Raw genomic sequence first — 112,906 nt, 5'->3', positions numbered from 1 at the left:
GCCGTCTTGGTCTTGCGCCGGATCTGGCGCTTGGACGGCAGCTTGGACGCTTCGGTCTTGGGTTCCTCCGGGGCCTGTTCCGGCTCCGGAACCGTCTGCGGGGTCATGTCGACGGCGGCCGGGGCCAGTTCGCCCAGGCGGAGCAGGACGCGTTCGCGGCGCGGGGTGTGGCGGCGCCAGGTGCGGCCGTAGCGCTCGCGCAGGTCCGCGCGGGCCAGCAGCCGTTCCTTCTCCAGAGCGAGCGCGTCGGTGTAGGAGGTGACCTCCCACAGCGTCATACGTCGCCACAGCAGGAACGTGGACGCCGGGGCGAGCAGCCAGCGAGAGACGCGGATCTTCTCCATGCGCCGTCCGGTGACGGCTCCGATGCGGACGGCGTAGACGTGCGCGCCGATCTCGGAGAAGACCACCCACAGCAGCGGCATCGTGCCGTGCGCGACCTTCGCCCACAGCGAGTGGCCGGCCGCGATGTTTAGCCCGCACGTGACCAGCGTGAGCACCCAGGGCACGAACCGCACCCAGGCCAAGGCCATGTCCAGCCGGATCAGCAGCAGGTTGGCCAGGGTGAACACCGGGATGGCGACATCGATCGCGATCGGCAGGGTGTGCGGGTTACTGAACCCCCACCGGGCGGCGGCCAGGGACACCGCGTCGAAGGAGGAGTACAGACCCAGTGCCCCCACCACAGCGGCGGCCAGCGCCCCCACCCCGGCCAGCCCCATCTCAGGGCGGGTCAGCGGCGGCACCGAATTCGGGCGCGACACGGTCGTGCTGCCGTCCTGCGGCAGCGTCTCGGCGGTGTGGCTCACACTCACCACCACCCCGAGGACTTCTTGCCTGCCTTGTCCTTGGCGGCGTCGGCGATGATCCGGTCCCGCTCCTTCTCCAACGCGGTGACCTCCGCGCTGAGCCGCCTCTCGGCGCCGCTCCAGGCACTTTCGAGGTTCCGCTCGGCGCGTGTCGGGGCCTTGCCCCGGACGATCTTGATCGCGCCACCGGCAGCGGCCGAGAGGATCGCCCGCTTCTCGGCTCCGGTGAGGGGCCACAGCTCACGCTCGCGGGCCGCTTCGAGTTTGCGGTTCGCCTGCTCGATCTCACGGTCTAGGCGGCGGGTGTTCGGCTTGCTCATCGCTGATCACCGCCCCGGCCCTGCTCGGAGCGCTTGTTGGCGTCCTTGACCTTCTGCGACAGGGTCTTGCGCTCGTCCTCGGTCAACTGCGTGATCACGCCGCACCCCCGTCCGTAGTGGGTACGTCGGTGTAGCCATGCAGGTGCAGCTCTGCACCCGCGTAGTCGGTCGTCGCCTTCAGCACGCGCGTCGTGCCGTCGCCCTGCACCCGGTGCGTCACCTTCTCCGGCGGCACGGCCAGGGCCTCCCGCCATGCCTCGAACGCGTGCAGGCCCTCGTGGAACCGCAGGGTCAGCCGCTCGGGGTAGATCCGGGACAGGTCGACGTCCGGGGCGGGCAGGTGCCCGAAGTCAGTTGCCAGCAGCCGCAGCACGCGCAGGGGCGCGGCCAGCCCGTCCAGTGTCAGCGGCTCGTTCATGCCGCCGCTCCCTTCCGGGAGGGTTGCCGGCGCCCGGCCGGGCGGGTCAGCGGGACGACGTTGAACAGCTCCGGGGCGTGCGCCTCGATCACCTCGGCGACGACCCGGCTCACGTCGTCCGGAAGGCTGGGGTTGTCGGCGAGGATGTCGCGCGCGGCGTCCAGACGGGCCGCGCGCTCCTCGCCGGTCTCGCCCTCCACCCCGAGCCACAGCTCAGCCGGGGTGCCCAGGGCCAGTTCGATGAAGTCGTTGACGGAGACGGCCTGATGACCGCCGATGTAGGCACGCATGACAGCGCTCCTGGTGTCGAAGGGACAGAGAGGGCCGGGCGGTCGTGGCCTGGTGGTGAGAGGCGACCGTCCGGGATGGGCCCCAAGCCGCGTCGGCGGCGGGGTGGTGCCCCGACCGGGAGTCGAACCCGGTCTTGCGACCGTCGGGGCTGTCGTACGGCTCAGCGGAGGACGACGGGCTTGTCCAGGTCGCGGTGGTGGACTGTCACGTCGTGGCCGGCGTCGCTCAGCAGTTCGGCAAGGGCGCGAGCGAAGACCGGGGCGCGATGCCGGCCGCCCGCGCATCCATCGGCGACCGCGATGGCCCCGGCGGACGGTCCGGACGCGAGTGCGTCGACCGCGGAGGCGGTCGCCAGTACGAGGGCCGCGACACCCGGCGTGCCCAGCACCGCGGCGCGGACCGGCTGGTCGTCGGCGGTCATGTACCGCAGCTCCGGCGACACGTGCGGGTCGCGGAAGTGGTGGCGCAGGTCGATGGTCAGGTGCGCGGCCGGCGGCGCGTCGTGCAGGTAGCCGAACGAGACGATCTCGACAACAGCCATGAGGGCTCCCAGGAATCGAAGGGGTGGGAGGGACGGCCGCGGTCGTGACGTGGTGAGAGGCGGCCGCCCCGAGCGCCCCGGAGCGGATTCGATCCGCTGCCTCACGGCTGGCCGGGGCCGCAGCGCCTGAGCGCTGCGAGGGGCTGGGTTGCGCTGTACCTCACGCGGGACGGAGCCCGCGTGGCCGCCTACTTGGCCGAGGAGAGGCGGCGTGATCCCCATTCAGTTGTCAAGGAAGCGAGCGCTTCCGGCGAGCGCGGTAACCCCTACTTGAGGAGCTCCCGCCCTTGCGGGGCGGGGCCCGCCGGGCGCGGTTTCAGATTGACTTACGTCAATCTGACTGTCAAGGGGATCCAGGAGGGGAAGCAGAGATTGACTTAGGTCCCGGCTACTCTCGAACCCATGGAGCAGAGCTCAGAAGCGCCCAAGCAGGCGCAATCGGCCAAGGACATCGCCGCGGACTTCCGCGCGAAGATCACAGGCCCGAACCGCGAATACGAACCGGGAGACCAGCTCCCCGCGGCCCGCAAGCTCGCCAAGGAACTCGGCGTACAGCTCCTGACCGTGCAGAGTGCGTACAACCAGCTCCGTGACGAGGGGCTGGTTCTCTCCCAGCAGGGCCGCGGGACGTTCGTTCGCGACCCTTCCGTGCCACTCGGCACTGAGCCGGGGAGCAGTCCCGCGTTCACTGCCCTGGCTACAGAACTCAGCTCGATTCACGAATCTCTTCGCCTGCTCGGTGAGCGCCTTGACCGTCTTGAGCAGCTCGTTGGCAACGAGACTCCACCCGCGCAGTGAGTTCGTCCGCGCGCCTTAGCAGTCGCTCGACCGTGGCACGCACCTCGCTCAAACTCGCTTCGATCTCAGCGAGTTCTGCAGGAGTGAGACCTCCCAACTCGCCGCTTCGCTCCTGGATCCCTGACATGCCAATGAGCATGTGGCCGGAAACAGAAGAGGACCCGGACAGACTGTCCGGGTCCTCTTTCGTTGCAGCTCAGGCAGGTTGACGACTCGTCACCGGGTGGCCTCATCGATGGTGTCGAGCACTGCCGCCCAAGGGATTTCACGCCCCGCCGGCGCTTCCCTGGGCTCGTACAGCGGCCACACGTCCGGGCCGTAGACGAGGCGCACTCCCCCGGCTCGCAGGGCGTCGATGTGGCCTTGCCACGCGGGATGGCGAGCATGTGCCGCGTTCACCCGCGGGAAGACAACGACGGGGAGACCAAGGGTGCCGATAGCCTCGCCAACCTGCGTCAGCGCCTGGTTGTCCATTACGCCAGTGGCAAGCTTGGCGACCATGTTGGCCGACGCGGGAGCAACCACATAGCAGTCAACCGGCGGATGCGGGCTAGCCTCGGCGGGGAGACGCGGTTCGTCACGTACAGACAGGCCGGTGAGCTTCTCCAGCCGCTCAACCTCGCCGCTCATCCGCAGCCACTGACCTGCGGTCGGAGTGAGTGTGACGGTTACGCGCCATCCGCGATCCATCGCAGGCTCAACGAGACCGGTACGAAGCACCTCTACGCCCCCGGCCGCCGACCCGACGACCCCAAGCACCCCACGTTTGACTGAACTCACTGCACCGCCCTGCACCGCTGAGCCATCGCGAACACCTCGGACGAACGCGAACCGCCGGCGACCGGGGATTGCTTGATCAGGTCTCGCAACGTCTCGCGCACCCTTGGATTGTTGCGCACAAGCTGCGGCGACGTGCACTCAGCCGTACGCAGTTCGGCGAACGCATCATCCCCTTGCCCGGCAAGCGACAACGCACGCGCGAAGTCGATGCGGTGCGAGACGCTGCGCTCCTGCGGCATGTGATCGACATTGATCCGGCCGTGCTCCACCACGTACGAGACATTGTCTAGGTCCAGCTCAACGGACAGGCGGTGGAGCAGTACGTTCGTCGGCCCGAAGCCGGTCTGCCAGTAGTTCTCATCAGAGCCGAGGTCATCCGCGAGTTCCTCGGCACGATTCAGCAGCGCCGTCGCGGTGGGCCGGTCCTGGTGGCGCGCCGCCGCGACAGCGGCCCGAAGGTGGATCATGCCGAGCAGGCTGAGCGCCGCGGGGTTGTGTCCTGTCACCTGGGACGACAGCCATGCTGCGGCCGTGTTGCCCAGTTCGAGGGCATCGTCATAGCGCCCATTGGCAAGCAGAGCATGTGTGCCGGACCGTGCCGCGGAGGCCAGCACGAGCGGATCGTCCGACTCGTCAGCGGCTCGCATCGCGCGCTCAGCAGCGAGCCATGAGATGTCGGACTCACCGATCTTCGCGAGCGTCGTAGCAGCAAGGTGGTGCGTACGGGCCGACACTGCCCAGCAAGCGCCGCGGTCGTCACCGTGGCGCGTCGCGCGATCCTCCAGCTCCTGGGCGGTCTGCAGCAACGCGGGAAGAGCGCCGATGACGCTGCCGAGCCGTCCGCCCTGGTAGTCGTTCCATGCCTGCTCCACCCGTACGGCCACCGGGGCGGGTGCCGGCAGCTGAATCTCAGCCTCGGGGCCGAAGAGCAGGCGCGAGAGCCGACGCGGGCTCATGAGCGCGTCACGTACAGCGGGGACGTCATCCTGATGCCGCTCGTCCTCCATGAGAACGGTCTGCCCGAGCAGGTCCCCGAGGGGAACGCGCAGGATGCGCGACAGCTCCGTGAGCATGTCGATGCGGGGTGGCTTGCGACGCCCCGTCTCGATCTTCGCGAGCCAATCGGTGCTACGTCCGACCAGGCCGGCCAGTACCTCTTGCGTGCAGCCACGACGCTTCCGGTAGAACGCGATGCGCTCACCGATGCTGAGGTGATCTCCAAGACCACGCATGGGGTGTTGCCTCCCGCTGCTGAGTAGGGGCGCCTGTAACGGTACCGACGCGGCCGAGAACGGGTAAACGATCTCAGCCCTTACCGCCTAGGCCAGAGTGCGGCACTGCGCAGAAGAGGACCCGGACGGAATGTCAGGGTCTGTTGAAGCCGCACTGGGAGGTGTCCGCGCTGTCCGACTGTCCGGTTAGGGCTCTCACCTGCACAGACAGCCCGGACACCTCAAAGCGACGGTGTCCGGGCTGTCCGGTCACAGACGGGCTGTAACACCCCTCAGGTGTTACAGCCCCTCGGCGAAGCCGACCTCTCGACGGGCCGCAGGAGCGAGCGGCGACTTCCGATCTGTGTCTCACGAGGGAATACAGAAAGGAAAGGTTTTTCCTACCTACTCAAGGCCAGTGCATGACGCGGGCCCGGCCGGCCGATACGAGTTGGCGACGCACCCGAGCACAGCGGAGAGCCCCGTACGCAGCCCAGCATCCTGCCAACAGGCCCTGCCTCGCAGTCACGCGTGCAGATAGAAGCAAGGGGGGCGCACGCGCCTTCCGCCGTGCTTCATCGCCCACTCACGGAACGCAACGCGATCCCTTGTCGCAGATCACCATCGGCCATATGGTGACGGGTCATCAGCGCCTGGCATATGCAAGTAATTGGGGGGCCGATGTCCGGCTTGGGGAGCTTTGAGTCTACCGTTCGTGAAGCGGTAGCTATGTTCGGAGAAGAATTAAAGCCTAAACTCAGAGGCTCAACCGGCACGGAAGATCAACTCCGGGGGCCGTTTGAGCGCCTCATCACAAGTGCAGCTGGAGCGCTTGGGTTGAAATCGGTTCTGATCGGTGAGGTCCCTCTCGTTGACCTCGGCGCCCGCCCAGACTATGCCGTGAATATCGCCGACGCGCTAGTTGGCCACGTGGAGTTGAAGAGACCGGGTGTCGGTGCGGATCCGGATTCCTTCAATGGCCGGAACGCGAGTCAATGGCGAAAACTCAAGCTTCTGCCAAACGTGTTGTATACGGATGGCAATGAATGGGGTCTCTATCGCAACGGTCACCGTGTCGGCGAAACCGTGCGGATGAACCAGTCGGTCAAGACTGCGGGAAGCAAGCTGGCGCCAGCCGACGATGGCATTTCCCGTGTGCTATTCGACTTCCTGACTTGGAAACCGCAGCCGCCGCGGACCATTACACAGTTGGTGCGTGCCGTGGCTGGCCTCTGCCGGCTGCTCTGTTCTGAGGTCCGGGAAGCTTTGCGCCTAGAAAAGGCCGGGAAGCGCCTGGAGACGCTAACAGTCCTCAAGGAGGACTGGGGAAAGCTACTTTTCCCAGAACAGAGCGAAGAAGAATTCGCCGATCAGTACGCACAGACTGTGGTCTTCGCCTTGCTGCTTGCCCGCGTAGAGGGAATTGTCTTCGAACACGACACCATGCACGGGATCGCCACCAAGCTCGGCAAGAAACATTCCCTCATGGGCAAGGCCTTGGATGTGCTGACGGACGACTCCCTCACTGGCCTTTCGACGACCCTCGACACCCTGATACGCGTTATCGGCCCGGTTGACTGGGAACGCCTCGACGACGGCTCCGGCGATGCATATCTGCGCCTGTACGAGGACTTCCTTCAGGTCTACGACCCAAAACTGCGTGAACGCACTGGGTCGTACTACACGCCAAATGGAGTCGTCGAGGCAATGGTCAGGCTCACCGAGGACGTAATACGGCAGCGCCTAGGAATAGCCAATGGCTTCGCGTCGCCGCAGGTTGTAGTCGTCGACCCGGCGATGGGGACCGGTACATTCCTTCTCAATATCTTGGACCGGGCCGCCAAATCGATCCACGAAGACGAGGGACCGGGCGCCGTGGGGCCACGCCTTCGCGAGATGACGGGGCAGAGACTTATTGGCTTCGAAATGCAAACTGGCCCCTACGCAGTCGCCGAGTTGCGCATGCACGCCCGACTCAAGGATCTGAAGTCTTCTGCTCCAGCGCACGGCCTGCGGCTATACGTAACGAACACTCTCGACAACCCAAAAGACGAATTCAATTGGCTGCCCGGTACCTTTAAGGCAATCGCGGAGTCGCGAAAGCAAGCCAACAAGGTAAAGCGCGACGAGCGAGTCATGGTCGTTCTGGGTAACCCGCCGTACGACGCAGTGAAGCACGGTGCAGGGAAATGGGTTGAGCTCGGCGACCCCGATTCGGGAGTTCGGGCCCCTCTAGCGAATTTTCGACTCCCGGGCAACGGCAAGTACGAGTCGAAGATGTCGAACCTGTACGTCTATTTCTGGAACTGGGCCACGTGGAAGGTATTTGAATGCCACAATGAATCCCCGTTCGGCGTCATCACCTTCATCACACCGCGCGCGTGGATCAAGGGCGCGGGATTCGCAGGCATGCGCAAGTACCTACGGTCGGTCGCAGACGAAGGCTGGATCATCGATCTCTCACCTGAAGGCCAACGGCCAGATGGTGCTACTAGGATCTTCCCCGAGGTCGCTCAGGAACTATGCATCGCAATCTTTGTGCGGTGGAGCCGCCCCGGCGATCAACCGGAGGCAGTGAAGCCACCTGCAGTTGTGAGGCACGTCTCCCTGGCCGGCCACCGCCTTCAGAAGATACAAGAATTGACGGACCTCAGTCTTGGCGATAGCCGGTGGCGAACCTGCGCTACCGGTGAAAGCGCTCCGTTCCTTCCTCCGGGCAGCGATCTGTGGGAATCAAGCCCACGACTCAGCGACCTCATGCCGTGGTCATCCAGAGGAGTGACACCAGGTCGCGTGTGGGTGTATGCACCGGACCAGGCGACTTTGAAGCGCCGTTGGGATCTCTTCGTGGCGGCTGACGAAGCCGATAAAAGAGAAATGTTCGGAGAAGCTCGCGACCGCAATCTACAGACTAAGGTGGGACCGCTTCCGGGCATCCAAGATACTGGGGCCGTGACACTCGCTCAGGAACGCCGCAGGATGCTGGATCCAGTACGTGTTGGCTACCGAGCCTTCGACCGGCAGTGGGTGATCCCAGACAATCGCTTGATGGTCGTGCCTCGACCCGACCTGTGGCGCGTACGTGGCGCTTCACAACTCTTCATTGTAGAGCAAAATGCCCACGCGATCACAAACGGTCCCGGCCTTGTATTTAGCGCCTTCATCCCAGACATGCACTACTTCAATGGGCGCAGCGGGGCGGTCCGGCCTCTCTATCGGGATGCAGCCGGGCAAACTGCTAATGTCACCCCCGAATTGCTCCAAGTCGTATCTCAGCGTCTTAGCGTGCCAGTGAGCGCGGAAGAGCTCATCGCCTACATAGCAGCTGTGACCTCCCATCCCGCCTACACTGAGCAATTTGCTGAGGATTTGGAAGTCCCTGGCACGCGCATACCATTTACAGCCGCCGCGGAACTCTGGGCCCGGGCAGTTGGAATTGGGCGGCGAGTGCTGTGGTTGCATACTTTCGGTGAGCGCTTTGCCGATGCCAGCGCAGGGAGGCCTGCGGGGCCTCAGAGCCCCCGCCTGCCGACTGAACGACGCCCGGTCAGTATAGTGACAATCCCAGACACTGCAGATGGCATGCCAACCTCTATGCGATATGACGAGGCGGCAAAGCAGCTCTGGATAGGCGCTGGCTGTGTTGGGCCAGTTGAGCCAGAGGTGCGACGGTACTCAGTGTCGGGCATGAATGTGCTGGACAAATGGTTCGGCTACCGTCGTAGGGAGCCTGCGGGAAAGCGTTTACGCTCACTCGACCACGAGTGCTCGTCTACCTGGCTCCCTGGTTGGACTTCTGAGCTGCTCGAATTGCTCAACATCCTTGGTCTCTTGGTTGATCTTGAGCCAGAGCAGCGCCAACTGCTGGGCGAAATTTGCCAAGGACCACGCATTACGGTGAACGACCTCACAGCGGCAGGCGTTCTCCCTGTCCCCGAGTACGCCACCCGATTGCCGCGGGCAGGCGAGGGTGAGGCCATCTTCTGAGGGACAACAGGAGATAAGAAGGGACGGAACCTCCGGGTGCCCCGTCCCTTCTTGCGACCGGTTCTACAACTGACGGTTATCCACAATCCAGTCCGACAGCACCAGAGCCCCCGCACGTACGGAGAACGGCAGGCTTCATATGTCCCTGATCGAGCTTGGGAAGGGCATAGCTCTCACACCGCCCGAAAACCTGTTCAACCTCCAGGGCCTGACCTTCACAAAAGAACGATCCCAGGGCTTCGCTTCCGACTGGACATTGACCGTCGAGGATCGCACTAGCATCACCGTCCGGGACATTACATGGGAGGTCGGAGAGCGCGACATTCGCACAATCATGCCCGAGCACCTCCCCGAGTTGCCCCGCGAGATGGCCAAGTTCTACGAGCGGCGCCGCGCCGGCATCTACTACTGCGACGACGAACAGCACACGTGGATGACCGCACGCACGATCACCTTCGCGGCAGACGGCTGGCCGGTCTACCAGCACCCGCACACGCTCGACGCTCTCGACTCTGAATGCGGCGCAACCCTCATCCGTGCGGCATGCCGACTTGGTATTGCTGACATCGGCCGCAAGGGAGAAATCGTCACCGGCGATCGGCCCGGTAAGGGCGAGCTCTGCGCTCTGTTCGAACCGGACTGCGACGATGGGGCCCACGCCGCGTTCTATGCGGTGACCCGCGTTGTGCCCGTGCTGCGCCGCATCGGCTGGATCTAGTTCGACTGGCGAGTACCAGGTGAGGTCAGTCCACGATCCGAGGCCCATGTTCGGCGACACGGGCGACACACTCTCCGTCGCCGGGTCGCCCTAGATCTCCTTTTTGCAGGTCAGACGAGGTATGCGACGGGATCGCTGCATCCACTCCGGAGTAAGCGACTCGGACCTGTGAGAGGGCCCGCATTCGAGAGTTCGGGCCCTCTCGTGGCTCTCCGCTGTCCCACCGGTCCGGCTGCCCGGTAATGACCCTCACCTGCATACATGGTCCGGACAGCTCAAATACCCCTGTCCGGGCTGTCCGGTCACAGAGGGCTGTAACACCCCGGGGGGAGAGCCCGTCGGGGAAGCCGACCTCTCAACGGACGCAGGAGCCGGAGGCGCCTTCCGATTTCGCACTATCTGCGATACAGGAGGCACCCCACGCCCTTCGGGATCAAGGAACTGGCTGGTCAGGGTCGATCTGCAAGCCAATCTCTGATTGTGCTCCGGAGCCGTGTGCGCAGGTTCGAATCCTGCCGGGGGCACCCTGTATGAGGTGCCCAAAGACCCCGTCACCAGCGGAAACGCTGAGGCCGGGGTCTTCGCGTTTGTGCAGCCGTATGCGGCCCGAAGCGGCCGTATGTCGGGGTCTGTGGACGAGGCGTGGACCGGATCTTGAGGCGTTACCGCAGGTGAGCCCCAGAAAGCCACGACGTCGCTGGACGGTCGGTCCACAGCACCCCACTGTTCTTGAACTACCGGATGCTGTTAGGCGTCGAAGCGCGGGAGCGCGAGGGCCGGGCAGCCAGGAGGACAAGAGGCACGCACGCAAGTTCACCGAGAGCCACGAGCGGGAAGCCGTCGGTTGCGGTCAGGACAGTGACGGCGAGGTGGCCGACGGCGAGGAAAACGAAGCCCCGGGACCAGGTCGCGGTCGGCCAGCGGTATGCACGGGCGAAGGACCGGAAAGCGCCCAAAAGGCATGCGGCGGCCCAGAGCAGGGCGATAACCAAGGAGACATAGGTCATCCACGTAGGGCTGGGGCGGCCAGGTTCGCGAGGGAAGGCCACAGCGATAACAGTGATCCCGGCGAGCAGAACAAACAGCCAGAGAGCCTCGACGATCAGGATCAGACCGAGGGCGATGCAAGCAGCCCTGCGCACCGGCGCTCCTCTGCGGGGGGAAGGGAAGAAGGCGACGGAACAATAGCCCCGGAGACGGAAGCTCAAGTCATGCGGGGCCGCCCATGGCTCCAGTGGGAACGGCCGGCACCCCATCGGGATGCCCGGCTCAGGCCTGGCTCCAAGCCTGGCGATGGCGAGCAACGCTGTACACCTGCTCCACCTGGTCGGCCGTGAGCACGCCTGAAAGCGGAGCGAGTGCCGATACCTGGCGCTCCTGGTACACCTGGACATCGAGCTGCGTAGCGACCACCTTCAGCTCGATGACACCGACGAAGACGAGCACTGGCTCCACCGGTACCGGGAAGTCGCAATAGCGCTCAAGCACTCGCGCGACTCGCTTGGCCTCTGCCCGGCTCTTGCGTGCGTAGGGTGCCGGTTTCCCGTGATCGACTTTCACGGAGTCGTCGCCGACCCATACGGCCCTCTTGTGATGATGCTTCGTATTGATGCTGAACACTCCACCAGGCCCGATCAGTAAGTGATCGATATCCACTTTGTTGGCCAAGGGAACGGAGTGCAGAACGCGCCAGCCGTGGCGCCCCAAGCGGTTCAACTCGGCTCCCACTCGCCGCTCCCCCGCTAATCCCTTTCGCCAGGAGTCCCACTCAGTGGGGCGCCGCAGAAGCCGTGAGGCGACTCGCTCCATTAGCCTCGGGCCGGATTCGGCGAGCAGATCGCGCAAGGACTGCCCGGGAGGGTTGACGGCCAGATCGTCGGCCGGCGTCAGAGGCGGCAGCATCGGACCTGCTTGAGCCTCGGACGCCCTGTATGGCGGGGCAGGCTCGGTGAGGTTCTGTAAGTACTGTGCAAGCACGGCGATCACGTTGTCGCGATACTCGACCCGCAAGACCGTGATGCCCCCAGTCGTGGCATCCGCCCAACCGACCGCGATGCCATCAGGCAGGTTGGCGTACAGGCGATCATGTCCGTACCGCTTCCAGCGCGCGACGTGCAGCTCCACAAGGCCTCATGTGCTCTCACATGGACGTTGCCGACATGCCAGCAGCAAGCGAGACGAGGCCACCGTGGTACGTCACATGATCACCACCGGCGGCGTTACTTCCCCGCTCGCACCTTCGAAGGGCCCTCTCAGGGCTCGGGGGTCCATTCCACGGGAGGGGGTGTGCGGCTGTAGTGGGTTCCCCTGGTGCCGTAGTGGGCGAGGTGCAGGGTCTCACCGTCGATCTGGAGTTCTGCGGGCGGAGGGTTGGGAACGGAGATCCACGGGTGGGAGTGGCCGTCGATGCGGACGGGCTCCCGGGGTTGGTTCCAGGCGTCCGCCCTTTTCTGAGCCCGCTCGCGGGTCCAGGCGTTCTGCAGGGTCCGCGGGGCGGCCGGGTCGTGCTCGTGGCCATTGAGGCTGCGGACGAGAGCTTCGCTGTAGACACCCTTGACCCGGAAGTTCTCCAGGTCTTCCGTGCGTACGACCATGCTGACGTACCGGCGGCCATTGCCTCGGTGTCGACCCACCGCAGGCCAGCGGCAGTGGCCAGGGTCCCAGCGGACGGGCGGGAGCCACAGCAGGGCGCCTGCACGGAAGTGCTTCGTGCCGTGCTGGATGTCGAGGCCGCTCTCGCCGTGCGCGGTCTCTCGCGCCACGTTGGCCACCAGGCACCAGCCCAACAGCCCGTCCGACGTCTCTTCTTCGGTAGGTCCCATGTCTGCCACGCCGAGAATTTTGAGGCACGAGACGGGGCGCGAGCTAGACGATATCGGCACGGTGTCGGCGGCTGGATTCGAACCCGATCACCTGGAGGATCAGCGGTCTTGAAGACCGTCGTGGCACGAGTCACTGAGGGTTCAAATTCCACGCCCAACGCCAGGCGAACGGCCTCTGACCGGATGAAACGGTCAGAGGCCGTGGGGTTGTCCGAGCAGGTTTCCCCTACTGCTCGTAAGGGTTGAAGCACTTGAGCGCGGCCCAGCCGTAGATGACCTTGTGGTCCTTGCGGACCACCTTGCCGTAGATCCAGGCCTTGTCCACCTTGATGTCCTTGTAACCCTTGTAGTCCACCTTTGTGCCGTTCATGAGGTCACCCTTGTAAGCGACGCCATTGACCTTCGCACTGGTGCTGGACTTCGCTCGTATGTTGACCGAGCTGCACGTGGCCTTCAGCTTCCAGGTGGAAGCAGCCGAGGCAGATCCGGCACTCAGTCCCAACGCCCCAACCGCGAGGGCGGAAGCGCTCATAACGGCCACCAGTGACCTCTTCAACATTGCCGTGCTCCTTATCGACTATCGACATCGACTGTCCACAGAAAGGGCAGCCGACCGTGTCCGGTCGTCCCCGTGGACAGACGCGACTGCCTGGTAAACCCCCGTGAGCAGGCCGACTTTCGTCAGGTCGTCGACGATCTTTCGACAGCTCGTCAACAGCTTGACTTGTGTTCTGCTCGGTCAGGTTGCGTGACAGCAAGGGTAGTTGGCGATGGGTGCGCGTTGTGCGGGCGGGGTCTCAAGGTCGGCGGCCCGTCATCCGTCCCGCTGATGGAGTGGGCGTCGCACTAGGTGAGGCGGATGCGGATGGCTGCCTCAGCCAGCGCCGTTCTCGTACGCCTGGCAGGCGGCCCGGCAGATAACGGCCCCTGAGGCCGCCGATCCTTCCGGATCTGCCCGTCAGCTTGCGGGGGCGGAGGACCTCCTGTGGACCGAATCGGCCCCCCCCTGCCTGGCCAAGAGCTGATCAGCAGCGTTTTCAGAGACGTACGGACCCCCGGAGCCGTGTGCGCAGGTTCGAATCCTGACGGGGCACTTCTGTGCAAGGCCCTGGACTGCAGAAATGCGGTTCAGGGCCTTTCTTGTGCACGCCGTGCACGCCCAAACTCACACGGACTCGTTCGTCCATCCGGCCGGGGCACTCGCTGGGGATCGGTGGAAGCAGCGCTCAAAACGTCGCCCTCAAGCCGTTCGCCGGCGCGACGTCGTCTTCTTCTGTGCCGTCTTCTTCTCTGCTGTCTTCTTCTGTGCCGTCTTCTTCGCCGTGGTCTTCGACGCCGCCGCCTTCTTCGTGCCCTCGGCCGCCTTGGACGTGGATTTCCTCGCCGGTGCTGCCTTCTTCTTGGCCGTGGATGTCGATGTCGACTTCTTGGTGTCCGCCTCCTTCGGTACGGAGCGGCGCGGCAGGGGTCTGACCTCGGCCTCTTCCAGGGAGGGCGGGGCGCCGCGGGACTCGCGGGCCGCCCGGACGCTGTTCTCCAGGGCCGCCATCAGGTCCAGCACCTTGCCCCCGTCGGCCGGCGCGGGCGCTTCCGGTGGGGCCTCGCCGGAGGCCTTCGCGGCGATGACCTCCTCCAGCGCCTCCCGGTACTGGTCGTGCAGGTCCGCAAGGTCGACTTCGCCGAGGGTGTCCATCAGGGCGTCGGCCAGGTCGAGTTCCTTGTCGCGGATGGTGACGGAGGTGTCCGGGGCGACGCCCTCGGGCGCGCGGACCTCGTCCGGCCACAGCAGGCCGTGCATGGCGATGGCGTCGCCGACCACGCGCAGCATCCCGAGGCGTTCGCGGCCGCGCAGCGCGTACTTGGCGATGGCGACCTTGTTGCTGCGTTTGAGGGCCTCGCGCAGGAGGACGTACGGCTTGGCGGCCGGGGCGCCGCCGGCCGCGAGGTAGTACGCGGCGTCCATCTGGAGCGGGTCGATCCGGTCGGCCGGGACGAAGGCGACGATCTCGATCGTGCGGGCCGTGGGGATGGGGAGGTGGGACAGGTCGTCGTCGCTGATCGGGATGATCGTGCCGTCGGCGTCCTCGTACCCCTTGCCGATCTCCGACTGGGTGACCTCCCGGTCCTCCAGCTCGCAGAACTTGCGGTAGCGGATGCGGCCGTTGTCCTCGGTGTGGACCTGGCGGAAGGAGATCGAGTGGCTCTCCGTGGCGTTCACCAGCTTGATCGGGATGCTGACGAGCCCGAAGGAGATGGCGCCGTTCCAGATCGATCGCACGTGCCGCACCCTTCCTTTGAGGACACCGGTTGCTCCGATTTCACCGTTTTTTCTGGGATTGTCATCTTATGACGCCTATCACAGAGGTGGAGGGGCGGCGGGTCGCCCTCAGCAACCTGGAGAAGGTGCTGTATCCGGAGACCGGCTTCACCAAGGGGGAGCTGCTGCACTACTACGCGACCAGCGCCGAGGTGCTGTTGCCGCATCTGCGCGACCGGGCCGTGTCCTTCCTGCGCTATCCGGACGGCCCGGACGGCCAGCTGTTCTTCACCAAGAACGTGCCGCCGGGCACGCCCGAGTGGGTCACGACCGCAGAGGTGCCGCGGTCGTCGGCGGACAGTCCGGCCCGGATGGTGGTGGTGCAGGATCTGCCCAGCCTGGTCTGGGCGGCGAATCTCGTCACCGAGTTCCACACTCATCAGTGGCTGGTGCAGACCCCGGACGAGGCCGACCGGCTGGTCTTCGACCTCGACCCGGGCGCGCCCGCGACCGTCGTCCACTGCTGTGAGGTGGCCCTGTGGCTGCGGGAGCGGCTCGCGGCGGACGGCATCGAGGCGTATCCGAAGACGGCCGGCTCGAAGGGGCTGCATCTGCTGGCCGCGGTGCGCGGGGGTTCGTCCGAACGGACGAGTGAGTACGCGAAGGCGCTCGCCGTGGAGGCCGAGCGGGCGATGCCGCGGCTGGTGGTGCACCGGATGACGAAGAGCCTCCGGCCGGGGAAGGTGTTCGTCGACTGGAGCCAGAACGCGGCCCGCAAGACCACGGCCACGCCCTACACGCTGCGCGCCCGCCGGGCCCCGCTGGTCTCGGCACCGGTGACCTGGGGGGAGGTGGCCGACTGCCGGAGCCCTGGTCAGCTGGAATTCCTGGCCGGTGACATCGCGCCTCGGCTGCAGGATCACGGGGATCTGCTGGCGCCGCTGCTGGACGCGGGGGCGGCCGCGGGTCTGCCGTGACGAGGGAGGTCGCCCCAGCCGCCCCCACCCGTCCCGGCCAGGGGACTCCGTCCCCTGCAACCCCTGCGGAAGGGCGCTCCGGGACCACTGAGATACAGGCCGCCCCGGGCCGAGCAGCCACGGTCAGCCGCCACCCCTGCGCCCCCCGCGCCCCCCGCGCCCCCTACACCCTCCCCCACGTCCTCCGGTCCCTGGCCATCGCGTGCAGCGCCTCCACGTCCGCCGGCTTCAGCACCCCGCCGAGCCGAGCCAGGCCCGGCAGCTCCGTGTCCCGGAGGATGCGCACCGCCCCGGGCCGGGCAGCCACGGGGCAGCCACGGTCAGCCGCCACCCCTGCGCCCCCGGTGCCCCCTGCGCCCCTACACCCTCCCCCACGTCCTCCTATCCCTGGCCATCGCGTGCAGCGCCTCCACGTCCGCCGGCTTCAGCACCCCGCCGAGCTGGGCCAGGCCCGGCAGCTCGGTGTCCTGGAGGATGCGTACCGTCCGGGGCCGGGCGGTCACGGTCAGCTCGGCCGGGCCCGCCAGGGCCAGCACCGGGCGCACCTCGGCGGTCAGGGCGTAGGAGGCGCGGTCGGCGACGGCGCGCAGCCGGCGCAGCAGCGGCTCGGGCTCGCGGCGGCCCACGGTGACCATGGGGTCGGCGACCTGGACCCGGGACTTGCGGGCGTACAGGGCGTGTAGGGCGAACAGGCCGCCGGGGCCGAGCAGCAGATGGTGGATGCGGTCGCCGCCGGGGAGGGGGACGGAGTGCAGGGTGTGCCAGCCGGCGCCCTCCAGGGCGTCCAGGGCCGCACCGACGGCCTCCTCGGCGGCCAGGGCGCGGCGGCGTGGGTCGGGGCGCAGCCGGTGGGTGGGGCCGGGGTCGCGTTCGAGGGCGACGAGGAGGGTCTCGCCGGGGCGGTTGGGCGCGAGGTCGTCGTCGGGGTGCAGGGTCAGCCGGGCCAGTTCCGCAGGGGTGGGAACCGGGGGCGGTCCTACGGTCACCGGGCCGGTCAGGAAGGGTTTCAGGGCGTGGAGTACGTCGTCCCTGCTGTCCTCGCCGAGCAGACTGACCCGGCCCGTCTCACGGTCGTACCAGGCGACATTGCTTCCGTCCGGGCGGCAGACGTACAACCGTTCCCGCCCGTGCCGATAGGCCGGCACCACGCGCAGTGCGCTCATGCGCCATCACCCCTCGGACCATGGGAACAGGCGGGGTGCTCCCGGGGCAAGACCGGTTACCGTGGAGGGCGGCCCCGCGAGGGGGAGTTGGGGAGGCGCCGGTGCGGATCCGCGGAAAGCAGCCCGACGTACCGGCTCCGGAGAGCCCGTGGAACGAGATCGTGCCCGGCCTGTGGATGGGCGGGCACGAGTTCCGGGGCCGGTCGGGGCGGCCGGAGCTCGCCGTCGTACGGGATGAGTTCGATGTGGTGCAGACACTGCTGCGGCTGCCGGGGTACGGCCCCGCCCTGGGGGTCGAGCACCATGTGTGGCCGATTCCGGACGGCCCGCTGGACGGGACGCAGCTCGCCGGGGTGATCCGGCTGGCCCGGGCGGCGAACGAGGCCCTGGACGCCGGCCGCCGGATCCTCGTGCGCTGTTACCACGGGTACAACCGCTCGGGCCTGGTCGTCGCCCATGCGCTTCTCCAGCGGGGGCACGCGTCGCCCGACGAGGTGATCCAGCTGATCCGGGCCCGGCGCTCGGCCTGGGCGCTGCACAACGAGCTGTTCGTGGAGTACCTGCGCGCGGGCCTGTCGACGGTGCGGCTGCTGGAGGAGCTGGCCGAGTAGCCTCTCTTCCAGCACCACTCCTGCGGGTGCAAAAAGGACTTACATATAAATTTCCGTCTACCCATAAGGTGGACGGGGCCCGACCGCCCCCGACGCCCCAGGAGCACCGTGTCAGCCCGCCGTCCCGCGCGCACCGCCGTCACCGCGGCCGTCGTCGCCCTGCTGTCGGCGACGGCGGCGGCCTGCGGGGACACCGGCGGGCTGCGGGGCGCGGGCGCGACCCCCACCGCCGTCAGCCCGGCCAAGCTCTGGCCCGACCTGCGCCCGGCCTCCAGCCCGGCCTACCCCTACGACGTGGCGACCAGGGAGGTCGTCAAAGGGATCACGGTCCCCGGCGACGACATCCGCGCGGTGGACCCGGTGGCCGTGGTCGAGGCCGAGGTCAAGGCGCATCCGGAAGACTACGGATCCAAGGGGGCGTACCACGCGACCGTGGACCGGCTGAAGGCCTGCCAGCCCGGCGGCGACCGGGGCCGCTGCCCGCTGCTGAAGCCGTACTACCGGGACCTCACGGGTGACGGCCGGAACGACATGACGCTCGGCTTCCGGCTGTACCCGACCAACCAGACGGGCGTACGGGTCTACACGGTCGAGAAGCACAAGTTGGTGAAGGTGCTGAGCGACAACGACGCGATCATCGGGGTGGAGCTGGCCGGCCGGACGCTGATCGAGCGCTCACCGGGCGACATCTCCGGATACGAGTACCGCGCCACCTGGGTGTGGGACCCGGAGCAGCGCGCGATGGTGTTCTCCCGCGACGAGTTCCTGCGCACGGGTGGGGGCCGGCACGCCAAGAAGGCATCGCCCACGCCGTCCGCCTCGCCCTCCGCCTCCACGTCGGCCTCCCCCTCCGCCTCCTCGTCCGCCTCCGACTCCTCGTCCGCCTCGTCCGCCTCCCCCTCCACTCACTCCTCCGCTTCCCCCTCGGCGAGCTCGCGATGAGACTCATGCTCCCCCGGTGGGCCGGGCCGCTCGCCGTGAAGGCGGCCGCGTTCATCACGGTGATGTGCTGTGCCCTGGCCGCGCTGCTCGGCGTCCTGGTGCATGTCTCGGTGACCAACCAGACCGTCGGCCAGGCCCGCAGCCTGGCCCTGTCCAAGCTGGCGGACGCCACCCAGGCGTACGAGGCCGGGGACACGCTGCTGCCGAACGCCGGGGTGGACCCCCGGGGGCTGCCGGCGCCGCTGCGGACGATGGCGGCGGCCGGCGAGCGCGGCACCATGGTCTCCTCGCACGACGGGCGCCCGACCATGTGGGCGGCGGGCCCGGTCGCCGGGCGCCGGGCGCTCGCCGTGGCGGTCGACTACTCGCAGCAGGCCCGCACCATCGCCGGGCTCGACAACTCGATCCTGTGGTCCTCGGGTCTCGCGATCGGGGCGACGGTGCTGGTCGGCGTGTTCGCGGTGACCCGGGTGACCCGGCGGCTGCACGGCACCGCTCGCGTGGCCCGGCGGATCAGCGGGGGCGACCTGGACGCACGGGTCGACGACCCCCGTACGAAGGACCCGTCCCGCCCCCAGGACGAGGTGGCCGCGGTGGCCGCCGCCCTGGACACGATGGCCTCGTCGCTGCAGAGCAAGCTGCTGAGCGAGCAGCGCTTCACCGCGGACGTGGCGCACGAACTGCGCACCCCGCTGACCGGGCTGCACGCGGCGGCGGAGCTGCTGCCGCCGGGCCGGCCGACGGAGCTGGTGCGGGACCGGGTGGCGGCGCTGCGCACGCTCACCGAGGACCTGCTGGAGATCTCCCGGCTGGACACCGGCCGGGAGAAGCCGGCGGTGGACACCGAGGAGCTGGGGGCGCTGGCCCGGCGGGTGGTGCGGGCCTCGGGCACCGACACGGAGGTGCGCGTCCTGGCCGACGCACGGGTGGAGACCGACCGGCGGCGGCTGGAGCGGGTGCTGGGGAATCTGGTGGCCAACGCGCACAAGCACGGGGCACCGCCGGTGGTGGTGACGGTGAACGGGGCCGTGGTGACCGTACGGGACCACGGGAGCGGGTATCCGGAGTATCTGGTGGCCCATGGGCCGCAGCGGTTCCGCACGGAGGGCGGGGCCACCGGGCACGGGCTGGGGTTGACCATCGCCCTGGGGCAGGCGGAGGTGCTGGGAGCGCGGCTGTTCTTCGCCAACGCGGTGGACGGCGGGGCCGTTGCCACGTTGGTCCTGCCGGTGGTTGAGGGACGGTAGAGCTCGGGGCACGCCACGCGGGCGGCAGCAGGCACGGCGCACAAGACGCCCTGTTTGGGTAGGTTCCCGGCATGACCAAGGCCGGAACCACCGTGGCGGCGGCGCAGGCTTCCGCGCCCGCCGTACGCCTCCCCCGGCGCCGTGGCATCGAACTGTCCCTGATCCTGCTGGCGGTACTGCTGTCGGTGTACGGCTACTGCGCGGTCGGTCTGGCGCGGACCGGCACCGTCCCGCCGCGAGCCGCCGGTTACGGCGCCGGGCTCGGGGTGCTCGCGCTGTGCGCGCATCTCGCGGTGCGCATCCGGGCGCCGTACGCCGACCCGCTGTTCCTGCCGATCGGTGTGCTGCTCAACGGGCTCGGGCTGGTCCTGATCTACCGGCTGGACCTGGAGACCCCGCACGACCAGGCGGCCTTGGCCCAGCTCGTGTGGTCCACGCTCGGCATCGGGCTGTTCATCGTCGTCGTACTGGTGCTGCGCGACCACCGGACGCTCCAGCGGTACTCGTATGTGTGCGTGGCCGTCGCGCTCGGGCTGCTGGCGCTGCCGATCCTGTTCCCGGCGGTCAACGGCGCCCGGATCTGGATCCGGATCGCCGGATTCTCGATCCAGCCCGGTGAGTTCGCGAAGGTGCTGCTCGCGGTGTTCTTCGCCGCCTATCTGGCCGCCAACCGCAGCGCGCTCGCCTACACCGGCCGCCGGCTGTGGCGGCTGCAGTTCCCGACCGGGCGGGTGCTCGGGCCGATCGTGACGATCTGGCTGCTGAGCGTCGGGGTGCTGGTGCTGGAGCGGGACCTGGGCACCTCGCTGCTGTTCTTCGGGCTGTTCGTGGTGCTGCTGTACGTCGCCACGGGGCGGACGGGCTGGATGGCGGTGGGGCTGCTGCTCGCCGTGCTGGGGGCCTTCGCCGTGGGGCGGTTCGAGCCGCATGTGAACCAGCGGATCGAGGACTGGCTGCATCCCTTCGCCACCATCGAGGCCGGGCAGGGCCCGAACCAGCTCTCCCAGTCGCTGTTCGCCTTCGCCGCCGGCGGGGTCCTCGGCACCGGGCTCGGGCTCGGGCACTCGATCCTCATCGGCTTCGCCACCAAGTCGGACTTCATCCTGGCCACGGCCGGTGAGGAGCTGGGGCTCGCGGGGCTCGCGGCGATCATCCTGCTGTACGCCCTGCTGGTGGAGCGCGGCTACCGGGCGGGCCGGGCCCTGCGGGAGCCCTTCGGCCGGCTCCTCGCGGTCGGGCTCGCCTCGATCCTGGCGCTGCAGGTGTTCGTGATCGCGGGCGGGGTCACCGGACTGATCCCGCTGACCGGTATGGCGATGCCGTTCCTCGCCCAGGGCGGCTCCTCGGTGGTCACCAACTGGACGATCGTGGCGCTGCTGATCCGGGTGAGCGACTCGGCGCGCAGCCAGTACGACGGCCGGGAGGCCCCGTGAGCGAGTACGGCGGCTTCCACGAGGGCGGACAGCCGATGGCGCGGTACATCCGGCACGCCTGCGCGTTCTGCACCCTGCTGCTGGCGGCCCTGCTGGTCAACGCGGCCCGTGTGCAGGTGGTGCAGTCCGGTCTCTACGACGGCAACCCGGCCAACCGCCGATCCACGATCGCCCGTTACGGCCAGCCGCGCGGCGACATCCTGGTCGGCGACGAGCCGGTCACCGGATCCGTGGACACCGGCGAGCAGCTGCGTTACGAACGCACCTACAAGGACGGACCGTTGTACGCCCCGGTCACCGGGTTCGCCTCGCAGTCGTACGGCACGACGTTCCTGGAGCACGCCGGGGACGGGGTGCTCTCCGGCACCGATCCGATGCTGTCGCCGCTGCCGCTGTGGAACGACGTGACGCGAGGGGCCCGCGACGCCGGGAACATCGTCACGACGCTGAACCGGGGCGCGCAGGAGGCGGCGTACCGGGGGCTCGCCGGGCGCAAGGGCGCGGTGGCCGCGATCGAGCCGGCCACAGGCCGGATCCTGGCGCTGGTGTCGAGTCCGTCGTACGACCCCGGGGAGCTGTCCGGCAACGGCGAGGCGGTGACCTCGGCGTGGGCACGGCTCAACCACGACCCGGAGAAGCCCATGCTCAACCGGGCGGTGCGGCAGACCTATCCGCCGGGGTCGACGTTCAAGGTGGTGACCGCGGCGGCGGCGCTGGACGCGGGCGTGGTCACCGACCTGGACGCGCGTACCGACTCCCCCGACCCCTACCGGCTGCCCGGAACCAGGACCCGGCTGACCAACGAGGCCGACGACTGCCGGGACGCCTCGCTGCGGTCGGCCTTCGAGTGGTCGTGCAACACGGTGTTCGCCAAGCTCGGTGTGGACGTCGGGGTGAAGGGCATGGTGGCCACGGCGGGCGCGTTCGGGTTCAACGACACCGGGCTGCGCATCCCCTTCTCCGTCGCGCCCAGCACCTTCGACGCGCACGTGGACCGGGCGCAGCTGGCGCTGTCCTCGATCGGGCAGTACAACACGCGGGCCACACCGCTGCAGATGGCGATGGTGGCGTCCGCGGTGGCGAGCGGCGGTCAGCTGCGGTCGCCGTATCTGGTGGACCGGACGACCCGGCGCAGCGGTGAGACGGTCGCCGGGAGCGGGACGCATCCGGTGCGGCAGGTGATGAAGCCCTCCACGGCCGAGCGGATGAAGGAGCTGATGACCGCTGTCGTCCAGGAGGGCACCGGGACCCGGGCGGCCATCCCGGGTGCCCTGGTGGGCGGCAAGACCGGGACCGCGCAGCACGGGGTCGGCAACGCCGGTGTGCCGTACGCCTGGTTCGTCTCCTGGGCGCAGGCCGACGACTCCCTGGAGCCGCAGGTGGCCGTCGCGGTGGTGGTGGAGGACGCCTCCGCGGACCGCGGCGAGATCAGCGGCGGCGGGGACGCGGCGCCGATCGCGCGGGACGTGATGCGGGCGGTACTCGGCCGGTGAGAGGGTCAGACGATCGGTTCGACCGCCTCGTCGCGGACCTTGAGGGTGTTCTTCGCGAGCGCCTCCAGGTCGACGTCCGACGGGTTCTGCGACAGCAGCGGCGTGTTCACCACGGCGACCGTGGCACCCGTGTTGCCGTCGGCCCAGGCACACATGGGCAGGGTGATCTTCGTGCCCATCTGCACCTGGGTGACCACCTCGCACGTGATCGTCACATCCAGGTCGAAGTCCTTCGCGGGTACGGCGACCGTGGCACCGTCGCTCTGTGCGGCGCCCTTCATCATGTTCCTGCGGGCCACGTCGGCGTTCTTGAACCGGCCGTACATGCCCGAGATCACCAGGGTGCCCTTGGCCGCGTCGCCGTCCACGGTGTAGCTGCCGACCACGCCGTGGGTGTCCTCGGCGTCCCAGGCTCCGTCCGCCTCGCTCTCGATCTTCTTGCCCTCGGTGTCGGACATGTCCTTGGCGAGCCGGTACTTGCCCTCCAGCAGCGTCCTGGGCAGGGTGAGCTTGTTCTTCGCCTCGGGGAAGCCGCCCTCGGCCGCCGCCCCGAGCAGGACGAGCCCCACGACGACCGCCGTGACCACACCGCCCACGATCCCGAGGATCAGGCCGACCCGCCGCTTCTTGGGGAGCGGAGCCATGGGCGGCGCGCCCCAGCCCGGGTACGGCTGCTGGGGGTAGGGCTGGGGCGGGTACGGCTGCTGCGGCGGGTACGGGTGGCCGTAGGGGCCGGGACCGGACTGCGGAGGCTGGCCGTACGGGCCGGGGACGGACTGCGGAGGCTGGCCGTACGGGCCGGGGACGGACTGCGGAGGCTGCTGGCCATACGGGTACGGCGGCTGCTGGGGGCCGTTGGGGTACGGCTGCTGCGGGGGCGGAGGCATGGACACGCCAGCACGCTACTGCACCGGGGTGAACGCCCCGGCAGCCACCTCAGCCACACGGAACCCCGGCCGCGTCAGCCCTCCGTCGCCCCCGCCTCGATCGCGTCCCGTACCTCCGCGATCCGGTCCCGCTCCTCGGCTGCGAAGCGCTCCGCGTCCAGTTGCTCGGCCAGTTCCTCGTCCTGGGCCATCAGCAGGTCCAGATTGGAGTCGCCCATCTCGAAGACGCCCATGTCGGCATAGGCCTGCTGCAGCCGCTTGCCCCACAGGCCGATGTCCTTGACGCAGGGCACGATCCGGCTGAACAGCAGCCTGCGGAACAGCTGGAGGAACTCGGAGCGCTCGCTCAGCGCCTCCGCCTCGGCCTTGGGGATGCCGAAGTTCTCCAGGACCTCGACGCCCCGGAGCCGGTCGCGCATCAGATAGCAGCCCTCGATCACGAACTCCTCGCGTTCGCGCAGTTCGGCGTCGGTGAGCTGCTTGTAGTAGTCCCTCAGCGCCAGCCGGCCGAAGGCCACGTGCCGGGCCTCGTCCTGCATGACGTAGGTCAGGATCTGCTTGGGCAGCGGCTTGTCGGTGGTGTCCCGGATCATCCCGAACGCGGCCAGCGCCAGGCCCTCGATGAGCACCTGCATGCCCAGGTACGGCATGTCCCAGCGGCTGTCGCGCAGGGTGTCGCCGAGGAGGGACTGCAGGTTGTCGTTGATCGGATAGACCAGGCCTATCTTCTCGTGCAGGAACCGGCCGTATATCTCGGCGTGCCGGGCCTCGTCCATCGTCTGCGTGGCCGAGTAGAACTTGGCGTCAAGGTCGGGCACCGACTCCACGATCCGCGCGGCGCAGATCATCGCGCCCTGCTCGCCGTGCAGGAACTGGCTGAACTGCCAGGAGGCGTAGTGCCGCCGCAGCTCTCCCTTGTCCTTTTCGGTGAGCTTGTCCCAGTACTTGCTGCCGTACAGGGACATGGCCTCCTCGGGTGTGCCGAGCGCGTCGTACGGGTCGACCTCCAGGTCCCAGTCGATGCGGTTCTGCCCGTCCCACTGCTTGTCCTTGCCCTTCTGGTACAGGGCGAGCAGCCGGTCGCGGCCGTCGTCGTAATCCCAGCTGAACCGGGCGGCGCCGCTCGCGGGCACCTGCCAGGGGGAGTCACCGGGGTCGTTGGCGTACAGGTCATGGGTCGGCATACCTCGCAGGCTCACACGTAGACGCGAAGTCAACAAGTCATGCGCAAGGGATTGACGACCTTGCTGACAAGCAGTCTCATAAGAGGCGGACGACGTACCCCCGGGTAACGAGGTGAGGGAGCCATGACGACCCTGACGGAAGCGGACGCGCTGGACGGCCTGCGCGACGCGCTCGGCCTGCTCAAGGACCGGGAGCAGGTGGCCGAACGGCTGCTGGTCTCCTCCGCCAAGCACTCCTTCGACCCGGACGAGGAGCTGGACTGGGACGCGCCCTTCGAGGAGGGCAAATGGTTCTGGCCGCCGGAGCTGGTCTCGCTCTACGACACCCCGATGTGGCGGCAGATGTCCGAGGAGCAGCGCATCCTGCTCTCCCAGCACGAGGCGGCGGCGCTGGCCTCGCTCGGCATCTGGTTCGAGATCATCCTGATGCAGCTGCTGGTCCGGCACATCTACGACAAGGCGGCGACGAGTGCGCACGTGCGCTACGCGCTCACCGAGATCGAGGACGAGTGCCGGCACTCCAAGATGTTCGCGCGGCTGATCGCGCGGGGGGACGCGCCCTGGTATCCGGTGAGCCGGGCCCACCGGAACCTCGGCCGCCTGTTCAAGACCATCTCGACGACCCCGGGCTCCTTCACCGCCACGCTCCTCGGTGAGGAGGTCCTCGACTGGATGCAGCGGCTGACCTTCCCCGACGAGCGGGTCCAGCCGCTGGTCCGGGGGGTCACCCGCATCCATGTGGTCGAGGAGGCGCGGCATGTGCGGTACGCCCGTGAGGAGCTGCGGCGCCAGATGGTGACGGCGCCGAAGTGGTCGCAGGAGTTCACCCGGGTCACCTCCGGGGAGTTCGCCCGCGTCTTCTCGGTCGCCTTCGTGAATCCCGAGGTGTACACGAACGTGGGACTGGACAAGCGGGAGGCGATGGAGCAGGTGAAGGCCAGTGCGCATCGCCGCGAGGTCATGCAGACCGGCGCGCGGAGACTGACGGACTTCCTCGACGACATCGGGGTGCTGCGGGGGGTCGGCAGGCGGCTGTGGAGGTCCTCCGGGTTGCTGGCGTAGGGGGTGGCTGAACTGGCGACGCGGCCGGAATGATCATCTGATGAATCGCGGCCGCATGCGTCAACTGCCATCTGACATACGGGGTTCATCAGTGACTTTCCTCAAGCACATCGCTCGCTCGGCGGGTGTGATGGCTGCGGCCGGATGTATCGGCGTCGCCGTCATGACCACCCCCGCCCACGCCGCGAGCGGGGGCTGCGAGAAGAACTACACGTGCCTGTGGTCCCAGGAGCACTACACGGGCCGGTACGGGAAGGTGAACACCCAGCTCGGCGCCTGCAACAACAGCCGTTCCGTGCCGATCCGGTCGATCAACAACAACACCCGGCACATGCTCAACCTGTACTCGAAGACGGGCTGCAAGGGGAAGGTCTTGTCGCTGAACTGGGGCGTGAAGCTGGCCGACGGCTTCCCCTTCGGTGCCATGAGCTTCAAGGGCGTCAACTAGTCCCACGCCCACCGGACACCCGGCACCCCCACCGCCCGGCGACTACGCTGCGAGGCATGACCCCGCAGGCCACCACCCCCGCCTACCGCCGGCTCAGTGTCGAGGAGCGCCGCAGTCAGCTCCTCGCCGCCGCGCTCTCCCTCTTCGCGCACCGCGCACCGGAGGACGTGTCCCTGGACGACGTGGCGGAGGCGGCGGGGGTCTCCCGTCCGCTGGTGTACCGGTACTTCCCCGGCGGCAAGCAGCAGCTGTACGAGGCAGCGCTGCGCTCCGCCGCCGAAGAGCTGCAGCTGTGCTTCGACGAGCCCCGCGAGGGCCCGCTGCTGGCCCGCCTGTCCCACGCCCTGGACCGCTATCTGGCCTTCGTCGACGAGCACGACACCGGCTTCAGCGCGCTGCTGCAGGGCGGCAGCGTGGTGGAGACCTCACGGACCACGGCCATCGTCGACGGGGTGCGCCGGGCCGCCGCCGAGCACATCCACGGCCACCTCGGCGTCACCGACCCCGGCCCCCGGCTGCGCATGACCGTCCGGACGTGGATCACGGCCGTGGAGGCGGCCTCCCTGATCTGGCTGGACGAGGACAAGCAGCCCCCGGTCGAGGAGCTGCGCGACTGGCTGGTGGAGCAGTTCCAGGCCATGCTCACGGTCACCGCCGGCCGGGATCCGCAGTCGGCCGCCGTCATCGACGCGCTCGCCGGGAATGACCGAGACTGAAGCCGTGAAGAGTCAGCACACCCCCTTCGAGGGCGGCCCCATGGACGGGCGCGTACTGCCGGTCCTGCTCGGCCCCACCGGGCACCCCCCGAAGACGTACCGCATCCCCGTCCCGGACCCGGACGGCGGCCCGGCCACGGTGCTCGTCTACCGCCGCGTGCCGCGCGGACACAGCAGGCGGCTCGGCCTGATCCAGGGGTGGAAGTACCGGTACGACCCGGACGACACCTCCGGCGGCAGGCTCCGGTGGCCCTGGTCCAGGCCACAGGGCACGCCGCCCGGCAAGCCGGACGACGCGAACGAGTGACAGGGTTGCGCCGAACCGCGCACGCTCGGGGCGCGGCCCGCACGGACACGTCTGATTATCACGTGATGATCCCGGTGCGACGAGCGGCGGAGAGCCCGCCCTCACCGGCACCGGAGGTGAAGACGTGTCAGGAACGCTTCTGCGCCTGGCCTGTACGGCAGCGGTGGCGGCCCAGGCCGTCCTCACACCCGCACCGGCCACGGCCGCGCCGGATCCCCGACAGCGCTCCGTGTCCGCTCTCCTGACGGACCTTCAGCAGCTGTACCGGCAGACGGAACAGGCCACCGAGACCTACGACGCCACGGCGGAGAAGCTGAAGCGGCAGCGTGCCGAGCTGTCCCGGCTCGACGGCGAACTGACCCGCGCCCGCCTCGCCCTGCAGGACAGCCGCACCGACGCCGGGCGGCTGGCCCGGCAGCAGTACCAGAGCAGCGACGGCCTGGGCCCGTACGTCCACCTGCTCCTCGCCCGCGACCCGCAGCACGCGCTGGACGAGGGCCATGTCATCGGCGAGCTGGCGCGCGAGCGGGCCCGCACGGTGAGCCGGCTGACCGCCACCGAGAAGCGGAAGGACGCCCTGGCCCGGGCGGCCCGCAAGGCCCTCGACACCCAGCTCGCCCTCGCCGGCCGGCAGGAGAAGCAGCGCGACGACGTCCGGGCCAGGCTGGGCGACGTGGAACGCCTGCTGGCCTCCCTCACGCCGGCCCAGCTGACCGCGATCGCCGGCCTGGAACAGCAGGGCGTCACCGAGGCCCAGCAGAAGCTCGGCACCGCCGGCGCACTCCCCGACGACCGCCCCGCCTCCCCCGAGGGCGACCGCGCGGTCCACTACGCCATGGCCCAGCTCGGCAAGCCGTACCAGTGGGGCGCGCAGGGGCCTTCGGCGTACGACTGCTCGGGCCTGACCTCCGAGGCCTGGTCCCACGCCGGCACCCCGATCCCCCGCACCAGCCAGGAACAGTGGCACCGGCTGCGACGGGTCCCGCTGCACGACCTGCGCCCGGGTGACCTGGTCGTCTATTTCCCGGAGGCGACGCACGTGGCGATGTACGTCGGCGACGGCAACGTCGTACAGGCCCCGAGACCGGGAGAGCACATCGTGATCTCCCCGATGGCGTCCTACCCGATCCTCGGCGCGGTCCGCCCTGATGCCGATCCGAGGGAGAACTCCCAGGGGCGCGGGGAAGTGCGCGACCAGCCCAGAAGGACCTGAAGCGGCCGACGCTCCCACGCCCCTACGGCGATCAGGCCACCGAGGCCAGGTAGGCGGCCGTCTTCTCCGGCTCGTAGAAGAAGTTCTCGAAGTCGGCCGGGTCGTTGAACGCGTTGGCGAAACGGTCGGCCACCGGCTGCAGCTGACCCGCCGCGCCGATCAGGTTCAGGATATGCTCCGGCGGCGGCATGAGCATCGCGTTGGTCCACTTGGTGACGTGCTGAGCCGTGGCCCAGTACCGGTCGAACGTGGCCTGCATCCACTCCTCGTCGAACGGCTTGTCCCCGTGCTCCAGGATCGAGGCGAGATACGCGGCCGCACACTTGGCGGCGGAGTTGGAGCCCTGGCCGGTGATCGGGTCGTTGGCCACGACGACGTCCGCGACACCGAGGACCAGCCCGCCCCCGGGCAGCCGGCCGACGGGGTTGCGGACCGTCGGGGCGTAGCGGCCGGCCAGCGTGCCGCCGGCATCGGTCAGTTCGACCTTCGTGGCCCGCGCGTACTCCCAGGGCGTGAACTTCTCCATGAGTTCCAGGGTCAGGGAGAGGTGCTCGGCCGGGTCCTTGACGCCGTTGAAGACGTCGAGCGGGCCGCCGGGTATGCCCTCCCAGAACAGGATGTCGGCCGGTCCGGAGGTGGTGAACGTCGGCATGATGAACAGCTCGCCGACGCCGGGGACGAGGTTGCAGCGGACGGCGTGGAATTCCGGGTGCTCGGGGCGCGGGCCCAGCCCGTGGACGTACGCCACCGCCAGCGCGCGCTGCGGCTCGCTGTAGGGGGAGCGCGAGGCGTCGCGGCCGAACATCTGGACCAGCTCGCCCTTGCCGGCGGCGACCAGGACGAGGTCGTAGGTGCGGGAGAAGTAGTCGAGGTCGCCGACCGCCGCGCCGTGGATGACCAGCTGGCCGCCGCGCTGCGCGAAGGTCTCCATCCAGCCGGCCATCTTCACCCGCTGGTCGACCGACTGCGCGTACCCGTCCAGCTTGCCCACCCAGTCGATCGCCCGCTGCGTGGGGCCCGGGTCGTGCGAGCCGGGGGCCGCGACCGAGACGCCGAGCCCTTCGATCTTCGGGGCCTGGGACTCCCAGAAGTTCAGCTGGAGATCGCGCTCGTGCTGCAGTGCCGTGTCGAACATGCACTGCGTCGACATGACCCGGCCGGAACGGATCTCGTCCGCGGTCCGGTTCGACATCAGGGTGACCTCGTAGCCGTGCGACTGCAGGCCGAGGGCGAGCTGGAGACCGGACTGGCCGGCTCCGACGACGAGTATCTTCCGCATGCGGGGGCTGTTCTCCTACTCGGGGGTTTCGTCCAGCGCGTGGGCGACGAGGGACAGGAGGGTCTCGATCACCGAGATCCTGCGCCGGGCATCCATGATCATGACAGGGATGTGCGCCGGGATGGTCAACGCTTCTCGCACGTCCTCCGGTTCGAAGCGCTCGCTGCCGTCGAAGTGGTTGACCGCCACGACGTACGGCATCCCGCAGCTCTCGAAGTAGTCCAGCGCGGGGAAGCAGTCCTTGAGCCGCCTTGTGTCCGCGAGGACGACCGCGCCGATCGCGCCGCGCACCAGGTCGTCCCACATGAACCAGAACCGCTGCTGGCCCGGCGTGCCGAACAGGTAGAGCACCAGGTCGTCGTCGAGCGTGATGCGGCCGAAGTCCATGGCCACGGTGGTGGTCAGCTTGCCGGGCGTGGCGGTGAGGTCGTCGGTCTCCTCGCTGGCCTCGGTCATCAGCGCCTCGGTCTGCAGGGGCATGATCTCCGAGACGGAGGTGACCAGGGTGGTCTTGCCGACCCCGAAGCCCCCCGCCACGACTATCTTCGTGGCGATGGGGGCGCGGGTGCGGTCCGTCTGCCAGGACTTCAGGTCCTCGTCGGGCTCGGCGTATCCGGCGGCGAGGGGGGAGACGCCGGTGGCGTCAGAGACGGCGGAGTCCACTCAGCACCCTTTCCAGCAGCGCGCGGTCCGGGCGGCCGGTGCCGTGACCGGTTCCGGTGCCGTACACACGGATCTTTCCCTGGTCCGCGAGGTCGCTCAGGAGCACGCGGACCACGCCGAGCGGCATGCTCAGCAGCGCGGCGATCTCGGCCACCGTGCGCATACGGCGGCACAGTTCGACGATGGCCCGCGTCTCCGGCATGACCCGGGTGGCGAGCGAACCGTTCGTCAGTTCCTTGCGCTCCTCGGGGGCGTCCAGCGCGGCCACGAACGTCTCCACGAGGAGGACGTGGCCGAAGCGGGTACGGCCGCCGGTGAGCGAGTAGGGGCGCACGCGGGCGGGTTTACGGTCGCCGCCGCGCATGGGGAGCTTCTTGGGTGTGCCGCTCATCGGGTGCTCCCCGTCGACTCGGCCTCCAGGGATTTGCGCAGTTCGCTGCGGAGTTCGGGGGTGAGGACGTGGCCGGCGCGGCCGACGAACAGCGCCATGTGGTACGCCACCACGCTCATGTCGCACTCGGCGCTGCCGTGCACACCGAGCAGCGAGCCGTCGCTGATCGACATCACGAACAGGCTGCCCTCCTCCATCGCGATCATCGTGTGCCTGACCCCGCCGAACGCCATCAGCTTCGCGGCGCCGACGGTGAGGCTGCCGATGCCGGAGACGATGGTGGCGAGGTCGGCGGAGGAGCCGCGGGGGCCCTTCGCCGGGCGGGCCCGACGGGACTGCTCGGTGTGACCGGGGTCGGACGAGAGGAGCAGCAGGCCGTCGGAGGAGACCACGGCGACCGACTGGATGCCGGGTACTTCCTCGACCAGGTTGGTCAGCAGCCAATGCAGGTTGCGGGCTTCACTGCTCAGTCCGTACGTACTGGGCGCGGTCAACTGCTTGCCTCCTCGGCTGTGCCCCCCGTGGCTTCTGTGGCTTCTTCGGCGTGTGCGGTTTCTGCTTCTACGGCGCGGTAGCCGGCCTGGGCTCCGCTGCGGAAGCCGCCGAGCCTCCTGCGGAGGGCTTCGGCGTCGACGGTTCCGGCCCGGCGGCGCGGGGCCTGGGCCGGTACGGTGATCTTGGGGGTGCGCTTGGGGAGGCCCTTGGCGGTGACCGCCTCGGCTTCGCCTTCGGCGGGGTTCTCGTTCCCACCCGCACCACCCGTGCGGCTCTCGTCGTCGGGTGCGGGTGGCCCCTGCGGGGCGCGCCCGCCGTCGGCGGCCGACGGGTCCGTGAACAGTGCCTGCGGCGCCTCGGTGCGGTCGGCCGTGGGCTCCGTCGCGAGGTCCGGGAGGAGCAGTTCCATCGTCGTCTCGGCGTATGTCTCCGCCGGGGCCTTCGGGCGGGTCTCCGCGTTCTGCGCATCCGCGTCGGCCTGCTCATGGACGGCCTGCGCCGCGTCCTCGCCGTGCCCGGCGTGGGCGTCCCGCGCGGTCGGCTCGGAGCGTCCGCCGAAGGCGTCCCACACGGCGTCGTGAGCCGATCCGCCGAGGTCGACGCCGTCCACGTCGGCAGCCGACCCACCGAAGGCACCCTCGGCCGCCTCGGCGTCGTCCCCCGGTCCCCCGGAGGCATCGGAAGCAGACCCACTCTCCAGGGGCCCACGGGAGACGGACGCCTCCCCCGCCACCGACCCACCGGAACCGGACACGCCCTCTTCCACCGACCCCCGGGAAGCGAGGACGTCCTCCCCCACCGAACCGCCGGCCCCACCGGAAGCAGACCCGCCCTCCTCCGCCGCCCCACGGGAAGCGAGTACATCCCCTTCCGCCGACCCGCCGGACCCAGACGCACCCATCTCCGCCGAACCGCCGGAGCCAGACGCACCCGCCTCCGCCAAACCGCCGGAACCGGACACACCCGCCTCCGCCGACCCACCGGAAACAGCAGCCCCCTCCGCTGACTCACCGGAACCGGACACACCCATCCCCGCCGAACCGCCGGAGCCAGAGGCGTCGGCCTCCGCCAAACCGCCGGAGGCAGACGCACCCGCCTCCGCCGACCCACCGGAAACAGCAGCCCCCTCCGCCAAACCGCCGGAACCGGACACACCCATCCCCGCCGAACCGCCGGAGGCATTCGCCCCGCGGACCGCGCGTTCGGCGAGGGCGACCAGGGGGTCGGGGGCCTTGGGGCGGGCGGGGAGGACGTTGGAGTTGACCTCGGCGTCTGCGCCGGGGAGGGAGAAGGTGCCCGTGGTGCTCGGGGACGAGGTCTGCGGGGGCAGGGTGGTCGGTGGGGCCTCAGTGAGGAGGGTGGCCGGCAGGACCACGACCGCCGCGATGCCGCCCTGCTTCTGCTCGCGCAGCTGCACCCGCACCCCGTGCCGGTGGGCGAGGCGGGCCACGACGTACAGGCCGAGGCCGAGACCGGCGTCGCCCTCGTTGTCGTAGGGGGACTCGGGGTCGAAGTCGGTCAGGCGGCTGTTGAGGTGGTCGAGGCGCTCGGATGCCATGCCGATGCCCTCGTCCTGGACCGAGAGCATCACCTCGCCACTCTCCAGGAGCCACCCGGAGAGCTCCACCGGCAGCTCCGGCGGGGAGAACGACGTGGCGTTCTCCATCAGTTCGGCCAGCAGGTGGGAGACGTCGTCGGCAGCGAAGCCCGCCACGTGGGCGTGCGGGGGGAGGGCGGCGATGCGGACGCGTTCGTAGCGTTCGATCTCGCTGACGCCCGCCCGGACCACGTCGACCAGCGGAACCGGGCCGTGGTGCTGCTGGACGTGCTCGGCACCGGCGAGGACCAGCAGGTTCTCGCTGTGGCGGCGCATGACCGTGGCGAAGTGGTCCAGCTTGAAGAGGGTCGCGAGCCGGTCCGGGTCCTGTTCGCGGTCCTCCAGGCCCTCGATCACCGCGAGCTGCCGTTCCACCAGGCCGAGGGTGCGCAGCGAGAGGTTCACGAACGTGCCGCCGATGCTGGTGCGCAGCCGCTCCAGCCGGGCCACCGCGTCGCTGAGCTCGGCGCGGAGTTCCTCGCGGGCGTCGGCCATCTTCTGGCGCTGGCCGACCAGGTGTTTGCGGTCGGTCTCCAGGGTGGCGACCCGCTCACCGGCGGCGACGGTCTGCTCGCGCAGGGCCACCGCATGCGCGTGCAGGGCGTTGACCGAGCGGACGACCTGGGCGAACTCGTCGTTGCGGCCGGTGAAGGCGATCGGTTCCTGGGTGGTGGGGTCCTCGGACTCCGCCAGACGGGCCGAGCCGCGGCGCAGCACGGACAGGGGGCGGGTGAGGGTACGGGCCATGGCCGTGGCGATGCCGATCGCGACCAGCATCAACGCGCCCAGGACGGCGACGCGGATCTCCAGGGCGGTGACGTCGTCGTCGCGGAGCTGCGCCAGGTCCTTGGTGCGGTGGTCGTAGAGCGCCGACTCCGCGCCGCGCATCAGGTCGACGCGGGCGGACAGGGCCGCGTCCAGCTTCTTGGTGCTGGTGGTCAGCTCGCTGTCGGCCAGCGTCGGCTGGTCGGTGAGCGAGGCCAGGTACTTCTCCGCCGAGTTGACGTCGGAACCGGTGACCGTGGAGTCGTAGGAGTCGACGGCCGCCTTGGGGGCGGTCGCGCGGAAGTCGGCGAGGGCCGCGTCGGCGCGCAGCCGGGCCTGCTGGGCGGCGGCGGTCAGCTGGTCGCGCTGCTTCCGGTCTGCCGTGGACGTGGTGGAGGTCGTGGCGGGCAGGCCGGTGACGGGGTTGATCACCGTGCGGGTGCCGGCCGGCACGTTCAGCGCGGCCAGCAGCAGGCCGCGGGCGGCGGCGGACTGCTGGACGGCGGTGTCCAGTTCCGCGAGCGCGTGGGCGCCGGAGCCGGCCCGCGGGGGCGTCTGCTCGGCCAGCTGCTCGGCGAGCCGGTGCAGCGCGGTGATGGTCTCCGAGTACGCCTGGTGGGTCTGGAGGGCCGAGGTCTTGCCGGTGAGGGCGGCCCGGCGGACGGCGTCGATGCCGTCGAGGTCGCCGCGCAGCCCCGCCGGGGTGTCGGTGTCGGCGCGCAGGTCCTCGACCTGCCGGTCGACGCGGGCGCTGCGGTCCTCGGACGGGGCCTTGGACTTGGGACGGCCCGCCGCGATGTAGGAGGTGACCTCGTCGCGCTCGTCGGCGAGGGAGTTCGCGAGGGCGAGGGCGTCCTGGGTGCGGGCGGCCAGCGTCACCAGGTCCTGGGAGTCGCTGACGTCCTGCGAGGCGGTGAGCAGGGAAGGCGCGCCGGCTCCCGCGACGGCGGCGGCCACCACGGCGACGGCGACGATGAGCCGCGTGCGCACATGAGTGGGGCGGCCGGTGCCCGCGGGGGTCTGCTGGGCGGTCCCCGTGGGGGCCGTCTGCCTGCCTGTGCGCCGAGGCCGCTTTTTCTGCACCGGTGCTCGCAATCCTGAACTCGTCTACCCAAGGGACCGGATGGCGCCCCGTCATCTCGGTGCCAAGTGGTGCGTACACCCGGTTCGTACGGTTCCCGACCCTCCCAGCGCCGGTAGGCGGTGGCCGCGCATCACCTGACCCGCCACCCGAAGGAGTGAACATCGGAGGGGAGTTGGCGGGCAAGTTCCCGTGGCGCGTGCGGTGCCCTTGCGCGGCACGCCGGTTGGACGCGCGCCGCAGGCTTTGGCAGTATTCGCCGCCACGCCTTCCCGGAGCCGCTCATTCCCGCCCAAAACAGGCGGCTGACCTGCGGGGTCGTGCCAATTCAGCGGACCTTGCCAGCCTTTGGCGCATCCTGTGAAGGGCTCGTGCAGACTGGCTGGATGCGAACTGATCTCGTTTCGGAACCCGGCGACGCGAACCGACCCAACGAGGACTTCGCCGGTGCCGGACTACCCGCCTCCGGACAGGGAGGTTGCGTGATCGTCCTGGACGGAGTGACCCCGCCGAGAGGCCGGACGGGGTGTCTGCATTCCGTCTCCTGGTTCACCGCGCGGCTCGGCGGAGCGCTGACCGAACTTTCCCTTTCGGGCAGAGATCTGGCGCTCCCGGAGGTTCTCTCCCGGGCGATCGGCCGCACTGCCGAGGCCCATGTGGACACCTGTGAGCTTTCTCACCCGCGCACCCCCCAGGCAACCGTCGCCCTGGCCCGCTGGTCCGCCGACACGGTCGAGTACCTGGTGCTGTCCGACGCGGCGCTGCTGCTGCAGCGGGCCGACGGGACGGTCACCCCGGTCCTGGACGACCGTCTGGCCCGGATTCCGCGCTCCCGGCTCACCACCGACGCCCTGGTGGACGCCACCCTGCGCAACAAGGAGGGCGGTTTCTTCACGGCCGCCGCCGATCCGTCGGTGGCGGCGCGTGCGGTCGCCGGCACCCTGCCCCGCCGCGAGGTCCGCGCCGTGGCCGCGCTGACGGACGGTGCGACCCGGTGGACGGAGAAGTTCCACGAGGGCGACTGGCCGGCCCTGTTCGACGTGGTCGCGAAGGAGGGCGCCCGGTCGCTGGTGGACCGGGTGCGGGAACTGGAGACGGCGGACCGGCAGGAGCGGGCGTTCCTGGGGCGGAGCAAGACGCACGACGACGCGACGGTCGTGTACGTGGAGCTGTGAGCCCCGGTGAGGGTTCCTACTTCTCCATGACGCCGTTCAACTGGTGGAGCAGCCGGGCCAGTTCCGCGACCTCGCGGCGGTCCCAGTGGGCGAGCTGGCTGACGTACCGGGCGCGGCGCGCCTCGCGGACCTTGCCGACCCGGCCGCGCCCCTCGTCGGTGAGGGTGACGAGCCAGGCGCGGCCGTCGGCGGGATCGGGTTCGCGGGCGATCAGGCCCAGCTCCTCCAGGGCGCGCAGCTGGCGGGACATGGTGGCCTTGCCGACGCCGATGTAGCCGGCGAGCTCCGTGGCCCGCTGGCCGCCGTGCTCGTCCAGGCGGATGAGCAGGCCGTACGCGGAGGACTCCAGGTCGGGATGGACCTCGCGGGCCATCTCGCCCTGGTTGGCCCGTGCTCGCCGCAGCAGCACGGTCAACTCCCTTTCCAGTGCCAGGAACTCCTGGTCCGCGCCCCTGGGGGTCACCTCGTGGGCGCCGCGATGCGCGTCGCCGTTTCCGTCCTCGTGCACGTCAGCACCCCTGCTCGGTTTCCCGGTCCTGAAAGTTTCTGCCAAAAGTCGTCATTGCCGCAGCTCCGTAAGTATTTCGCAGGCGTAGACCAACGGCAGCGTCCGGACCCCCTTCCCACGCCGTCATCTACGTGCGTAGCTTCTTTATCAGGCAATCAATGGCATGCCCACGCCAGTGCGCCTCTCGGTTCACGGTCACCGCCTCGTTCCCCCCACCCCAGCATCCCGGAGGCACGTCATGCCCGTGCACAGACCCGGCTCCGACCGCTCCGCCCGCTCCCTGCGCCCGCGCCCCCTCGCCGTCTTCGTCACGGCCGTGCTGGCGGCGCTCTCCCTCACCCTGCCCCTCACCTCCGCCCGGGCCGCGACCACCCCCAGCCGCGGTTCCGCCCACATGGGCATGGGCGTCCTGGCCCACGACGGCCGGCACGGCACCCCCGCCTCCAGTGCCGTCGCCCAGACCGAGGGCGTGGACGTCTCCGCCTACCAGGGCAACGTGGCCTGGTCGACCCTGTGGGTCAGCGGGGTGCGCTGGGCGTACGCCAAGGCGACGGAGGGCACGTACTACACGAACCCGTACTTCGCCCAGCAGTACAACGGCTCGTACAACGTGGGCATGATCCGCGGCGCCTATCACTTCGCGACCCCGGACACCGCCAGCGGCGCCACCCAGGCGAGCTACTTCGCCGGCCACGGCGGCGGCTGGTCGCGCGACGGCAAGACCCTGCCCGGCGCGCTCGACATCGAGTGGAACCCCTATGGGGCCGCCTGCTACGGCAAGAGCGCGAGCCAGATGGTCAGCTGGATCGCCGACTTCGTCACCACCTACCACTCGCTCACCAGCCGCTACCCCGTGATCTACACGGCCAGCAGCTGGTGGACCCAGTGCACCGGCAACTACGGCGGCTTCGGCGCCGACGACCCGCTGTGGATCGCCCGCTACGCCTCGGACCCGGGGACGCTGCCGGCCGGCTGGTCGTACTACACGATGTGGCAGTACACCTCTTCCGGCCCGACGGCCGGCGACCACGACAAGTTCAACGGGGCCCTGGACCGGGTGCAGGCCCTGGCCAACGGCTGATGCTCCGCTGCCGGCCCCTGCCCGCCCGGCAGGGGCCGTTCCGGCTGCGCCGGTGTTCTCCGCCGCCTGCGGGTACGGCGAGGGCCCGGACCTCCCTCACGGGACCCGGGCCCTCACTCGTCCGGCAGCGTCCGTCACGCCGCTACCGGAACCTCCGGCGTCGCCCCGTTCGTCGCGGGCGCGAGAGCCAGGTCCAGGACCTGGCGGACGTCGGTCACGGTGTGGACGTCGAGCCTGTCCAGCACCTCGGCCGGGACGTCGTCCAGGTCGGGCTCGTTGCGCTTGGGGATGATCACGGTGGTCACCCCGGCACGCTGCGCGGCGAGCAGCTTCTGCTTCACGCCCCCGATGGGCAGCACGCGGCCGGTCAGTGAGACCTCGCCCGTCATCGCCACGTCCGTGCGGACGAGCCGTCCGCTGAGCAGCGACGCCAGCGCCGTCGTCATCGTGATGCCGGCGCTCGGGCCGTCCTTCGGGACCGCGCCCGCCGGGAAGTGGATGTGCACGCCCCGGTCCTTCAAGTCGCCGACCGCGAGCTCCAGTTCGGCGCCGTGACTGCGCAGGAAGCTCAGCGCGATCTGCGCGGACTCCTTCATCACGTCACCGAGCTGACCGGTCAGGGTCAGGCCCGCCGCGCCCGTCTCCGGGTCGGCGAGGGACGCCTCCACGAAGAGGACGTCACCGCCGGCGCCGGTGACCGCGAGGCCGGTCGCCACACCCGGGACGGACGTACGGCGCTCGGCCGGGTCCTGGGCGGACTCGGGCACGTGGTGCGGACGCCCGATCAGGCCGCGCAGGTCCTCGTCCCGGACGGTGAACGGCAGATCCCGCTCGCCGAGTTCGTGCTGGGCCGCGACCTTGCGGAGCAGGCGTGCGACCGAGCGCTCCAGGGTGCGCACGCCGGCCTCGCGCGTGTATTCGCCGGCCAGCTTGCGCAGGGCGCTCTCGTCCAGGGTGACCTCGTCCTTGCCGAGTCCCGCCCGCTCCAGCTGGCGCGGGAGCAGGTGGTCGCGGGCGATGACGACCTTCTCGTCCTCGGTGTAGCCGTCCAGGCGGACGATCTCCATACGGTCGGCGAGCGCCTCCGGGATGGCCTCCAGGACGTTGGCGGTGGCCAGGAAGACCACGTCCGACAGGTCGAGTTCGACCTCCAGGTAGTGGTCCCGGAAGGTGTGGTTCTGCGCCGGGTCCAGGACTTCGAGCAGGGCCGCGGCCGGGTCGCCGCGGTAGTCGGATCCCACCTTGTCGATCTCGTCCAGCAGGACCACCGGGTTCATGGACCCGGCCTCCTTGATCGCCCGTACGATCCGGCCGGGCAGCGCACCGACGTACGTACGGCGGTGGCCGCGGATCTCGGCCTCGTCGCGGACGCCGCCGAGGGCCACGCGGACGAACTCGCGGCCCATGGCGTGGGCCACGCTTTCGCCCAGACTCGTCTTTCCGACGCCAGGGGGTCCGACCAGGGCGAGTACGGCACCGCCGCGCCGGCCGCCGATCACGCCGAGCCCGCGCTCACCGCGCCGCTTGCGCACCGCGAGGTACTCGATGATGCGCTCCTTCACGTCCTGAAGGCCCGCGTGCTCGGCGTCCAGGACCGCCTTGGCGCCCTGGATGTCGTACACGTCCTCGGTGCGGGCGTTCCACGGGAGTTCGAGGACCGTGTCCAGCCAGGTCCGGATCCAGGAGCCCTCGGGCGACTGGTCGGAGGCCCGCTCCAGCTTGTCGACCTCCTTCAGGGCGGCCTCGCGGACCTTCTCCGGCAGGTCGGCGGCCTCCACGCGGGCGCGGTAGTCGTCGGACTCCTCACCCTCCGACTCGCCGTTCAGCTCGCGCAGTTCCTTGCGGACGGCCTCCAGCTGGCGGCGGAGCAGGAACTCGCGCTGCTGCTTGTCGACGCCCTCCTGGACGTCCTTGGCGATGGTCTCGGCCACGTCCTGCTCGGCGAGGTGGTCGCGGAGCTGCTGCGCGGCGAGCTTCAGCCGGGCCACCGGGTCGGCGGTCTCCAGCAGTTCGACCTTCTGTTCGGTGGTGAGGAACGGCGAGTAGCCGGAGTTGTCGGCAAGCGCGGAGACGTCGTCGATGGCCTGGACGCGGTCCACGACCTGCCAGGCGCCGCGCTTCTTCAGCCAGGTGGTGGCGAGCGCCTTGTACTCCTTGACGAGGTCCGCGACCTGACCCGGCAGCGGGTCGGGGACGCTTTCGTCGATGCGGGCACCCTCGACCCACAGGGCCGCGCCGGGTCCGGTGGTGCCGGCGCCGATCCGCACCCGGCCGCGGCCGCGGACCAGAGCCCCCGGGTCACCGTCGGCCAGCCGGCCGACCTGCTCGACGGTGCCCAGCACACCGGTCTTCGCGTATGTGCCGTCGATCCGTGGCACCAGCAGCACCTTGGGCTTTCCGGGCGCGGACCGGGCGGCGGCCTGTGCGGCCTCCACCGCGGCCCGCACCTCGGCGTCGCTCAGGTCCAGCGGAACCACCATGCCGGGCAGTACGACCTCGTCGTCGAGCGGCAGCACGGGCAGGACGAGCGTGAACGCCGGTGACTCAGCAGCCATGATCTCCCCTTCGGCAGTCAAGTTGAGCTATGCCGACTCAACTGTTAGGGGTGCGCTGATGTTCCCTTCGCTTGTTCGCTGTGAGCGATCACGTTCGCCCAAGGGGGTGCCCAGCCATGAGCGTTCGCGTGTGCGGGCGCCTCACGGCGCCTGGCGCCACCGGCGGACAAGAGGCCAGCCCGCTACGCCTATCGTCAGCGCGATCAGGTGGCCCCAGTTCGTCATCGGGTCCTCGAAGGCGATCAGGTCGTTCAGGAGGAGGCCGGTCGTGAGGGCGAGTACGGGCCAGCGGAGCCAGGGGCCCAGGAGGCCGGCCAGGGCGCCGGTGCTGGCGGCGACGCCGAAGCTGATGCCGTAGTCGAGGCGGTGCAGCGAGGTGCCGGGGAGGTGGCCGAACAGGACGGCCAGGCCGACCGGGACCTCGGTGGCCAGGGTGGCCAGGACGTGGCCGGCCAGAAAGACGCAGGCCGCCCGCGCGCCGCCTATGCGCCGTTCGAGCGCGGTGAGCACCAGCACGAACGCGAGCGCGTACGGCGAGAGGACGCCGCCCGCGCTCCACAGGGCGCTCGCCAGCAGCACCAGCACGGGGGTGCGCACCAGGTGGGCGACGTCCGTGCTGGAGTTCTGGTAGAGGGCGTACACCAGGCCCGGGTCGGCCAGGGCCGCGATCACCGAGGTGACGGCCAGGACGGCTCCGTAGGAGAAGGTGAACGGGGTGCCGGTGGGCGTGGGCAGCAGGCGCCACAGTCGCGGGACGCGCACGGCAGGGCGCGTGTCGGCGGGGGCGGAGGCGGGGTCGCAGACGGGGGCCGCGGCGTGCCGCTGGCGCGGCATGCCGTCCAGCAGGTCCGCGAGCGCGGGTGCCGGGACGACGACGCCGCCGTCGGTGAGCGGAGCGCCCGGCAGGGGCGCGGACGCGGCCGAAACAGGGCCCGTCACGATCGGTTCCACAGTGTGGCGCTCCTTCCTTCGCGCCCCACCCTTCGCGTTGCGCGGTCCGCTGTCTATGACCGACGCCACGCGAGAGCGGATTCACAGCAACCTCTCACGTGCCGGATGCGTCCGCCTCCGATCCGATGCCGGCAGCGTGCGCGTGTCCTCCGCAATTCCCGTGAAGGGCAGGGCACGTTCAAGCAGGATGGGAGCATGACTGCTGCCGTGTACGACTCTCCCGCGATCCTCGACCGGCGCGACGGCCCGTACGGCGAGGTGGTGCTGCGCCGGCACGGAAAGCTGCTGCAGATCATCGCCAACGGCTGTTTTCTGATGGACACCTCCGACGGCCGCTCGGAGCGCCTCCTGGTGGACGCCGCGTACGGCGCGCTGGACGGGCGGCCGGAGCCGGCCGTGCTGATCGGCGGCCTGGGCGTGGGATTCTCACTCGCACATGCGGCGGCCGACCCCAGGTGGGGGCGGATCACCGTCGTCGAGCGGGAGCCCGCCGTCGTCGACTGGCACCGGGACGGTCCGCTGGCACAGGTCTCCGCCGGTGCGCTCGGCGATCCGCGCACCGAAATCGTGCAGGACGACCTCGTGGCGTTCGTCCATGAGACATCCGACACGTTCGACGCGCTCTGCCTGGACATCGACAACGGCCCCGGCTGGACCGTCACGGAGGACAACGGCAGTCTCTACTCGCCGGACGGACTCGCCGCCTGCTCACGGGTGTTGAGGCCGGGTGGGGTGCTGGCCGTATGGTCCGCCGAACCCTCTCCGGAATTTGAAGGAACCATGCGGAATGCCGGGTTCCGGCAGGTGCGTACCGAAGAGGTCCCCGTTGCCCGGGGCGTTCCGGACGCCGTGCACCTCGGCGTCCGACCTGGATAGCGACAGCACGACGGATCCCCGTAATGTGCTGCCCTGACGCGGATCATTCAAGCGTCAATCGCAGACATGGGATCACCCCACTGGTTCCGGAAAGCAACAAGCAGGGGCGGGCGATGGAGCAGACACACACCTCCCAGAGCGGCGCGGCGACGACCACCCCGGGCGCACAGCGCCGGGTCCTGGTCGTCGAGGACGACCCCACGATCGTCGACGCCATCGCGGCCCGGCTGCGCGCCGAGGGATTTCTCGTGCAAACCGCGTCGGACGGCCCGGCAGCCGTCGACACGGCCGAGGCATGGCAGCCCGATCTGCTGATCCTCGACATCATGCTGCCGGGCTTCGACGGCCTCGAGGTCTGCCGGCGGGTGCAGGCACAGCGTCCGGTGCCGGTGCTGATGCTGACCGCGCGGGACGACGAGACGGACATGCTGGTCGGTCTCGGGGTCGGCGCGGACGACTACATGACCAAGCCGTTCTCGATGCGGGAGCTGGCCGCGCGGGTGCATGTGCTGCTGCGGCGGGTGGAGCGGGCGGCCCTGGCCGCCGCGACGCCCCGCAGCGGGATCCTGCGCCTCGGCGAGCTGGAGATCGACCACGCGCAGCGCCGGGTGCGGGTGAAATCCGAGGACGTCCATCTGACGCCCACCGAGTTCGACCTGCTGGTGTGCCTGGCGAACACCCCGCGCGCGGTGCTCTCCCGTGAGCAGCTGCTCGCCGAGGTGTGGGACTGGGCGGACGCCTCCGGCACCCGTACGGTCGACAGCCACATCAAGGCGCTGCGCCGGAAGATCGGCGCCGAGCGGATCCGTACGGTGCACGGCGTCGGGTACGCGCTGGAGACGCCCACCCCATGAGCGGTGGCGGGCGGCAGGCCGCACGGAGGAGCCCCGGGGAGGATCCCTGGGGCGGCGTACGCCCGTTCTCGATCAAGACCAAGCTGGGTGCGCTGGTCGTCATATCGGTGCTGATCACCACCGGACTGTCGATCGTCGCCGTGCACACCAAGACCGAGCTGCGCTTCATCACGGTCTTCTCGATGATCGCCACCCTGCTGATCACGCAGTTCGTGGCGCATTCGCTCACGATGCCGCTGGACGAGATGAACACGGTGGCGCGGTCGATCTCCGAGGGTGACTACACCCGGCGGGTGAGCGAGGGCCGCCGGGACGAGCTGGGTGACCTCGCCCGGACGATCAACGTCATGGCGGACGAGCTGGAGACCCAGGACAGCCAGCGAAAAGAGCTGGTCGCGAACGTCTCGCACGAGCTGCGGACCCCCATCGCCGGGCTGCGGGCCGTGCTGGAGAACATCGTGGACGGGGTCACCGAGGCCGACCCCGAGACCATGCGGACGGCCCTGAAGCAGACCGAGCGGCTCGGCCGGCTGGTGGAGACCCTGCTCGACCTGTCCCGGCTCGACAACGGCGTCATCCCGCTGAAGATGCGGCGTTTCGAGGTGTGGCCGTACCTGTCGGGCGTGCTGAAGGAGGCCAACATGGTGGCCTCGGCGCGCGCCGGCATCGCCTCCGGCTCCGGCAGCCACACCCGCACCGACGTCCATCTGCACCTGGACGTCTCCCCGCCGGAGCTGACCGCGCACGCGGATCCCGAGCGCATCCACCAGGTCGTCGCCAACCTGATCGACAACGCGGTCAAGCACAGCCCGCCGCACGGCCGGGTGACGGTGAAGGCGCGGCGCGGACCGCAGCCGGAGTCGCTGGAGCTGGAGGTCCTGGACGAGGGTCCGGGCATCCCCCGGTCGGAGTGGCACAAGGTGTTCGAGCGGTTCAACCGGGGCGCGGTGACCCGGCCGCACGGCCCGGGCAGCGACGGCGGCACGGGCCTGGGGCTGGCGATCGCCCGCTGGGCGGTGGATCTGCACGGCGGCCGGATCGGTGTGGCCGAATCCGAGCGCGGCTGCCGGATCATCATCACTCTTCCGGGACTGACTTCCGCCCCAAGTTGACGTAAAGTCCGAGGCGGAAGCACAAGATCCACGACGGTCGCTGCCGTTGCCGTGCAGCTGGACACGTGTGATCAGAGGCAGGCCCCCGCCACCCGTCGAACGCAGGCGCGCCGGGCCGGGCCGGTGCACCCTCTCACACGCGGAACCACGCTTGTTTCCCGCCATATCAAGCCCTGAAACAAGATTTCCGATGTGACTTACGCGACGATGACCTTGCTCGACCTGACCTTCCCGGCTGTGGAGGCGTAGCCTTTATTCCCGCTGTCCATCACCTTGTGAAGCGGAAGAGGGCGGTTGCCGCCGTGTCGCCACAGTCCCCCAGTAACTCGAGCATCTCCACCGACGACCAAGCCGGGAAGAACCCCGCTGCCGCGTTCGGTCCGAACGAGTGGCTCGTCGACGAGATCTATCAGCAGTACCTCCAGGACCCGAATTCGGTAGACCGCGCCTGGTGGGACTTCTTCGCCGACTACAAGCCCGGTGCTGCGGCCGCGGGGGCCGCAGAGACCACCACGGCTCCACAGGCCCAGAGCGCGCCGGCCCCGGCCGCGCCCGCGCCGGCCGCCGCGGCACCGAAGCCGGCCACCCCGGCCCCCGCTCCCGCGGCGAAGGCCGCGGCCCCAGCCCCGGCCAAGCCGGCGACGCCCGCACAGGCGCCGGCCCAGCCGAAGGCGAAGGAGAAGCCCGCCCCCGCCGCCCAGGCCCCCGAGGGCCCGGAGCTGGTCACGCTGCGCGGCCCGGCCGCCGCCGTCGCCAAGAACATGAACGCCTCGCTGGAGCTGCCGACCGCCACCTCGGTCCGCGCGGTCCCGGTGAAGCTGCTGTTCGACAACCGCATCGTCATCAACAACCACCTCAAGCGCGCCCGCGGCGGGAAGATCTCCTTCACGCACCTGATCGGGTACGCGATGGTGCAGGCCATCAAGGCCATGCCGGCGATGAACTACGCGTTCGGCGAGAAGGACGGCAAGCCGACCCTCGTCAAGCCGGCGCACGTCAACCTGGGCCTGGCCATCGACCTGGTCAAGCCCAACGGCGACCGCCAGCTCGTCGTGGCCGCCATCAAGAAGGCCGAGACGCTGAACTTCTTCGAGTTCTGGCAGGCCTACGAGGACATCGTCCGCCGCGCCCGTGACGGCAAGCTGACGATGGACGACTTCACCGGTGTGACGGTCTCCCTGACCAACCCCGGCGGTCTCGGCACCGTCCACTCCGTGCCGCGTCTGATGCCCGGCCAGTCGGTCATCATGGGCGTCGGCTCCATGGACTACCCGGCGGAGTTCCAGGGCACCAGCCAGGACACCCTGAACAAGCTCGGCATCTCGAAGGTCATGACGCTCACGTCGACCTACGACCACCGGGTCATCCAGGGCGCCGCCTCCGGCGAGTTCCTGCGCCAGGTCGCGAACCTGCTGCTCGGCGAGAACGGCTTCTACGACGACATCTTCGAGGCGCTGCGCATCCCCTACGAGCCGGTCCGCTGGCTCAAGGACATCGACGCCAGCCACGACGACGACGTCACCAAGGCCGCCCGCGTCTTCGAGCTGATCCACTCCTACCGGGTCCGCGGCCACGTCATGGCCGACACCGACCCGCTGGAGTACCGCCAGCGCAAGCACCCGGACCTGGACATCGTCGAGCACGGCCTCACCCTGTGGGACCTGGAGCGCGAGTTCGCCGTCGGCGGCTTCGCCGGCAAGTCGATGATGAAGCTGCGCGACATCCTCGGCGTGCTGCGCGACTCGTACTGCCGCACCACCGGCATCGAGTTCATGCACATCCAGGACCCCAAGCAGCGCAAGTGGATCCAGGACCGCGTCGAGCGCGGCCACTCGAAGCCCGAGCGCGAGGAGCAGCTGCGCATCCTGCGCCGGCTGAACGCGGCGGAGGCCTTCGAGACCTTCCTGCAGACGAAGTACGTCGGCCAGAAGCGCTTCTCGCTGGAGGGCGGCGAGTCCGTCATCCCGCTGCTGGACGCGGTCATCGACTCCGCGGCCGAGTCGCGCCTGGACGAGGTCGTCATCGGCATGGCCCACCGCGGCCGGCTGAACGTGCTGGCGAACATCGTCGGCAAGTCGTACGCGCAGATCTTCCGCGAGTTCGAGGGCAACCTCGACCCGAAGTCGATGCACGGCTCCGGCGACGTGAAGTACCACCTGGGCGCCGAGGGCACCTTCACCGGCCTCGACGGCGAGCAGATCAAGGTCTCGCTCGTGGCCAACCCCTCGCACCTGGAGGCGGTCGACCCGGTCCTGGAGGGCGTCGCCCGCGCCAAGCAGGACATCATCAACAAGGGCGGCACGGACTTCACGGTCCTGCCGGTGGCGATCCACGGCGACGCGGCCTTCGCGGGCCAGGGCGTGGTGGCCGAGACCCTGAACATGTCGCAGCTGCGCGGCTACCGCACCGGCGGCACGGTCCACATCGTCATCAACAACCAGGTCGGCTTCACGGCCGCGCCCGAGTCCTCGCGTTCCTCCATGTACGCCACGGACGTGGCCCGCATGATCGAGGCCCCGATCTTCCACGTGAACGGCGACGACCCGGAGGCCGTGGTCCGCGTCGCGCGGCTGGCCTTCGAGTTCCGCCAGGCGTTCAACAAGGACGTGGTGATCGACCTCATCTGCTACCGCCGCCGCGGTCACAACGAGTCGGACAACCCGGCCTTCACCCAGCCGCTGATGTACGACCTGATCGACAAGAAGCGCTCGGTGCGCAAGCTCTACACCGAGTCCCTCATCGGTCGCGGCGACATCACCCTGGAAGAGGCCGAGCAGGCCCTGCAGGACTACCAGGGCCAGCTGGAGAAGGTCTTCACCGAGGTCCGCGAGGCCACCTCGCAGCCGGCCGCCGGTGACGTCCAGGTGCCGCAGGACGGCTTCCCGGTCGCGGTGCCGACCGCGGTCTCCGCCGAGGTCGTCAAGCGGATCGCCGAGTCCCAGGTCAACGTCCCCGACAACATCACCGTCCACCCGCGTCTGCAGCCGCAGCTGCAGCGCCGCGCGACGATGGTCGAGGACGGCACGATCGACTGGGGCATGGGCGAGACCCTCGCCGTCGGCTCCCTGCTGCTGGAGGGCACCCCGGTGCGTCTGGCGGGCCAGGACTCCCAGCGCGGCACCTTCGGCCAGCGCCACGCGGTGCTGATCGACCGGGAGACCGGCGAGGAGTACACCCCGCTGCAGTACCTCTCCGAGGACCAGGCGCGGCTGAACGTCTACAACTCCCTGCTCTCCGAGTACGCGGCGATGGGCTTCGAGTACGGCTACTCGCTGGCCCGTCCCGAGTCGCTCGTGATGTGGGAGGCGCAGTTCGGTGACTTCACCAACGGCGCGCAGACGGTCGTCGACGAGTTCATCTCCTCGGCCGAGCAGAAGTGGGGCCAGACCTCCGGCGTCGTCCTGCTCCTGCCGCACGGCTACGAGGGCCAGGGCCCGGACCACTCGTCCGCGCGTCCCGAGCGGTTCCTGCAGCTGTGCGCGCAGAACAACATGACGGTCGCCATGCCGACCCTGCCGTCGAACTACTTCCACCTTCTGCGGTGGCAGGTGCACAACCCGCACCACAAGCCGCTGATCGTCTTCACCCCGAAGTCGATGCTGCGTCTGAAGGCCGCGGCCTCGAAGGCGGAGGAGTTCACGAGCGGCGAGTTCCGCCCGGTCATCGGCGACAGCACGGTCGACCCGGCCGCCGTCCGCAAGGTCGTCTTCTGCGCCGGCAAGGTCTACTACGACCTGGAGGCCGAGCGGGTCAAGCGCGGCGTGACCGACACGGCGATCATCCGCATCGAGCGGCTGTACCCGCTGCCGGGTGCCGAGCTGCAGGCGGAGATCAAGAAGTACCCGAACGCCGAGAAGTACCTGTGGGCGCAGGAGGAGCCGGCGAACCAGGGTGCCTGGCCGTTCATCGCGCTCAACCTGATCGACCACCTGGACCTGGCGGTCGGCGCGGACGTCCCGCACGGCGAGCGGCTGCGGCGCATCTCGCGTCCGCACGGCTCGTCCCCGGCGGTGGGTTCGGCCAAGCGCCACCAGGCGGAGCAGGAGCAGCTGGTGCGTGAGGTGTTCGAGGCGTAGGCCTCAGGCGGTTCGCCCGACAGCAGGGGCCCGGTGCCGAGTTCTCACTCGGTACCGGGCCCTTCGTCTGTTCAGTTCGCCTGCGGTTCGAAGTCCCAGTAGGGGCGGTTGCGGGAGCGGGCCGAGAGGGTGTGGATGTGTTGGGGGCCCAGTGTGGCGGCCAGGTCGGAGAGGGCCTCCTGTTCGACCTTCTCGGCCTGCTGACGGTCTCTGAGGGCGCGTAGGTCGGCCGCGTGGGCGATGCGGGCGGAGAGGGTGAGGGGGTGGGTGCGGCCCAGGATCTCGGTGGCCCTGATGCTGGTGACCCTGCTGAGTTCGGCGGCGGACTCGGGCTCGCCGACGAGGTTGCGCAGGGCCGAGGCGTTGATGGCGCAGCCGAGGGTGTGCGGGTGGCTCTCGCCGAGGGCCGCGGTCATACCGGCCAGCGCCTCCTCGATGACCGCGTGCGCGTGCTCCCGCTCGCCGACGCTGCGCAGGACCAGGGCGTGGTTGGCGCGGGCCCCGATGAGGAAGGGGTGGCCTTCGGACAGCAGCATCTCGTAGCGGGCGATGATGGACTCGCTGGCCTCGCGGGCCTGGTCGATGTCGCCGTGTTCGCGGGCGAAGCAGCTCTGGCTGACCGCGGCGGCCAGGGTGTGCACATGGGTGTCGCCCAGTTTGCGCTCGTAGCCCTCCAGGACGTGGGTGAGCAGTTCCCCCGCGGTGGCACGGTCACCGCCGCGCAGTTTGCACAGGGCCAGGTTGTGCTCGGCGCGCAGGGTGCTCTGGTGGTCCCGGCCCATGACGCGGTGGTATTCGTGCACGTTCTTCGTCTGGGCGGAATCGGCCTCGGAGTACCGGCCCAGCAGGCGCATGTCGATCGCGTAGGACGCCTCGGAGAACAGGGTCCAGGGATGCCGGCCCTTGAGCAGCAGGCGGCGGGCCTCCAGCGTCTGCAGGTCGATGCTCCTGGCCTCCTCGTAGCGGCCCAGCAGCCGCATGGTGTAGCCGAGGTTGTTCAGGGCGTTGAGGGTGCGCGAGTCCTGCTCGCCGAAGAGGTCGCGGTAGGTCGGGTAGAGCCACTGGTCCAGTGCGAGAGCGTCCTCGTACTGGGCGAGTTCGCGCAGGTCGGCGGCGAGACCGCCGGCCATCCGCAGATGGTCCAGGTCGTGCTCGCCGCGGTCCCGGCGGAGTTGCTCCATCGCCGCCCGGTCGATGGCCTCGGTCTCCTGGAAACGGCCGGCGGAGCGCGTCAGGTTGGCGTAGTGGTACGTCAGCTCCCACACGCGGGGGTGCGACTCGCCGAGCAGACGGCGCCAGGCACGCAGGGCGCGCGCGCCGAGTTTGACGCCGGCGGTGTACTCACCCGCGAAGAGCATGTACCGCAGGCAGTTCAGCACCAGCGCCTGTACCTTGCGGTCCTTGCTCTGCAGCACGTCGGCGTACTTCAGGTGCGGCACGATCTCCGCGTACACGTCCCAGTTGCGGGTGTCGGTGGGGCGGCCGGGGTCCGCCTCGGCCAGGGCCCGGCGGACGACCTCGATGAAGTCGCGCCGGTCCCGCTCGGGCATGTCCTTGTGCACGATCTGGTGGACCATGCGGTGCAGATAGACCGACTCGCCCGCGGAGGCGGTCTCGTCCAGGGCCGCCTCGTGCGACTCCAGTCGGACGACCGAGTACTGGCGGAGCTGGTTGATCGCCTTGTTCCACAGCAGCGGGTCGTCCAGCAGTCGGGCGATCTGTTCGGGCAGGTCGTCGTGGGACATCTCCTTCAGCAGCCGGACGGGGATGAACCCGGGGGCGAAGAAGGTGCACAGGCGCAGCAGGTCGACCGACTCGGGGACGGTTTCGCGGAGTTTGTTCAGCAGTATCGACCACGCGGTCTGGAAGGCGAGCGGGAAGTCCGCCGACACCTTGACCACGTCCTGGTCGATGCCGCCCTCCAGGAGGGCGATGTACTCGTCGACGGACAGGTCGGAGTCGTTGAGCCAGCCCGCGGTCTGGTCCAGCAGCAGCGGCAGGTCCTCCAGGGCCTCCGCCAGCTGGTCCGCGTCCGCCTCGGTCAGCCGGGGCGCGCGGCGCCGGATGAAGGCCACCGACTCGTCGCGGGCGTAGACGGGCACTTCGAGCAGTTTGCTGTTGTGCTCGCTCCACTCGGGGTTGCGGGAGGTGATGATCACATGGCCGGGGCCGGTCGGGACCAGGTCCCAGATCTGCTCGGGCTCGTCGGCGCCGTCGAGGATCAGCAGCCACCGGGAGTGGGGGTCGCCGCGGCGCAGTGCGTCCCGGACGGCGCGCAGCCGTTCGCCGTACTCGGGGCCGGTGGACAGGGCGAGTTTGGGGGCCAGTTCGGCGAGCAGGCGGCGGTAGGTGACCCGTTTCTCGGAGCCGACCCACCACACGACGTCGTACTCGGAGCCGAACCGGTAGGCGTACTCGGCGGCCAGCTGGGTCTTGCCCACGCCGGACATGCCGTGCAGCGTGAGGACGCCGGCGCCCGGCTCGCTGCCCTGGAGGAGGTGGTAGGCGTCGTTCAGGAGCGGTTCGCGGCCGGTGAAGCGGGTGTTGCGGCGCGGTACGCCGCCCCAGACGTCGGGCATCGAGGCGGGAAAGCGCGGGGCCGGGCGGGTGACGTCCGCGGTCACGGGGGTGTCGAGCGGCACGTCCAGCCGGTCCAGCAGGCGCCGTTCGGCCTCGTCGGCACCCATGTTGGTGAGGTCGGCCGGGGCGAGGGCGGCGCTGGCGGAGGGCAGGGAGGCGTTGGTGACGGACACCGCGGCGAACCTGGCCGGGTCGGGGGCGACGACCTCGCGCAGGGCCGCGTTCCACTCCTCGTGGGTGCGCGGGCCGAGCTGGAAGTACCACTCGCTGACCAGGATCAGCGTACGGCCCTCGGCCAGGGTGAGGTCGCGCAGCAGGCCGGCCAGGGACTGGTCCGGCGGGGCGTCCCAGCGCAGGTAGACCACCCGCAGACCGCGCCGCTCCAGCCGGTCCCCGATCCACGCCGCCCAGGGCCGGTTGAACCCGGCGAAGCTGATCGTGACGGTCTGCCGCGCGGCCCCTTTCCCGGTGGAGCGGACCGGCGTACGAGCTTCAGACATGCAGCGGCCTCCAGCACGTAGTCCTGAAATCGTAGAACCTCGGCGCGGCCCTGGGGAGTCCGGCGACTGCAGGGGCGTACGCCTCGGTCCGCCGATCTTCCCGCAGCGGAGAGCGGGAAGTCGGCATTTCATCGATTCGTGAGCGGGGGTGCCGGTGGCTGACGCTGTGTCCACAGGGTGCGTACGGCTTTGATGTACGCCTGTGCGCGCGCCGTGTACCCCCGGGGTGCCGGGCGCTCGGCGAGCCGTTCGTGGACGGCGACCATGCCGTCGACGAAGCGCCGGCCCACCGGTGTCAGGTCGGGCGAGCCGACGAGCGCGGGCAGCGCCGCGCCGACCTGGGCGTGGTAGCGGGCGTGTTCGGCCCAGGCGGACTCCGGCCGGGCCGGGTCCGCCAGCGCCCGGCGCTGGAAGAAGTCCGCCAGCGCCAGATGGGAGTAGGCGCCCTGGAGCAGACCGTCGTACGGCCGCGGGTCGGGGCGCCAGGGCGCGAAGTAGCGGGCCTCGGGGCCGGCCCGGTGCAGTTCCGTCATCTCGCTGAGCGCGGCGAGTTTGGTGTGCTGCAGCTCGTGCACGAGGGTGGCGGCGAAGGCCACCGGGGTCGCGGGCGCGCTGCTGAGGAGCGCGCCGAACGCCTCGCGCCGGGTCGCGCTGCAGCTGCCGCGGCCGTCGGCGCCGGGCGGCGGCTCCAGCGGGACCAGGCAGCGCAGCAGGGCGAGCGCCTCGGTGAGCCGCTGCTCGCCGCCGGTGCGCAGCACGGCGGCGGTGCCGGACCAGGTCTGCAGCCATCGCTTGCGTTCGGCGTCGTCGGGGGCCGCGGGGCCGCTCAGCGCGTACTGGCCCGCCTCGCGCGGCGGGACGCGGTAGGGGTCGAGGTCGTCCAGGGGCAGGGGGCCGGCGCCGGGCACCAGCCCGGGCAGGGCGTACGCCGGCGTCCAGGCGGGGGTCGCGGACCAGGCACCGGTGCCCTGCTCCAGGTGCACGGTGACGTGCGGCGCGCCGGGTTGGCGGAGCGTCAGCCGGCCGTCGGCGCAGCGCACCTCGACCCGTACGTCCGCCCGCTCGGCGGTGTGCAGGGCGCCGAGCGAGGGGAGGGTGAGGACGCCCTCGCGCGCGGTGAGCCAGGTGGTGAACGACAGGCCGGCGCGGGCCGCCGCGACCACGGCGACCGCACTGAAGTGCGCCAGGTCGCGCAGGAGTTCGCCGCGGCCGTGCGGCGTGGGCCGGCCGTCACGGGGGCTCAGCCCGGTCAGGCACCGCGTGGCCCAGGGGCCCGTCAGAGGGTGGGTGAGCCGCGCACGGGCCGGGGAGTGCGCGCCGCCGCCGGCGGCCCGGTCGGCCGCCGTCAGCAGCGCCCAGTCGTCCCGCAGCCGGTCCTTGGCCGCGCCGGGGCAGACGGCGGGGCCGGCCGCCTCGGCGGCGTCGAGCACGGCGCGCAGCATGAGCAGCCGCCGGGTGTCCTGGTCGCGGACGAGGAGCGCGAGGGTGTCGGGACCGCCCTCGGTGCGGCCTAGTTCGGCAAGTGCCCGGTCCGGGACCGCCGGAAGTATCACGGGGTGCCCCCTTCGAGAGAGGCCGGGACCGCGGGGCGGGTGCCCCGGGTGTCCCGGGCCAGCCGTCCGGCCACGTGCTGGATGAAGAGCTGCAGGTCCGCGCAGTACACGGACGGGTTACGGAAGCCCTGTCCGGCCCGGTACCGGTGGGCGTAGTGTCCGCCCCCGCACACCGTGACCAGCGGGCAGGCCCGGCACCGGTCGGCCAGGCCCGCCCGGCCGGCCTGGCGTGCCGCGACACCGGGGTGGCGCAGGGCCTGGTCGAAGTCGTGCCGGAAGACGTCAAGACCGGTCTCGGCGGCGCCCTCGTAGGCCGACTTCAGCGAGTCGACCTGCTCGATCGAGCCGTCCGTCTCGACCACGACGGCGTCGAAGGGCTGGAGCCCGAGGGACTCGGTGGCGGCCGGCAGCCCGAGCAGCAGCGCCAGGCACTCCTCGAAGAGCCGCACCCGCGTCTCCCGGTGCCCGGCCGACCACCAGCGGTCGAAGATGCGGCACAGCCAGGCGCCGTGGCGGGTGCCGCCCCAGTGCGGTGGCGGCGCCGACCAGTTCCCGTGCGGCAGCAGCAGGTCCAGCGCGGGCGGGTGAAGGTCGAGCAGCGACTCGTACAGGTCGACCGGGTCGGTCGTGGGGTCGACGACGGTGAGGAGGCCGGCGTACGCCTCGGGGAAGTGCTCGGCGACCAGGCGGGCACCGCGTGCCGCGGCGGGCCAGGAGGGCCGTCCGGTGTGGTCGACGCGGCGGGCGTTGTGCGCGGCGCTGCCGCCGTCGAGGCTGATGCCGATGCGGATGCCGTGCCGGGCGAGGACGGCCGCCCGCTCGCGGGTCAGCAGGGTCGCGTTCGTCTGAACGGTGGCCTGGACGGTGCAGCCGGCGGGAACGCGGGCGCGCACGTCGTCGGTGAAGCGGGCGAGGGTGTCCGCGCCGGCCAGCAGGGGTTCCCCGCCGTGCAGGACGAGGGAGACGGTGGTCAGGGCGTGGCCGTGGGCGTGCCGGGCGATGCGGTCGGCGGTGCGCTGCAGGACGTCGGCGGGGGCGGCGGCCGGGCGGGTGCGCCAGGTGTGGTCGGGGCCCTCGTACAGGTAGCAGTAGCGGCAGGCGAGGTTGCAGCGGCCGTGCATCTTCACGATGAACTGCCGGAAGGGGCGGGGGGATACGGCCGGCGGTCGAGCGGCGGTGTTTCCGGACACTCCAGCACCCCCATGCCGTAGGCCCCCGCCGGCTGCGGTACGAGCGTATGGACGCGCATTCCCGGCAAGTGGCCGGGCGCAAACCCCGCGCGATTGAAGTTGTCTCTTTCTGTTCCTGGTTGACCAATCAGAGGCAGTTGTTGAAGCCCCAGAGCATCTCGCTCGGGCGCTCCGCCCGCTCCCGCAGGCCCGCCAGCACCTCCTTGAGGACGGGATGCTCGACGGTGCGCAGTTCCTCCAGGTCCAGCGCCGCCAGATCCGGCGGCGGCCCGGCGTTCTCCGGTGCGGGTGACTCGTCCGTCGCGCTCATCCCCGTTCCCCTCTCCCCTGTCTCCCCTGCCCGTGTGCTCATTCCAGCTCGGCCAGCCGGAGCACCGTGTCCGCCGCCGTCGGTCCGCCCGTGCCGAGGCTGCCGTCGGGCAGCCGCGACCATTCGGCGCGCGCCGCCCGGTAGGCCTCGCGAGCCGCGCGGGGGCGGGCGGCCGCCTCGTAGGACATACCCCGCCAGTGGTGCGCTTGCGCACCCAGCTCCACCGCGTCCAGTCGCCTGCGCTCGGTTTCGGCCTCCTCCTCGGCCTCCCGCGCCGACTCGGCCGCCGAACGGAAGGCGTCCACCGCGTCGTCGAGGCGGGTGGGCCGGCCCAGGCTCCGGTAGGCCTCGTACTGCGCCTGTCCCAGCTGGAGCCGGCAGCGCGCGGACAGCAGCGGATCGTCCGCGTCCGCCGCCGCCAGGCCGAAGAGGTGCTCGGCCTCCCGCAGATCGACCCGGTCACCGCGCAGCCCGTAGCGCAGGATCAGCGCCCGGCCCAGCATCAGCAGCCGGTACGCCGTGTGCGGGCCGCCGGTGGGCGTCTCCGTACGGCAGTCCCGCAGCACGCGGATCGCCTGCGACAGCGGCTCCCAGGCACGGGCCGGGCTCTCCGCGCCGGCTCGGCGCAGCAGCGCCTCGCCCCACTCGGCGAGGACGTCGGGGTAACCCGCCGCGTCCCGCGGCATGTCCGCCGCCGCCAGCGCGAACGAGTCGGCGGCGGCCCGCAGTTCACGCAGCTCGCCCGACTCGGCGTACCGGGCGGCCCGGACCCGTCCGGCCCGCACATGGAGCAGGGAGCGCAGGCTGCGCCGGGTGGTGCTCGCCAGCGCCTCGTCCAGCCGGTCCTGGGCCTCGGCCAGGTCCCCGCCCGACGCCAGCAGGGCGTCGACCAGGTCGAGGCGGATGCGGACGCCGTCCCGCGCCCGGTCGGCGCCGCCCGGCGCCCCGTCCCGCTCCCCGGCCGCCAACGCGTCGCGCAGGGACCGGGAGGCCTGCTCGGCGTAACCGCGGGCCTGCTCCGGGTCGGTCGTGGCGTCCGCCAGGCGCAGCAGGAGCCGGCCGTGGGCGAGCGGCAGTCCGGGCGGGCGGTGCCGGCGGTCCGGCCAGATGTCGGCGAACGCCTCCAGCATGCCGACCGCGCCCTGGAGCAGGGCGCTGTCACCGCCGAGGCGCCACTGCGTCTCCAGCGCGCCCACCCGCTCCAGGGTCAGCCCCAGCGCCTCCTGCGGGTCCAGTCCGGGCGCGGCGCAGGCCACCGCGTAATCCCTGTCGGCGCGGCTCAGCAGGTCCAGGGCACCGTGCTGGTCGCCGCGGCGCCTGCGGTCGGTGGCCGCCGCGCACAGCACCCGGGCCAGCGCCGCCCGCTCCCGCAGCGCGTGCGGGTGCGCCACGGCCCGCTCGGCGGCCGACTCCGCCTCCCGCAGCAGCTCGGCCCCGCCCTGCACCTCCCACAGCCGCAGCGTGGCGTAGGCGTACTCCGCCCACAGTCCGGGATCGGCACCGGCCGGACGTTCGTGCTCGGTGGCGCCGCGCAGCAGCTGTACGGCGTCGATCGCGTCCTGCACCATGCCCTCGGTGTCGAACCGGGCGAGCAGGTCACGGGCCCGGACCACCGCCGGGTGGCTGGGCCGCTCCCCGGACGGGACGCCGTTGCCCCGGGGGCCGTAGAGACGGAACTGTTCCGGCAGCGGCATGAAGCGCTCCAGTACCCGGGCCGCGACCTCGGCGAAGGGCTGCGGAACCAGCGTGGCCTCGCCGTGGTCGCCGTGGTCTGCGGAGTAGCCCGGCACGGGCGCGTAGGCACGCGCCCGGGGTGCGGCGGACTCCCGGCCGGGCTCGGCGGGCTCCCGGCCGGCCGCGGCCGTGTCGCCGCCGCCGAGCTGGGCGAGGGCCAGGGCCGGGAAGTTGGCGCCGCCCTTGCCGAAGCGCTGCTCGATGTACTCGGAACAGTGCTTGAGGACCAGCACCGCCTCGTCCCGGCCGAGCGTCGACAGCAGCGCCTCACGCACGTCCGGGTCCATCTCGTACCACGGGACGTCACCTTGCCCGTAGTCCTCCCCGGCGCGCTGGACGAGGCCGCCGAGCAGCACCTCCGCGAGTTCGGACGGGCCGGAGCCGGGCAGCATCGTGCGCTGCACCAGCTGCATCACGGGCAGGCACAGCGGGGCGGCGGCCAGATACACGGCGAGGCGGCCGGCGGTCGGGGAGGCCGCGGAACGGAACCTGCTGACCCGCTCCACCGACGTCGGCCTGCGCGTACGGCGCGGCTTCGGCGCGGGCGGCTGGTCCGCACGCACCCAGCCCACGGCCCCCGGCACCGGTCCGGTGCCGGCCCCGGACAGCAGCCGGGCCCACGCCCCGAGCGCCACCGGCTCCGGCGGCAGCACCGGTACGGGCAGCACGCCCGGCGGCGCGACCACCGGGGCACCGTCGGGGGTGCGCACCCGCAGTGCGGTGCCGCCCAGGGTGTCGCCCCGGGTCAGTTCGCCGTACGTCACGGGCAGCCGGGTGCGGTTCCACAGGCGCTGCGGGAGCGGCTGGAGCACCGCGACGGGAGCGAGCCGGGCCAGGTGGTGCAGCAGCCGGTGCGCGTGGCCACTGCGCCACAGCGGGCCCGCGCAGTCGCTGACCAGCAGGGTGATCCGACGCCCGGTGGGGTCGCTCAGCCGGTCCAGGCCGTGCAGCGGGGCCGCCTGGGCGTCCGGGCTGCGGCTGACCGCCGGCTCGCCGTCCGGGCCGGCGTGCAGATGGCTGACCTGGACGTCACCGAAGGCACCCAACTGGGCGAACACCTGGTGCAGCTCGGTGAACAGCCGGTCCCACACCCGCATCGAGGGCGCGCCGTCCAGCACCAGCTGGAGCCGGGCGTCCCCGCGGGTCACGGCGCGCCGGACGGGCAGGATCAGCCCGCCCGCGCGAGCGCTCAGCTCGGCCGTGGCCGTCTCGTCCAGCACCGTGCGCAGCGCGGGCGCGGCACTGCGGTAGGTCTGCAACGGCCGCAGGGCGCGCTGGAGTTCAAGGGGTGCGGGCAGCGCCGGGGCGACGGGCACACCGACCGGCAGCGCCGCGATCCGCCCGTCGCCGCGAGCGCTCGGGGTGCTGTCCCGGGGCAGCGGATACAACGTCACACGGCGGTCGGGCCCGGCGTCGATCGTCTGCGGCCCCTGCCATGGAGCGGCCGGCACACCGAGCCGCTCCGGACCGGTCCCGCCCTGCCCGTGCGTGCCGGTGCCCGCTCCCTCCCCCGAGGACACCGAGACCCGGGCACCACCGGCCGTCCCCTCGCTCCTCCCCTCGCCCCTCCCCTCGCTCTCCCCCTCGCCGTCCGCCCCCGCCCAGCGCGCCAGCCACAAGGCGTCACTCAACCCCTCGGCATCGGGCTCCAGCCCGATCTCCCGCAGCCGGCGCACGAGTTCGGCCAGCGGGTCGCCACCGGCCGCGTCGGAGGGGTCAGGCGGGTGGGGCGGGCCGGACCGGCCGGCCGGGTCGGGTGGGACCGGGCCGTGGCGTGCCGCTGCGTCGGGCATCGGCGCCTCACCTCGAACGGTCGAGTCGCTGGATGAGCAGGTCGGCGAGTCGTTCGCGGCTCGGCGGGGCGGCGGCGGCGGTGAGGTGGATCGCGTTCAACAGCTGGTCGGTGGCGAGGAGTTCCGTGCGGGAGCGCTCCAGGAAACGGGCGATCAGGTCGTCGCCCGCCCGCGCGGCCTCGTCCCCGAGGTGGGCGCGGACGAAGGTGGCGAGCCGGTTGTGGTCGGGCCGGCCCAGCTCCAGATGAATGCACCGGCGCATCAACGGGGCCGGGAAGTCCCGCTCCCCGTTGCTGGTGAGGACCACGAACGGGAAGGCGTGGCAGCGCACCCGGCCGTCGCGCACGCGCACCTTGGTGCCGTCGGCGGTGAGCACCTCGGCCTCACCGTCGGGCAGCCGGTCGGCGATGCGCTGCAGCTCGGGTATCTCGAACTCGCCCTCCTCCAGCACGTTCAGCAGGTCGTTGGGCAGGTCGATGTCGCTCTTGTCGAGTTCGTCGATGAGCAGCACCCGCGGGGTGTCCGAGGGCAGCAGGGCCGTACCGAGCGGCCCGAGCCGGAGGTAACTGCCGATGGCCTCCACGGCTCCGGGACTGCCCGCCGCCGAACCGTAACCCCCCTGCGCGGCGATCTGGACGTCCTGCAGCCGGGCGATGGCGTCGTAGTGGTACAGCCCGTCCTGGAGCGTGGTCCGGCTGACGATGGACCAGCGCAGCACCTCGCCGAGCCCCAGCTCGTACGCCACCGAATGGGCCAGCGTGCTCTTGCCCGCGCCGGGGCTGCCGGTCACGAGCAGCGGGCGGCGCAGATAGAGCGCCGCGTTGATCATCTCCAGCTCTTCCGCGCCGGGCCGGTGCAGTTCCGCCAGGTGCCGGTGCGCGCCGAGCCTGCGGTCCTGCGAGCCGTCGCCGCCCGCGTCCCGGCCGGCGAAGTCCCGCCAGGGCGGCGGCGGAGGCAGCCGGCTCATCCCGTCGTGCGGTTCGCCGGCACCCCGGTAGATGAGCCACTCACTGGATTCGGTCATGTCCGGTCCTCGTCGTCACTCGTCCGCCACGGCAGCCGTCGCACGTGCATCACGGTATCGACCCTCAGGACGCCTGGTAAGAGGATCCGGAGGGAACGCGCGCCCCGCCTCACGGCGCCTCCAGCAGATCTCCGGTGCCGGGCAGGGGCCTGTGCGGATCGTCGTACAACAGCGCTATTCCATGCGCCCAGTAGGCCTCGGTGAGCCCCGCGTGCACCTGCCTGCGCAGCCCGTGCACCACCTCGGGCAGCTGGGCCACGCCGTGGCCGTCGTCGACGACCGTCTTGGCGCCCCGGTGGAACTCTCCGCACACGGACTCGGGTTCCCGCCGCCAGCGGCGCCACACCGCCACCCCGAAGCCGGCGCGCAGGATCCGGCCGAGCGAGGCGGGGTCGCTCTCGTAGCGCAGGTCGCCCAGGCGGCACAGCACCGGGACGTCGTGCGGCGCGAGGCCGCGCAGCGCCGCCGTGTCCGGTACGGGCCTGCGCACCCCGTCGTCGCAGTCCAGCACCTCGGCCCGCGCCTGACGGACGTGCAGCCGGCGCCAGCGGTCCCGCCGCTCGCCGTCCTCGTCGTCGTACGACTCCCAGGCCGCCGCCGGCCAGGCACCGGGGCCCTCCGCCGCCTCGTCGGGCAGCTGGTCGCGGTCCGAGCAGCGCACGAGCACCGGCCGTTCGACACCCAGCGGGACACCGTCGGGCCGCAGCCGCCAGTCGTCCACCGGCGTGCCCAGGAGCAGATGGGGCAGGGCCACATGCAGGGTGGCGGGCCGCCCGGGCTCGTCGCACTGCCGGAAGGCCTCGGTGAGCGGGGCGGCCACCTGGGAGCCGAGGCCGGCCAGCGGGGTGCGCTGGGTCTCGTGCAGCAGTCGCGTCCCGCCGTCCGCGTCCGCCATGGAGACCGACCAGTCGCAGTGGTCGGGCTCCCAGCCCCGGCGCAGCACCACCAGCAGCACGGACGGGCCGGGCGGCGCGAGAGACGGATGCGGTGCGGGGCGCTCCGCCGGCAGCCGGCCGGGGTCGTCGTCGGCCCGCTCGTGACCGGGACGCACCGGATGCGCCGGATGCGCCCGGCCCAGCAACTCGGTGCGCCGACGGGCGAGTTCGGTGCGGTAGCCGCTGTCCAGTCCCGTCGACGCGTGCCGCACCCAGTCCCACAGGGCCCGTTCGGCGGCGCGCACGCTGGGCGTCCGGTCGCGGTCGGCGGCCAGGATTCCCATCGCGTAGTCGATGACGAGCCTGCGCGCCCCGTCCTGCCGCGCGTGCTCATAGAGCACGCCCAGGCCGTCCCGCCAGCCGCGCGGGGCGGGCACCAGGGACGGGAGCCGGAAGCCCGGCAGGGAGGCGAGGATGCCGAGCAGGCCTCGGGTGCTGGCCGGGGGCGGCAGATCGGCCAGCCGGCCGAGCAGTTCACCGCGCTCGTGCGGACTGAGCGCACGTCCGGGGCGTGCGCCGAGTTCCCCCTGGATGTCGGCCCAGGTGGGGGCCGGCGAGTCGGAGGGCTGCTGGCGGTCACGGTGATAGCGGTCGTGGGCGTGGAAGACCGCTTGATAGAGGTCGCCGTGGTGGACGCCGCTCGGGGGGACGCCGGTGGGGGTGAGGCCGTTGGAGAGGCCGGTTGCGGTGAGGCCGCTGGGGAGGCCGCTGGGGAGACCGGTTGCGGTGAGGCCGCTGGGGAGTCCGGTGGGGTCGAGGTCGCCGGGGAGTCCGGTGGGGTCGGGGTCGCCGGGGTCGAGGTCGCCGGGGTTGAGGTCGCTGGGGTGGATGCCGCGGGGGTTGAGGTCGCTGGCGTGGATGCCGCGGGGCTTGAGGTCGCTGGGGTTGAGGTCGCCTTCCCGGGGGCCGGTCCGGGGGGAGCCGCTGGGGTGGGGATCGGTCGGGTGGTCGGCGTTCGGGAGGGAACCGCTCGCATGCGGACCGGTCCCGTGGTCGGCGTTCGGAAGCGGACCGGTCGCGTGCGGACCGGTCGCGTGGTCGGCGTTCGCGGCGGCGCCGCTCGGATACGGACCGCTTACCGGGGCGGCGTCCGGGAGGGAAGCGATCGGATACGGGCCGCTCGCGGGGGCGGCGTTCGTGACGGAGCCGCTCGGATACGGACCGCCTGCCTGGCCGGCATCCGGGAGCGGCCCGCTCGGACGGGGACCGCTCACCTGATCGGCGTCGCGTCCCGTCCCGGCTGCTCCCGTCGGTGCCCGGAGGGTGCGTAACTGCTCGACCCCGATGGACGTGCCCCCCGCCCCCTGGTCCGCGCGTGACTTCAGGACGCCGACGACCTCACCGCGCACGGGGTCGATCACCGGCCCGCCCGAGACACCGGGCGGCAGATCGTTCTGCCCGAGTCGCACCTGCTCCTCCGGCGACCACGCGCTGATCGTGCCCTGGACGGAGAGGTACCCGTCCAGGATCTCCAGCCGGCCCCGGGCGCCCGTCCAGCCCGCGTAGTACACCCTGTTCCCGCCGAAGTGCGGGTTGGGACGCTCGGAGACGTACACGCACGTGTGCCCGACGGGCTCGCGGAGCCGGACCAGCGCGAGATCGGGCGCGGGCCAGCTCCCCGGGAGGAGTCGGCCGGCCTGCTCCGGCAGGGTCGCCGCCACCTCCGCCGGCACGGCGCACGGGTCCTCGTAGGGGCTGGTCCGGTACACCACGGTGACCTCGCCCCCCTCTTCCGCGTGAACCACGTGCGCGCAGGTCAGAACCCAGTTCGGCGCCACGAAGAAACCGCTGCCGAGAAAGCCGCCGGGCTCGTCGGGGGCATACCCGGCACCCGAGCGATGAATGCGCACGGTCGCCGCGAGAACGAGTTCACGGAGGGCAAGCCGGGCAGCATCGGAGCCGTCCGGTGCGCCCCCGTCGTACCGCTCCGTCATGCCGCGCCCCCGACGCCGCCGCCCGCGACACCTCCGTGCGCCCGAACGCCGGTCGACGCGCCGGTGTGGGGGGCGTCGGCGACGGAGGACCGGGACGCGTTGCCGGGAGTGCGGGAGCCCTGGGACGGGGCCGGCGGTGTGTCCGGGTCCGGCGGGCCGTCCCCGTGCCAGGTCAGGGTGACCGTGAGCGCGGCCTTGGCCTCGCCGTCGGCGAGCAGGCCCACCACCTTTCCGGCCTTGGCGGTCAGCTCGATGCCGAACTCGACGCTCACCTCGTCCGGCCGCACCGCCCGCAGCGGACCGGACAGCGACCGTGCGACACCGGTGATCAGCGACTGGAGGCTCTCGACGCTCGCCTCCACGCGTTCGGCGAACCCGGTGTCCGTGTACGACAGTCCCCCCGACGGCAGTCCCCCCGGCGGCGCGGACAGTTCCTCGGCCCCTGATATCCGGGCCCACACCGGCGTCCCGTCCGGCAGCTGGATCCGCGCTACCCGCGTGGACTCCGCATTTCTCGACTCCGCGTCCCTCATGCTCCCCCGTCCCCTCGCCCCGTCGGGACCGCCCGCCCGCCGAGCCGGACGGCTGCCTATTATTTTCCTGTTCTCGCCAGGCTCCTCAGGCGGAAATGCGGCATCTTCCACCTCTCACAGGTTGAGGGTTCTTCCCGCCCGGGAGCGGCCCTACCCCTGCACTGAACGACGGAGCGGCATCCATGTACTTCACCGACCGAGGAATCGAAGAACTGGAGAAGCGGCGCGGCGCGGAAGAGGTCACCTTCGAGTGGCTCGCCGAGCAGCTGCGTACGTTCGTCGACCTGAATCCCGACTTCGAGGTACCGGTGGAACGGCTCGCGACCTGGCTGGCCCGCCTGGACGACGAGGACGACGAGTAGTCCGGCAGCACGCCCCGCCATCCTCGTCCCGCATCACGCACGACGCCCACGCAGCGCCGGGTGCGCCACGTTCGGCGCCCCGGCGCCGGTCGTGCTGCGCGTCGGTTCCCACGAACGGGTGTCTTGACTTTCCGTGACCACGATATATCGTGAATTGAGAAAGACGCGATATGGCGTGTCACGACCGCGCTTGGCCTTCGCCGCGCCCGAGGAGGTCCCCATGCCCGAGTGGTCCGTCACCGAGCCCCAGAAGCTGACCTTTGACACCCGCGTGAGCGACCTCCAGGTCCGCGTCGTCAACGGAACGGTGAACGTGGTGGGCACGGACGAGGGTTCCGCCCGTCTCGAAGTCTCGGCGATCGAGGGCCCACCCCTCGTGGTCACCCAGCAGGGCGACACCCTCACGGTGGCCTATGAGGACCTGCCCTGGAAGGGTTTCCTCAAGTGGCTCGACCGCAAGGGCTGGCGGCGCAGCGCCGTCGTGTCCCTGGCGGTCCCCGCCGACACGCGCGTGGAGGTGGGCGTGGTCGGCGCCGGCGCGGTCGTCTCCGGCATCCGCGGCCCCGCGGTGGTCAAGGGGGTGACCGGCGACACGACCCTGGTCGGCGTCTCCGGTCCGGTCCGCGCGGACACCGTGTCGGGGAACCTGGAGGCCCAGGCGGTCACCGGCGACCTGGGCTTCAAGTCCGTCTCCGGCGACCTGACGGTGGTCGAGGGCTCCGGCCGTTCCGTCCGCGCGGAATCCGTCAGCGGCTCCATGATCGTCGACCTGGACCCGGACGGCCCCACGGAGGTCAACCTCACCAGCGTCTCCGGCGAGATCGCCATCCGCCTGCCGCATCCGGCAGACGCCGAGGTGGAGGCGAACACCGCGAGCGGCACGATCTCCAACGCCTTCGACGGTCTGCGGGTGCACGGCCAGTGGGGCGCCCACAAGATCACGGGACGCCTGGGCGCGGGCACGGGCAGACTCCGGGCCACCACGGTCTCCGGCTCGATCGCCCTGCTGCGCCGCCCGCCGCGCGAGGACGAGGCGGACACCTCGGGGGACGCCGGGCCCACCGAGCCGTCACGGAAGCCGGGCACCGCCCCGGCCGACGGCACGACCGACAAGAAGGTGCTCTGACATGCCCCCCGTCTTCGCCCACGGGCGCCTGCGCCTGTATCTGCTCAAGCTGCTCGACGAGGCCCCGCGCCACGGCTACGAGGTGATCAGGCTCCTCGAGGAACGCTTCCAGGGGCTGTACGCCCCCTCGGCGGGCACGGTCTACCCCCGGCTGGCCAAGCTGGAGGCCGAGGGCCTGGTCAGGCACACCACGGAGGGCGGCCGCAAGGTGTACGCCATCACGGACGCAGGCCGTGCCGAACTGGCCGACCGCAGCGGCGAGCTGGCCGATCTGGAGCTGGAGATCCGCGAGTCGGTCGCGGAACTGGCCGCCGAGATAAGGGCCGACGTGCGCGGCGCGGCCGGCGACCTGCGCCGCGAGATGCGCGCGGCCGCGTCCGAGGCCCACCGGAACGCGAAGACGGGCGCGGGCGGCGCGGGCCCCTCCGGGGAGTACGGCGACCTCACCGACAAGGATGCCTGGCGGGCCGCCAAGGAGGAGATGCGCCGCGTCAAGCAGGAGTGGAAGGAGCAGGCCCGCCGCGCCAAGGACGAGAGCCGCCGGGCCCGCGAGGAGGCCCAGCGGGCCCGCCGCCAGGCCCAGGAGGCGCAGACGCGGGCGCGGGCCCAGGCGCAGGAGGAGATGCAGCGCATCGCGCGCCAGGTCCAGGATCGCGTCCAGGACCACTTCGCGCACGGCGACTGGCCGACGGGCGTCCGCGAGGGCCTGTCCGAACTGGCCAGGGAGCTCGGCGACTTCGGCAAGAACTGGGGCTATTCCCGCACCCCCGAGGAGCCGGCGTCCAAGTCGGCCGCCGCAGCCACGGACGTGCACTACGTCCCGCCCACCGAGGACTTCCCGGCCGAGTACGAGCCTTCCTGGGCGCACGAGGACCTCACCGGCGACCCGGTCCGCGACCTGGACCGCCTCCTGGACCGCTTCCGCGACGACATCCGCGACGCGGCCCACGACCATGGCGTCACCCACACCCAGCTCCGCGACGCCCGCCGCCACCTGTCGACGGCGGCGGCCCACATCGGCGCACTGCTGCGGTCACCGCAACCCTGACGGAAGCACGGAGCGGGCCCGGACACCCGGGCCCGCCCGACGACCGTTCTGCCCGAAGCGGGAGATCTCAGGAGGTGGTGAGCACGATCTTTCCGAACTGCTCGCCGGAAGCGAGCCGTTCGAAGCCCTCACGGGCCCGGTCCAACGGCAGTTCCTCGTCGATGACGGGCCGTACGCCGGTCGCGGCGCAGAAGGAGAGCAGGTCCTCCAGCTCCTCCTTGGTGCCCATGGTGGAACCGACGACCTTCAGCTCCAGGAAGAAGATCCGGGTCAGCTCGGCATGCGAGGGCCGGTCCCCGCTGGTGGCGCCGGAGATGACGATCGTGCCGCCGGCCCGCAGGGACTTCACCGAGTGGGACCAGGTGGCGGCGCCCACGGTCTCGATGACGGCGTCCACCCGTTGCGGCAGCCGCGCTCCGGGCTCCACGGCCTCCACGGCCCCCAGTTCCAGGGCCCGCTTCCGCTTGGCCTCGTCCCGGCTGGTGGCGAAGACACGGAGCCCGGCCGCCTTGCCGAGCACGATCGCGGCCGTGGCGACACCGCCGCCCGCGCCCTGCACGAGAACCGAGTCACCGGGCCGTACCCCGGCGTTGGTGAACAGCATCCGGTACGCCGTCAGCCAGGCCGTCGGCAGACAGGCGGCCTCGGCGAAGGACAGCTCCTTGGGCTTGGGCAGGACGTTCCAGGTCGGCACGGCGACCTGCTCGGCGAAGGTGCCCTGGTAGCGCTCGGTGAGGATGGAGCGCGGCTCGTTCGGGCCGACGCCGTGGCCGGTCTGGCCGATGACGGAGTGCAGGACGACCTCGTTGCCGTCCTCGTCGATTCCGGCGGCGTCGCAGCCGAGGATCATCGGCAGCCGGTCCTCCGGGAGGCCGACGCCCCGCAGGGACCAGAGGTCGTGGTGGTTGAGGGAAGCGGCCCGCATCTGGATGGTGCTCCAGCCGGGCCGGGCCTCGGGGGCCGGACGCTCCCCCAACTCCAGGCCGGTGAGCGGCTGGTCGCGGTCGATTCGGGCGGCGTAGACAGCGAACATGCTGCCGACGATAGGTGGGCTGATCAACCGAGGGAACCACGAGGCCCTGTGACACATGCCCTCTTGCGCAGGGGCACCCATCCAGCGCAGCCCGGCACCGACGCCATCGAGGGCCTTTTCAACACCCGAGTCGGATGGGCGGGCGGAAAGGGGAAATGGCCCCGCCCGAACGGACGGGGCCATTCCATGCAACGTCAGTGACGAGCAACGCCCTCGGCGCGGGCAGCAGCCGCAACCGCCGCCGTGACCGCCGGAGCAACCCGCTCATCGAACGGAGACGGAATCACATAGTCGGCGGCAAGGTCGTCCCCCACCACCGCGGCCAGAGCCTCAGCCGCAGCGATCTTCATCCCCTCGGTGATCCGAGTGGCCCGCACCTGCAGCGCGCCCGCGAAGATGCCCGGGAACGCCAGCACGTTGTTGATCTGGTTCGGGAAGTCCGACCGCCCGGTCGCGACGACCGCCGCGTACCTGTGCGCGACGTCCGGGTGCACCTCGGGGTTCGGGTTGGCCATCGCGAACACGAAGGCGCCCTTCGCCATGGACGCCACGGCCTCCTCCGGAACCGTACCGCCGGAGACACCGATGAACACGTCGGCGCCCGCGAGGGCGTCCTCCAGCGAGCCGGTGACGCCCGCCTTGTTGGTGAAGCCGGCCAGCTCGCGCTTGACCGGGGTCAGGTCCTCCCGGTCGGCCGACACGACGCCCTTGCGGTCCGCCACCGACACGTCCCCGATGCCGGCCTCGACCAGCATCCTGGCGATGGCGACACCGGCCGCGCCGGCGCCCGAGATGACGGCCCGCAACTGCCCGATCTCACGGCCGCTCAGCCGCGCCGCGTTCCGCAGCGCCGCGAGTGTCACGACGGCCGTACCGTGCTGGTCGTCGTGGAAGACCGGGATGTCGAGGCGCTCCTGCAGCCGGCGCTCGATCTCGAAGCACCGGGGCGCCGAGATGTCCTCGAGGTTCACTCCGCCGAAGGAGGGAGCGAGCCGGACGACGGTCTCGACGATGTCGTCCACGTCGGTGCAGTCGAGCGCGATCGGCACCGCGTCGACGCCGCCGAACTGCTTGAACAGGATCGCCTTGCCCTCCATCACCGGGAGGGAGGCCTGGGGACCGATGTCCCCGAGTCCGAGCACGGCCGTACCGTCCGTCACGACGGCGACCACCGAGGACTTCCATGTGTAGTCGTTGACGAGCTCCGGCTGCTGAGCGATCGCGGTGCACACGCGCGCGACACCGGGCGTGTACGCGAGGGAAAGGTCGTCCTTGTCACGGATCGGCACGGTGGCCTGCACGGCCATCTTGCCGCCGCGGTGCAGCGCGAACGCCGGATCGAAGGAATCGAGGGGCTCGGCCCCGCCGTCCTGATCCGTTGTGCTGTCGCTGCGAGGATTGACGATCTCCGCTGCCACTTTGTTTTACCCCTTAGGTATGCATGGTTTGAGGGTCGACCACTCCTGGTGAGGGGTGGGCGGGCACCGCGTACGGCCCGATTGCTGATACGTACGAGCACATACGCGACGGGCGCGCCGCACACGCGCCCTGAGCCCCGGATGAGGGGTGTAAAGAACCTTCTTACCGGACGGACGGCGCTCACGACGAGTCCAATAGGCGCAAGGTCACACTCGGAACCGGAAAGCCGCCGTGAGGTGACGCGCGGCTGACAACCGCGCCCAGCGCGCGAAGACGTCGTACGCAGGCGCATGAGCTGACCACATCGTGAGATGCGTCGAAGATTTTCCGGCCATATGGCTGGATTCCCGCAGATGGTTCGGTGCTGTTGAACCAAGGTGTACCGACCTGAGGCGGTTTCGGGGGTCACCCGTTATCCGATTTTGACATAGTCAGCCCCCTGAACGGCGTAGTCCAAATGGCAAGATGCGGTAAACCCACGAGGTCGCGACACCCGAAGGTGTGTGTTCTCGTCGACCCATCGGCACCTCTTCCCATACGCCGGAGGAACCACGATGACCGCAAGCTCCACCCGTCGTACGACCGCCGCACGCTCCCGTCTGGCAGCGGTCGGTGCGATCGCGGTCGCGGGCGCCCTGCTGCTCACCGGCTGCGGTGACCAGACCAAGCACAACAACACGGGCTCCGGCTCCAGCAGCGCTCCGCTGGCCGACAAGCTCCCCAAGGACATCAGGGACAAGGGAAGGATCGAGGTCGGTTCGGACATCAAGTACGCCCCGGTGGAGTTCAAGGACTCCTCCGGCAAGGCCGTCGGTCTGGACCCGGACCTCGCGGCGGCCCTGGGCAAGCAGCTCGGCGTGACGCTGGAGTTCCAGGACGGCACCTTCGACGGTCTGCTCACCGGTCTGCGCTCCGGCCGCTTCGACATCGCGATGTCTGCGATGACGGACAACAAGGACCGCCAGCAGGGCATCGACCCGGACACCGGCAAGAAGGTCGGCGAGGGCGTCGACTTCGTCGACTATCTGACCGCCGGTGTCTCGATCTACACCCGCAAGGGTGACACCCAGGGCATCAACGGCTGGTCGGACCTGTGCGGCAAGAAGATCGCCGTCGAGCGCAGCACCGTCTCGGAGGACCTGGCCAAGCAGGAGGCCAAGAAGTGTCCGGGCGGCAAGAAGCTCACCATCGAGCCGTTCGACGACGACCAGCAGTCCCAGACCCGGCTGCGCTCCGGCGGAGTGGACGCGGCCTCCTCCGACTTCCCGGTCGCCGCGTACGCGGTGAAGACCTCCGGCGGCGGCAAGAACTTCCAGATCGTCGGCCAGCAGGTGGAAGCGGCCCCGTACGGCATCGCCGTGTCCAAGAAGGCCACGCAGCTGCGCGACGCCCTGCAGGCCGCGATGAACGCGATCATCAAGAACGGCGAGTACGCGAAGATCCTCCAGAAGTGGGGCGCCCAGGACGGCGCCGTCAAGGAGTCCGCGATCAACGGCGGCAAGTGACCCGCGGAAGCAGACGAAGCAGAAGCGGCCACCGAGAGGCAACACCCGTGACTGACATCCAGAAGACGGCCGGAGAGAGCCCCGGGGAGAACAGCGCTCCCCCAGCCGGCCCGGAGGCCATCAAGGCCATCCCGGTCCGGCACTACGGGCGATACGTTTCCGCCGTCGTCGCCATCGCGATCCTCGTCGGGATCGTCTACGCCTTCAGCCAGGGCGACATCAACTGGCACGCGGTGCCGGACTACTTTTTCGACCACCGGATCACGACCGGTGTCTACAAGACCCTCCTGCTGACGGTCCTGTCGATGCTGATCGGCATCGTCGGCGGCATCGTCCTCGCGATCATGCGGCTGTCGAAGAACCCGGTGACCTCGTCGATCGCCTGGTTCTACATCTGGTTCTTCCGCGGCACCCCGGTCCTGGTCCAGCTGTTCCTGTGGTTCAACCTGGGCCTGGTCTTCCGCTACATCGACCTGATGCCGCTCTACAAGGACGAGTGGTCGAACTTCATGACGCCGCTGCTGACGGCGCTGCTCGGCCTGGGTCTGAACGAGGCGGCGTACATGGCCGAGATCTGCCGTGCGGGCCTGCTCGCGGTGGACGAGGGGCAGACCGAGGCGGCCCACGCGCTCGGCATGAGCCACGGCAGGACGCTGCGCCGGGTGGTCATCCCGCAGGCGATGCGGGTGATCGTGCCGCCGACGGGCAACGAGGTCATCAACATGCTGAAGACGACCTCGCTCGTGGCGGCCGTCCAGTATCCCGAGCTGTTCCGCTACGCCCAGGACATCGGCCAGAACTCCGGCGCCCCGGTGGAGATGTACTTCCTCGCCGCGGCCTGGTACCTGATCATGACCTCGGTGCTGAGCGTGGGCCAGTACTACATCGAGCGCTATTACGCCCGCGGTTCCAGCCGCCAGCTGCCGCCGACGCCGTGGCAGAAGGTGAAGGCGAACATGTTCTCGCTGGGCCGTCCGAGGGGAGCGGTGGGCGCGGCATGAGCGACGAGCTGAGCAAGACGCAGGACGCGCCGGCCACGGGCACGGTCCCGATGGTCAGGGCACAGGGCGTGCACAAGTCCTTCGGCCACGTCGAGGTGCTCAAGGGCATCGACCTGGAGGTCAAGCCGGGCGAGGTGTTCTGCCTGATCGGCCCCTCGGGCTCGGGCAAGTCGACCTTCCTGCGGTGCATCAACCACCTGGAGAAGATCAACGCCGGCCGGCTGTACGTCGACGGCGAGCTGGTCGGCTACCGCCAGCAGGGCGACAGGCTGTACGAGCTGCGCGACCGCGAGGTCGCCCTGAAGCGCCGGGACATCGGCATGGTCTTCCAGCGCTTCAACCTGTTCCCGCACATGACGGCACTGGAAAACGTCATGGAGGCGCCGGTGCAGGTCAAGGGCGTGAGCAAGACGCAGGCCCGGGAGCAGGCCATACGGCTGCTGCAGCGCGTGGGCCTGGCCGACCGGGCCGGGCACTACCCGTCGCAGCTCTCCGGCGGCCAGCAGCAGCGGGTGGCCATCGCCCGGGCCCTGGCGATGGAGCCCAAGCTGATGCTGTTCGACGAGCCGACCTCGGCCCTGGACCCGGAGCTGGTCGGTGACGTCCTCGACGTCATGCGGGATCTCGCCGAGTCCGGCATGACGATGATCGTCGTCACCCATGAGATGGGCTTCGCCCGCGAGGTGGGCGACAGTCTGGTGTTCATGGACGAGGGCGTGGTGGTCGAATCCGGCCATCCCCGCGACGTCCTGACGAACCCGCAGCACGAACGGACCCAGTCGTTCCTGTCGAAGGTCCTCTGACCGCACACCGGCGAGGGGCGGTACGGATGTTCCGTACCGCCCCTTCCTGCGCGGCAGCCTCAGAAACGACCCGCGAGTTCACCGGTGAGGGTGGTGAGGATGCCGTCGTCTTCCTCTTCTTCCTCGGCGTTCTTCGCAGCCGCCTCGCCGTGCGTACGGCCATGGGCGGGCTCGGGCCGGGCGACCGATTGCGCAAGGGTGGACTTTTTCGAGGTGGCCGCGGCTGCACCCGTCATTCCGATCGTGGCGAGCAGAACGGGGGTAGCGACAGCGATGGCCAGGGCCCTACGTGCGAACACGACTTCCTCCGCATTTGGGATGATATTTCGCCGCCTAGCTACCCGGGCATTCATTCCAAAAAACCGCTCATCGAACTAACCACTCGCACGGCCCCGGCCCCGCCCGGGCGACCGGTCATGCCCTCCACCACGCCGGACCCCTAAGCTCGCGTAATACCCTGAACACACGACCGGCTGTTACCCGACCGCAGATACGACCATGAAGCGCCTGGTAAGGACTACAAGTGGAACTGGCCTATTACTCGGATTACGCCGTCCGTCTCGTCAACACCGAGGAACCGGCCCGGGGCAAGGACTCGCTGACCTCGGTCGAGGCCGTCCGCGACCTCTTCGGCGACAACTCGTCGGCGGCCCGCCGCGCCACCGACGCCGATGTCACCCGCTTCCGCTCGGTACGGGCCCGGCTGCGTGCGGTCTTCGAGGCGGCCGACAAGGGCGACGAGACCCTGGCCGTCGACCTGCTGAACTCACTGCTGCTGGAGTTCCCGGTGTCACCCCAGATCTCCGGCCACGACCACCGCGACGATGACGGCCGCCCGCTGTGGCACATGCACCTGGCCGACCACCCCTCCAACGCCACCGCCGGCTACGCGGCCATCGCGGCGATGGGCCTCGCCTTCCATCTGACGGAGTACGGCGTCGACCGCCTCGGCCTGTGCGAAGCCGCGCCGTGCCGCAACGCCTACCTCGACACCTCCACCAACCGCTCCCGGCGCTACTGCTCCGACCGCTGCGCGACCCGCGCCAACGTGGCCGCCTACCGGGCCCGCAAGCGCCTGGAGGCCGACCGGTCGGCGAGCAGCGGCCTGGCGGCCGAGAGCGCCCAGCGCACCAGCGTCAGCGGCGAACGCTGACCGGCCGGGAGCGGCCGGTACCTGAAGCGCGCCGTGCCCAGCACCAGCTCGTCCGGCACAACGCCGTAGTCGGTGCTGTCCCCACCCGCGTAGGGATTGTCCCCGAGCACCCACCAGCCGCCCTCGCGCCGCTCCACGGCACGCTTGACGACGAGCAGGTCCTGCTGGAACGGATGGCGCAGGACGACGACGTCCCCCGGCCTGACCGAGGCCCCGTACTGCACCAGCAGCCGGTCCCCGTGACGGAGCGTGGGCACCATGGACGGGCCGGTCACCTCGGCCAGCCCGAACGGCGCCACCGCCCTCCCCCGCTCGGTCTCCTGCGACAGCTCCGGCATCCCCGGCACCTCCCCGGTCCGTTCCTCCACCAGTCTCAGTCTGACCCTGGACTTTTGTCCTAAGCCCTAGGGGGCACCCGAGAAATCGCCTTCTGCAGGGAGTAATGTCGCACCTGAGAAGACGATCACGAGGAAGGAATGCTCCATGCTTTCCCGCCTGTTTGCCCCCAAGGTCAAGGTCAGCGCCCACTGCGACCTGCCCTGCGGCGTGTACGACCCGGCCCAGGCCCGCATCGAGGCGGAGTCGGTGAAGGCCGTCCAGGAGAAGATGGCCGGTAACGACGACCCCCACTTCCAGGCACGCGCCACCGTCATCAAGGAGCAGCGCGCGGAGCTCGCGAAGCACCACGTCTCCGTGCTCTGGAGCGACTACTTCAAGGCCCCGCACTTCGAGAAGTACCCCGAGCTGCACCAGCTGGTCAACGACGCCCTGAAGGCCCTCTCGGCCGCCAAGGCGTCCACCGACCCGGCGACGGGCCAGAAGGCGCTGGACTACATCGCCCAGATCGACAAGATCTTCTGGGAGACCAAGAAGGCCTGAGGCCTTCTCTCCCTTGCGCCAGGGGCTCGGCCGGTTTCTCCGGCCGGGCCCCCGTCCGTACCCATGCCGGCCGATGTGATCGGCGAGGATCGTGCTGCGGGCATCCCTACGCGACCGAACTGCCAGGAGCGATGTCCAGGCCGGGCAGAGCAAGGTCGGGCCGTTCGTCGCGGTGGCCGCGCCTTACGGTCGACCGGCGCCCAGAGCATGTGAGAGCGCACGGGCGCAGGTTCTCACGGCGGAGAGCACGGAGTCGCGGACCTTGCCGTCGGCGCAGACGCGCTCAGCCGCTCCTGTGACACTCACCGCGGCGACAGCTGCCTTTCTTCTGTCGCGGATCGGTGCCGCGAGGGAGACCATGCCGTCGTGCTTTCATCAAAGTGCACCACCCTGCCGGTCTCCGGGACTTGCCGTGCGGCGAGGGGCCGAAGGGCATGGTGGACGATCAGCACTCCGGAGCCGTGGGGCACACCCACGTGCACCGCCTCCCCGGTGCTCCGGGCCAAGTCGTCGGCCCAGAGCAGGGCATGAGCACGCAATTCGTGGAGACAGGACGCGATGTCGGACGGGCCGAACTGGCGCTCGCCCGTGGCGAGCAGCCGCAGCACGGCCGCGGCTCGGGACAGGGACTGGATGGTGCCTGGCATCTGGCCGCCTCCGTTTCCTCGGTCGGCGCCGCTCGGCGCCGCTTCGTGTGTGAGGACCGTGGCGGCAGGTCGTCACGGCTGTCCGCGCTCATGACCAGCAGGGATCCGATCATGTTGCCCCACGTCACCCGTGCCGGCCGGCGCAAGCTGCACGTCCTGGCCTCGCCCGGAGCCGTCACGGCGATCGAGGCGCTGGCCGCGGTCTCGCCGTCGCTGCCGGTGGAGAGCCTGCGCGAAGCCCGTACCGGTAGCCGCCTGCAGCGCGCCCGCGTCTGCTACGGCCACCTCGGCGGCGGCCTCGCCGTGGCCCTTACCGATCAGCTCGTCGTGGCGGGGGTCGTGCGTCCCTCAGGCCCGGCCGCCCCAACGACCGTGCCCTCACCCTCACCGATACCGGATACCGCCGGTCCACCGAGCTCGCGATTCCGCGTCGGAGCATTGAGGTGACGGACGAGGGCGCAGGTCAGGGCGTGGCGGCCGGGCCCGGTGGGAGGTGCACCGTCATGATCAGGTGGCAGGTCTCGGTACCCGCGCCGCGGTAGGTGTGCGGGGTGTCGCCGTCGAACGTGGCGGTCTGGCCGGCCTTGAGAGTGTGCTCGGCGGCGTCGACCACCAGGGTCATACGGCCGGCGGTGACACTCACGGTTTCCACGACTCCGCCCTGGTGGGGATGGCTGGCGTACTCCTCGTCCGGTTCCAGTCGCCAGCGCCAGACCTCGACCGGGGCCGGGCCGGAGGTCGTCAGCATGAGCCGGGCCTCGCTGCCGCGTTCTCCGGTCCACAAGGGGGCGACCGTGTCCGCGTCCACCACGCGGACACGGCCTTCGGAGGGTCCCTGCATCAGCGCGGACACCGAGATGCCGAGGGTGTCGGCGAGCCGGACCAGGGTGGCCAGATTGGGGTTGCCCTGCGCTTTCTCCAGCGCCACCAGGGCACCCTTGCTGACCTGGGCGCGCCGGCTGAGCTCGTCCAGGGACAGGCCCGCGCGGGCCCGGGCCGCCCGTACGTTCTGTGCGACCGTCCGCAGGGCCGCGGCCGTCTCAGCCACCTGCTCACCATCCTTACGCCGTCACAGCTCAGTGGAATGTACCGCCCGGTCGTTCGGTTGACATGGAGCGGTCGTTTCGTTGTACTGTTCAGTCGTTCCATCGTAATCGTAAGGGATGTACTGTGATCGCTCTGCTGCTGGCCCTCGGCAGCTCACTCGCTTACGGGTGCGCCGACTTCCTCGGCGGCCTCGGTGCCCGGAAGGCCCATGTGCTGCGCACCGTGATGGTCGCGGCCCCGGCCAGTCTCGCGGTCGAGCTGCTGCTGTGGCCGGTGCTCGGCGCCTCGTTCGGCACCGCGGCCCTCGGCTGGGGCGCCGCGTCCGGGGTCGCCTCCGCCGCCGCGTTCGCCCTGCTCTACCGCACCCTGGCGATCGGCCCGATGAACGTGCTGTCGCCCGTGACCGCGCTGGTGTCCGCCGCGCTGCCGGTCGGTGTCGGGCTGCTTCAGGGCGAGCACCTGACCGCAGCAGGCCTGGTGGGACTGCCGCTCGCGCTGGTGGCGGTCGTGCTGGTCAGCGCCGGACACGGCGGCGGTTCGGCGCGCCCCTCCCGTACGGCCCTGCTGCTGGCCTTCGGTGCGGGCGCCGCCATCGCCCTTCAGCTGATCTTCCTGCACCAGGCGCCGTCCGGCAGCGGGGTGGCACCGCTGATCACCGGCCGGGCCGTCTCGTCGGCCGTCACCCTGGCCGCGGCCGGGCTGATGCGCCACAGGCTGGGCTCCGACCGGCCCGCGTACGCCATGGCGGCAGCCGCGGGCGTGCTGGACTCGCTGGCGAACCTGCTGTTCCTGCTCGCCGCCCGCAGCGGGGACCTCACCGTCGTCGCCGTGGTCACCGCGCTCTACCCGGCCGGCACGGTCCTGCTCGCCCGCGGCGTGCTCGCCGAACGCATCCACCGCGGTCAGCTCGTCGGCCTCGGCACCGCAGCCGTCGCCGTCAGCCTCCTCGCTCTGACCTGAGCCCTGGCCGAGCCCTCACCACAGGAGCAGCACCACAGGAGCAGCGCGGCCTCCTGCGCCGCTCCCCCACCGTGAAGGCCGTGCCCGCTCTCGAAACGCCCTGCCCCACCCGCTCCCCGCAGGAAACGGAATCCGTCCATGCCCGCCTTCCGTATCGCCCCCGCCATCGCGGAAGCCTTCCCCGACACCCTCATCGCCCTCGTCACCGCCACCGGGCTGCGCGGCCACGAGCCCTGGCCGCACACCGCCACCGCCCTGGCGGAGCTGGAGCGACAGCTCGCCGACGGCGCCTGGCTCCCGGCCGACGAGACCGACCCGCGCATCGAGGCGTGGCACACCGCCTACCGCTCGTTCGGCACCAACCCCCGCCGCATCCGCCCCAGCGTCGACGCGCTCGGCCGCCGCCTCGCCAAGAAGGGGACACTGCCGCGGATCAACCCGGCCGTCGACTCCTACAACGCCGTCTCGGTCCGGTACGGGCTGCCCGCCGGTGCGTTCGACCTGGACCAGGTCACCGGGGACGTCGACATCCGGTACGCGGACGGCACCGAGTCCTTCACCCCGCTCGGCGAACCCGGCACCATCGAGACCCCCAGGCCCGGCGAGATCATCTACGCGGACACCACCGGGGTCCTGACCCGCCACTGGAACCACCGCGACGCCCACCGCACCCGCGTCACCGAGGACTCCACCCGCGTCGCCTTCCTGCTCGAAACCCTCCACGCCACCCGCGACGGCGACCTCCTCAAGGTCGCGGCGGACGCACTGCGGGGTCTCCTCGCCCCGCACGCCGAACGCAGCGCCGTGCACTACCTCGGCCCGGCCCAGCCGCAGGCCACCGTCTGACAGGAGTGTCGAAGACGGGGGACCCTCTTGTGCGGTCCCGTACGGAAACGTGTCATACCTCGGTGTCAGTGCCCTGTGCCAAGCTGTCGGCGTGACCCTGGAGGACCTCAGACGACTGCGGCGGGTGCGCGACCGCATGGACCGCGAGTACGCCGAGCCGCTCGACATGACCGAGCTGGCCCGCGGCGCCCACATGTCGCCGGGCCACTTCCAGCGCAGCTTCCGCAAGGCCTTCGGCGAGACGCCGTACAGCTATCTGATGACCCGCAGGATCGAGCGGGCCAAGGCGCTGCTGCGCCGCGGCGACCTCACCGTGACCGAGGTGTGCCTCGCCGTGGGGTGTACGTCGCTCGGCTCCTTCAGCTCCCGCTTCACCGAGCTGGTCGGCGAGACCCCGAGCGCCTACCGGGCCCGTGACCACGAGGAGAGCGCGGTGATCCCCTCCTGCGTGGCCCGTACGTTCACCCGCCCGCGCCGCCGGCCCTGGTGACACGCGCGCGCCCGGATCCGGATGGGCCTAGCGTGAGCCCATGGACGTGAAACTCAAGCAGTGCTTCATCGCGGTGGACGACCACGACAAGGCGCTCGCCTTCTATCGTGACGTGCTCGGCCTGGAGGTCCGCAACGACGTGGGCTTCGAGGGCATGCGCTGGGTGACGCTGGGCTCGCCGCTCCAGCCGGACGTCGAGATCGTGCTGGAGCCGCCCGGCGCGAACCCGGACGCCTCTCCCGCCGACCGGCAGGCGATGGCCGAACTGCTCGCCAAGGGCATGCTGCGGGGTGTCATCTTCACGACCGAGGACTGCGACGCGCTGTACGAGCGGGTGCGGGAGTCCGGCGGCGATGTGCTCCAGGAGCCCACGGACCAGCCGTACGGGGTGCGCGACTGCGCCTTCCGGGACCCGGCGGGCAACCAGTTGCGCTTCCTCCAGCGACCCACGCAGTGAACTACCGCGAACGCGAAATACCGGGAGCCTCCCAGGAGTTGGCGCCTACACTCCCCGCCATGATCATTCGCTGGACGTACGCCTTCGCCGACCGGCCCGCCGCCCGGCTGCCCGAGGCCCGCGCCTTCTGGACCGCCGTCACCGGCACCCGGCCGTCCGAACCCCGCGGCGATCAGGGGGAGTTCCTGACCCTGCTGCCCGAGGGCGCCGACGGTGCGGACGCCTGCGTGAAGCTCCAGGGCGTCACCGGGGGTGACGGCGGCGCCCACCTCGACCTCTGCGCCGAGGACGTACGGGAGTTGACCGGGGCGGCCCGTGACCTCGGCGCCGAGGTGGTGGCGGACCACGACGGCTGGGCCGTACTGCGCTCTCCGGCCGGGCAGTTGTTCTGTGCCGTGCCCTGGCACGGGGAGTCGGTACGGCCGCCGGTGGTGGCGGGCAGCCGGCTCGACCAGGTGTGCCTCGACATCCCGCCGTCGGCGTACGCCACCGAGTCCGCCTTCTGGGCCCGGCTCACCGGCTGGGAACGGCAGACCGGTTCACGACCGGAGTTCGAGGTGCTGAAGCCGCCGGCGGGCCTGCCCGTCCGGATCCTCCTCCAGCGGCTCGACGGGGAACGCCCCGTCTCCGCCCATCTCGACCTCGCCTGCGCGGACATCGCCGCCGTCCGCACCCGGCACGAGGAGCACGGGGCGGTCCGGATGGGCGGGGGCCCGCACTGGACGGTGATGCACGACCCGGCGGGCGGCACCTACTGCCTGACCGGCCGGGACCCGGAGACCGGCGGCCTGCCCGGCGCCGGTCAGCCCCCGGTGGACGCGTAGAGGCACAGAACCGTGGTGGTGGCGGAGGGCGCCGGACGCGGCGGGCACGCGTCCTTGCCGCCGCCCTCCTCGGCGCCGCCCTCCTCGCCACTGTCCTTCTCGTTCTCGTCCGGCGGCCAGGCCCGCATGCCCGCCCGGCCCGGCGAGGGCGTCGGGCCGTTCCCGTTCTGCCAGACGTACGGCCCCTTGGGCCGGGCGTCCTCCTGCAGCAGGAGCGTGAGTGCTCCCCCTACGGCCACGGTGACCGCCCAGCCCGTCACCGCCCACCGCCACCAGCGCCGGCGGCGCACACCCCGCTCGCCGGTCACCCCCAGGACTCCACGTCCACCACGGCGCCGGCCGGCACCGGCCCGTACACATGCGGGAACTCCTCCCCGCCCGGCTCCACGGCCTCGTACTTCACCGGCGCGCCGACCAGGGCCGGGTCCACGACCAGCACGACCAGCTCGTCCGGGCCGTCGTAGTCGCCGTACAGGAACGCGGCGATACGCGGGAGCTGCTCACGGGTGGAGAAGTGGATGAAGCCCTCCTCCTGGAGGGTGCGGCCACGGGTGGACACCTCGTAGGAGCCGCGCTCGCGCGCCGTCTCCCAGAGGGAGCGTTCGGTGATGTGGAAGATACGGGGCAGTTTCGGCATGCGCCCACGGTACGGCGCCGACGGCGGGCCCAGCGGTGTTTCCGTGCGTGCGCATGCGACCGTCCCGGGCTGCCGGTGCCGACAGTGCTCAGCTGCTGCGCCGGGTCACGAACTCGGCGAGCGCCAGCAGACCGCCCGCCGCCTCGGGCGCGGGGATCGCACGGGACAGCTCCTGCACGGCACGGGCCATCCGGTCGGCCGCCTCGGTCTGCGCCCAGTCCCGGCCGCCCGCCCGCTCCACGGCCAGGGCCGCACGCGCGATGTCCTCGGCGTCGCCGGAGATGGACGGCTTGCCGTACAGCTCGGCCAGTTCGGCCGCCGCCTCGGTGCCGGTCGACAGGGCCGCCACCACGGGCAGCGACTTCTTGCGGGCCGCGAGATCCGCGCCGGCCGGCTTGCCGGTGCGCCGCGGGTCGCCCCATATGCCGATGACGTCGTCGATCAGCTGGAAGGCGAGTCCCGCCTGGCGGCCGAAGCCGTCCAGCGCCGCCACGTCCTCCTGGCCGGCGCCCGCGTACAGCGCGCCGAGGGCGCAGGCGCAGCCCAGCAGCGCGCCGGTCTTGGCCTCGGCCATGGCGAGCACCTCGTCGAGGGTGACCTCGTCCGGGGCGCGGCGCTCCAGGTCCGTGTCGGTGTGCTGGCCGGCGCACAGCTCCAGGACACAGTCCGTGAGCCGGGCCGCGGCCGGGCCCGAGGCGGGGTGCGGGTCCTCGGCGAGCAGCCGCAGGGCCAGTGCCTGGAGGGCGTCACCCGCGAGGATCGCGTCGGCGTCGCCGAACACCGTCCAGGCCGTGGGCCGGTGCCGGCGGGAGGTGTCCCGGTCCATCACGTCGTCGTGCAACAGCGTGAAGTTGTGGACCAGTTCGACCGCCACCGCCGCCCGCACCGCCGCCGTACGGGCCGCCGGGCCGCCGAGGGCGGCGGCTGCGGCCAGGACGAGCGCGGGCCGTATCGCCTTGCCGGCCTTGCCCGTTGCCGGAGTGCCGTCCGCGTGCTGCCAGCCGAAGTGGTAGAGCGCGATCCGCCGCATGGAGCCGGGCAGCGCATCCAGGGCCGCGCGCAGCTCCGGGTCGACGACGGCCCGGGTGCGCTCCAGCAGGGCCGCCGCCTCCTGTCCTTCGAGCGGACCGGCATCGGCGTCGCCGGCCCTCCCCCGCCGTTCCCACGCCGTGCCGGGGTGCGGCACGACGGGGGAACGCTGTGCGGTCTCCGTCATGAAATCGGCCATGTCTCCCCCTCGCCAGGTCCGCGGACGCCGGCGTCGCCGGCCCGGCCGGACGCATGTTCCGAGGGTCTACCCGCCGCGGCGGGCGGGGACACGGCCGCGAAGTGCGGAAACGTCACCTCCAGCGGCCGATCTCGACGTTCTCCAGCACGCCGAGCGCGTCGGGCACCAGCACGGCGGCCGAGTAGTAGGCCGTCACGAGGTACTTGATGATGGCCTGTTCGTTGATGCCCATGAAGCGGACCGACAGGCTCGGCTCGATCTCGTCCGGGAGGCCCGACTGCCGCAGGCCGATGACGCCCTGGTCCTGCTCGCCGGTGCGCATCGCGATGATCGAGGTCGTGCGCTCCGGGGTGACCGGGATCTTGCTGCACGGGTAGATCGGCACCCCGCGCCAGGTGGGGATGCGGTTGCCACCGATCTCGACGGTCTCCGGGACCAGTCCGCGCTTGTTCAGTTCGCGTCCGAACGCGGCGATCGCGCGCGGGTGGGCCAGGAACAGCTTGGTGCTGCGCCGGCGGCTGAGCAGCTCGTCCATGTCGTCCGGGCTGGGCACGCCGTCGTGCGGCTGGATCCGCTGGTCGTACTCGCAGTTGTGGAGCAGGCCGAAGTCGCGGTTGTTGATCAGCTCGTGCTCCTGGCGCTCCTTGAGCGCCTCGACCGTGAGCCGCAGCTGCTGCTCGGTCTGGTTCATCGGCTGGTTGTACAGGTCGGCCACGCGCGTGTGGATGCGCAGCACGGTCTGGGCGATGCTCAGTTCGTACTCGCGGGGCCGCGCCTCGTAGTCCACGAAGGTGTGCGGGATGTCGGGCTCACCGGAGTGACCGGCCGCCAGCTCGACCTCCTTCTCGCCGTACTTGTTGGTCCGCTGCTCCGGGACGGAGCGCAGCTGCTCCAGGTGCGCCCGCAGGGTGTCGGAGCGCTCGGCGATCTGCTGGAAGTCCTGCCGGCTGAGGATCAGCACCGTGGTCGCGGTGTCCGCGCGGACGGTGTAGTCCCAGATGGCGTCCGGGTCCAGCAGCGCCTGCTCACCGAAGTAGGCGCCGTCGGCGAGGACTCCGAGGACGGCGTCGTCGCCGTAGGGGCCGGTGCCGATCTTCTCGACCCTGCCGTGCGCCAGCAGGTACACCTCGCCCGTCTGGTTGCCGAAGTCGGCGATCACCTCGCCGGGCGCGAAGTCGCGCTGGCGGCAGCGCCGGGCCAGCTCCGTCAGCACCTCCTCGTCCTCGTAGGACCGCAGGGCCGGCAGTTCGCCGAGCTCGGCCGGGATGACCTCGACCTGGTCCCCGGTCTTGACGAAGGTGATGCGGCCGTCGCCGACGGAGTACGTCAGCCGCCTGTTGACGCGGTACGTGCCGCCCTGGACGTCGACCCACGGGAGTGTGCGCAGCAGCCAGCGGGAGCTGATCTCCTGCATCTGCGGGACGGACTTGGTGGTGGTGGCCAGGTTCCGCGCGGCCGCCGTCCCGAGGGACTGCTGCGGCTTGCTCTGATCCGTGCGGACCTCTTCGCCTACCGACATAGAGAATTGCCTCCCAGGTATTCCCGGTGCCGAATCGCCCGGGCACCGGTCTCGGGACCGAGCCTTTCATCACCGTCCGTGGTCGCGCCATTACCCGAAAGAGCGGGAATGGATCATCGGATTACTGGGCACGAAGAGGGATCTCGTCGTGGTCCGGGACGTCCGGTTTCGGTAGCGTCCGGCGACCGGAACGGACCGGCACGGAACGAAGGAGGCGGCATGGCCCCACCCATGTCCGCGAGCGGGTTTCTGGACGCTCTGCGAACGGAGGGCGTCAGCGTCGTCGAGGTCGGCGACTGGCAGAACCACAACCGCAACCACAAGGGCCCGTGGGGGCCCGTCCACGGTGTGATGATCCACCACACGGTGACCCGCGGCAGCGCGCACACGGTGCAGATGTGCAGGACCGGCCGTCCTGCGCTGCCGGGCCCGTTGTGCCACGGCGTGATCACCAAGGACGGCAGCGTGCACCTGGTCGGCTACGGCCGCGCCAACCACGCCGGCCTCGGTGACGACGACGTGCTGCGCGCGGTGATCGCCGAGAAGGGGCTGCCGCCGGTCAACGAGGCGAACACCGATGGCAACCGGCACTTCTACGGCTTCGAGTGCGAGAACCTGGGCGACGGGGAGGATCCCTGGCCACAGGCCCAGCTGGACGCGATCGCCCGGGCGGCGGCTGCGGTGTGCCGCCGGCACGGGTGGACCGAGAGCTCGGTGATCGGCCACTTGGAGTGGCAGCCGGGGAAGGTGGATCCGCGGGGGTTCGGGATGGGGTGGCTGCGGGAGCGGGTGGCCGAGCGGCTGAAGGGGTAGCGTCGCGCTCCTTCAGGCGGTACCCGGCCGGCGCGGGCAGGCGTCCCCGGGGCGCCCCGGCCCCCCGCACCGGGTGACAATGAAGCCGTGACCAGCCGGACCCTGCTCGCTCCCCGTCTCCCCTCCCCTCTCCAGGAGGTAGCGGACAACCGGTTCGAGCGGCACGGCGTCCGGCTCCTCCTCAAGCGTGACGACCTGATCCACCCCGACGTCATCGGCAACAAGTGGCGCAAGCTGGTGCCGAACATCGAGGCGGCCCAGGGGCGCCCCCTGGTCACCTTCGGCGGTGCCTACTCCAACCACCTGCGCGCCACCGCCGCCGCCGGCCGCCTCCTCGGTCTGCCGACCACCGGAGTGGTCCGCGGCGAGGAGCTGGCCGACCGTCCGCTCAACCCCTCGCTGGCCCGGTGCGCGGCGGACGGCATGCGGCTGCACTTCGTCGACAGACCGACGTACCGCCGCAAGACCGAGCCGGAGACCCTGGCCGCGATCCTGCGTGCGGCCGGCGCCGAGGAGGCGTACGTCGTCCCCGAGGGCGGCAGCAACGGCGCGGCCGTGCACGGCTGCCGGCCCCTCGGCGGGGAGCTGCGCGGGCATGCCGACGTCGTCGCGGTCGCCTGCGGCACCGGCGGCACCCTCGCGGGGCTCGCCGCCGGACTGACGGCCGCACAGCGCGCGCTCGGCATACCGGTCCTCAGGGGCGGCTTCCTGGAAGGCGACGTCCGGAATCTGCAGGAACGTGCCTTCGGCGCCCGTACCGGCTCCTGGTCCCTCGACGAGCGTTTCCACTTCGGCGGTTACGCCCGTACGACGCCCGAACTGCACGCTTTCGCGGAGGACTTCGAGGACCGCCACGGGCTGCCCGTCGAACGTCTCTATGTCGCCAAGTTGCTCTACGGACTTGTCACCCTCGCCGAGGAGGGCGCCTTCGCGCGCGGGACGGCGATCGCCGCCGTCGTCACCGGGCGGCCGTTCCCGGAGGGCTAGGCCGCCTCCCGGAGGGTTAGGCCGCCTCCCGGTAGGCCGCCGCCTCCTCCAGGTCCAGGCGTCTGAGCAGCGCGCGCAGCATCTCGTCGTCGATGTAGCGGTGGTCCCGGAGCGTGACGAAGACCTCGCGTTCGGCGCCGATCATCTCGCGGGAGAGCCGGCGGTAGGTGTCGTCCACGGTCTCGCCGGTGACCGGGTTGGTCTGGCCGAGGCGCTCCCAGACCGCGTTGCGGCGGCGCTCCAGGACCGTGCGCAGGCGGTCGGCGAGCGGCGGGGGCAGGGCGTTGCGCTCGTCGGAGAGGAGGTCGTCCAGGCGCCTCTCGGCGGCCCGGGAGGCCTGTGCCTGGGCGTTGGCCTCGGCGAGCGTCTCGGCCTGCCGGTCGCGGCCGGGGAACCGCATCAGGCGGATCAGCGGCGCGAGGGTCAGGCCCTGCACCACGAGGGTGCCGATGACGGTGGTGAAGGTCAGGAACAGGACCAGGTTCCGCTGCGGGAAGGGAGCGCCGCCGTGCACGGTGAGCGGGATGGAGAACGCGATGGCCAGGGAGACCACACCGCGCATGGCGGCCCACCCGGTCACGACCGGCGCCCGCCAGGTGGGGTCGTCCTCACGCTCCCGGATGCGGCGGAAGAGCCGGCGGGGCAGGTAGGTCGCCGGGAACACCCAGACGAAGCGGGCCGCTACGACCACGAGGAAGACCGCGATCGCGTACCAGGCCGCGTCGGCGCCCCGGTACGCGCCCAGCCCCTTCAGGACGGTCGGCAGCTGCAGGCCGATCAGCGCGAACACCGCCGACTCCAGTACGAAGGCGACCATCCGCCACACCGCGTCCTCCTGGAGCCGGGTGGCGAAGTCGACCTCCCAGGAGCGGTGCCCGAGATAGACCGCGACCACCACGACAGCGAGGACTCCCGAGCCGTGGAACTGCTCGGCCACGCCGTAGGCGACGAACGGGATCAGCAGGGAGAGGCTGTTCTGCAGCAGCGCCTCCTTCAGGTGGGTACGCAGCCAGTGGATCGGCACCATGAGCACCAGTCCGACGACGACACCGCCGACGGCGGCCCGCAGGAACTCGCCGATACCGCCCGCCCAGGTGGCGCCCTCGCCGACGGCCGCGGTGAGGGCCACCTTGTACGCGGTGATCGCGGTGGCGTCGTTGAGCAGGGACTCGCCCTGGAGGATGGTGGTGATCCTGGACGGCAGGCCGACCCGGCGTGCGATCGCCGCGGCCGCGACCGCGTCCGTCGGTGCGACCACCGCGCCCAGCACCAGCGCGGCCGGCAGCGGCAGCCCCGGCACGACGAGGTAGGCGACCCAGCCGACGACGAAGGTCGCGAAGAGCACGTACCCGATCGACAGCAGCCCCACGGGCCGCATCTGGGCGCGCAGATCGAGGTACGAGCTCTCCGTGCCCTCCTTGTACAGCAGCGGGGGCAGCACCAGGGGCAGGACGATCTCCGGGTCCAGCGTGTAGTGCGGGACGCCGGGGGCGTAGGAGACCGCCAGGCCCACGGCGACCAGCAGCAGCGGGGCCGGCACGGGGGTGCGCCGGGCGGCCCCCGCGACCGCCGCACTGCCCGCCACCAGCAACAGCAGCGGCATCACGTCCATGATCCTCGCCCACCCTCGTTGTCCGCGCGGCCACCCGCACACCCGTCGTAATCTGGCAATCATGAAACAGTGCACGCACACCGACGCGCTGCCGCACCCGGAGCCGGATCCGCTCGACGCCACCTGCCCGGAGTGCCTGCGGGACGGCACGCACCCCGTCCAGCTGCGGCTGTGTCTCAGCTGCGGACACGTCGGATGCTGCGACTCCTCGCCGGGGAGGCACGCCACACAGCACCACGTGACGTCCGGTCACCCGGTCATGCGGTCCTTCGAGCCGGGCGAGGAGTGGCGGTGGTGCTTCGTGGACCACGTACTGGTCTGAGCGCGCCGTCGCGTGATCACATTCCCGCCTGACCCCGTTCTCGTGTGACACTGCATGCGGCGACGACCGCACGACGGTTCGAGCGTGTGACGTCTGGGTACGTCAACCCGGCGCGCCCTCTTCCCATTTGGGCCCGCAAACCCTCTAGACACGGAGCGTATGCACAGCTTTACTGTGAGTGACGCCAGGGGGGTTGGGGTCCCGGGACAGGAACCTTCGGAGCGCGATAGCGTCACCGCGGAACCACGTACGCGTTACCCCGGGGGGCGACCCTCGGCCCCGTAAAGCTTGTACCACCATGGAGGTGAGGGTGTCCCAGATCGCAGGCGAGCCCACGGCGAATCAGGACTTCGTGGAAGTCCGGCTGCCGGCCGCGGGTGCCTACCTGTCGGTGCTGCGGACGGCCACGGCCGGTCTCGCGGCCCGCTTGGACTTCACCCTGGACGAGATCGAGGACCTGCGCATCGCCGTGGACGAGGCCTGCGCGATCCTGCTCCAACAGGCCGTGCCCGGCTCCGTGCTCAGCTGTGTCTTCCGGCTCGTCGACGATTCGCTGGAGGTCACGGTCGCGGCGCCGACCACGGACGGTCACGCCCCCTCGCGGGACACCTTCGCCTGGACCGTGCTCTCGGCCCTCGCAGGCAAGGTCTCGTCCGCGGTCGACGAGGACAAGACCGTGTCGATCAGCCTCTACAAACAGCGCGGCGCGGGTCCCGGGCCGGCGTGAGGAACGGGGACGGTCCGGTGCGGGACGAAGAGCGCGGCACACGGGAGCTGCCGGCCGGGGACGGGGGTGCCCCCTGGCCGAGGACGGCCGAGACGCCCGGGGAGGCCCCCCGGGACGGTTCCCGGCGTATGGCGGACGGCATCGACGGCATCCCCGAGCAGGCCAGACCGCACCCGGAGGACGACTCCGCGCAGACCGGCGGTGACGGTTCCGTGGAGGGCGTGCCCGCGGTGGAACCCCGCGCGGCGGCCAGGGCTCGGGGAAGGGCTACGGGCGGGACGATGAGCGAGCACGAGCGGTACGCCGAGGACGACGCGCCGGGTGCGGAGGCCGTGCAGGCAGCACAGCACGGCCACCAGGACCGCAGCGGGGCGCGGGCGATGTTCGTCGAGCTGCGCACACTGGACGCGGGCAGCCCGGACTACGCCGAGCTGCGCAATCAGCTGGTCCGTATGCACCTGCCGCTCGTGGAGCACCTGGCGCGCCGGTTCCGCAACCGCGGCGAGCCGCTGGACGACCTCACCCAGGTCGCCACGATCGGTCTGATCAAGTCCGTCGACCGGTTCGACCCGGAGCGCGGCGTGGAGTTCTCCACGTACGCCACCCCGACCGTCGTCGGCGAGATCAAACGGCACTTCCGTGACAAGGGCTGGGCGGTCCGCGTGCCGCGCCGGCTGCAGGAGCTGCGGCTCTCGCTGACCACGGCGACGGCCGAGCTGTCCCAGCTGCACGGCCGCTCCCCCACCGTGCACGAGCTGGCCGAGAAGCTCGCGATCTCCGAGGAGGAGGTCCTGGAGGGCCTGGAGTCCGCCAACGCGTACTCCACGCTCTCCCTGGACGTGCCCGACACCGACGACGAGTCCCCCGCGGTCGCCGACACCCTCGGCGCGGAGGACGAGGCGCTGGAGGGCGTGGAGTACCGGGAGTCGCTGAAGCCGCTGCTGGAGGATCTGCCGCCGCGGGAGAAGCGGATCCTGCTGCTGCGCTTCTTCGGGAACATGACCCAGTCGCAGATCGCGCAGGAGGTCGGCATCTCCCAGATGCACGTCTCCCGGCTGCTGGCCCGCACCCTGGCCCAGCTGCGGGAGAAGCTCCTCGTGGAGGAGTGAGCCGGGGATCGAGTCCCGGCCGGACTATTCGGCGCGGCCCGGTCCCTTGATGCCGAGGGCCCGGGTCGTCTCGCCGTTGACGAGCAGCACCAGCGCCGCCACGGCGACGGCCGTGAGGGCGATACCGGCCGGCACGGCCACGCCGTCGGCGTGGATCAGGTTGTACGCGATCGGCAGCGCCAGGAGCTGGGTGATCACCGCGGGGCCGCGGCTCCAGCTGCGCCGCAGCAGCAGTCCGCGCGCGGCGAGCAGCGGCAGCAGCGCGAGCACGGCCAGCGTGATGCCCAGGGTCACGGCCTGCTGCCGGTCGTCCGGAGAGCCGGTGACCACGAGCACGAGCACCCACAGCCCACCGGCCGCCAGGGCGACGCCCTCCAGCCCGGCCAGCACGGCGGCGTAGGTCAGCCGACGGGGCCGGGGTCCGGTGGGGTCCTGGGCGGGGTTCTGCTCACTGCTCACCCCAGCAGGGTAGCGGGGTGGGTGTGAGCGCCCGGAAGGGGCGCGGTCGCGGCGCGGCACCGTGTCCGCTGGCACGCCCCCGCCTCTTACCGGATCCCTACCTCGATATGGGCCCGGTACCCCCCAGTAGGTACGCTGCCCTCCATGCGTGCACTTCTCGTGATCAATCCGGCGGCAACCACCACAAGCGCACGCAGGCGCGACGTCCTGACCCACGCGCTGGCGAGCGAGATGAAGCTGGAGGCGGTCACCACCGAGTACCGCGGCCACGCGCGCGACCTCGGCCGGCAGGCGGCGGACAGTGACGACATCGACCTCGTGGTGGCCCTCGGCGGCGACGGCACGGTCAACGAGGTCGTCAACGGCCTCCTGCACGCCGGCCCCGACCCCGAGCGCCTGCCCGGACTCGCCGTCGTCCCCGGCGGCTCCACCAACGTCTTCGCCCGCGCCCTGGGCCTGCCCAACGACCCCGTCGAGGCCACCGGCGCCCTGCTGGACGCCCTGCGCGAGGGCAGCGAGCGGGTCGTCGGGCTCGGACTGACCTCGGGCACCCCCGGCACGGTGGACGAGGCGGTCCCGGACCGCTGGTTCACCTTCAACGCCGGCCTCGGTTTCGACGCGGGCGTGGTCGGCCGGGTCGAGCAGCAGCGCGAGCGGGGCAGGAAGTCGACGCACGCGCTGTACGTACGGCAGGTGATCCGGCAGTTCCTCGGCGAGCAGAACCGCCGGCACGGCTCGATCACGCTGGAGCGGCCCGGCGAGGACCCGATCGGTGATCTTGTGGTCGCCATAGTCTCGAACACGTCCCCGTGGACGTATCTCGGCAATCGCCCCATGTACACGTCGCCTAAAGCCTCGTTCGATACCGGCGTCGACGTGCTCGGTCTCAGCCGTCTGTCGACGGCCTCGGTTGCCCGGTATGGCACCCAGTTGCTCACTTCGTCCCCCGAGCGCGGCCCCCATGGCAAGCATGTGCTCTCCCTGCACGATCTGGACCGGTTCACCTTGCATTCGAAGGTGCCCCTCCCCCTGCAGATGGACGGTGACCACCTGGGGCTCCGTACGAGCGTGACGTTCACAGGCGTACGCCGTGCACTGCGTGTGATTGTGTGAGCGCAAGGGCCAAAAGTCCTTTCACTCGAACGTTTAGGCCAGGATCCACCCCATGGAAGTACGGCTGTGACCTAGTCGACACCGAGGAATCCAAAAAAACTTTCCGGAAGGGGTTGTATCCGCCGCTGAGGTTTGCGAGTCTCTACGTGGCGATCGGGACGGCCCGCAACACCGGCCTCCACTGATCACCGGAACCCCTCTTCAAACCAAGGACCACGCCGGGGAAGACTCGGCGGTCGGCCCTTCACTTGTTGAGGGATTCGTGAAAGCGTTCACATTCACAAGCAACCTGCACGTAATACGTTCAGAGAACCTAGGAGAGGTAGCAGCCATGGACTGGCGTCACAACGCCGTTTGCCGCGAGGAAGACCCCGAGCTCTTCTTCCCCATCGGCAACACCGGTCCTGCGCTGCTGCAGATCGAGGAAGCCAAGGCCGTCTGCCGTCGCTGCCCGGTGATCGAGCAGTGTCTGCAGTGGGCGCTCGAGTCCGGCCAGGACTCCGGCGTCTGGGGTGGTCTCAGCGAGGACGAGCGCCGCGCCATGAAGCGCCGCGCCGCCCGCAACCGGGCCCGTCAGGCCTCCGCCTGACATACCCACCCCTGCTGACAGCCTGAGCTTGGCGGCGCGTGCAGCACGCACGCATCTCCCGCCCCCGAGCCGCAGCGCGCAGTATCCCCCGATGCGCTTAGCCCAACAGCAGAGCAGCAACGAGCACAAGCCTCGGACCGATGGCGGTCCGGGGCTTTTTGCTGTGCCCACGCCCCCGTATGACAAACGACCGCCGCTGTACGGCAGTTGGGCTACTTCTGCGCCTGCACCGGAATGTCCAGGATCACCCGGGTGCCCCGCCCCGGCGCGGGGACCATGTCGAACGAACCGCCCAACTCCCCCTCCACCAGCGTTCGTACGATCTGCAGCCCCAGGTTTCCGGAGCGGTGCGGGTCGAAGTCCTCGGGCAGGCCGACGCCGTCGTCCTGGACGGTGACGAGGAGGCGGGCCTCCTTCGTCGTACCACCCCGCACCGCCGAGACCTCGACCGTGCCGGTGTCGCCCTCACGGAAGCCGTGCTCCAGGGCGTTCTGCAGGATCTCGGTGAGGACCATCGACAGCGGGGTGGCCACCTCGGCGTCGAGTATGCCGAAGCGCCCGCTGCGCCGGCCGGTCACCTTGCCCGGCGAGATCTCGGCGACCATCGCCAGCACGCGGTCGGCGATGTCGTCGAACTCCACGCGTTCATCCAGGTTCTGAGACAGCGTCTCATGCACGATCGCGATCGAGCCGACCCGGCGGACCGCCTCCTCCAGGGCCTCCCGGCCGCTTTCGGAGTCGATGCGCCGGGCCTGCAGACGCAGCAGCGCGGCGACCGTCTGGAGGTTGTTCTTCACCCGGTGGTGGATCTCCCGGATGGTCGCGTCCTTGGTGATCAACTCGCGCTCGCGGCGCCGCAGTTCGGTGACGTCCCGGCACAGCACCAGGGAACCGATCCGGGTGCCCTTGGGCTTGAGCGGGATCGCCCGGAACTGGATGACCCCGTCGTTGGCCTCGATCTCGAACTCGCGCGGCGCCCAGCCGCTGGCCGCCTTGGCGAGCGCCTCGTCCACCGGACCCCGGGTCGGTGCGAGTTCGGCGGTGGTCTGGCCGAGGTGCTGGCCGACCAGGTCGGCGGCGAGGCCGAGGCGGTGGTAGGCGGACAGCGCGTTCGGGGAGGCGTACTGGACGACGCCGTCGGCGTCCAGCCGGATCAGTCCGTCGCCGACGCGCGGCGAGGCGTCCATGTCGACCTGCTGGTCGGGGAAGGGGAACGATCCTGCCGCGATCATCTGCGCGAGGTCGGAGGCGCTCTGGAGGTAGGTGAGCTCCAGCCGGCTCGGGGTGCGGACGGTCAGCAGGTTGGTGTTGCGGGCGATCACACCGAGGACGCGGCCCTCACGTCGTACGGGGATGGACTCGACCCGTACGGGGACCTCTTCGCGCCACTCCGGGTCGCCCTCGCGCACGATCCGGCCCTCGTCCAGCGCCGCGTCCAGCATCGGCCGGCGGCCACGCGGGACGAGGTGGCCGACCATGTCGTCCTGGTAGGAGGTGGGGCCGGTGTTGGGGCGCATCTGGGCGACCGAGACGTACCGCGTGCCGTCGCGGGTGGGGACCCACAGGACCAGGTCGGCGAAGGAGAGGTCGGAGAGCAGCTGCCACTCCGAGACCAGCAGATGGAGCCACTCGAGGTCGGAGTCGTCGAGGGCGGTGTGCTGGCGGACCAGTTCGTTCATGGAGGGCACGTCTGCGAGCGTACCCGCGGGCTGCGGGTGGCCGGAAAACACCCGCGGGCCGCGGCGCCTGGAAGGGACCCTCAACCCTCCCGGCACCGCAGCCCGGAGCATCATCGGCCGTGGGGTGTGCGGTCCCGGTCGGCCGAAGGTCGAGGAGCCGGGGCAGTCAGGGCAGAGAGCGCCGGTTCCTCGATCCGTCTTCCTGTGCGGGGAAGACGGAGGCTTGTCACGTTGATGCGTTCTTGTCGATTCTGGACTAGACCACAACGGTGTGTCCATGGTCTCGTCGGCATGCACGACTGATGGCACCCGATGCCACGCAGCCTAGCCCGCCTCGGTCAGTCGCGGGGCCAGATGGCCATGGCAATTTCCGCGAGTGCTTCCAGTTCCTCCCGGCTCGCTCCGTCGCGGGCCTGCTGGGACATGCCCTGGATCATGGCGCCGGTGTGCCGGGCGAGGGCGGCGGCATCGGTGCCGGCCGGGAGCCGCCCGGCCGCGAGGTCCGTCCGGATCCGGGATTCGAGGGCGGCGATGGTCCCGTTGCGCAGCCCGCGCAGCAGCTCCTCGACCTCGGGGCTGGTGCAGTTGGTGGCGGCGTGCACGACCAGGCAGCCGTACGGGTGCGCGGGGTCGGTGTACTCGGCGGCGGCCTCGCGCAGCACGCGCTCGACGGCCGCGCGGGCGGTGGGCTCCTCGGCGAGGGCGCGGTCGACGAAGGCGCCGTGCGTGCCGGTGTAGACCTGGACGGCCTCCTCGAACAGGGTCCGCTTGGCACCGAAGGCCGCGTACAGGCTCGGCGCCCCGATGCCCATGCTCCGGGTGAGATCGGAGACCGAGGTGGCCTCGTAGCCGTGCTCCCAGAAGGCCATGAGCGCCTTCTCCAGGGCGGCGGCCCGGTCGAAGGAGCGCGGCCGACCGCGCGTCCTGGCCGTGCCGACCTGCACTTCCGCGTCCTGACCGGGCACCATGGAGAGCATTTTATAGCGGCCCCTAGAGAAGTGCTCCTCTCTTGTCGTTTCCCGGGACGGCGGACGTCTCATTTCCCGGGCATTTCCTGGGCCGGCGGACGTCGCTTCTGTTAGATTGGTCTAAACCACATGGAGATGCACAGAGCCCACTTCAGAACGGCAGGCCCAGCGTGGAAGTTGTCATCGTTCCGGACGCCGCGGCGGGCGGCGAGCTGATCGCCGAGGCCATGGCCCAGCTGCTGCGGCGCAAGCCCGACGCCCTGCTCGGCGTGGCCACCGGCTCCACCCCGCTGCCCGTCTACCAGGCGCTGACCGCGAAGGTCCGCTCCGGCGCCGTCGACACCTCGCAGGCGCGCATAGCCCAGCTCGACGAGTACGTGGGGCTGCCCGCCGACCATCCCGAGTCCTACCGCTCCGTGCTGCGCCGGGAGGTGCTGGAGCCGCTCGGCATCGGCATGGACGCGTTCCTCGGACCCGACGGCACCGCCCGGGACGTACAGGCGGCGTGCGAGGCGTACGACCGTGCGCTCGCCGGGGCCGGCGGAGTGGACCTTCAGCTGCTCGGGATCGGCACCGACGGACACATCGGGTTCAACGAGCCGTGCTCCTCGCTCGCCTCGCGCACCCGGATCAAGACGCTGACCGAGCAGACCCGGATCGACAACGCCCGCTTCTTCGGCGGCGACATCGAGCAGGTCCCGCACCACGTCATCACCCAGGGCATCGGCACCATCCTGGAGGCCCGGCACCTGGTGCTGCTGGCGACCGGTGAGGGCAAGGCGGACGCGGTCGCCGCGACCGTCGAGGGACCGGTCGCGGCCGTATGCCCGGCCTCCGCGCTCCAGCTCCACCCGCACGCCACGGTGGTCGTCGACGAGGCCGCCGCGTCCAAGCTCAAGCTGGCCGACTACTTCCGGCACACCTACGCCAACAAGCCGGACTGGCAGGGGATCTAGACCTGTAGGCCTAGACCAATCCTGGTCGCGACGGTACAAGAGGAGATCACGGAGCGTGCGGGTGGCATCCTGGGACAGGAACCCGTGCCACGATGTGACCCGTGGCCGAAGCCAGTCGGTCGCTGTCGGCATCCGGAGCCGGGAAGGCGGAGCATGAGCACCGACGTCAGCAGTGCGGAGAACGAGGCCGGCACGACCGTCCGTACGGCGCGCGTGCCCAAGTACTACCGCTTGAAGAAGCACCTGCTCGACATGACGGAGACGCAGGCCCCGGGCACACCGGTGCCGCCCGAGCGTACGCTGGCGGCCGAGTTCGACACCTCCCGCACCACCGTCCGCCAGGCCTTGCAGGAGCTGGTCGTGGAGGGGCGGCTCGAACGCATCCAGGGCAAGGGCACCTTCGTCGCCAAGCCCAAGGTCTCCCAGGCGCTGCAGCTCACCTCCTACACCGAGGACATGCGCGCCCAGGGTCTGGAGCCCACCTCGCAGCTGCTGGACATCGGCTACATCACCGCCGACGACCGGCTCGCCGGGCTGCTGGACATCGCCGCCGGCGGACGGGTGCTGCGCATCGAGCGGCTGCGCATGGCCAACGGCGAGCCGATGGCCATCGAGACCACGCATCTGAGCGCCAAACGCTTCCCTGCCCTGCGCAGATCGCTCGTGAAGTACACGTCCCTCTACACCGCGCTCGCCGAGGTCTACGACGTCCACCTCGCCGAGGCCGAGGAGACCATCGAGACCTCGCTGGCCACTCCGCGCGAGGCGGGCCTGCTCGGAACCGATGTGGGCCTGCCGATGCTGATGCTCTCCCGCCACTCCCTGGACCGCGAGGGCCAGCCGGTGGAGTGGGTGCGGTCGGTGTACCGGGGGGACCGTTACAAGTTCGTGGCGAGGCTCAAGCGCCCTGCGGAGTAGGACCGGTGGGACCGGTGGACCTTCGCTGAATCGATATACCGATATACGGACGAGGTCTTCCACTGTCGCGACACCGTCACCTAGATTGCCTGCGCATTACACAGGTGATCAGCGAGGGGACGGAGAGCCGTGGCATGTCCGAAACACCTGAAGTGAGACCACCGGTCGTCACCCCGGTCCGGGTGATCATCGCCTTGTGCCTCGGCGCGCCCTTTGTGGCGACGCTGTGGGTCGGCTCCTACGCCAAGACGGACCCGGCCTTCATAGGGATCCCGTTCTTCTACTGGTACCAGATGCTCTGGGTGCTGATCTCCACGGCCCTGACGATGACCGCGTACAAGCTGTGGCAGCTCGACCAGCGCACCCGCGTCTCCCAGAAGGGCGGTGAGGCGAGGTGAAGGACGGCGTCAACGGCGTCGCGCTCGGCGTCTTCATCTTCTTCTTCCTGGCCGTCACGGTCCTGGGCTTCCTCGCCGCACGCTGGCGCAGGGCCGACAACGAGCACTCCCTGGACGAATGGGGCCTGGGCGGACGGTCGTTCGGCACCTGGATCACCTGGTTCCTGCTCGGCGGCGACCTGTACACGGCGTACACCTTCGTCGCCGTACCGGCGGCGGTCTACGCGGCGGGCGCGTCCGGCTTCTTCGCGGTGCCGTACACGATCCTGGTCTACCCGCTGATCTTCACCTTCCTGCCGCGCCTGTGGTCGGTCTCGCACCGCCACGGGTACGTCACCACCTCGGACTTCGTACGCGGCCGCTTCGGCTCGAAGGGGCTGTCGCTGGCGGTGGCGCTGACCGGCATCCTGGCGACGATGCCGTACATCGCGCTCCAGCTCGTCGGTATCCAGGCGGTGCTGGACGTGATGGGCGTCGGCGGCGGGGACACCACCAACTGGTTCGTGAAGGACCTGCCGCTGCTGATCGCGTTCGGCGTGCTGGCGGCGTACACGTACTCCTCCGGCCTGCGCGCGCCCGCCCTGATCGCCTTCGTCAAGGACGCGCTGATCTACATAGTCATCGGGGTGGCGATCATCTACATCCCGATCAAGCTGGGCGGCTTCGACGACGTCTTCGCCAAGGCGGCCCACGCGTTCAGCCAGGTCAACCCGGCCACCGGCAAGCCGCGCGGCGCGCTCGCGCCGCCGGAGGCGGGCCAGTGGACGTACGCCACGCTGGCGCTCGGCTCGGCGCTCGCGCTGTTCATGTACCCGCACTCGATCACCGCGACCCTGTCGTCCAGGAGCCGTGAGGTGATCCGCCGCAACACCACGATCCTGCCGCTGTACTCCCTCATGCTCGGCCTGCTGGCCCTGCTGGGCTTCATGGCGATCGCGGCCGGAGTGAAGGTCACCAACGGGCAGTTGGCGATCCCGCAGCTGTTCGAGGACATGTTCCCGGACTGGTTCGCGGGCGTGGCCTTCGCGGCGATCGGCATCGGCGCACTCGTACCGGCGGCCATCATGTCGATCGCGGCGGCGAACCTCTTCACCCGCAACATCTACAAGGACTTCATCAAGCCGGACGCGACACCCAAGCAGGAGGCCCAGGTCTCCAAGTTCGTGTCGCTGCTGGTGAAGGTCGGCGCCCTGGTCTTCGTCCTCACCATGGACAAGACGGTCGCGATCAACTTCCAGCTGCTGGGCGGTATCTGGATCCTGCAGACCTTCCCGGCCCTGGTCGGTGGCCTGTTCACCCGCTGGTTCCACCGCTGGGCGCTGCTCGCCGGCTGGGCGGTCGGCATGGTGTACGGCACGGCCGCCGCGTACGGGGTCGCCTCGCCGACCCAGAAGCACTTCGGCGGCCCGGCCAAGGACATCCCCGGCATCGGGGAGATCGGCTACATCGGCCTGACCGCGTTCGTCCTCAACGTCGCCGTGACCGTGGTCCTCACCTTCGTCCTCAAGGCCGTCAAGGCTCCCGAGGGCGTCGACGAGACCAGGCCGGCCGACTACACGGCGGACGCTGGCGATCCCGGAGTCCAGGCGGAGCTTCCGCCGGCGACCGCGGGAAGCACCCACTAGAGCGCCGAGCAACCACGAACAACCCACCACGAACAACCCACCACGGGCCGCCGGAGCACACGTGCTACGGCGGCCCGTGGACGTACGACACAACATCTGGGGGTGACACGGCACCCCGGCACTAGATGTATGCTCATCCTCGCTGTCGCCGCAGGGGAATCCGGTGCGAATCCGGAACTGTCCCGCAACGGTGTACTTGCGTGCATTCGCACGCTCGCGTCAGTCCGAGGACCTGCCGACAGCGCACCCGGCCGTCCGGCCGGTGTGCCGTGAGACGTCCGGGCCTCGTGGAGTGGGCCGGTGGACGCGACGCCGTGTGCGCTCGTGGCTGCCGCCTGCCCTCCGAAGGCCCCGTGCCGAGCGAGGGAGAGCCCCACGTGACCATCGCGCCAGCAGATCCGGCTTCAGCCGGCGGCCTGGAGACCGACGGTCCCGGTACCGCGCTGCTGCGGACCCTGACCGAGCTGACCGCCGACCTCCCCGACACCGACCCCGGCCGGGTCGCCGCCGCCGCGCTGCGCGGCCGGTCGGCGAACGCCGACGAGGCGGAGTTGCGGGAGCTGGCCACGGAGGCCGCCGCCGGGCTCATCTCCGAGGACCCCGCCTACTCCCGGCTGGCCGCCCGGCTGCTGACCCTCACCATCCGCGCCGAGGCCGCCTCGCAGGGCGTGACGTCCTTCACCGAGTCCGTGGCCGTGGGGCACCGGGAGGGGCTCATCGCCGACCGGACCGCCGGGTTCGCGCGGCTGCACGCCGAGCGGCTGGACGCGCTGATCGACACCGCCGCCGACGACCGCTTCGGCTACTTCGGGCTGCGCACGCTGCACAGCCGGTACCTGCTCCGGCACCCCCTCACCCGCAAGGTCATCGAGACCCCCCAGCACTTCATGCTGCGGGTCGCCGCAGGCCTCGCCGAGGACGACAGCGTCCGTTCCGTGGACGAAGTCGCCGCGCTCTACGGGCTGATGAGCCACCTCGACTACCTGCCGTCGTCCCCCACGCTCTTCAACTCCGGCACCCGGCACCCCCAGATGTCGTCCTGCTACCTCCTCGACTCCCCGCTGGACGAGCTGGACTCCATCTACGACCGGTACCACCAGGTGGCCCGGCTCTCCAAGCACGCCGGCGGCATCGGGCTGTCGTACTCCCGGATCCGCAGCCGCGGTTCGCTGATCCGCGGCACCAACGGGCACTCCAACGGGATCGTGCCGTTCCTGAAGACCCTGGACGCCTCGGTGGCCGCCGTGAACCAGGGCGGCCGGCGCAAGGGCGCCGCGGCCGTCTACCTGGAGACCTGGCACTCGGACCTCGAGGAGTTCCTGGAGCTGCGGGACAACACCGGTGAGGACGCCCGCCGCACGCACAACCTGAACCTCGCGCACTGGATCCCGGACGAGTTCATGCGCCGGGTCAACGCCGACGAGCAGTGGTCGCTGTTCTCCCCGGCGGACGTGCCGGAGCTGGTGGACCTGTGGGGGGAGGAGTTCGACGCCGCCTACCGCAAGGCCGAGCAGGCGGGGCTCGCGAAGAAGACGATCCCGGCCCGTGAGCTGTACGGCCGGATGATGCGCACCCTCGCGCAGACCGGCAACGGCTGGATGACCTTCAAGGACGCCGCCAACCGCACCGCCAACCAGACGGCTCTGCCCGGCCATGTGGTCCACTCCTCCAACCTCTGCACGGAGATCCTGGAGGTCACGGACGACGGCGAGACGGCGGTCTGCAACCTGGGGTCGGTGAACCTCGGTGCGTTCGTGAGCGGCGGTGACATCGACTGGCAGCGCCTCGACGAGACCGTCCGCACGGCCGTCACCTTCCTCGACCGCGTGGTCGACATCAACTTCTACCCGACCGAGCAGGCGGGCCGGTCGAACGCCAGGTGGCGGCCCGTCGGCCTCGGTGCCATGGGTCTGCAGGACGTCTTCTTCAAGCTGCGTCTGCCCTTCGACTCGCCGGAGGCCAAGGCCCTGTCCACGCGGATCGCCGAGCGCATCATGCTCGCCGCGTACGAGGCCTCCGCCGACCTCGCCGAGCGGAGCGGCCCGCTGCCGGCCTGGGAGAAGACCCGTACCGCCCAGGGTGTGCTGCACCCCGACCACTACGACGTCGAGCTCACCTGGCCCGAGCGCTGGGCGGCCCTGCGCGAGCGGATCGCGGCCGTCGGCATGCGCAACTCGCTCCTCCTCGCGATCGCGCCCACCGCCACCATCGCCTCCATCGCGGGCGTGTACGAGTGCATCGAGCCGCAGGTCTCCAACCTCTTCAAGCGCGAGACGCTGTCCGGTGAGTTCCTGCAGGTCAACTCGTACCTGGTGAAGGATCTGAAGGAGCTGGGCGTCTGGGACGCGCGGACCCGTGAGGCGCTGCGCGACTCCAACGGCTCCGTGCAGGACTTCGCCTGGATCCCGGCCGACGTACGGGCCCTGTACCGCACGGCATGGGAGATCCCGCAGCGCGGCCTGATCGACATGGCGGCGGCGCGGACCCCGTTCCTGGACCAGGCGCAGTCGCTCAACCTCTTCCTGGAGACGCCGACCATCGGCAAGCTCTCCTCGATGTACGCGTACGCCTGGAAGTCCGGGCTGAAGACGACGTACTACCTGCGCTCGCGGCCCGCGACGCGCATCGCCCGCGCCGCCCAGGCGCAGGCCCAGAAGACCATCCCCGTCCAGCAGGCCGCCGATCCCGACGCGGTCGCCTGCTCCCTGGAAAACCCCGAGTCCTGCGAGGCCTGCCAGTAATGACCACTCGTCACACCAATCTCCTCGACCCGGGCTTCGAGCTGACTCTGCGTCCCATGCGCTACCCGGACTTCTACGAGCGCTACCGGGACGCCATCAAGAACACCTGGACCGTGGAGGAGGTCGACCTCCACTCGGACGTCGCCGACCTCGCGAAGCTGACTCCGGGCGAGCAGCACCTGATCGGCCGGCTGGTGGCCTTCTTCGCGACGGGCGACTCGATCGTCGCGAACAACCTGGTCCTGACGCTGTACAAGCACATCAACTCCCCCGAGGCGCGGCTGTACCTGAGCCGGCAGCTGTTCGAGGAGGCCGTGCACGTCCAGTTCTATCTGACCCTGCTGGACACCTATCTCCCCGACCCGGACGACCGGGCGGCGGCCTTCGCGGCCGTCGAGAACATCCCCTCCATCCGCGAGAAGGCCGAGTTCTGCTTCACGTGGATGGACTCGGTCGAGAAGCTCGACCGCCTGGAGACGCAGGCCGACCGCCGTCGCTTCCTGCTCAACCTGATCTGCTTCGCCGCGTGCATCGAGGGCCTGTTCTTCTACGGCGCCTTCGCGTACGTCTACTGGTTCCGCAGCCGGGGTCTGCTGCACGGTCTGGCCACCGGCACCAACTGGGTGTTCCGCGACGAGACGATGCACATGTCCTTCGCCTTCGACGTGGTCGACACCGTCCGCAAGGAGGAGCCGGACCTGTTCGACGACGCGCTCCGGCAGCAGGTCACCGACATGCTGGAGGAGGCCGTCGAGGCCGAGCTGCAGTTCGCGCGCGACCTGTGCGGTGACGGTCTGCCGGGCATGAACACCGCGTCGATGCGGCAGTACCTGGAGTGCGTCGCCGACCAGCGCCTCACCCGCCTCGGCTTCGCCCCGGTGTACGGCTCGGAGAACCCGTTCTCCTTCATGGAGCTGCAGGGCGTTCAGGAGCTGACGAACTTCTTCGAGCGCCGCCCGTCGGCGTACCAGGTCGCCGTGGAGGGCACGGTCGACCTGGACGAGGACTTCTGACCGGCCCGACGGTTCAGGCCGTTGTGCCGTTCGTCAGGCGGGGTGGGCCACGCCGCGGCGGCTGGGGGCGCGGTCCGGCGTCCCTTCGCCGCGCTCCGCCTGCCTGAGCTGCCGGTCGATGCGCCATTCCCGCACGGCACCGATCGCGGACGGGAGAATCATGAGGACGAGGATCCCGAAAGTGGCGAGCATGCCGATGAGGCCTTGGATCTGGTTTCCGTTCATGCCCTCACTGTCGCGCGGAACGCTCCTTCCCGTGAGTGGCAGGACTGCCGTACGCCCTCGAATTACTGCCACCGACCCGGCACACTGGCAGCATGCTGAAGAACGTGGCCGCCGTGCTGCTGGACGGGGTGCATCCCTTCGAACTGGGTGTCGTGTGCGAGGTGTTCGGCATCGACCGCAGCGACGAGGGACTGCCTGTGTACGACTTCGCCGTGGTCTCCGCCGAGGGGCCCACCCTTGACACCCACTGCGGGTTCACCGTGTCCACCTCCCACGGGCTGGAGCGGCTGGAGGAGGCCGACCTGATCGCCGTCCCGGCCGGGGAGACCTATGCCGTACGGGAGTACCCGGAGGAGTTGCTGGACGCCCTGCGGCGAGCCGTCCAGCGGGGGGCACGGGTGCTCAGCGTCTGCTCCGGCGTGTTCCTGCTGGCCGCGGCCGGGCTGCTGGACGGCCGTCGGTGCGCGGTGCACTGGCATCACGCGGAGCAGCTCGCCCGCCGGTATCCGACGGTCGCCGTCGAGCCGGACATGCTCTACGTCGACGAGGACCCCGTGATCACCTCGGCCGGCACCGCCGCCGGGATCGACGCCTGTCTGCATCTCGTGCGCAAGGAGCAGGGCCCCGAGGTGGCGAACAAGATCGCCCGCCGGATGGTCGTGCCGCCGCACCGGGACGGCGGGCAGGCGCAGTACATCGAGCGGCCGCTGCCCAAGGCCCCGTGCGACACCGTCGGCGAGGTGCTGGTGTGGATGGAGGAGCACCTCGACCAGGAGGTGACCGTGGAGCAGCTGGCAGCCCGTGCCCACCTGGCGCCGCGCACCTTCGCGCGCCGCTTCCAGCAGGAGACCGGGACGACGCCCTACCGCTGGATCCTGCGCCAACGGGTGCTGCGCGCCCAGGAGTTGCTGGAGGGCACGGACGAGACCATGGACGAGATCGCCTGGCGCACCGGGTTCGGTACGGCGGCGGCGCTGCGGCACCAGTTCGTCCGGGCGCTCGGCACCACCCCGAACGCCTACCGGCGCACGTTCCGGGGCCCGCAGGCCGCCTGAGCGCGCGCCGGTACCAGGTGGCCTACCAGGGCATCGGCCTCAGCAGCAGGTTGTGCGGACGGAGCGTGATGCCCACCCGGGTGGTGTCGTCCGACCCGGGGACCTGCTCGAAGCGGTACTTCGCCGAGATCGCCGCGGTGATCAGGCTCAGCTGGGTCATGGAGAAGTGGTCGCTGGGGCACTTGCGGTTGCCCACGCTGAAGGGGCTCATGGCGTACTTCGGGACGTCCTTGGCCCGCTCCGGCAGCCACCGGTCGGGGTCGAAGCCGAGGTGCCGGTCGTAGGAGCGGGCGTCGCGCTGGATCGCGTACGGGCTGTAGACGATGTCCGCCCCGGCCGGAATGCGATAGCCGCCGAGCGAGGTGTCGGTCACCGCGCGCCGGGTCAATATCCATACGGCGGGCCTGAGCCGCATGGCCTCGACGACGACATTGTTGGTGTGCGTGAGCGCGCGCACGTGCTGGAATCCGACCGGTCGGCCGCCGGTCACGGATTCGACCTCGGTCCGTACCTTCTCGGCGTGTTCCGGGTGTTCCGCGAGAACCTGCAGCAGCCACATGATCGTGGATGCGACCGTTTCGCTGCCGGGGGTGAGTATCGCGACGACCTGGTCGTGGATCTCCTGTTCCCCGATGGGGTCACCATTGTCGTCCTTTGCCTCCAGCAATGCCGTCAGCAAATCGTCCGGCTTTTGACCAGATGCCCTCCGCTCGGAGACGATCTCGTCCACCAGCAGATGCAAATCGGCCAGCGCCCGGTTGAATTCGCGGTTGGCCGGAAACGGCAGCCGGTACAGCGGTCCGAGCGGGATGACCATCCGGCGGTACATGCCCCGGAAGACGCTGGCGAGGTCGACGCTGAGCCGCTCGGCGCGCTCGTCCATGTACTCGCCGCGCAGCAGGCAGCGGGCGGCGATGCGCACGGCCACCCGGAAGGACTCGGAGGTGCAGTCGACGGTGTCGCCGGCTTTCCAGCGGTCGGTCAGCGCGTGCGCCTCCTCCTCCATGACCGGCCCGTAGTCCGGGATCGCGTCCAGCCGGAAGGCGGGCTGGATGGTGCGGCGCTGGCGCCGGTGCCGGGGGCCGTTGGCGGTGGCCACGCCCTCCTTGCCGAGCAGGCCTTCGAGGGACTCCCACAGCGGTCCGTCGATCTTGAAGTCGGGGCTGAGCGCGAGCGCGCCGGTCAGCTCCGGCGTGGTGACGGCGTACACCGTCTTGGGGCCGAGCTTGAGGCGTACGACGTCGCCGTGGTCGCGGAGCCGGGACATGAAGGCGAGCGGGTCGCGGACCAGCTTCAGGCCGTGTCCGAGGACCGGCACGGCGCCCCCGGCCAGGGGTGGCTCACGCAGTTCGGCCGCCTCGGAGCTGACGGGCCGCACAGAGTCGACGGTCATTTCTCACCTGCCGCTTCGTTGGTGACGTACGGGGGCGTCGACCGGTCGTCCCAGGTGTCGACCATGTAACGGCCGGACTCGTGGTGGAACCAGTAGACGGAGCTGAACCAGTTGCGCATATTGCCGACACAGGCGCGGACCGTGGCGCTCAGTTCCTTTCCGCGGACCGTTCCGTCGGCGAGGTCGTCGGCGAACCGCAGGGCGTCCTGCTCGGCTTCGAGGAATTCGCTGACGCATTTCTCGACCCGCCGCCTGACTTCGTCCACCGCTTCTTCGAGAGTCAGCCCCTCATGGGTGATGAGACTGATTCCGAGGTTGTGGACCTCGTCGCCCGCTATTTCCTTCGGCAGCGAGCACAGGTCGTTGTACCAGGCGGCGAATTCCTGGCTGAACAGCGCGGCCCGGCGGTAGGCCGGTGCTTTCCTCACGTCGTCCGGGAGTTCACATCCGGCGCTCGGTTCCAGCAGGTCCGTCCATATCCAGTGCGCGAAGGTGTGCCGGCGCAGGGCGAGGTATTCCTCGACGCCGGGTATGTATCCCTCGGTGCGGTTGTGGAACTCGCGGTCGTAGGCCTCTATGACCGCGTGGAAGTGCCGGGCGAACCGCTGGTTCCAGGTGCGCGACAGGAAGCCGTACAGCCGCAGGATGCTGTCCGCGAAACCGGCGACCAGCGGGTCCGGGTGGTGCAGGTGGTGCCGGGGTGCGTCGAGGGCCGCGTGCAGGCGGTGCCTCAGCCGCCGCCAGTAGCCCGTCCGGCCGTGGACGACACAGCGGTCGTGGCGGTCGTCCCAGACGAAGAACCACGCGCTGTAGTCGGCGATGGCCTGCATGACCTCGTCGGGGGCGCCGAGGTAGTAGCCCGCCATGAGGTCCGTGTAGCACAGTCCGTCGGCATATTCCTGCACCTTGTCCGCCGGCATGAGCCGTTTTTCCAGCAGCCAGAGCCGTGTGCTGTGCTGGAGCCGCGGCCAATACGGATGCAGTTGCCGGGGAAAGGCGGACTCGATCACCGGGAGTGCCAGTGACGGTGGTACGACGATCGCCGTCGGCGTCGCTGTGGTGCTGTGTGGGAAAGCTTGCACGAACAAACCCCTCTCAGCCGCCAGGAGCGCACGACCCTCTCCGGTTGTGCCGGGCGTGCGCCGTTGCGTATCCCCGCTCTTACATTCAGCACCACAACTGACCGCCATGGGAACGGATTTGCTTCACTCACTACCCCAAGGCCGCCGGGAATCCCGCCTTGTGTGACCGATTAAGGATCACAACGAGGACACAAGGGATCGGTTGTACGACGCACGGATGAGCGAGGCGAGGCAAGCGAAGGGCGCCCGACCGGGAGTGATCCCGGCCGGGCGCCCCAACGAGCCCATGCCGCCTAGTCGTTGGCGACCACCGGATAACGTGGCTCGTTCTCGGCCATCTGCCGCAGTGCGTCCTTGCGGTCCCGCTTGGACAGCCGGTCGATGTACAGGTAGCCGTAGAGGTGGTCGGTCTCGTGCTGCAAACAGCGTGCGAAGTAACCGGTGCCGCGCACCTTGATCGGGTTGCCCTGCTCGTCCTGACCGGTCACCTCGGCGTAGTCGGGACGCGCGAGCGGCGCGTACGCCGTCGGCACGGACAGGCAGCCCTCGTTGCTGTCGTCCAGCCGGCGCCGGTCGGCGGGCAGCTCGACCGGCTTCGGGTTGCACACCACGCCGACGTGCCGGACACCCTCGTCGTCCATGCAGTCGTAGACGAAGACCTTGAGGTCCACACCGATCTGGTTGGCGGCCAGGCCCACGCCCTCGGCGGTGCGCTGGCTGGCGAACATGTCGGCGACGAGCTGCTGCAGCTCCTCGCCGAACTCGGTGACGTCCTTGCACTCCTTGTGCAGCACCGGGTTGCCGACGACCGTGATCGGCCGCGAGGTGCCGCGCTCCCGCCAGGCCTTCTCGCGCTCCTCGCAGTCCTCCGTGTCGACGACATAGCCCTCGTCGTCGACGGGGAGCACGCCCGCGTGCTGCTGATCGGTGTCCTGCTGCGCCATGACCGACGTACGCCTTCCTGCAATCCTGGAAAATTCTGCGAGTACAGCCTAAAGGCGGCTGGTCACCGTCGGCTCAGCAAACCTCTTCGAGATCCCGCCAGTCCCTGGAGTCCGGGCTGTCCGCGACCCACCCGTCCAGCAACCCCCGGACCAGCGAAGCCGGCGCGGCCACCCCGCACTCCCGCTCGGGCACCCACAGCTGTCCGTCCGTCCGATGCCCCAGCGGTCCGGGATGACCGGGCTCGCTGTGGTCATGCGGGTCGAGATGCACACCTTCCCCCTCGTCCGAGGGCATCCGGGACTCCGAACACATCCGGCACAGCAGCCGCACCGACGAGGACCAGTCCTCCGCGGCGAACCCCGCGTCGGCGGCCAGCTGCTCCAGCGCGTCCCGGTCCGCCTCCGTGGCCGCCTCCAGCAGGACCACCCAGGTGGGCACGGGCGAGGGCGCCCACAGCTCGATCTCGTCGAAGACCGGGTAGGAGTGCCCGGCGGACGTCGTGCGCTCGCCGTGCGGGACACCGTCGTGCAGCACCACCTCGCCCCAGCGCCGCCCGGACGAGGGAAGCGGGATGGACAGCACCTCCAGCCGCGCCGGATCGAGCCTGCGGCCCCACACGACCTCGGCCTCGCCCTCCGGGGAGAGCCGTACGGCCGCGCTGCCCAGCTCCATGCCGAGGGGCTCGGCGGAGGCGGCGGCGCCCCCGGGCACCTTCAGCCCGTACGCCTGCCAGGCACGGCGGGCCAGCGGCCAGTCCTGCAGGGCGGTGGCGGCGATGCCGACGTTCCACCAGTCGGGCGCCCCGGTCTCCCGCTCCAGCAACGCGACCGCCCGGAGCCCGGCCGCACGGGCCTGCTCCCAGTCGTGCCGGAACTTGTGCAGCAGGGCGAGGTTGAACCAGGACTCCGACAGCCAGGGCTCCAGATCGGCGGCCCGTGTCAGCAGCTCGCCCGCGTCCTCGTACCGGCCGTCGCCGATCAGCGTGAACGCGCGGTCCGTGGCCTGCCGCCAGGAGGCGGAGGGCCGGTGCCGTCCCTTGCCGAAGATCCTCACGATTCCCGCCTGCCAGTTCCATTTCCCGCTGTGGGCTGGCTTGTGCCCCCGGACACCCTCTCCCTCGCATCCAACCACGTACGGCGGGAAAGGCGCTCATTACCCATGGGTTACCCAGCCCCGCGCGGGGTCAGACAGTGCCGTGCGTCTCCCGTCGCCTCCGCCGGCGCGCTCTCGCGCCAGGCCCGCGACCGGGCGAGGACCCGGGCGAGGGACTCCACCACCTCCGGAGCGTAGTCACCGGCGGTGCCGAGGCGCAGCTCCTCCAGCGCCCGCAGGGTCCCCTCGGGTCCGGCGTCCCGGGCCTTCTCCTCGTAGGCGTTCACGGCCCGGATGATCCGCGCGGCGACCGGCTGGTCACGGCAGGGGTCCGCCTGGCGTTCCACCATCACGGCGACGGCCGCGGCCACACCGGTCTGCCGTACGACGGCCCCGCCGAGCAGCGCGATGCGGCGCTGCTCCTCGGGGGGCAGGCCGGCGGTGGCACCGGCCGGGACCGGGTCGACCAGGCTGAGCTGGCCGATGTCGTGCATGAGGGCCGCGTACTCCAGGACGGTCAGCTCGCCCTCGCTCAGGCCGAGGTCCCGGCCGACGGCGAGGCTGAGCGCGGCGACGCGGCGGGCGTGTCCGGCGGGGGTGTATCCGGCGATCTCGGTGGCGCGGGCGAGGCAGGCGATGGTCTGCCGGTTGGTGGCGCGGACGGCCGCGTACCGGCGCACGGACAGCTGGGTGAGCAGCAGGGGCAGGCAGAACACGGGCAGCGCCCACAGGCCGACGACCGCGACCGCGAGCGCGATCACCGCGCCGGTCGCGCAGACCGCGGAGCCGATGCCGAGCAGCCCGCGCAGTTCGTCGCGCAGCAGCGGGCCGAACGGCCAGCGGGTGCGGGAGTGGGCGAGGGCCGCGGCGAGGACGGCGTCGCACAGGGCGGTCAGGACGAGGAGGGCGACGAGCAGCAGGGCGTAGGCGGGGCCGCTCCAGGACGCGAACACGCCCTTGTTGGAGAGGGGTTGGAAGCAGACGGCGGCGAATCCGACGCTCAGCACGCGGCGGGCGAGGTGGTCGAGGGTCGGGGTGCGGCCGCACCAGATGTGCGGGACGCCGCCGAGCAGGGAGGCGGCGAGGACCACGCTGACGACCTGCGGCGCGTCGTGCAGCGTCTGGTGCCCCGCGTCGGGTCCGAGCAGGGCGTACGACAGCGATCCCGCGGTGCCCAGCGGCGCGGCCTGCCGCACCGGGGCTCCGCTCCACCGGGTCAGCTCGCCGACGGCTATGAGCACCCCGAAGGCGAGCGCGACCCCCCGGTCGGCCATACCGGTCCACAGGGTGACGCCGAGGGAGGCGGCGGCGGTGAGCCCGGCCGCGGCGTGGACGAGTCTGAGGGCGGTCATCGCGGTGCCCCGGTGCGGGGGCCGGGGACCGGCTGCGGGTCCGGGGCCTCGCGCGCCGTCTCGTCGGCCGTGACGGCCGGGTGCCAGCCGTGCCGTTCGAGTGCCCTGGCGAGCGCCGTGACCATACGGGGGTCGAAGTGCGTCCCGGCGCACCGCTGCAGCTCGGCGACGGCCACCTCGACCGGCCGGGCCCTGCAGTAGGAGCGGGTGGAGGTCATCGCGTCGAAGGCGTCGGCGACGGCGACGACCCGGGCGCACTCGGGGATCCGGTCGCCGGCGAGACCGTAGGGGTAGCCGCTGCCGTCGAGGCGTTCGTGGTGGTGCAGGATCGCGGCGCGGGCCTCGCCGAGGAAGGAGATCCCGCGGACCATCTCATGGCCGTACTCGGGGTGCAGTTCGATGATCCGGCGTTCCTCGGGGGTCAGCGGGCCGTCCTTGCGCAGCAGCCGGGTGGGGACGCCGAGCTTGCCGACGTCGTGCAGGATCCCGGCGAAGCGCAGCGTCTCGACGCGGTCGTCGTCCATGCCGAGTTCCCGGGCGATCATCACGGAGGCCTGTCCGACGCGTTCGCTGTGGCCGCGGGTGTAGCCGTCCTTGATGTCGACGGCCTGGACGAGCGCGCGGATCGTGGCCTGGTGGGCGGCGCGTTCGCGGTGGTACTGGGCGAAGATCCACCAGGACACGCACATCGGCAGCAGCACGAGCAGCGCGGCGACCGGGCCGTACGGGCTGCGCCACAGCACGGCCATCATCAGCCCGGCGAGTCCGTGCACCGCGACCGGCGCGAGTGAACGGGACAGCAGCCCGCGCCAGGCCCGGCGCAGCGGAACCCCCTGGGCGACCGCGCGGAGGCCGCCGTCGAGGAGGGTGAGGATCAGGCAGAAGACGAGGACGGCCGCGCCGGCGGGCAGCAGCGCGTACGGGAAGTCGCAGCCGACGACGGCGTCCCGTCCGCCGAGCGCCCAGTGCACCCGGGCGGCGCCCCACACCGCGAGCGCGGGCTGCGCGGCCCGCCAGACGCGCCTGAGCAGCGCGGGCCGGTGCTCGACCGGCGAGAGCAGGGCCGCGGGCACCGGGACGAGCGCGGCGGCCGGCGGCGGCAGCAGGAACGCCCCGGCGAGCAGGACGGGGTAGAAGGTGCCGCCGAAACGGCGGCGTACGACGTGCTCGCTGGCGGCGCAGAGTGCGGAGAGCAGGCCGAGCGCCCACCAGGGGGTGCGGAGCGCCGGCAGCGGCAGGAGGCAGAACAGCGCCAGCAGGGCGACAGCGGCCACATAGCCGCGTGCCCTCGCCGGTACCGCCTCCATCGCACCCCTCCCCGACCGTGCCGGTCCAGGCTCGGAGCCTAGGGCGGGGATCGGGGGTACGGGGCCTATGACCTGAGGATTAGCACATTCGGGTGACGGCAGTGGTGACCCGGCGGTCAGCTCTCCTGCGGCGTGGCGGTCACGTCGTGGTCCGGCACGGCCTGGCCGGAGCGGATCAGATCGAGCCGCCCCATGACCTTGGCGCGCAGGTCGGCGGGCACGTCGTCATGCCCGCAGCACCGCTTGACCAGCTTCTTCACGGCCTGCTCCAGGCCGTACTTCTCCAGGCAGGGAGAGCATTCCTCGAAGTGGTGCTGGAACTTGTCGCGATCAACGGCCGGCATCTCACTGTCGAGGAACTCGTACAGATGGTCGAGGACCTCACTGCAGTCCGTCTCGTGCGGATCTCCGCAGCTCATGAGCCCGAACCTTTCGCTTCGTCCGACTCTCCGGCGCCCGCCGGGACCAGCCCACGCTCACGGGCGTAGTCCTCCAGCATGCCGCGCAGCTGACGGCGGCCCCGGTGCAGCCGGGACATCACCGTACCGATGGGTGTCCCCATGATGTCCGCGATCTCCTTGTACGCAAAGCCCTCGACGTCCGCGAGATAGACGGCGATGCGGAACTCCTCGGGGATCGCCTGCAGCGCTGCCTTCACGTCCGAGTCGGGCAGGTGGTCCAGCGCCTGCGACTCGGCGGAGCGCAGGCCCGTCGACATGTGCGACTCGGCGCGGGCGAGCTGCCAGTCCTCGATCTCCTCCGCGGCGGAGCGCTGCGGCTCGCGCTGCTTCTTGCGGTAGGAGTTGATGAAGGTGTTGGTGAGGATCCGGTACAGCCACGCCTTCAGGTTGGTGCCCTCACGGAACTGGTGGAAGGACGCGTACGCCTTGGCGTACGTCTCCTGCACCAGGTCCTCGGCGTCGGCCGGGTTGCGCGTCATGCGCAGCGCGGCCGAATACATCTGGTCGAGGAATTCGAGCGCGTCCCGCTCGAAGCGCGCACTGCGCTCGGCGGTGGACTCGGAGGTCGTCTCCGCGCTCACGCCCTGGCCCTCGGGCTGCTCCGCCTGGCCGTTGTCGGTCCCTGCGTCGGTACCGGTGACCGGACCCACCTCCTCAAGATCCCGGGCAGGACCGAGAGCGGTCCCACTCGATTCGGAGGATAGAACACGACCCGTGCCTGCCGCCCCTCGAATTGAAGCGGTCCTGGCCGCGTGCAGCACCGTCCAGTCCAGGTCAGTACGGCTGCTGCGGGCCGGGCAAACGGTCGAACCCATGCGGCGGACTTCCTCTCCTACGACGTCTGTGCCGAGGCCTCAGCACTTCTGTCCGCCACAACAGTGGTCCGGCGCGGCACATTCCCGCCCGTCACCCGAGCGGCGCGAGCCACTGGGCGACGCCCTCGGTGACGATCTCAAGGGCCCGCTCCTGAGTGATCTCCGCGCGCGTGGGAACCGCGAACCCGTGATCGCCGTACGGCACCTCGATCAGCCCGTAGCCGCCCTCGGGGAACTCCGCCGGCTTCCCGAAGGGGTCGTTGCCGCCCTGCACGACCAGCGTGGGCACCCCGGCGCCGAGCAGCTCCTCGGCGCGGGACTTCTCCGGCTTGCCCGGCGGGTGCAGCGGGAAGCTCAGCGCGAGCACGGCGTGCGCACCCAGCTCGGCGGCGGTGCGGCAGGCGACCCGGGCGCCGGCGCTGCGCCCGCCGGAGACCACGGGCAGCCGCATCCCGGCCAGTGCCGGCCAGATGCCGCGCCAGCCGCTGTCCAGGGTCTTCGGCGCGGGGGCGACCTTCTTCCCGGCGACGCGCCAGGGCTGCTCCACCAGGGCCACGGTCACGCCGTGCGCGGGGAGGGTCCGGGCGAGCGCCTGCAGGTCGCGGGCTTCGACGCCCCCGCCGGCGCCATGGCTCAGGGCGAGCACCAGCCGGGGGTCCTCCGCCCGGTGCCAGGTGATGCGTGCGGTTCCGGCGTCGGTCTCGACAATCTCGATCACGCTAGAAGAGTGTGCCCTCTTCCGGCGCTTCCAGCTCCTTCAGCAGCTCAGGGCCGTTGTTGCGGACGTTGCTGACGGCCGTGGAGACCGGGTAGGCGCGCATCAGGCCGGGCGGGGGCGGGGCGAGCAGGTCACGCAGGCCGTCGGGGTCGGTGCGGGAGGGGTCGAGCCAGGCGTCCCAGCGGTCCGGCGTGAGCATCAGGGGCATCCGGGGGTGGATGTCGACCAGGGCGTGCGGGCCCTCGGCGGGGGCCACGGCCAGCGGGGTCTTCTCGGCCTCCGTGGTGATCACCGAGCAGGTGACCCACCAGGCCCCCGGGTGGTCGTCGGGCAGCGTCCGGTCGCGCCAGAACTCGTACAGCCCGGCCATCGCGAACACCGAGCCGTCGGCCGGCAGCACGAAGTACGGCTGCTTGCGCGGCCGCTTCTTCTTGCCCTCGACCTCCAGCTCGCGCTCCTGCGTGCCGGTGACCCACTCGTAGTAGCCGTCGGCGGGGATGATGCAGCGCCGGGCGGCGAAGGCACGGCGGTAGGCGGGCTTCTCGTGCACGGTCTCGGCCCGCGCGTTGATCATCCGGGCGCCGCCCTCGGGCGTCTTGGCCCAGGACGGCACCAGTCCCCACTTCAGCTTGCGCAGCTGGCGAACCGGACGCGGGGAGTCCGCGTCTTTCAGGGGACGGTCGAGGACGGCGTAGACCTCCTTGGTGGGGGCCACGTTGTAGTCCGGCTCCAGGGTCTCCTCGGGCTCCCACTTGTCGATCTCAAAGATTCCTGCGAGATCCTCGGGCCTACGACTCGATGCATACCGTCCGCACATACGTGCCACACTGCCAGACTCCGCACCACTACAGGGAGCCACTCGGACACATGGACAGCCTCGCCGCCACCGCGCTGCCCGACATCTGGGACCGGCTCACCGGCACCCAGCCCGATCCCGACCTCTGGGTGGTGCTCGCCACCCTGGGCGCCGCGCTCGCCGTCGTCGTCCCGCACACCCTGTGGCGGATATCCCGCAACGCGATCACCATCGCGCACGAGGGCGGCCACGGCCTGATCGCGCTGCTCACCGGCCGGCAGCTCACCGGCATCCGGCTGCACTCCGACACCAGCGGCCTCACGGTCAGCCGGGGCAAGCCGTACGGACTGGGCATGATCCTCACGGCCGCCGCCGGATACACGGCGCCCTCGCTGCTCGGCCTCGGGGGCGCCGCCCTGCTGGCCGCGGGGCGCATCACGCTGCTGCTGTGGGCGGCGACGGCGCTGCTGGTGGCGATGCTGGTGATGATCCGCAACGCGTACGGCGTCCTGACCGTGGTGCTGGCCGGGGGCGCCTTCCTGCTGGTGTCCTGGCTGGCGGGGCCCCAGGTGCAGGCGGCGTTCGCGTACGCGGTGGTGTGGTTCCTGCTGTTCGGCGGGGTACGGCCGCCCTTCGAGCTGCAGATGAAGCGGTCACGCCGGAGGGGCCGCGAAGCGTCGTTCGAGGGTGGTGCCGGGAGCCGGGCGGGCGGGGCGGGGGACTCGGACGCGGACCAGCTGTCGCGTCTGACGCACGTACCGGCGGGGCTGTGGCTGTTCCTGTTCCACGCCGTGTCGCTGTCCTCGCTGATCGGCGGGGGTCGCTGGCTGCTGGGGGAATGACGACAAGCCCGAAGGGGCGAGTCAGTCGAAACGACCCCGTCGGCCCCTCCTTATAAAGTATTCGCATGACCGTGAACCCCGCACACACCGCCCTCTGGCCCGCCCCGCACGCGAGCGGAGCCGTCGACGCGACGGTCCACGTGCCCGGGTCCAAGTCGGTCACCAACCGCGCGCTGGTGCTGGCCGCCCTCGCCTCCGAGCCCGGCTGGCTGCGCCGGCCGCTGCGCTCCCGCGACACCCTGCTGATGGCCGGTGCCCTCCGGGCCATGGGCGTGGAGATCGAGGAAGGGGTCGGCCCGGACGGCTCCGGCGAGGCCTGGCGGGTGCTGCCGACGGGCCTGCACGGCCCGGCCACGGTCGACGTCGGCAACGCCGGCACGGTGATGCGCTTCCTGCCGCCGGTGGCCGCGCTGGCCGACGGCCCCGTCCGGTTCGACGGCGACCCGCGGTCGTACGAGCGTCCTCTGCACGGCGTGATCGACGCGCTGCGGCAGCTCGGCGCGCGGATCGACGACGACGGCCGGGGCGCGCTGCCGCTGACCGTGCACGGCGGCGGGGCCCTGGACGGCGGCCCGGTGTCGGTCGACGCCTCCTCGTCCTCCCAGTTCGTGAGCGCCCTTCTCCTCTCCGGCCCGCGCTTCAACCAGGGCGTCGAGGTCCGGCACACCGGCGCCTCGCTGCCGTCCCTGCCGCACATCCGGATGACCGTCGACATGCTGCGCGCGGTCGGCGCCCAGGTCGACACCCCGGAGTCGGGCGGCGAGCCGAACGTGTGGCGGGTGACGCCGGGCGCCCTGCTCGGCCGGGACCTGACGATCGAGCCGGACCTGTCCAACGCCCAGCCGTTCCTGGCGGCGGCCCTGGTCACCGGCGGCAAGGTGCTGATCCCGGACTGGCCGGAGCGCACCACCCAGCCCGGTGACCGGCTGCGGGAGATCTTCACCGAGATGGGCGGCTCCTGCGAACTCACCGAGTACGGGCTGGTGTTCACCGGTTCGGGTGCCCTCCACGGCATCGACGTGGACCTGGGCGACGTCGGCGAGCTGACCCCCGGCATCGCGGCGGTGGCGGCCCTCGCGGACTCCCCCTCCACCCTGCGGGGCGTGGCGCATCTGCGGCTGCACGAGACGGACCGGCTGGCCGCACTCACCAAGGAGATCAACGAGCTCGGCGGTGACGTCACCGAGACCGCCGACGGCCTGCACATCCGCCCGCGCAAGCTGCACGGCGGGACCTTCCACACCTACGACGACCACCGCATGGCGACCGCGGGCGCGATCATCGGTCTCGCCGTCGAGGGGGTGCGGATCGAGAACGTGGCGACCACGGCGAAGACCCTTCCGGACTTCCCCGAGCTGTGGACCGGGATGCTCGGGCAGTAGGGACGTACGTCATGCGCCGCTACGGCAAGCACACCGACGAGGACGACATCCGCACCCGTCCCAACCGCAAGGGCAACCGGCCGCGGACGAACATCCGGCCCAAGCACGAGGACGCGGCCGAGGGCCTGGTCCTCACGGTCGACCGCGGCCGGCTGACCTGCCTGGTCGACGACCGGCCCGTGATCGCGATGAAGGCCCGCGAGCTGGGCCGCAAGGCGGCGGTGGTCGGGGACCGGGTGGCCCTGGTC

The 112,906-nt window shown here is 70.6% G+C and carries 106 protein-coding genes, 2 pseudogenes and 1 riboswitch (2 of these 109 only partly in view); of the genes and pseudogenes, 51 read left to right on the top strand and 57 right to left on the bottom strand.

The window, feature by feature from the left end; genetic code table 11:
• From ABZ624_RS15395 to ABZ624_RS15375, 5 genes are all read right to left on the bottom strand, one after another.
• Positions 1 to 722, bottom strand: the 5' portion of a protein-coding gene (locus ABZ624_RS15395) for a DUF2637 domain-containing protein (protein WP_360087842.1). It extends 214 nt beyond the left edge of the window; the window shows 722 of its 936 coding nt (coding positions 1–722); the start codon lies at positions 720 to 722; its stop codon lies off the left edge, out of view.
• Positions 723 to 811: 89 nt separating this feature from the next.
• Positions 812 to 1,129, bottom strand: a complete 318-nt coding sequence (locus ABZ624_RS15390) for a hypothetical protein (RefSeq protein WP_360087630.1) — start codon at positions 1,127 to 1,129, stop codon at positions 812 to 814.
• 94 nt (positions 1,130 to 1,223) lie between these two features.
• Positions 1,224 to 1,547, bottom strand: coding sequence for a hypothetical protein (locus ABZ624_RS15385; protein WP_360087627.1), 324 nt, complete (start codon positions 1,545 to 1,547; stop codon positions 1,224 to 1,226).
• A complete protein-coding gene (locus tag ABZ624_RS15380) occupies positions 1,544 to 1,837 on the bottom strand; it encodes a hypothetical protein (protein WP_360087624.1) in 294 nt (97 codons plus the stop codon). Before ABZ624_RS15380 ends, ABZ624_RS15385 begins: the two co-directional genes overlap by 4 nt.
• 161 nt (positions 1,838 to 1,998) lie before the next feature.
• Positions 1,999 to 2,379 (bottom strand): RNase adapter RapZ, encoded by a 381-nt coding sequence (locus ABZ624_RS15375; protein ID WP_360087621.1) that lies wholly within the window; start codon positions 2,377 to 2,379, stop codon positions 1,999 to 2,001.
• Positions 2,380 to 2,781: 402 nt separating this feature from the next.
• Here ABZ624_RS15375 and ABZ624_RS15370 point away from each other — a divergent pair, with 402 nt between their 5' ends.
• A complete protein-coding gene (locus ABZ624_RS15370; RefSeq protein ID WP_360087618.1) occupies positions 2,782 to 3,177 on the top strand; it encodes a winged helix-turn-helix domain-containing protein in 396 nt (131 codons plus the stop codon).
• A gap of 216 nt (positions 3,178 to 3,393) precedes the next feature.
• Here the strand turns inward: ABZ624_RS15370 and ABZ624_RS15365 are convergent, their stop codons facing one another.
• Both ABZ624_RS15365 and ABZ624_RS15360 read right to left on the bottom strand, forming a co-directional pair.
• A complete protein-coding gene (locus ABZ624_RS15365; RefSeq protein WP_360087615.1) occupies positions 3,394 to 3,897 on the bottom strand; it encodes a flavoprotein in 504 nt (167 codons plus the stop codon).
• Between the two features lie 56 nt (positions 3,898 to 3,953).
• Positions 3,954 to 5,189, bottom strand: a complete 1,236-nt coding sequence (locus tag ABZ624_RS15360) for a helix-turn-helix domain-containing protein (RefSeq protein ID WP_360087612.1) — start codon at positions 5,187 to 5,189, stop codon at positions 3,954 to 3,956.
• A gap of 879 nt (positions 5,190 to 6,068) precedes the next feature.
• Between ABZ624_RS15360 and ABZ624_RS15355 the strand changes: the two genes are divergently transcribed.
• Positions 6,069 to 9,155, top strand: coding sequence for a type ISP restriction/modification enzyme (locus ABZ624_RS15355; protein ID WP_360087609.1), 3,087 nt, complete (start codon positions 6,069 to 6,071; stop codon positions 9,153 to 9,155).
• Positions 9,156 to 9,294: 139 nt separating this feature from the next.
• Entirely contained in the window at positions 9,295 to 9,873 is a 579-nt protein-coding gene (locus tag ABZ624_RS15350; protein WP_360087606.1) for a hypothetical protein, read from the top strand.
• Positions 9,874 to 10,607: 734 nt separating this feature from the next.
• Here the strand turns inward: ABZ624_RS15350 and ABZ624_RS15345 are convergent.
• From ABZ624_RS15345 to ABZ624_RS15325, 5 genes are all read right to left on the bottom strand, one after another.
• A complete protein-coding gene (locus ABZ624_RS15345; protein ID WP_360087603.1) occupies positions 10,608 to 11,015 on the bottom strand; it encodes a hypothetical protein in 408 nt (135 codons plus the stop codon).
• A gap of 127 nt (positions 11,016 to 11,142) precedes the next feature.
• On the bottom strand, positions 11,143 to 11,997 hold the full coding sequence (locus ABZ624_RS15340; RefSeq protein ID WP_360087600.1) for a nuclease-related domain-containing protein: 855 nt from the start codon (positions 11,995 to 11,997) through the stop codon (positions 11,143 to 11,145).
• A gap of 128 nt (positions 11,998 to 12,125) precedes the next feature.
• Complete coding sequence (locus ABZ624_RS15335; RefSeq protein ID WP_360087839.1) at positions 12,126 to 12,695, bottom strand: hypothetical protein; 570 nt, start codon at positions 12,693 to 12,695, stop codon at positions 12,126 to 12,128.
• Between the two features lie 226 nt (positions 12,696 to 12,921).
• Positions 12,922 to 13,065 (bottom strand): hypothetical protein, encoded by a 144-nt coding sequence (locus ABZ624_RS15330; RefSeq protein WP_360087597.1) that lies wholly within the window; start codon positions 13,063 to 13,065, stop codon positions 12,922 to 12,924.
• Between the two features lie 870 nt (positions 13,066 to 13,935).
• Complete coding sequence (locus ABZ624_RS15325; RefSeq protein WP_360087594.1) at positions 13,936 to 14,973, bottom strand: Ku protein; 1,038 nt, start codon at positions 14,971 to 14,973, stop codon at positions 13,936 to 13,938.
• A 68-nt stretch (positions 14,974 to 15,041) separates the two neighbouring features.
• On the opposite strand from ABZ624_RS15325, the gene ligD reads away from it, so the two are divergent.
• On the top strand, positions 15,042 to 15,929 hold the full coding sequence (ligD, locus tag ABZ624_RS15320; RefSeq protein ID WP_360087591.1) for a non-homologous end-joining DNA ligase: 888 nt from the start codon (positions 15,042 to 15,044) through the stop codon (positions 15,927 to 15,929).
• 163 nt (positions 15,930 to 16,092) lie between these two features.
• Here ligD and ABZ624_RS15315 read toward each other — a convergent pair.
• A pseudogene (locus tag ABZ624_RS15315) lies at positions 16,093 to 16,215 on the bottom strand (NERD domain-containing protein); the annotation flags it as partial.
• A 73-nt stretch (positions 16,216 to 16,288) separates the two neighbouring features.
• Positions 16,289 to 17,092, bottom strand: coding sequence for a nuclease-related domain-containing protein (locus tag ABZ624_RS15310; RefSeq protein ID WP_360087588.1), 804 nt, complete (start codon positions 17,090 to 17,092; stop codon positions 16,289 to 16,291).
• A gap of 101 nt (positions 17,093 to 17,193) precedes the next feature.
• Here ABZ624_RS15310 and ABZ624_RS15305 point away from each other — a divergent pair, with 101 nt between their 5' ends.
• The 5 genes from ABZ624_RS15305 (at position 17,194) to ABZ624_RS15285 (ending at position 22,818) form a co-directional block, all read left to right on the top strand.
• Entirely contained in the window at positions 17,194 to 17,703 is a 510-nt protein-coding gene (locus tag ABZ624_RS15305; RefSeq protein WP_360087585.1) for a protein phosphatase, read from the top strand.
• A gap of 108 nt (positions 17,704 to 17,811) precedes the next feature.
• Positions 17,812 to 18,645, top strand: a complete 834-nt coding sequence (locus ABZ624_RS15300) for a hypothetical protein (RefSeq protein ID WP_360087582.1) — start codon at positions 17,812 to 17,814, stop codon at positions 18,643 to 18,645.
• Entirely contained in the window at positions 18,642 to 19,892 is a 1,251-nt protein-coding gene (locus ABZ624_RS15295; protein ID WP_360087579.1) for a HAMP domain-containing sensor histidine kinase, read from the top strand. Before ABZ624_RS15300 ends, ABZ624_RS15295 begins: the two co-directional genes overlap by 4 nt.
• A 71-nt stretch (positions 19,893 to 19,963) precedes the next feature.
• On the top strand, positions 19,964 to 21,325 hold the full coding sequence (locus ABZ624_RS15290; protein ID WP_360087576.1) for an FtsW/RodA/SpoVE family cell cycle protein: 1,362 nt from the start codon (positions 19,964 to 19,966) through the stop codon (positions 21,323 to 21,325).
• A gap of 35 nt (positions 21,326 to 21,360) precedes the next feature.
• Positions 21,361 to 22,818: a penicillin-binding transpeptidase domain-containing protein gene (locus ABZ624_RS15285; protein WP_360087836.1), complete on the top strand. Its 1,458-nt coding sequence runs from the start codon at positions 21,361 to 21,363 to the stop codon at positions 22,816 to 22,818.
• A gap of 5 nt (positions 22,819 to 22,823) precedes the next feature.
• On the opposite strand, the gene ABZ624_RS15280 is transcribed toward ABZ624_RS15285, so the two are convergent.
• Positions 22,824 to 23,705 carry a hypothetical protein gene (locus ABZ624_RS15280; protein ID WP_360087833.1) on the bottom strand — a complete coding sequence of 294 codons (882 nt, stop codon included), beginning with the start codon at positions 23,703 to 23,705 and terminating at the stop codon, positions 22,824 to 22,826.
• A 74-nt stretch (positions 23,706 to 23,779) separates the two neighbouring features.
• A complete protein-coding gene (locus tag ABZ624_RS15275; RefSeq protein WP_360087573.1) occupies positions 23,780 to 24,889 on the bottom strand; it encodes a ferritin-like domain-containing protein in 1,110 nt (369 codons plus the stop codon).
• A 123-nt stretch (positions 24,890 to 25,012) separates the two neighbouring features.
• Here ABZ624_RS15275 and ABZ624_RS15270 point away from each other — a divergent pair, with 123 nt between their 5' ends.
• The 5 genes from ABZ624_RS15270 (at position 25,013) to ABZ624_RS15250 (ending at position 28,635) form a co-directional block, all read left to right on the top strand.
• Positions 25,013 to 25,951, top strand: coding sequence for a diiron oxygenase (locus ABZ624_RS15270; protein ID WP_360087570.1), 939 nt, complete (start codon positions 25,013 to 25,015; stop codon positions 25,949 to 25,951).
• Positions 25,952 to 26,114: 163 nt separating this feature from the next.
• Positions 26,115 to 26,399 carry a peptidase inhibitor family I36 protein gene (locus tag ABZ624_RS15265; protein ID WP_360087567.1) on the top strand — a complete coding sequence of 95 codons (285 nt, stop codon included), beginning with the start codon at positions 26,115 to 26,117 and terminating at the stop codon, positions 26,397 to 26,399.
• A gap of 56 nt (positions 26,400 to 26,455) precedes the next feature.
• Entirely contained in the window at positions 26,456 to 27,115 is a 660-nt protein-coding gene (locus ABZ624_RS15260; protein WP_360087564.1) for a TetR/AcrR family transcriptional regulator, read from the top strand.
• Between the two features lie 4 nt (positions 27,116 to 27,119).
• On the top strand, positions 27,120 to 27,422 hold the full coding sequence (locus ABZ624_RS15255) for a hypothetical protein (protein WP_360087561.1): 303 nt from the start codon (positions 27,120 to 27,122) through the stop codon (positions 27,420 to 27,422).
• 124 nt (positions 27,423 to 27,546) lie between these two features.
• Complete coding sequence (locus ABZ624_RS15250) at positions 27,547 to 28,635, top strand: NlpC/P60 family protein (protein WP_360087558.1); 1,089 nt, start codon at positions 27,547 to 27,549, stop codon at positions 28,633 to 28,635.
• 31 nt (positions 28,636 to 28,666) lie between these two features.
• Here ABZ624_RS15250 and ABZ624_RS15245 read toward each other — a convergent pair whose 3' ends face one another.
• Genes ABZ624_RS15245 through ABZ624_RS15225 form a run of 5 tightly spaced genes read right to left on the bottom strand, consistent with a single transcriptional unit; the run spans position 28,667 to position 34,908 of the window.
• Positions 28,667 to 29,914 (bottom strand): styrene monooxygenase/indole monooxygenase family protein, encoded by a 1,248-nt coding sequence (locus ABZ624_RS15245; RefSeq protein WP_360087555.1) that lies wholly within the window; start codon positions 29,912 to 29,914, stop codon positions 28,667 to 28,669.
• A 15-nt stretch (positions 29,915 to 29,929) separates the two neighbouring features.
• A complete protein-coding gene (locus ABZ624_RS15240) occupies positions 29,930 to 30,577 on the bottom strand; it encodes an ATP/GTP-binding protein (RefSeq protein ID WP_360087552.1) in 648 nt (215 codons plus the stop codon).
• Entirely contained in the window at positions 30,558 to 30,968 is a 411-nt protein-coding gene (locus ABZ624_RS15235; RefSeq protein ID WP_360087549.1) for a DUF742 domain-containing protein, read from the bottom strand. Before ABZ624_RS15235 ends, ABZ624_RS15240 begins: the two co-directional genes overlap by 20 nt.
• Positions 30,965 to 31,462 (bottom strand): roadblock/LC7 domain-containing protein, encoded by a 498-nt coding sequence (locus ABZ624_RS15230; RefSeq protein WP_360087546.1) that lies wholly within the window; start codon positions 31,460 to 31,462, stop codon positions 30,965 to 30,967. The genes ABZ624_RS15235 and ABZ624_RS15230 overlap by 4 nt, the downstream gene beginning before the upstream one ends.
• Entirely contained in the window at positions 31,459 to 34,908 is a 3,450-nt protein-coding gene (locus ABZ624_RS15225) for a nitrate- and nitrite sensing domain-containing protein (RefSeq protein ID WP_360087544.1), read from the bottom strand. The genes ABZ624_RS15230 and ABZ624_RS15225 overlap by 4 nt, the downstream gene beginning before the upstream one ends.
• Positions 34,909 to 35,292: 384 nt before the next feature.
• On the opposite strand from ABZ624_RS15225, the gene ABZ624_RS15220 reads away from it, so the two are divergent.
• Positions 35,293 to 36,081 (top strand): protein phosphatase 2C domain-containing protein, encoded by a 789-nt coding sequence (locus ABZ624_RS15220; protein ID WP_360087541.1) that lies wholly within the window; start codon positions 35,293 to 35,295, stop codon positions 36,079 to 36,081.
• 16 nt (positions 36,082 to 36,097) lie between these two features.
• Here ABZ624_RS15220 and ABZ624_RS15215 read toward each other — a convergent pair whose 3' ends face one another.
• Positions 36,098 to 36,589, bottom strand: coding sequence for a MarR family transcriptional regulator (locus ABZ624_RS15215; RefSeq protein WP_360087538.1), 492 nt, complete (start codon positions 36,587 to 36,589; stop codon positions 36,098 to 36,100).
• 238 nt (positions 36,590 to 36,827) lie between these two features.
• On the opposite strand from ABZ624_RS15215, the gene ABZ624_RS15210 reads away from it, so the two are divergent.
• Positions 36,828 to 37,670, top strand: a complete 843-nt coding sequence (locus ABZ624_RS15210) for a lysozyme (protein ID WP_360087535.1) — start codon at positions 36,828 to 36,830, stop codon at positions 37,668 to 37,670.
• 134 nt (positions 37,671 to 37,804) lie between these two features.
• Here the strand turns inward: ABZ624_RS15210 and lon are convergent, their stop codons facing one another.
• Together lon and ABZ624_RS15200 are read right to left on the bottom strand one after the other, a co-directional pair.
• The gene (gene lon, locus ABZ624_RS15205) at positions 37,805 to 40,225 is read right to left on the bottom strand and encodes an endopeptidase La (RefSeq protein ID WP_360087532.1); all 2,421 of its coding nucleotides are present in this window, start codon (positions 40,223 to 40,225) and stop codon (positions 37,805 to 37,807) included.
• A gap of 141 nt (positions 40,226 to 40,366) precedes the next feature.
• Entirely contained in the window at positions 40,367 to 41,059 is a 693-nt protein-coding gene (locus ABZ624_RS15200) for a rhomboid-like protein (RefSeq protein WP_360087830.1), read from the bottom strand.
• Positions 41,060 to 41,371: 312 nt separating this feature from the next.
• Here ABZ624_RS15200 and ABZ624_RS15195 point away from each other — a divergent pair, with 312 nt between their 5' ends.
• The 4 genes from ABZ624_RS15195 (at position 41,372) to ABZ624_RS15180 (ending at position 48,094) form a co-directional block, all read left to right on the top strand.
• A complete protein-coding gene (locus ABZ624_RS15195; RefSeq protein ID WP_360087529.1) occupies positions 41,372 to 42,052 on the top strand; it encodes a spermidine synthase in 681 nt (226 codons plus the stop codon).
• Between the two features lie 113 nt (positions 42,053 to 42,165).
• Positions 42,166 to 42,906 carry a response regulator transcription factor gene (locus ABZ624_RS15190; protein WP_031163266.1) on the top strand — a complete coding sequence of 247 codons (741 nt, stop codon included), beginning with the start codon at positions 42,166 to 42,168 and terminating at the stop codon, positions 42,904 to 42,906.
• Positions 42,903 to 44,018, top strand: coding sequence for a HAMP domain-containing sensor histidine kinase (locus ABZ624_RS15185; RefSeq protein ID WP_360087527.1), 1,116 nt, complete (start codon positions 42,903 to 42,905; stop codon positions 44,016 to 44,018). The genes ABZ624_RS15190 and ABZ624_RS15185 overlap by 4 nt, the downstream gene beginning before the upstream one ends.
• A 302-nt stretch (positions 44,019 to 44,320) precedes the next feature.
• Entirely contained in the window at positions 44,321 to 48,094 is a 3,774-nt protein-coding gene (locus ABZ624_RS15180) for a multifunctional oxoglutarate decarboxylase/oxoglutarate dehydrogenase thiamine pyrophosphate-binding subunit/dihydrolipoyllysine-residue succinyltransferase subunit (protein ID WP_360087525.1), read from the top strand.
• Positions 48,095 to 48,165: 71 nt separating this feature from the next.
• Here ABZ624_RS15180 and fxsT read toward each other — a convergent pair whose 3' ends face one another.
• The 8 genes from fxsT to ABZ624_RS15140 form a co-directional block, all read right to left on the bottom strand.
• On the bottom strand, positions 48,166 to 51,174 hold the full coding sequence (gene fxsT, locus ABZ624_RS15175; RefSeq protein WP_360087522.1) for an FxSxx-COOH system tetratricopeptide repeat protein: 3,009 nt from the start codon (positions 51,172 to 51,174) through the stop codon (positions 48,166 to 48,168).
• 128 nt (positions 51,175 to 51,302) lie between these two features.
• Positions 51,303 to 52,724: an HEXXH motif-containing putative peptide modification protein gene (locus ABZ624_RS15170; protein WP_360087827.1), complete on the bottom strand. Its 1,422-nt coding sequence runs from the start codon at positions 52,722 to 52,724 to the stop codon at positions 51,303 to 51,305.
• The gene (locus ABZ624_RS15165; RefSeq protein WP_360087519.1) at positions 52,724 to 53,917 is read right to left on the bottom strand and encodes an FxsB family cyclophane-forming radical SAM/SPASM peptide maturase; all 1,194 of its coding nucleotides are present in this window, start codon (positions 53,915 to 53,917) and stop codon (positions 52,724 to 52,726) included. The genes ABZ624_RS15170 and ABZ624_RS15165 overlap by 1 nt, the downstream gene beginning before the upstream one ends.
• 127 nt (positions 53,918 to 54,044) lie before the next feature.
• Positions 54,045 to 54,227, bottom strand: coding sequence for an FxSxx-COOH cyclophane-containing RiPP peptide (gene fxsA / locus ABZ624_RS15160; RefSeq protein WP_360087516.1), 183 nt, complete (start codon positions 54,225 to 54,227; stop codon positions 54,045 to 54,047).
• A gap of 38 nt (positions 54,228 to 54,265) precedes the next feature.
• On the bottom strand, positions 54,266 to 57,754 hold the full coding sequence (locus tag ABZ624_RS15155) for an SAV_2336 N-terminal domain-related protein (protein ID WP_360087513.1): 3,489 nt from the start codon (positions 57,752 to 57,754) through the stop codon (positions 54,266 to 54,268).
• A 7-nt stretch (positions 57,755 to 57,761) separates the two neighbouring features.
• Complete coding sequence (locus ABZ624_RS15150; RefSeq protein ID WP_360087510.1) at positions 57,762 to 58,778, bottom strand: MoxR family ATPase; 1,017 nt, start codon at positions 58,776 to 58,778, stop codon at positions 57,762 to 57,764.
• 109 nt (positions 58,779 to 58,887) lie between these two features.
• Positions 58,888 to 61,647, bottom strand: a complete 2,760-nt coding sequence (locus ABZ624_RS15145; protein WP_360087507.1) for a trypsin-like peptidase domain-containing protein — start codon at positions 61,645 to 61,647, stop codon at positions 58,888 to 58,890.
• Entirely contained in the window at positions 61,644 to 62,180 is a 537-nt protein-coding gene (locus tag ABZ624_RS15140) for a CU044_2847 family protein (RefSeq protein WP_360087504.1), read from the bottom strand. The genes ABZ624_RS15145 and ABZ624_RS15140 overlap by 4 nt, the downstream gene beginning before the upstream one ends.
• Before the next feature lie 182 nt (positions 62,181 to 62,362).
• Between ABZ624_RS15140 and ABZ624_RS15135 the strand changes: the two genes are divergently transcribed.
• The 3 genes from ABZ624_RS15135 to ABZ624_RS15125 all read left to right on the top strand — a co-directional run bounded on the left by ABZ624_RS15135 (position 62,363) and on the right by ABZ624_RS15125 (position 64,716).
• Positions 62,363 to 62,542: a DUF6104 family protein gene (locus tag ABZ624_RS15135; RefSeq protein ID WP_073491365.1), complete on the top strand. Its 180-nt coding sequence runs from the start codon at positions 62,363 to 62,365 to the stop codon at positions 62,540 to 62,542.
• Positions 62,543 to 62,762: 220 nt separating this feature from the next.
• Positions 62,763 to 63,668, top strand: coding sequence for a DUF4097 family beta strand repeat-containing protein (locus ABZ624_RS15130; RefSeq protein WP_360087501.1), 906 nt, complete (start codon positions 62,763 to 62,765; stop codon positions 63,666 to 63,668).
• A 1-nt stretch (position 63,669) separates the two neighbouring features.
• On the top strand, positions 63,670 to 64,716 hold the full coding sequence (locus ABZ624_RS15125) for a helix-turn-helix transcriptional regulator (protein WP_360087498.1): 1,047 nt from the start codon (positions 63,670 to 63,672) through the stop codon (positions 64,714 to 64,716).
• Positions 64,717 to 64,783: 67 nt separating this feature from the next.
• On the opposite strand, the gene ABZ624_RS15120 is transcribed toward ABZ624_RS15125, so the two are convergent.
• Both ABZ624_RS15120 and ABZ624_RS15115 read right to left on the bottom strand, forming a co-directional pair.
• Entirely contained in the window at positions 64,784 to 65,749 is a 966-nt protein-coding gene (locus tag ABZ624_RS15120; RefSeq protein ID WP_360087495.1) for a zinc-binding dehydrogenase, read from the bottom strand.
• Between the two features lie 194 nt (positions 65,750 to 65,943).
• A complete protein-coding gene (locus ABZ624_RS15115) occupies positions 65,944 to 67,167 on the bottom strand; it encodes an NADP-dependent malic enzyme (RefSeq protein ID WP_360087492.1) in 1,224 nt (407 codons plus the stop codon).
• 555 nt (positions 67,168 to 67,722) lie between these two features.
• Between ABZ624_RS15115 and ABZ624_RS15110 the strand changes: the two genes are divergently transcribed.
• The 3 genes from ABZ624_RS15110 to ABZ624_RS15100 are packed head-to-tail and all read left to right on the top strand — an operon-like array spanning position 67,723 to position 70,477.
• Entirely contained in the window at positions 67,723 to 68,673 is a 951-nt protein-coding gene (locus ABZ624_RS15110; RefSeq protein WP_360087489.1) for an ABC transporter substrate-binding protein, read from the top strand.
• 47 nt (positions 68,674 to 68,720) lie between these two features.
• Positions 68,721 to 69,674 (top strand): amino acid ABC transporter permease, encoded by a 954-nt coding sequence (locus ABZ624_RS15105; RefSeq protein ID WP_360087486.1) that lies wholly within the window; start codon positions 68,721 to 68,723, stop codon positions 69,672 to 69,674.
• 50 nt (positions 69,675 to 69,724) lie between these two features.
• A complete protein-coding gene (locus tag ABZ624_RS15100; RefSeq protein WP_360087824.1) occupies positions 69,725 to 70,477 on the top strand; it encodes an amino acid ABC transporter ATP-binding protein in 753 nt (250 codons plus the stop codon).
• Positions 70,478 to 70,536: 59 nt separating this feature from the next.
• Here ABZ624_RS15100 and ABZ624_RS15095 read toward each other — a convergent pair whose 3' ends face one another.
• Positions 70,537 to 70,776, bottom strand: coding sequence for a hypothetical protein (locus ABZ624_RS15095; RefSeq protein ID WP_360087483.1), 240 nt, complete (start codon positions 70,774 to 70,776; stop codon positions 70,537 to 70,539).
• A gap of 224 nt (positions 70,777 to 71,000) precedes the next feature.
• On the opposite strand from ABZ624_RS15095, the gene ABZ624_RS15090 reads away from it, so the two are divergent.
• A complete protein-coding gene (locus tag ABZ624_RS15090) occupies positions 71,001 to 71,630 on the top strand; it encodes a CGNR zinc finger domain-containing protein (RefSeq protein ID WP_360087480.1) in 630 nt (209 codons plus the stop codon).
• Here ABZ624_RS15090 and sodX read toward each other — a convergent pair.
• The gene (gene sodX, locus ABZ624_RS15085) at positions 71,534 to 71,968 is read right to left on the bottom strand and encodes a nickel-type superoxide dismutase maturation protease (protein ID WP_360087821.1); all 435 of its coding nucleotides are present in this window, start codon (positions 71,966 to 71,968) and stop codon (positions 71,534 to 71,536) included. The two genes, ABZ624_RS15090 and sodX, sit on opposite strands and share 97 nt — an antisense overlap.
• A 145-nt stretch (positions 71,969 to 72,113) precedes the next feature.
• On the opposite strand from sodX, the gene sodN reads away from it, so the two are divergent.
• Positions 72,114 to 72,509, top strand: a complete 396-nt coding sequence (gene sodN / locus ABZ624_RS15080; protein ID WP_030339082.1) for a superoxide dismutase, Ni — start codon at positions 72,114 to 72,116, stop codon at positions 72,507 to 72,509.
• A 183-nt stretch (positions 72,510 to 72,692) separates the two neighbouring features.
• Here sodN and ABZ624_RS15075 read toward each other — a convergent pair.
• A pseudogene (locus ABZ624_RS15075) lies at positions 72,693 to 73,156 on the bottom strand (IclR family transcriptional regulator C-terminal domain-containing protein).
• 111 nt (positions 73,157 to 73,267) lie between these two features.
• On the opposite strand from ABZ624_RS15075, the gene ABZ624_RS15070 reads away from it, so the two are divergent.
• Positions 73,268 to 73,603, top strand: a complete 336-nt coding sequence (locus ABZ624_RS15070; RefSeq protein WP_360087478.1) for a hypothetical protein — start codon at positions 73,268 to 73,270, stop codon at positions 73,601 to 73,603.
• Between the two features lie 16 nt (positions 73,604 to 73,619).
• Here the strand turns inward: ABZ624_RS15070 and ABZ624_RS15065 are convergent, their stop codons facing one another.
• On the bottom strand, positions 73,620 to 74,204 hold the full coding sequence (locus ABZ624_RS15065) for an XRE family transcriptional regulator (RefSeq protein ID WP_360087475.1): 585 nt from the start codon (positions 74,202 to 74,204) through the stop codon (positions 73,620 to 73,622).
• A gap of 122 nt (positions 74,205 to 74,326) precedes the next feature.
• On the opposite strand from ABZ624_RS15065, the gene ABZ624_RS15060 reads away from it, so the two are divergent.
• The 5 genes from ABZ624_RS15060 to ABZ624_RS15040 all read left to right on the top strand — a co-directional run bounded on the left by ABZ624_RS15060 (position 74,327) and on the right by ABZ624_RS15040 (position 77,780).
• Complete coding sequence (locus tag ABZ624_RS15060) at positions 74,327 to 75,163, top strand: EamA family transporter (protein ID WP_360087472.1); 837 nt, start codon at positions 74,327 to 74,329, stop codon at positions 75,161 to 75,163.
• Positions 75,164 to 75,301: 138 nt separating this feature from the next.
• Complete coding sequence (locus ABZ624_RS15055; RefSeq protein WP_360087469.1) at positions 75,302 to 76,009, top strand: phenylalanine--tRNA ligase beta subunit-related protein; 708 nt, start codon at positions 75,302 to 75,304, stop codon at positions 76,007 to 76,009.
• Between the two features lie 91 nt (positions 76,010 to 76,100).
• A complete protein-coding gene (locus tag ABZ624_RS15050; RefSeq protein WP_360087466.1) occupies positions 76,101 to 76,499 on the top strand; it encodes a helix-turn-helix transcriptional regulator in 399 nt (132 codons plus the stop codon).
• A gap of 40 nt (positions 76,500 to 76,539) precedes the next feature.
• Entirely contained in the window at positions 76,540 to 76,956 is a 417-nt protein-coding gene (locus ABZ624_RS15045) for a VOC family protein (RefSeq protein WP_360087463.1), read from the top strand.
• Positions 76,957 to 77,015: 59 nt separating this feature from the next.
• On the top strand, positions 77,016 to 77,780 hold the full coding sequence (locus ABZ624_RS15040) for a VOC family protein (protein ID WP_360087460.1): 765 nt from the start codon (positions 77,016 to 77,018) through the stop codon (positions 77,778 to 77,780).
• Here the strand turns inward: ABZ624_RS15040 and ABZ624_RS15035 are convergent.
• From ABZ624_RS15035 to ABZ624_RS15020, 4 genes are all read right to left on the bottom strand, one after another.
• On the bottom strand, positions 77,759 to 78,088 hold the full coding sequence (locus ABZ624_RS15035) for a hypothetical protein (protein ID WP_360087457.1): 330 nt from the start codon (positions 78,086 to 78,088) through the stop codon (positions 77,759 to 77,761). The genes ABZ624_RS15040 and ABZ624_RS15035 overlap by 22 nt on opposite strands.
• Positions 78,085 to 78,417, bottom strand: coding sequence for a DUF952 domain-containing protein (locus ABZ624_RS15030; protein WP_360087454.1), 333 nt, complete (start codon positions 78,415 to 78,417; stop codon positions 78,085 to 78,087). Before ABZ624_RS15030 ends, ABZ624_RS15035 begins: the two co-directional genes overlap by 4 nt.
• A gap of 88 nt (positions 78,418 to 78,505) precedes the next feature.
• Positions 78,506 to 79,645, bottom strand: coding sequence for a family 2 encapsulin nanocompartment cargo protein polyprenyl transferase (locus tag ABZ624_RS15025; RefSeq protein ID WP_360087451.1), 1,140 nt, complete (start codon positions 79,643 to 79,645; stop codon positions 78,506 to 78,508).
• Positions 79,646 to 79,757: 112 nt separating this feature from the next.
• Positions 79,758 to 81,164 (bottom strand): family 2B encapsulin nanocompartment shell protein, encoded by a 1,407-nt coding sequence (locus ABZ624_RS15020; RefSeq protein ID WP_360087448.1) that lies wholly within the window; start codon positions 81,162 to 81,164, stop codon positions 79,758 to 79,760.
• A gap of 219 nt (positions 81,165 to 81,383) precedes the next feature.
• Between ABZ624_RS15020 and ABZ624_RS15015 the strand changes: the two genes are divergently transcribed.
• Complete coding sequence (locus ABZ624_RS15015) at positions 81,384 to 81,977, top strand: N-acetylmuramoyl-L-alanine amidase (protein WP_360087445.1); 594 nt, start codon at positions 81,384 to 81,386, stop codon at positions 81,975 to 81,977.
• A gap of 87 nt (positions 81,978 to 82,064) precedes the next feature.
• Complete coding sequence (locus tag ABZ624_RS15010; RefSeq protein WP_360087442.1) at positions 82,065 to 82,964, top strand: pyridoxal-phosphate dependent enzyme; 900 nt, start codon at positions 82,065 to 82,067, stop codon at positions 82,962 to 82,964.
• A gap of 16 nt (positions 82,965 to 82,980) precedes the next feature.
• On the opposite strand, the gene ABZ624_RS15005 is transcribed toward ABZ624_RS15010, so the two are convergent.
• Complete coding sequence (locus tag ABZ624_RS15005) at positions 82,981 to 84,576, bottom strand: Na+/H+ antiporter (RefSeq protein WP_360087439.1); 1,596 nt, start codon at positions 84,574 to 84,576, stop codon at positions 82,981 to 82,983.
• 61 nt (positions 84,577 to 84,637) lie between these two features.
• Between ABZ624_RS15005 and ABZ624_RS15000 the strand changes: the two genes are divergently transcribed.
• From ABZ624_RS15000 to ABZ624_RS14990, 3 genes are all read left to right on the top strand, one after another.
• Positions 84,638 to 84,898 carry a UBP-type zinc finger domain-containing protein gene (locus ABZ624_RS15000; protein WP_360087436.1) on the top strand — a complete coding sequence of 87 codons (261 nt, stop codon included), beginning with the start codon at positions 84,638 to 84,640 and terminating at the stop codon, positions 84,896 to 84,898.
• 310 nt (positions 84,899 to 85,208) lie between these two features.
• Positions 85,209 to 85,625 (top strand): anti-sigma regulatory factor, encoded by a 417-nt coding sequence (locus ABZ624_RS14995; RefSeq protein WP_031163342.1) that lies wholly within the window; start codon positions 85,209 to 85,211, stop codon positions 85,623 to 85,625.
• Between the two features lie 17 nt (positions 85,626 to 85,642).
• On the top strand, positions 85,643 to 86,734 hold the full coding sequence (locus tag ABZ624_RS14990; protein WP_360087433.1) for an RNA polymerase sigma factor SigF: 1,092 nt from the start codon (positions 85,643 to 85,645) through the stop codon (positions 86,732 to 86,734).
• A 24-nt stretch (positions 86,735 to 86,758) separates the two neighbouring features.
• On the opposite strand, the gene ABZ624_RS14985 is transcribed toward ABZ624_RS14990, so the two are convergent.
• The gene (locus tag ABZ624_RS14985; protein WP_360087430.1) at positions 86,759 to 87,193 is read right to left on the bottom strand and encodes a hypothetical protein; all 435 of its coding nucleotides are present in this window, start codon (positions 87,191 to 87,193) and stop codon (positions 86,759 to 86,761) included.
• A 144-nt stretch (positions 87,194 to 87,337) separates the two neighbouring features.
• Between ABZ624_RS14985 and ABZ624_RS14980 the strand changes: the two genes are divergently transcribed.
• Positions 87,338 to 88,306: a diacylglycerol kinase family protein gene (locus tag ABZ624_RS14980; RefSeq protein ID WP_360087427.1), complete on the top strand. Its 969-nt coding sequence runs from the start codon at positions 87,338 to 87,340 to the stop codon at positions 88,304 to 88,306.
• Between the two features lie 331 nt (positions 88,307 to 88,637).
• Positions 88,638 to 88,895, top strand: coding sequence for a WhiB family transcriptional regulator (locus ABZ624_RS14975; RefSeq protein ID WP_003992873.1), 258 nt, complete (start codon positions 88,638 to 88,640; stop codon positions 88,893 to 88,895).
• Between the two features lie 212 nt (positions 88,896 to 89,107).
• On the opposite strand, the gene ABZ624_RS14970 is transcribed toward ABZ624_RS14975, so the two are convergent.
• Positions 89,108 to 90,574, bottom strand: a complete 1,467-nt coding sequence (locus ABZ624_RS14970) for a PAS domain-containing sensor histidine kinase (protein ID WP_360087818.1) — start codon at positions 90,572 to 90,574, stop codon at positions 89,108 to 89,110.
• A 338-nt stretch (positions 90,575 to 90,912) separates the two neighbouring features.
• Positions 90,913 to 91,542, bottom strand: coding sequence for a TetR/AcrR family transcriptional regulator (locus ABZ624_RS14965; protein WP_360087424.1), 630 nt, complete (start codon positions 91,540 to 91,542; stop codon positions 90,913 to 90,915).
• Between the two features lie 170 nt (positions 91,543 to 91,712).
• Between ABZ624_RS14965 and nagB the strand changes: the two genes are divergently transcribed.
• From nagB to ABZ624_RS14935, 6 genes are all read left to right on the top strand, one after another.
• Positions 91,713 to 92,498, top strand: a complete 786-nt coding sequence (nagB, locus tag ABZ624_RS14960) for a glucosamine-6-phosphate deaminase (RefSeq protein ID WP_360087421.1) — start codon at positions 91,713 to 91,715, stop codon at positions 92,496 to 92,498.
• Positions 92,499 to 92,651: 153 nt separating this feature from the next.
• The gene (locus tag ABZ624_RS14955; protein WP_360087418.1) at positions 92,652 to 93,416 is read left to right on the top strand and encodes a GntR family transcriptional regulator; all 765 of its coding nucleotides are present in this window, start codon (positions 92,652 to 92,654) and stop codon (positions 93,414 to 93,416) included.
• A 134-nt stretch (positions 93,417 to 93,550) separates the two neighbouring features.
• A complete protein-coding gene (locus ABZ624_RS14950; protein WP_360087415.1) occupies positions 93,551 to 93,814 on the top strand; it encodes a DUF3311 domain-containing protein in 264 nt (87 codons plus the stop codon).
• Positions 93,811 to 95,439, top strand: a complete 1,629-nt coding sequence (mctP, locus tag ABZ624_RS14945; protein ID WP_360087412.1) for a monocarboxylate uptake permease MctP — start codon at positions 93,811 to 93,813, stop codon at positions 95,437 to 95,439. Before ABZ624_RS14950 ends, mctP begins: the two co-directional genes overlap by 4 nt.
• A gap of 154 nt (positions 95,440 to 95,593) precedes the next feature.
• Positions 95,594 to 95,672: riboswitch (cobalamin riboswitch) on the top strand.
• Positions 95,673 to 95,816: 144 nt separating this feature from the next.
• A complete protein-coding gene (locus ABZ624_RS14940) occupies positions 95,817 to 98,180 on the top strand; it encodes a ribonucleoside-diphosphate reductase subunit alpha (RefSeq protein ID WP_360087409.1) in 2,364 nt (787 codons plus the stop codon).
• Entirely contained in the window at positions 98,180 to 99,193 is a 1,014-nt protein-coding gene (locus tag ABZ624_RS14935) for a ribonucleotide-diphosphate reductase subunit beta (RefSeq protein ID WP_360087406.1), read from the top strand. Before ABZ624_RS14940 ends, ABZ624_RS14935 begins: the two co-directional genes overlap by 1 nt.
• 33 nt (positions 99,194 to 99,226) lie before the next feature.
• Here the strand turns inward: ABZ624_RS14935 and ABZ624_RS14930 are convergent, their stop codons facing one another.
• A complete protein-coding gene (locus ABZ624_RS14930) occupies positions 99,227 to 99,418 on the bottom strand; it encodes a hypothetical protein (protein ID WP_360087403.1) in 192 nt (63 codons plus the stop codon).
• 92 nt (positions 99,419 to 99,510) lie between these two features.
• Between ABZ624_RS14930 and ABZ624_RS14925 the strand changes: the two genes are divergently transcribed.
• Complete coding sequence (locus ABZ624_RS14925) at positions 99,511 to 100,473, top strand: helix-turn-helix domain-containing protein (RefSeq protein WP_360087400.1); 963 nt, start codon at positions 99,511 to 99,513, stop codon at positions 100,471 to 100,473.
• A gap of 22 nt (positions 100,474 to 100,495) precedes the next feature.
• Here ABZ624_RS14925 and ABZ624_RS14920 read toward each other — a convergent pair whose 3' ends face one another.
• From ABZ624_RS14920 to ABZ624_RS14875, 10 genes are all read right to left on the bottom strand, one after another.
• Positions 100,496 to 101,866 carry a cytochrome P450 gene (locus tag ABZ624_RS14920; protein WP_360087397.1) on the bottom strand — a complete coding sequence of 457 codons (1,371 nt, stop codon included), beginning with the start codon at positions 101,864 to 101,866 and terminating at the stop codon, positions 100,496 to 100,498.
• Complete coding sequence (gene cyc1, locus ABZ624_RS14915; protein ID WP_360087394.1) at positions 101,863 to 102,948, bottom strand: epi-isozizaene synthase; 1,086 nt, start codon at positions 102,946 to 102,948, stop codon at positions 101,863 to 101,865. Before cyc1 ends, ABZ624_RS14920 begins: the two co-directional genes overlap by 4 nt.
• A gap of 293 nt (positions 102,949 to 103,241) precedes the next feature.
• Positions 103,242 to 103,892, bottom strand: coding sequence for a peptide deformylase (gene def, locus ABZ624_RS14910; protein WP_360087391.1), 651 nt, complete (start codon positions 103,890 to 103,892; stop codon positions 103,242 to 103,244).
• Positions 103,893 to 103,965: 73 nt separating this feature from the next.
• On the bottom strand, positions 103,966 to 104,946 hold the full coding sequence (locus ABZ624_RS14905) for a tetratricopeptide repeat protein (RefSeq protein WP_351238189.1): 981 nt from the start codon (positions 104,944 to 104,946) through the stop codon (positions 103,966 to 103,968).
• A gap of 110 nt (positions 104,947 to 105,056) precedes the next feature.
• A complete protein-coding gene (locus ABZ624_RS14900) occupies positions 105,057 to 106,337 on the bottom strand; it encodes an HD domain-containing protein (RefSeq protein WP_360087388.1) in 1,281 nt (426 codons plus the stop codon).
• Positions 106,334 to 107,644 carry an HD-GYP domain-containing protein gene (locus ABZ624_RS14895; protein ID WP_360087385.1) on the bottom strand — a complete coding sequence of 437 codons (1,311 nt, stop codon included), beginning with the start codon at positions 107,642 to 107,644 and terminating at the stop codon, positions 106,334 to 106,336. Before ABZ624_RS14895 ends, ABZ624_RS14900 begins: the two co-directional genes overlap by 4 nt.
• 116 nt (positions 107,645 to 107,760) lie before the next feature.
• The gene (gene rsrA / locus ABZ624_RS14890) at positions 107,761 to 108,063 is read right to left on the bottom strand and encodes a mycothiol system anti-sigma-R factor (RefSeq protein ID WP_360087382.1); all 303 of its coding nucleotides are present in this window, start codon (positions 108,061 to 108,063) and stop codon (positions 107,761 to 107,763) included.
• The gene (gene sigR / locus ABZ624_RS14885) at positions 108,060 to 108,755 is read right to left on the bottom strand and encodes an RNA polymerase sigma factor SigR (RefSeq protein WP_360087379.1); all 696 of its coding nucleotides are present in this window, start codon (positions 108,753 to 108,755) and stop codon (positions 108,060 to 108,062) included. Before sigR ends, rsrA begins: the two co-directional genes overlap by 4 nt.
• 256 nt (positions 108,756 to 109,011) lie before the next feature.
• Positions 109,012 to 109,638 (bottom strand): alpha/beta family hydrolase, encoded by a 627-nt coding sequence (locus ABZ624_RS14880; protein ID WP_360087376.1) that lies wholly within the window; start codon positions 109,636 to 109,638, stop codon positions 109,012 to 109,014.
• A 1-nt stretch (position 109,639) separates the two neighbouring features.
• Positions 109,640 to 110,455 (bottom strand): SOS response-associated peptidase, encoded by an 816-nt coding sequence (locus tag ABZ624_RS14875; RefSeq protein WP_360087373.1) that lies wholly within the window; start codon positions 110,453 to 110,455, stop codon positions 109,640 to 109,642.
• 50 nt (positions 110,456 to 110,505) lie between these two features.
• Here ABZ624_RS14875 and ABZ624_RS14870 point away from each other — a divergent pair, with 50 nt between their 5' ends.
• The 3 genes from ABZ624_RS14870 to rsgA all read left to right on the top strand — a co-directional run.
• Positions 110,506 to 111,276 carry a M50 family metallopeptidase gene (locus tag ABZ624_RS14870; RefSeq protein WP_360087370.1) on the top strand — a complete coding sequence of 257 codons (771 nt, stop codon included), beginning with the start codon at positions 110,506 to 110,508 and terminating at the stop codon, positions 111,274 to 111,276.
• Between the two features lie 65 nt (positions 111,277 to 111,341).
• Positions 111,342 to 112,658 carry a 3-phosphoshikimate 1-carboxyvinyltransferase gene (aroA, locus tag ABZ624_RS14865; protein ID WP_360087367.1) on the top strand — a complete coding sequence of 439 codons (1,317 nt, stop codon included), beginning with the start codon at positions 111,342 to 111,344 and terminating at the stop codon, positions 112,656 to 112,658.
• Between the two features lie 11 nt (positions 112,659 to 112,669).
• Positions 112,670 to 112,906: the 5' portion of a ribosome small subunit-dependent GTPase A gene (rsgA, locus tag ABZ624_RS14860; RefSeq protein WP_360087364.1), read on the top strand. It continues 774 nt past the right edge of the window; only the first 237 of its 1,011 coding nucleotides appear in the window; its start codon is at positions 112,670 to 112,672; its stop codon lies beyond the right edge, outside the window.

The organism is Streptomyces sp. NPDC007205 (genome assembly GCF_040634095.1).
GTDB lineage: Bacteria > Actinomycetota > Actinomycetes > Streptomycetales > Streptomycetaceae > Streptomyces.
The sequence above is the reverse complement of the archived record's forward strand: the minus strand, read 5'-3'. Positions and strand labels throughout refer to the sequence as shown.

Bases quoted from the DNA above. Each gene is read 5' to 3' on its own strand.
- ABZ624_RS15390 (WP_360087630.1), bottom strand. From the start codon at position 1,129: ATGAGCAAGCCGAACACCCGCCGCCTAGACCGTGAGATCGAGCAGGCG.
- ABZ624_RS15385 (WP_360087627.1), bottom strand. From the start codon at position 1,547: ATGAACGAGCCGCTGACACTGGACGGGCTGGCCGCGCCCCTGCGCGTG.
- ABZ624_RS15380 (WP_360087624.1), bottom strand. From the start codon at position 1,837: ATGCGTGCCTACATCGGCGGTCATCAGGCCGTCTCCGTCAACGACTTC.
- ABZ624_RS15375 (WP_360087621.1), bottom strand. From the start codon at position 2,379: ATGGCTGTTGTCGAGATCGTCTCGTTCGGCTACCTGCACGACGCGCCG.
- ABZ624_RS15370 (WP_360087618.1), top strand. From the start codon at position 2,782: ATGGAGCAGAGCTCAGAAGCGCCCAAGCAGGCGCAATCGGCCAAGGAC.
- ABZ624_RS15360 (WP_360087612.1), bottom strand. From the start codon at position 5,189: ATGCGTGGTCTTGGAGATCACCTCAGCATCGGTGAGCGCATCGCGTTC.
- ABZ624_RS15350 (WP_360087606.1), top strand. From the start codon at position 9,295: ATGTCCCTGATCGAGCTTGGGAAGGGCATAGCTCTCACACCGCCCGAA.
- ABZ624_RS15335 (WP_360087839.1), bottom strand. From the start codon at position 12,695: ATGGGACCTACCGAAGAAGAGACGTCGGACGGGCTGTTGGGCTGGTGC.
- ABZ624_RS15330 (WP_360087597.1), bottom strand. From the start codon at position 13,065: ATGAACGGCACAAAGGTGGACTACAAGGGTTACAAGGACATCAAGGTG.
- ligD (WP_360087591.1), top strand. From the start codon at position 15,042: ATGACGCCTATCACAGAGGTGGAGGGGCGGCGGGTCGCCCTCAGCAAC.
- ABZ624_RS15310 (WP_360087588.1), bottom strand. From the start codon at position 17,092: ATGAGCGCACTGCGCGTGGTGCCGGCCTATCGGCACGGGCGGGAACGG.
- ABZ624_RS15295 (WP_360087579.1), top strand. From the start codon at position 18,642: ATGAGACTCATGCTCCCCCGGTGGGCCGGGCCGCTCGCCGTGAAGGCG.
- ABZ624_RS15290 (WP_360087576.1), top strand. From the start codon at position 19,964: ATGACCAAGGCCGGAACCACCGTGGCGGCGGCGCAGGCTTCCGCGCCC.
- ABZ624_RS15285 (WP_360087836.1), top strand. From the start codon at position 21,361: ATGGCGCGGTACATCCGGCACGCCTGCGCGTTCTGCACCCTGCTGCTG.
- ABZ624_RS15280 (WP_360087833.1), bottom strand. From the start codon at position 23,705: ATGCCTCCGCCCCCGCAGCAGCCGTACCCCAACGGCCCCCAGCAGCCG.
- ABZ624_RS15275 (WP_360087573.1), bottom strand. From the start codon at position 24,889: ATGCCGACCCATGACCTGTACGCCAACGACCCCGGTGACTCCCCCTGG.
- ABZ624_RS15270 (WP_360087570.1), top strand. From the start codon at position 25,013: ATGACGACCCTGACGGAAGCGGACGCGCTGGACGGCCTGCGCGACGCG.
- ABZ624_RS15265 (WP_360087567.1), top strand. From the start codon at position 26,115: ATGACCACCCCCGCCCACGCCGCGAGCGGGGGCTGCGAGAAGAACTAC.
- ABZ624_RS15260 (WP_360087564.1), top strand. From the start codon at position 26,456: ATGACCCCGCAGGCCACCACCCCCGCCTACCGCCGGCTCAGTGTCGAG.
- ABZ624_RS15245 (WP_360087555.1), bottom strand. From the start codon at position 29,914: ATGCGGAAGATACTCGTCGTCGGAGCCGGCCAGTCCGGTCTCCAGCTC.
- ABZ624_RS15235 (WP_360087549.1), bottom strand. From the start codon at position 30,968: ATGAGCGGCACACCCAAGAAGCTCCCCATGCGCGGCGGCGACCGTAAA.
- ABZ624_RS15220 (WP_360087541.1), top strand. From the start codon at position 35,293: ATGCGAACTGATCTCGTTTCGGAACCCGGCGACGCGAACCGACCCAAC.
- ABZ624_RS15210 (WP_360087535.1), top strand. From the start codon at position 36,828: ATGCCCGTGCACAGACCCGGCTCCGACCGCTCCGCCCGCTCCCTGCGC.
- lon (WP_360087532.1), bottom strand. From the start codon at position 40,225: ATGGCTGCTGAGTCACCGGCGTTCACGCTCGTCCTGCCCGTGCTGCCG.
- ABZ624_RS15200 (WP_360087830.1), bottom strand. From the start codon at position 41,059: ATGCCGCGCCAGCGGCACGCCGCGGCCCCCGTCTGCGACCCCGCCTCC.
- ABZ624_RS15195 (WP_360087529.1), top strand. From the start codon at position 41,372: ATGACTGCTGCCGTGTACGACTCTCCCGCGATCCTCGACCGGCGCGAC.
- ABZ624_RS15190 (WP_031163266.1), top strand. From the start codon at position 42,166: ATGGAGCAGACACACACCTCCCAGAGCGGCGCGGCGACGACCACCCCG.
- ABZ624_RS15185 (WP_360087527.1), top strand. From the start codon at position 42,903: ATGAGCGGTGGCGGGCGGCAGGCCGCACGGAGGAGCCCCGGGGAGGAT.
- fxsT (WP_360087522.1), bottom strand. From the start codon at position 51,174: ATGTCTGAAGCTCGTACGCCGGTCCGCTCCACCGGGAAAGGGGCCGCG.
- fxsA (WP_360087516.1), bottom strand. From the start codon at position 54,227: ATGAGCGCGACGGACGAGTCACCCGCACCGGAGAACGCCGGGCCGCCG.
- ABZ624_RS15155 (WP_360087513.1), bottom strand. From the start codon at position 57,754: ATGCCCGACGCAGCGGCACGCCACGGCCCGGTCCCACCCGACCCGGCC.
- ABZ624_RS15150 (WP_360087510.1), bottom strand. From the start codon at position 58,778: ATGACCGAATCCAGTGAGTGGCTCATCTACCGGGGTGCCGGCGAACCG.
- ABZ624_RS15145 (WP_360087507.1), bottom strand. From the start codon at position 61,647: ATGACGGAGCGGTACGACGGGGGCGCACCGGACGGCTCCGATGCTGCC.
- ABZ624_RS15140 (WP_360087504.1), bottom strand. From the start codon at position 62,180: ATGAGGGACGCGGAGTCGAGAAATGCGGAGTCCACGCGGGTAGCGCGG.
- ABZ624_RS15135 (WP_073491365.1), top strand. From the start codon at position 62,363: ATGTACTTCACCGACCGAGGAATCGAAGAACTGGAGAAGCGGCGCGGC.
- ABZ624_RS15130 (WP_360087501.1), top strand. From the start codon at position 62,763: ATGCCCGAGTGGTCCGTCACCGAGCCCCAGAAGCTGACCTTTGACACC.
- ABZ624_RS15125 (WP_360087498.1), top strand. From the start codon at position 63,670: ATGCCCCCCGTCTTCGCCCACGGGCGCCTGCGCCTGTATCTGCTCAAG.
- ABZ624_RS15120 (WP_360087495.1), bottom strand. From the start codon at position 65,749: ATGTTCGCTGTCTACGCCGCCCGAATCGACCGCGACCAGCCGCTCACC.
- ABZ624_RS15110 (WP_360087489.1), top strand. From the start codon at position 67,723: ATGACCGCAAGCTCCACCCGTCGTACGACCGCCGCACGCTCCCGTCTG.
- ABZ624_RS15100 (WP_360087824.1), top strand. From the start codon at position 69,725: ATGGTCAGGGCACAGGGCGTGCACAAGTCCTTCGGCCACGTCGAGGTG.
- sodX (WP_360087821.1), bottom strand. From the start codon at position 71,968: ATGCCGGAGCTGTCGCAGGAGACCGAGCGGGGGAGGGCGGTGGCGCCG.
- sodN (WP_030339082.1), top strand. From the start codon at position 72,114: ATGCTTTCCCGCCTGTTTGCCCCCAAGGTCAAGGTCAGCGCCCACTGC.
- ABZ624_RS15070 (WP_360087478.1), top strand. From the start codon at position 73,268: ATGTTGCCCCACGTCACCCGTGCCGGCCGGCGCAAGCTGCACGTCCTG.
- ABZ624_RS15055 (WP_360087469.1), top strand. From the start codon at position 75,302: ATGCCCGCCTTCCGTATCGCCCCCGCCATCGCGGAAGCCTTCCCCGAC.
- ABZ624_RS15045 (WP_360087463.1), top strand. From the start codon at position 76,540: ATGGACGTGAAACTCAAGCAGTGCTTCATCGCGGTGGACGACCACGAC.
- ABZ624_RS15040 (WP_360087460.1), top strand. From the start codon at position 77,016: ATGATCATTCGCTGGACGTACGCCTTCGCCGACCGGCCCGCCGCCCGG.
- ABZ624_RS15030 (WP_360087454.1), bottom strand. From the start codon at position 78,417: ATGCCGAAACTGCCCCGTATCTTCCACATCACCGAACGCTCCCTCTGG.
- ABZ624_RS15025 (WP_360087451.1), bottom strand. From the start codon at position 79,645: ATGGCCGATTTCATGACGGAGACCGCACAGCGTTCCCCCGTCGTGCCG.
- ABZ624_RS15020 (WP_360087448.1), bottom strand. From the start codon at position 81,164: ATGTCGGTAGGCGAAGAGGTCCGCACGGATCAGAGCAAGCCGCAGCAG.
- ABZ624_RS15015 (WP_360087445.1), top strand. From the start codon at position 81,384: ATGGCCCCACCCATGTCCGCGAGCGGGTTTCTGGACGCTCTGCGAACG.
- ABZ624_RS15005 (WP_360087439.1), bottom strand. From the start codon at position 84,576: ATGGACGTGATGCCGCTGCTGTTGCTGGTGGCGGGCAGTGCGGCGGTC.
- ABZ624_RS15000 (WP_360087436.1), top strand. From the start codon at position 84,638: ATGAAACAGTGCACGCACACCGACGCGCTGCCGCACCCGGAGCCGGAT.
- ABZ624_RS14980 (WP_360087427.1), top strand. From the start codon at position 87,338: ATGCGTGCACTTCTCGTGATCAATCCGGCGGCAACCACCACAAGCGCA.
- ABZ624_RS14975 (WP_003992873.1), top strand. From the start codon at position 88,638: ATGGACTGGCGTCACAACGCCGTTTGCCGCGAGGAAGACCCCGAGCTC.
- ABZ624_RS14970 (WP_360087818.1), bottom strand. From the start codon at position 90,574: ATGAACGAACTGGTCCGCCAGCACACCGCCCTCGACGACTCCGACCTC.
- ABZ624_RS14965 (WP_360087424.1), bottom strand. From the start codon at position 91,542: ATGGTGCCCGGTCAGGACGCGGAAGTGCAGGTCGGCACGGCCAGGACG.
- ABZ624_RS14955 (WP_360087418.1), top strand. From the start codon at position 92,652: ATGAGCACCGACGTCAGCAGTGCGGAGAACGAGGCCGGCACGACCGTC.
- ABZ624_RS14950 (WP_360087415.1), top strand. From the start codon at position 93,551: ATGTCCGAAACACCTGAAGTGAGACCACCGGTCGTCACCCCGGTCCGG.
- ABZ624_RS14935 (WP_360087406.1), top strand. From the start codon at position 98,180: ATGACCACTCGTCACACCAATCTCCTCGACCCGGGCTTCGAGCTGACT.
- ABZ624_RS14930 (WP_360087403.1), bottom strand. From the start codon at position 99,418: ATGAACGGAAACCAGATCCAAGGCCTCATCGGCATGCTCGCCACTTTC.
- ABZ624_RS14925 (WP_360087400.1), top strand. From the start codon at position 99,511: ATGCTGAAGAACGTGGCCGCCGTGCTGCTGGACGGGGTGCATCCCTTC.
- ABZ624_RS14920 (WP_360087397.1), bottom strand. From the start codon at position 101,866: ATGACCGTCGACTCTGTGCGGCCCGTCAGCTCCGAGGCGGCCGAACTG.
- def (WP_360087391.1), bottom strand. From the start codon at position 103,892: ATGGCGCAGCAGGACACCGATCAGCAGCACGCGGGCGTGCTCCCCGTC.
- ABZ624_RS14900 (WP_360087388.1), bottom strand. From the start codon at position 106,337: ATGACCGCCCTCAGACTCGTCCACGCCGCGGCCGGGCTCACCGCCGCC.
- ABZ624_RS14895 (WP_360087385.1), bottom strand. From the start codon at position 107,644: ATGGAGGCGGTACCGGCGAGGGCACGCGGCTATGTGGCCGCTGTCGCC.
- rsrA (WP_360087382.1), bottom strand. From the start codon at position 108,063: ATGAGCTGCGGAGATCCGCACGAGACGGACTGCAGTGAGGTCCTCGAC.
- ABZ624_RS14875 (WP_360087373.1), bottom strand. From the start codon at position 110,455: ATGTGCGGACGGTATGCATCGAGTCGTAGGCCCGAGGATCTCGCAGGA.
- ABZ624_RS14870 (WP_360087370.1), top strand. From the start codon at position 110,506: ATGGACAGCCTCGCCGCCACCGCGCTGCCCGACATCTGGGACCGGCTC.
- aroA (WP_360087367.1), top strand. From the start codon at position 111,342: ATGACCGTGAACCCCGCACACACCGCCCTCTGGCCCGCCCCGCACGCG.